The following is a 112,861-nucleotide window of genomic DNA, read 5'->3' on the forward strand; positions in this document are numbered from 1 at the left end:
CGATGGAGCAGGTCCGCGAAGCGGGCAAGAACGTGATCCGCAACAACAAGGTCGAGGTCGTCAGCGGTGCGGGCGCGGGTCAGCCCGCCGCCGGTCAGCCCGCCGCGACCCAGCCCGCCGCGCAGCCCCCGGCCGCGCAGCCCGCGACCGGCCAGGTCGTCTGCAACGGCTCCACGGTCACGCTCTCCGGTGAGGGCGGCGCTCCCGGCGCCAGCAGCAACCAGTTCCCGGTCGGGACCCAGTTGAAGATCACGAACCTGGACAACAACAAGTCCACGACGGTCAGCGTCACCGGTGTCTCGGGTAGCTGCGCGCTGCTGAACAACGCGGCCTTCGAGCAGGTCCGCGAGCCCGGCAAGTTCCTGATCCGCAACGCCCGCATCGAGAAGGTCGGCTAGGCCCGCTCCCGCCCCGGCCGGTGTCGTGACGCGTAACGCCACCGGCCGGGCCCGGTCTCAGATGTCCCCCGGACGCACCAGACCGGTCTCGTAGGCCAGCACCACGGCCTGCACCCGGTCCCTGATCTCCAGCTTCGCCAGGATCCGCCCCACGTGGGTCTTCACGGTCGCCTCGGACAGGAACAGCTTCCGCGCGATCTCCGTGTTGGACAGCCCCTTCGCGATGAGCACCAGCACCTCGCGCTCCCGCTCGGTGAGCACGTCCAGCACGGCCGCGTCGCGCAGCTCGCCACCGCCCTCGCCGAGGAACCGGCTCAGCAGCCGCTTCGTCACGCTCGGCGAGACCACGGCGTCGCCGCTGGCCACGGCGCGCAACGCGGACACCAGGTCACCGGGCGGGGTGTCCTTCAGCAGGAACCCGCTGGCACCGTTGCGCAGCGCGGACAGCGCGTACTCGTCCATGTCGAACGTGGTCATCACCAGGATCTTGGACGTGCCCGCCTCGGCGATCCGCTTGGTCGCCTCCACCCCGTCCAGCACGGGCATCCGGACGTCCATCAGCACGACGTCCGGCCGGAGCTGGTCGGCGAGCTGCACGGCGTCGAGGCCGTCGGCGGCCTCCCCGACGACGTCGATGTCTGGTTGGGCGCCGAGCACCATGCGGAAGCCCATGCGCATGAGCTCTTGGTCGTCGACGAGCAGGACTCGGATCACTCGATCACCCTAGGACGCCGTGAGGGGCATGACCGCGCGAACCCGCCAGCCACCGCCGGGATTGGGGCCCGCTTCGAGCGTGCCGCCGAGGACACCGGCCCGTTCGCGCATGCCGATCAGCCCGTTGCCGCCGGAGACCGCCACCAGGTCGTGCGGTGTGCCGAAACCGTCGTCGGTCACCTCGATCACCACCTTCTCGTCGGTGCGCAGCACCTTGACCACGGCGTTCGCCCCCGTGCCCGCGTGCTTGAGCGTGTTGGTCAGCGCCTCCTGGACGATCCGGTAGACGCTGAGCCCGACCCCGACGGGCAGGTCCTGCACGTCACCGATGATCTCCAGGCGCACCGGCAGCCCGGCGGCCCGGCAGTTCTCGGCGAGGTTGGGCAGCTCGCGCGCGTCGGGCTGCGGCGCCCACTGCGTGCCGGACTGGTCCTCGCTGCGCAGCACCCCCAGCAGCCGGCGCAGTTCGGTCAGGGCCTGCCTGCCGGTGTCGGAGATCGTCTTGACCGCCGCCTCCGCCAGTTCCGGCTTCGTCCGGATCGCGTACCCCGCGCCGTCGGCCTGCACGATCATCACGCTCACCGCGTGCGCCACGACGTCGTGCAGCTCGCGGGCGATCCTCGACCGCTCCTCGCCGACCGCGAGCCGCGCCTGCTGGTCCCGTTCGGTCTCCAGCAGCTTGAGCCGCTGCTCCAGTTCGGAGTGGTAGGCCCGCCGCGCCCCCACGAACGAGCCGAGCGCCCAGCTGAACCCGAAGAGGACGGCGACCAGGAACGTCAGGATCACCGCGACCGACGGGTCCCTGAGCCGCCAGATCGCCCAGATGAACGTGCCGACGAACAACGCCATCGAGTAGAGCAGCGCCTGCTGCCTGCCCGCGTACGCCACGATCGTGTACAGCGCGACGGCCAGCGCGAAGTCGCCCGCCCGCACCGGCAGCCCGTAGTCGATGTCGCCGTGGGTCATGAGCTGGAGGAACCCGCCGAGCAGGATGACGTAGCTGCTGCCGAGCGGGTACTTGCGGCGGAACGCCACCGGCACGGTGAGCATCAGCCCGACCAGGAAGATCGCGCCCGCGGGCACCCTCTCGGTGCCTGCGAACGCGGTGAGGTCGGCCAGGAAGAGGAGCCCGGCGATCAGGGAGTCCCCGAACACCGGGTGGGCTCGCATCCACAGGCTCAACCGCTGCACGTCGCAAGATTAGGTACTGGGCGAACCTCCCGCGTCGCGCCACGGGCTGAAACCGCGTACGCCTCCAGGTTGACGGCCGTGCCATCCTTGTATCAAGTACTTGGTACAAAGGGGGTCGACGTGCGGGACATGGCGATCGAACTGGGGACCTCGGCGTTCGTCGGAGTGATGCTCCTGATCGCTCTGTGGCCGACCGACAAGACCGCCGCCCAGGTGCTGCGGAAGTGGAACGTGGCCGACCCGACACCCGCGCAGGTCGCCGAGTCGAAGGTGTACCTGAAGCGGCGGCGGCTGCTGTACCCGTGGCTGTTCCTGGCCATCGGCTACGCCAAGGCGAGGCTCCTGCCACTGGAGGACGGCTACTTCACCGCGCAGGTCCTGACCACGGTGCTCGCGGGCATGCTGCTGGCCGAGCTGATCGCCGCCGTGCGCCCCAGCAAGGGCGTCCGCCGGGTGGCCGTGCTGGTGCCGCGGCGGGTCCGCGACCTGGTGCCGACGTGGGGGCTGATCGCGTACTTCACCGGGGTGGACGTCGTCGTGGTACTGCTCGCCCTGACCCGTCCGGTCGCCGTGCCCGCGCTCGTCCTCCTGGCCTTCTGCGTGCTCGCGTCCACCGGTGCGATCGTGCTGGCCGTGAAGCGCCCGACCAGCGGTGACGAGGTCGTGGACGACGCGTTCCGGCTGCGCAGCGCGCGGGTCGCGCTCGGGCTGGGGATGGCGATGACGGGTCTGCTCGTCACGTCGGCCGACGTGGGCGGCTTCGCGGTGCTCGCGCTGTGCCTGGTGCTGATCGGCCTCGGGTGGGGCCTGGTCAGCCCGCCGCGCGCCGAAGCGCCCGTCCGGAGATGAACGCGCCGCCGCCGCGGGTCGTGGTCGACGTGGACAGCGGCGTGCCGCCGTGGCGCCAGGTCCGCGACCAGATCACCCGGCTGATCGTGCAGGGCTGGCTGCCGGAGGGGTCGCGGCTGCCGACGATCCGGCAGCTCGCGGGTGACCTGGGCATCGCGCCGGGCACGGTGGCGCGGGCGTACCGGGAGCTGGCGGCGGGCGGGGTGCTGAGCACCGGCCGCAGGCAGGGGACCGTCGTCGCGTCCGTTCCCGCCGCAGCCCCGAACGCGCTCGAGGCCGCCGCGGCGGAGTTCGCCACGACGGCCAGGGCGTTGGGTGTCGACGTGGAGGCCGCGGTCGCGGCCGTGCGAGCGGCCTACCTGGTCGAGTAGGGCTTCTCGGTGGTCCGGGTCTCCGTGGTGCGCTGCTCCACGACCGGCGGGGTCTCGACGCGGCTCTCCGGGATGCCCCGGTGCTTCTCGTCGAACTGCCGGTGCTCCTCGGCCATCTCGTCGACCAGCGCCTGCTGGAGCTGCTTGTCGCGGATGCGGGCCAGGATCGCCATCGTCGCGCCGTGCGCCACCGCGAGCAGGAGCAGCACGATGCCCAGGCGGAACACGACGGCCTGCGTGGGATCGGCGATGTCGATGTCGGCGGTGGAGATCAGCGCGAGCACGCCGAGCACGACGAGGTGGAACAGGACGGCGACGAGGCGGTTCATCGACCGGGCCGACTCCGCGTTGCCGTAGGCCTTGCTCAGGTACCCCCGACCGCTGCGGTAGATCAACTGCCCGTCGATGGCGACGAGCACGATCCCCAGGAACAGGAAGACGGCGTAGCTCTGGTCCATCGGACTGGCTCCCTCCGCGAACGGCATCGATCTTCGAATACCCGACCGCGGAGGTCCGAAACCGAACGCGCACCACGTTCCACCCGGTCGTGGCACGATCTGGCCGTGACCACGGCGACAGGGCGACAGTTGGCCGGACCGCTCTCGGCGGCGGTCGCGACCCTGTGCGTCGCGCTCCAGCCGCAGGTGTCGCCGGAGACCGCCGCCGGTTTCCGCGAGGTGCTGCGCAGGCTGTCGGCCCCGTTGCAGGTCGCCATCGCGGGCCGCATCAAGTCGGGCAAGTCGACGCTGGTCAACGCCCTGATCGGCCGCCGGGTCGCGCCGACCGCGGTCGGCGAGTGCACCCGGCTCGTCACCCGGTTCCAGTACGGCACGGTCGACCGGATCGAGGTGATCTTCACCGACGGCCGCAAGCAGGTGCTGCCGTTCGACGTGGAGGGGATGATCCCCGCGTCGCTCGGCGTCGACGTGGACGAGGTCTCGCACATCGAGGCGTACCTGACCAACGCCGTGCTGCGGGACCTGACGGTGATCGACACCCCCGGCCTCGGCTCGCTGGACGCCGCGTCGGTCGCCAGGACCGAGGAGCTGCTGGGCGCCGCCGGTGACCTGGACCCGGTGTCCCGCAACGCGGTCGCGGGCGCCGAGGCCGTGCTGTACGTGGTGACGCAGGGCGTGCGGGCCGACGACCACCAGGCGCTCGCCGCGTTCACCGCGGCCACCGCGAGCCGGGAAGCCGGGCCGGTGAACGCCATCGCCGTGCTGAACAAGGCCGACACCATCGCGCCCGAGTCGGTCGACGGCTCGGACGGCGACGTCTGGAAGGCCGCGCTGGTGCTCGCGGAGAAGCAGGCGCGGATCCTCAAGCCGCGGGTCGCGGACGTGCTGCCGGTGATCGGCCTGGTCGCCGAGTCCGCCGAGACCGGCGGGTTCACCGCCGCCGACGCCGAGGCGCTGCGCCGGATCGCGGCGCTCGACGCCGACACCCGCGACATGATGCTGATGTCCGCCGACCTCTTCACCAGTTGGGAGTGCGACGTCCCCGCGGGGGTGCGGGTGCGGCTCATGGAGAGGCTCGACCTGTACGGCGTGCGGTGCGCGCTGGCGGTGCTCGCCGCCGAACCCGCGATCACGGCGGGGGCGCTGCGGCGCAAGCTGCTCGACTCCTCCGGGCTCGACGGGGTGCGCGCCAAGCTGAACGCCGTGTTCCGGGCCCGCGCCGACGGCATCAAGGCCGCCGCCGCGCTCGCGTCCGTGACGGCGCTCGCGCAGGCGTCCGGCGACGCGGGCGAGCGGCAGCGCGTGCACAACGCCATCGAGGTGCTGCTCGCCAAGCCCGAAGCGCACCAGTTGCGGCTGCTGGAGGCGTTGACGCTGGTGACGTCCGGCGCGGTCGCGATGCCCGCCGAACTGGTGGAGGAGGTGCTGCGGGTCGGTGGCAGCCCGCACATCCCCGACCAGCTCGGCCTGCGCGGCCGACCGCTGCCGGAACTGGTCGCGTACGCGCTGGCCCGCGCGGGCTGGTGGCGGTCCTTCGCGTCGTTCGGGGCGACCCCGGCGCAGGGCCGGGTGGCGCACGTGGTCCACCGCGCGTACTTCTTGATCTGGCAGCAGCTTCGCGGCGGGGGGCAGCGGTGAGCGGGGACGGAACCGACGCGGTGGCGACCGCGTCGCAAACTGGTGTGGCGGCACCCATGATGGAGACGATCGGCGACGAACTGCTCGACCAGGCGCTGGCCGAGCGGCGAGCGCTGGTGCAGCTCTGCCTGTACGCGCTCGACCGCGCTCGCAGCGCGGGCGTCGTCGAGCGGATCGAGGAGGGCCTGGCGGACATCGGGGTGCGCGCCGTGCGCCCCGACGGCGCCCGGTTCGACCCGTCGCGGCACGAGGCGGGCGGCACCGTCCCCACCGACGACCCGACCCTGGACGGCGTGGTCGCGGAAACCGAGGTCGTCGGCTTCACCGACCGCGAACGGCCGCTGCGCCCGCCCGTCGTGACCGTGTACACGGCGAGGGCCTGAGCGGGTGGCGCTGCCGCAGACCGTCAAGGAGGTCAGGGAGAAGCTGACCTCGCTGGTCCGCGAGATCGACCCGAAGGCCGCCGACTGGGTCGACGAGGTCCGCGGCGCCAAGGACCGCACGCCGAGCGTGGTCGTCGTCGGCGAGACGAACCGCGGCAAGAGTTCCCTGGTCAACGCCCTGTTGGCCACGCCAGGCCTGTCACCGGTGGACGCCGAGGTCGCGACCAGCACCTACCTGGTGTTCCGGCACGGGACGGAGTGGGCGGCCCGCGCCTGCTACCCCGGCGTGCTGGAGCCCGTCCCGTTCGACCGCGCCGAGCTGGTCAACTGGGTGTCCGCCGCCCACGAGCTGCCCGCGGGCCAGCTCCCGCCGCGCCACGTCGAGGTGGACGTCCCCGTGCCGCTGCTGGAGCGGATGTCCGTCGTGGACACCCCCGGCGTCGGCGGGCTCGACGCGGCGCACGGCGAGCTGGCGTTGGAGGCCGCGGCGTCGGCGACCGCGCTGCTGTTCGTGGTGGACTCCTCGGCCCCGTTCACCAGGGGTGAGCTGGACTTCCTGCACCACGTCGGCGACCGGGTCGAGACCGTCGTGTTCGCCATGACCAAGACGGACCAGTTCCGCGGCTGGCGGGAGCTGCTGGCCGCGAACAAGGCGCTGCTGTCCCGGCACGCCCCGAGGTTCGCCGACGCCGTGTTCCACCCCGTGTCGTCGCGGATGTTCGAGATGGCCGCGAAGGCGCCGAACCCGGACGCCGCGGCCATGCTGCGCGAGCGGTCCGGCATCGCGGGCCTCCAGGCGGCGGTGCAGGAGCTGGTCGTCGGCCGCGCGTCGATGCTCGCCGAGGCGAACACCCTGCGCGCGCTGGCCACCGTGCTCGCCGAGCTGGACGTCCGCCTCGCAGGCGAGCAGCGCGCGCTGAGCGTCGGCGAGGAGGAGGCCGAGTCCCTGCGGACCCGGCGCGAGGAGCTGAACGCGCAGCGCCGCTCGTCCACCAGGGGCTGGCAGCTCACGCTGCGCGGCGAGGTCCAGCGGGCCCGCGTCGAGTGCTCGCACGAGGTGAACCGCCAGGTCCGGGACGTGCAGAGCTGGTTCCGCCAGGCCATCGACGTGGCGGACCGCGAAGCGCTGGTGTCGTTGCCGCAGCAGGTCGACGCCGCCCTCCAGGTCGTGTCCGGCAGGCTCAGCGGCCTGCTGGCAGCCAGGTTGGCGCAGGTGGCGGACGCGTCGCTGGCCGAGCTGTTCTCGCCGGACGAGCTGGCGGTGATCCGCGCCCAGTTCGCGCGGGGCAGGCAGCAGCCGGTCCTGCTGCGGCCACCGGACAAGCGCCCGCCGACCGCCGAGGACAAGCTGCTGGTGTTCATGGGCGTGTCCGGCGGTCTGGGCGCGGGCAGGCTGGCCGTGCTGCCGCTGGCCGGGTTCGGCGTGGCCGCGCTGAACCCGATCGTGCTGCCGGTGACCCTCGTCCTCGGTCTCGGGGCAGGCTGGTGGATGGCCAGGACCCGCAAGCACTCGGCCGACAAGCAGCACCTCAAGCAGTGGCTGTCCGACGCCATCGCCGACGCCCGCTCGACCGTCGACCAGGTCGTCGCGGAGCAGCTCATCGCGGCCGAGCAGCACCTGTCGCTGGCACTGGACGAGGCGCTCGGCAGGCGTGTCGAGGCCATCGAGGCCGAGCTGCGCGAGGTCGACAAGGCGCTCCGGATGGAGGCGGGCGAACGCGGCCGCGAACTCCAGGTCGTCACCCGCCGCCAGGCCGAGGTCCGCGCGGGCCGGACCCAGGTGGACCAGCTCCTCGGCCGCATCCGCGCCGTCCGCGACCGGGGCTGAGCCGTTCCGTCCGTTCGGACTAGCACGAAACGGGTGTGGAACCTCACCTGTGGAACCGAATCGGCCTAACGTGGGTCGTACCGGTACGAAACGCTCAGGAGGGTGACCCGGTGTACATCGACGAGAACGGCGGAGCCGACGGCGAGCTCAAGGTCACCGTCGAGGGCGAGGAGTACACCGCCGAGACGACCTACGACCTGGACCACGACGGTGTCGAGGACAGCGCTGTCGTGGAGACCGACGACGGCGGGCACCTGACGTTCACCGACACGGACAGGGACGGCGACGCCGACCTGATGAGCACGTTCGACCGGGACGGGAACCTGGTCGCGCAGGCGCGGTTCGACGGGCACTCCGGCGAGTGGATCTCGGTCGAACCGGCCGACGCGCACGAGCAGACGAACACGAACGCGGGCCAGGCGATCATCGTCGACACGGACGGCGGCGACCAGAACGTGGGCGTGCCGACCGAGGACACCGACGGCGACGGCCGGGCGGACACCGCCGTGGTGCGGGACGACCAGGGCGACACGTGGCTGTTCACCGACGTCGACGGGGACGGCAGGGCCGACCTGGCGACGGAGATCACGACGGAGGGCGAGGTCGTGATGACCAAGCACACCGCCGAGGACACGTGGACCGAGGTCGAGCGCGGCCACATCGATGCCGAGGGCAAGTACGTGCCGGACAGCAAGAGCGGTGTGCTGTCGGAGGACGACGTGTGGGTGGAGGACGACCGCGAGGAGCCGTTCGGATCGGTTTCCGGGGTCGTGCGAATCGATTCCACCACCGGGCAGTGGATCAGTCCGAACTAGACCCGAAGTCGGGATTCCACGGAGATCCCACTGAATCGAACTGGAACACTCAATGGTCCGGACCATTGAGAGCGCTCCCACTTTCGCTCTCCAAAAGTGCCCCCTGTGCCGTTCGACGCACGGGGGGCACTTGATTTTTCGCGGATAAAGCGCAGGTCACAGTTTTTCGTTAGCTGAACGGGTGCTGAATCGATTCCAGAATCGGTCTTGTGAGGCACCCGACAGGTCAGCCGCCGGTAACCGAGGATTAACCCCGCTAGCCTCGGTCTATCCCCTTCACAGAACGTCCGGGTTCCCCCGGACGTTGTGGAGCTATTTCCGAGGACGTTGTCGTCCCACGCCGGACGACGACGTCCAAGTGGGCTGTGGCGCAGTCAGGAGACGAGACGAGATGACGGCAGTGACCATTCCCGGTCTCGACGAGGCACCTACCAACCATGCAGGCCTGTTGTCCTGGGTCCGCGAAGTGGCCGATCTGACCTGTCCCGACGAGGTCGTGTGGGCGGACGGAACCGAGGCGGAATGGACACGGCTCACCGGAAAGCTCGTCGACGCCGGGACGTTCGTGCCCCTGAAGAAGAAGCAGAACTCGTTCTGGGCCGCGTCCGACCCGACCGACGTGGCACGGGTCGAGGAGCGCACGTTCATCTGCTCCGTCGACGAGGCCGATTCGGGCCCCACGAACAACTGGATGGACCCTTCGGAGATGAAGGCCATCATGACCGAGCTCTACCGGGGCTCGATGCGCGGCCGCACGATGTACGTGATCCCGTTCTGCATGGGCCCGCTCGACGCTGACGAGCCGATGCTGGGCGTCGAGATCACCGACTCCGAGTACGTGGTCGTGTCCATGCACATCATGACCCGCATGGGGGACAAGGCGCTCGCGAAGTTCGGCGAGGACGCCAAGTACGTGAAGGCGCTGCACTCGATCGGCGCGCCGCTCGAAGACGGCCAGGCCGACGTGCCGTGGCCGTGCAACGACACGAAGTACATCACCCAGTTCCCCGAGGAGCGGACGATCTGGTCGTTCGGCTCGGGTTACGGCGGCAACGCCCTGCTGGGCAAGAAGTGCTACTCGCTGCGCATCGCCTCGGTGATGGCGCGCGACGAGGGCTGGCTCGCCGAGCACATGCTGATCCTCAAGCTCACCTCGCCGGAGAGCAAGGTCTACTACATCGCCGCGGCGTTCCCGTCGGCGTGCGGCAAGACCAACCTGGCGATGCTGGAGCCGAGCATCCCCGGCTGGAAGGTCGAGACACTGGGCGACGACATCGCCTGGATGCGCTTCGGCGACGACGGCCAGTTGTACGCCGTGAACCCGGAGAACGGCTTCTTCGGCGTCGCGCCTGGCACGGACTACCACACGAACCCGAACGCGATGCGCACCATCGCGAAGGGCAACTCGCTGTTCACGAACGTGGCGCTGACGGACGACGGCGACGTGTGGTGGGAGGGCATGGGCGAGCCGCCCGCGCACCTGACCTCGTGGAAGAAGCAGGACTGGACGCCGGACAGCGGCGAGCTGTCGTCGCACCCGAACTCGCGCTACTGCACGCCGATCGCCCAGTGCGACATCAAGGCGCCGGAGTGGGAGGACCCGAAGGGCGTGCCGATCTCGGCGATCTTCTTCGGTGGCCGCCGCGCCACGACGATCCCGCTGGTCACCGAGTCGCGCGACTGGCAGCACGGCGTGTTCATGGGCGCCACGCTGTCCAGCGAGACGACCGCGGCCGCCACCGGCAAGGTCGGCGTCGTGCGCCGCGACCCGATGGCGATGCTGCCGTTCATCGGCTACAACGCGGGCGACTACTTCAAGCACTGGATCGAGGTCGGCAAGAACGCCGACGCCGCGAAGCTGCCGAAGATCTTCTACGTCAACTGGTTCCGCCGCGGTGAGGACAAGCGCTTCCTGTGGCCCGGTTTCGGCGAGAACGCCCGTGTCCTGAAGTGGGCGATCGAGCGCATCGAGGGCAAGGCGGCCGCCGTGGAGACGCCGGTCGGCCACGTGCCGACGGCCGACGCGCTGGACCTGGCGGGCCTGGACGCCTCGACCGAGGACATCGAGACCGCGCTGAAGGTCGACGTGGACGAGTGGAAGGCCGAGATCCCGCTCATCGAGGAGTGGTTCGCCAAGATCGGCGACAAGCTGCCCACCTCGCTGCGCGACGAGTTCGACGCGCTGAAGCAACGCCTGGGCTGATCGCCCGAGGTGTGGACAGGAAGACCCGGTGGCCAGTGCCGTCCACCGGGTCTTCCTGGTTGTGCACACCTATCCACATGCTGTGAACTGGGCTGATTCCAAGTTGTCCACAGCCTGTGTGGAAAACTGTGCACAGGCTGTGGAGAAGATCAGACGACCCCGACCAGCGCCACGGCCTGGTTGGCGATGTCCCGCCGCTGCGCCTCGAACGCGGCGTCGGTCAGCGCCGCCGGGTCGACGGGCTGGGTGAGCACCGGAGTGTGCAGGTGGCCGCCGAGCACGGTCGTCGCCCCGAGGCCGGTCCGCACGCGGTTGGCGCGGTACATGCTCTCGTTGGACAGGTAGTCACCACCGCCGCCGGACGCCGCCGCCGCGCCGGGCGTGGGCTCGTCGGTGCGGCACGACATGGGGCCGGTGCCGGGGACGCTGCCGACCGGCCACTCGCAGAAGGACCGGTTGAGCTGGACCGTGAACGGGCCGGTGCCCGCGTCGATCATCTCCTGGAACGGCAGCGTGGTCTCGATGAACTCGGTCGACGGCTGCGGCCAGCCCGCCGCGTCCGGCACCGGGCCGCGCGACGAGGCGTCGTTGTTGTCCGGGAACCCGCCGCGCCACCGCGACGCCCAGCGCTCGACGTCGAACCGGCCGGGCCTGCCCTGGCTGATCGTCACGAACGCGTCCGGCTTGACCTGCGCCTCCAGCGCAGTGCCGTAGACGGCCTCCACGACGCCCTCGTCGAACGCGCCCCACAGCACCGGCAGCACGGCGGCCTGCACGACGACCTTGCCCTCCGGGGTGTCGAACACCTTGCCGTCCAGTTGCAGCGCCGCCGCGCCCGCCGGGTTGCCGCGCCGCACGGACGTGCCCTGGAGCTGGAACGGGTCGAAGCCGGTCACCACGATCCTGCGCACGCCCGGCTGGGCCGGGAACCGCACGTCGGTCACGCCGCGGGAGGTGCGGTCGACCGACTCGAGCAGCGCCGCCCGGTCGGCCGCGCTGACGGCGTTGCGCGGCGTCCACTGGCGGAGCGCCTTGGTCAGGTGCAGCCGCGCCCAGTACAGGGGCCGGTCGTCGTAGGCGTCCCACGTGGTCTGGGTGCTCTGGGCGCGCTTGACCGCGGTCTTCCACAGGTCGGCGCCGGTGGAGCTGACGAGCTGCTTGGCGGCGCGGGCCGACGGGGTGGCGCACAGCCTCTCGGTGAACCGCTGGACGCTCGCGGTGAAGCCCGCCAGCCGGACCAGTTCGGGGCCGACGGCGGGGCCTCCCGCGACGAGGACGTCGTCGAGCCGTTGCTCCTCGACGCTCAGCGGAGCGGCGGGGTCGAAGCACGGGCGGGCGGGGGTGTCCTGCTGGGCGGTCGCGACAGCAGGTGTGATGAGCAGGGACAGGGCGACAGCGGCGGGCACGAGGGCGCGCAGTCGGTGGGTGCTTTCACGGGTCACGCTGTGATCGTTTCCGATCACCGAGGGTGCCGGTACCCCACTCGGTTGGCTCAGGCCGTCAACCTGCGGTTTTCCAGGCTGAAAGCTTTTAACTTCACACCTGCGGCGGTGAGCGCGTCGCGCACGGAACTCGCGATGATCACCGCGTTGGGGTTGTCGCCGTGCACGCAGATCGAGTCCACGCGGGCTCGGATGGTCCGGCCGTCGATGCTCGTCACGGTCCCCTCGGTGGCGAGCTGGACGCTCCGCCTGGCGATCTGCGCCGGGTCGTGCAGCACCGCTCCCGGCCGTTCGCGCGGCACCAGCCCGCCCGCCGCCGTGTACGCGCGGTCGGCGAACGCCTCGAACCGCACCGGCAGCCCGGCCACGTCGGCCCGCTTGAGCCACACGGCCCCCGGCAGGCCCAGCACCGTCAGCGTCGGGTCGTAGGCGCGCACCGCGTCGACCACGGCGTCGGCCTGCGTCTCGTGCCTGACCAGCGCGTTGTACAGCGCGCCGTGGGGTTTCACGTACCCGATCCGCGTTCCGGCGGCCTTCGCGCACGCGTCGAGCCCGCCCAGTTGGTAGAGCACCTCGGCGGTCAGCGTGGCCGGGGCGACGTCGACGAACCGCCGTCCGAACCCCGCGAGGTCGCGGTAGCCGACGTGGGCGCCGACCGTGACCCCGTGCTCGGCGGCCAGCCGACAGGTGCGCAGCATGGTGTCCGGATCACCCGCGTGGAAGCCGCAGGCGACGTTCGCGCTGGTGACGATGGTGAGGAGGGCTTCGTCGTCACCGAGTCGCCAGTGGCCGAAGCTCTCCCCGAGGTCCGCGTTGAGGTCCATGGTGGTCTCCTCCTCCCTGGTACCAAGGTAAGGATTGTTCAACAATCCTTCAATACTCCAAACCGGTAAGATGGGCGGATGACCACGGCGCCGTCCCACGACTGGCTGGGCTCCCTCGCAGACGACCGCCTCAGCCAGGACCGGGCCCGCGCCGAACGCGTCGCGGACAGGCTCCGCGACCGGATGCTCGACGGCGAGCTGACCCCCGGCCTCCAGCTCAACGAGAAGGCCATCTCCGAGGCGCTCAGCATCTCCCGCAACACGCTGCGCGAGGCGTTCCGCCTGCTCACGCACGAACGCCTGCTCGTTCACGAGCACAGCCGGGGCGTCTTCGTGTGCGAACCGGGCGTCGAGGAGGTCGCGGACATCTACGCCGCCCGCCGGGTGATCGAGTGCGGCGCCATCCGCCGCTGGTCCGGTGCGACCGAAGGGGCCAGGCAGGGCGTCCGGGACGCCGTCGCGTTCGGCGTGCGCGGCGCGGAGACGGACAACTGGCTGGACGTCGGCACGGCGAACATCCGCTTCCACCGGGCCATCACCGCGCTCGCGGGCAGCCTGCGGCTGGACGAGGAGGTGCAGCGGCTGCTCGCCGAGCTGAGGCTGGCGTTCTACGTGATGGGCAACCCGCGCGAGTTCTACCAGGACTACCTGCCGATGAACCAGGCCATCCTGGCGCTGCTCGACGCCGGTTCCGTCGCCGAGGCCGAGCGGGAACTGCTCCGCTACTTCGACACGGCCGAGTCTCATTTGGTGACCAGGCTGTCCGGCCGCTAGTTGGTCACGATTCGGTCCTTCTCTCCGCGATCGGTCCACTCGACACGGTGACGCTCAAGACCCCTCCGGCCTAACATCTCGAAACACCTGAGTAACCAGGGCCGTACGGAGGGGCAACATGCCTTCTGCTCCACAGACCAGCGGTTTGCGCTGGAGCAACTGGAACCTGCTGCTGCTGGTTCCGCTGTTGATGTTGATCACGCCGTTCTTCAACATCGCGAAACCCGCGGTGCTCGGCTTGCCGTTCTTCTACTGGTACCAGTTCGCGTTCGTCCCGGTAGGGGTCCTGTGCGTTGGCCTGGTCTTCATCAAGACCAAGGACGAGCCGGTGGAGCACGGAGCCGACCACCTCGCGGTGGACGACCTCGACGCCGGCGACCCGAAGAAGGGGAAGCGCTGATGCAGTGGACCGAGTTCATCGTGTTCACGGTCCTGTTCCTGCTGGTCACCGTGCTGGGGTTCTTCGCGGCGAAGTGGAAGCAGGGCGACACCCTCGAACACCTCGACGAGTGGGGGCTCGGCGGCCGCAAGTTCGGCTCGTGGATCACCTGGTTCCTGGTGGGTGGTGACCTCTACACGGCCTACACGTTCGTCGCCGTCCCGGCGCTGATGTTCGGCGCGGGCGCGATGGGCTTCTTCGCCCTCCCGTACACCGTGATCCTGTACCCGATCGTCTTCCTGCCGCTGGTCCGCATGTGGTCGGTGTCGCGGGTGCACGGGTACGTCACGCCCGCCGACTTCGTGCGGGGCCGCTACGGCTCGCACTGGCTGGCGCTGATCATCGCGGTCACCGGCATCGTCGCGACCATGCCGTACATCGCGCTGCAACTCGTCGGCCTGGAGGCCGTGCTGCGCACGATGGGCCTCAACGGCAGCGGCATCCTCGGCCACCTGCCGCTGTTCGTCGCGTTCGTCGTGCTGGCGCTCTACACCTACCAGTCCGGCCTGCGCGCGCCCGCGCTGATCGCGTTCGTCAAGGACACGCTGATCTACCTGGTGATCATCGTCGCGGTGATCTACCTGCCGAGCAAGTTCGGCGGCTGGGGCGAGATCTTCGGCGACGCGCAGGCGAAGTTCGACGCGACCCCGGCACCCGCCGACGGCACGCTGCTCAACGCCAACAACCAGCTCCAGTACGCGACCCTGGCACTCGGCTCGGCGCTGGCGCTGTTCCTGTACCCGCACTCCCTCACCGGCATCCTCGCCTCGCGGGGCCGCAAGGTGATCAAGCGGAACATGGTGGCGCTGCCCGCGTACTCGCTGCTCCTCGGCCTGCTGGCGCTGCTCGGCTACGTCGCCATCAGCGCGGGCGTCAAGCCGATCACCAACCAGGCGACCGGTCGGCCGGACACGAACACCATCGTGCCGGTGCTGTTCGGCCAGGAGTTCCCGTCCTGGTTCGCGGGCATCGCCTTCGCCGCCATCGGCATCGGCGCGCTGGTCCCGGCGGCGATCATGTCGATCGCGGCAGCGAACCTGTGGACCCGCAACATCTACAAGGAGTACGTCAAGAAGGACGCCACCCCGGCGCAGGAGGCCAAGCAGGCCAAGCTGGCCTCGCTGGTGGTGAAGTTCGGCGCGGTCGCGTTCATCCTGTTCATCGACCCGCAGTTCTCCATCGACCTCCAGCTCATCGGCGGCGTCATGATCCTCCAGACGCTGCCGGCCGTCGCCATCGCGCTCTACACCCGCTGGTTCCACGTGTGGGGCATGATCGCGGGCTGGGTCGTCGGCATGGGCTGGGGCATGTACCTGCTCTACACGATCCCGAACGCGGCGGCGGGCAAGAACCACTTCGGTGGCTCCGCGCTGGCGCTGGACAAGCTGTCGCTGCTCGGCTGGCACCCCTTCGGCGGGTCGACCGTGCAGATCTACGTCGGCTTCGTCTCGCTGGTCGCGAACATCGTGGTCGCGGTCGTCGTCACGCTGATCGCCCGCAAGGCGCGGGTGTTCAACGGCACCGACCAGACCGCTCCCGCCGACTACCACGTCGACGAGGACAGCCCGCGCGTCAAGGCCATCGCGGGCCACTAGCGCACGCCGTGTCGAGGGCCATCGGGGTTCGCCCCGGTGGCCCTCACGCGTGCCTGGCCCGGAACTGCGCGGCCTTGACCCGGTTGCCGCACCTCTTCATGTCGCACCACCGCCGCGCGCCCCGCCGCGAGTGGTCGACGTACAGCCGCGTGCACGTCTCCGCGCCGCATTCCCGCAGTTCCGAGGCCAGCGGCCGGGCCAGCAGGTCGACCGCCGACCGGCCGATCGTCGCGAGCACCGCGTCCAGGCCGCCCGTCCGCCGCACGACGCCGTCCGCGCCGAGCGCCACCACCACCGGCGGCTTGGCGGCCCACCCGTTGAGCAGCGCCACGTCCCCGTAGTCCTCGCCGTCACGGGCGGCGCACGCGAGCCGGTACAGCTCCTCCCGCAGCTCCACGGCCTGCTGGAACGCCCGGTCGTCGACGGCGGGCGCTTCGTCGAGCAGTCCGGCGGCGGTCGTCCACGCGGCCAGGTCGTCCGGCCCGGCGAGGAGTTGGACGCGCTCCGTGCGGCGGGAGCCGACCGTGCCGACGAAGTCGAGTGCGAGGTTGCCGCTGACGAACGTGACGTCCATGGGTGGAGCATAACCGGTTCGATAGGTTACTGTCGCGAATAACCGCTCTAACGGGTTACTCGGGGAGGCGTCATGGGACGGATCGGTCCACCGGTGTTCGTCGTGCTCTGGAGCAGCGCGTTCGTCGCCGCGGTCATCGGCACCGACGTCGCCCCGCCGATGCTGCTGACGTTCAGCCGCTTCGCCCTCGCGGGCGTGCTCCTCACCGTGATCGCCTGGGCGTCCGGGTCGAGGTGGCCGCGCGGCAGGCAGCTCGCGCACGTCGCCGTCGTCGGGCTGCTGATGCAGGGCGTGCAGTTCGGCGGCTTCTACTCGGCCATCGGCCTCGGCCTGCCGGGCGGCGTCGTGGCGCTGGTGCAGGGCCTCAACCCCGTCGTCATCGCCCTGCTCGCCGCGGGCGTGCTGCACGAGCGGATGACCCGCTACCAGTGGCTCGGCTTCGGGATCGGCGGCGCGGGCGTCCTGCTCGCCGTGTCCGACCGCCTCGGCTCCTCGCTCGGCGCGATCCTGCTGTGCGTGGTCGGCCTGCTCGGCCTGAGCCTCGGCACGGTCTACCAGAAGGCCTTCACGCCCGAGGTCGACGTGCGCAGCAGCACCGCCGTCCACTTCCTCGTCGCCACCCCGTTCATGGGCGTCGCCTCGCTCCTCCTGGAGACGCCGCACGTGTCCGACTGGGGTGTCTTCGGCGGTGTGCTCGCGTGGATCGTGCTGGTCAACTCCGTCGGCACGTTCCTGCTGCTCAACCTCATGCTGCGACGCGAAGCGGCCAGCAGGGTCGGCGCCCTGTTCTTCCTCACCCCCGCCGTGACCGCGCTGCTGGCCTGGCTCGTCCTCGGCCAGACCCTCAGCACCGCCACCCTCGTCGGTCTGGCGCTCGGCGGCGTGGGCGTGCTGCTCGCGACCGTCGTCAGGCCACCCGCGCCCGCAGCCACAGCAGGTACGGGACCGGCTCGTCCCGCCACGCCGGTTCCCGCACGGCTTCGATGAGCAGCCCGGCTCCCTCCAGCGCGGCGGTGTAGTGCGACAGCGGGTGGCTCCACCCGCTGAACACCATCGACAGCCCGTCCCGCTCGACCTCGTCGCGGAACCGCGTCGACTCCAGGTACGGGCTCTTCCGGTCACCGGGGTTCGTGGCCGGGTGCGTGATCGACAGGCACAGCCGCCCACCGGCCATCAGCACCCGCGAGGCCTCGCGGACGGTCGCTCCGACGTCGTCGACGTCCATCAGCACGTTGTAGGCGACGACCAGGTCGAAGCTGTCGTCCTCGAACGGCAGCGACGTCGCGTCGGCGACCAGGTACTCGCCCTCCGGGTGGGCCTCGCGAGCGGCCTCGACCATGCTCGGCGACCCGTCGAACCCGATGACCCGGTGGCCGCGCTCGGCCAGGTCGCGCGACACGCGGCCCTCACCGCAGCCGAAGTCCAGCGTCGCGAAGCCGGGCGGCGGGACGAGCGCGAAGAAGTCCTCGCGGTAGGTCCAGTAGGAGTCGAAGCCGGGGCGCCGCACCCACTCGACCCAGTTGGCGGTCTGCTCTTCCCAGTGGTCAACCAGATTCTCGTCCACTGCTCGGACCTTAGCCCCGGCGACCCTCAGCGATCCACCACGAGCGCCGCCGCCCCGACGAGACCGGCTTCGCCGCCGAGCCGCGCGGGCTCGACGCGGAGGTCTTCGAGGTACGACAGGCCCGCGTGGGTCGCCAGCGACCGGCGGATCGGGTCGAACAGCAGGTCACCCGCCTGCGCCACACCGCCGCCGACCACGGCCAGGTCGAGGTCGCACAGCGCGGCCGTCGCCGCGATGGCCAGGCCGACCGCGTACCCGGCGCGTTCGAACGCCGCGAGCGGCACTTCTTCGCCGTGTTGCGCGGCGGCCGCGAGGTGCGCCGCGTCGGCGTGCTCGGGCGCCTGCCAGCCCTGCCGCCGCGCCCACTCCACCAGCCGCGGCCCACCCGCGACGACCTCGACGCACCCCCGACCACCGCAGGAGCAGCCGACGCCGTCCGGCTCCACGACGATGTGCCCGATGTGCCCGGCGTTGCCGGTCCGCCCGCCGAACGGCCGCCCACCGAACACGAGCCCACCACCGACACCGGTCGACACGACCAGCCCGACCATGAACCGACTGCCCTGACCAGCACCACGCCAGTGCTCGCCCAACGCCATGCACACACCGTCGCCCGCCATCTCGACCCGCACACCGGGCACCAGCTCGCCGACCCGGTCGCGCAGCGGGAACCGCTGCCACAGCGGCACGTTGATGGGACTGGCCGTACCCGCCACCGCATCCACCGGCCCGGCGCAGGCGATACCGACACCGGCCACGATCTCCCCCTGGAGCACCTGGTCCACCGCCGACGCGACAGCACCCCACGTCGCCTCGGCATCGTCCACGGGCGTCGGCACCCGCACCGCCCGCAACACCGCACCGTCCCGGTCGACCAGCCCGGCGGCGATCTTGGTACCACCCACGTCCAGCGCCAGCACGACATCCGTCACGGTCGGAGCTCCTCACGAGGCAGGGGTGGCACCACCCTATGGTCAGCCGGTCAGCGCTTCAGCATCCGCGTCAGGCCTGCCGCGACCGTGGTCGCCAGCGTCCAGCCGCTGACGATCAGGCCGGACGCGATCCACTGCGCCGCGCCCGGTGTCTGCCAGCGGTTCTTGTTGCCGAAGTCGACGATCGGGACCACCAGGTCGATGGTGAACAGCCACGGGTTCCACTGGAGGGTGTCGTCGGAGTTGATCACGGTCAGCGGTGGGCCGACGGCGAAGTAGGCGCTGCCCAGGATCCATGAGACGACCAGCCACCCCAGTGCCCGTCCTGGGCGGTAGCCGTAGCCGACCATCCAGCGTTGCAGCCAGCTCCACAGCAGCACCAGCGGTCCGACGATCCGGGTGCCCTCCGCGACGGCGATGTACCGCAGCCGTTGCTTCTCCATCAGCACGGTCGACGCGTGCTCGTCGTTGCCGCTCGCCCGCAGCAGTTCCGCGAGCTGGTCGTACGGGCCGGGGCGGTAGCGGTGGCGCATGGCCTGGCGCAGCCAGCGCAGGCGGCGCAGCACGGAGGCGTCGTCGCGCAGGTCGATGGAGTGGCGCAGCGAGTCGTAGCGGAAGTCCTCCAGGTCGATCCTGCCGGTGGCGTTCCAGAAGGTCTCGTTGTCCTCCAACGAGGTGCAGCCCGCGCCGCGCAGGGTGACCTTGCCCTTGGGCGGGCTGACCACGGTCAGGACCAGTTCCGGCACCTGCATGCCGAGTGCGTTGAGGGCGTGGCTGTCGAGCTTGTCGCCCAGCACGGCGCCCGCGAAGTTCGCCGTGCGGCCGATCTGGGCGCGCCTGGTGCGGACGCCGCCGTGCGCGACGAACTCCTTGCTCCCCTTGGCGCAGATGAGGTCTCGGCCGATGGTGGCGCCGCCGATGTCCACCGACGCCTTCTCGCCCGGCTGGTGGCGGTACTTGCCCGGCTGGATCAGCCTGCTGCCGCGCAGGTCGAGGTTCGCGCCGATGTGGACGGCCCGCAGTTCGAAGACGCCCGCCACGTCGGCTTCGCGGGCGCTGAGGTTGCTGCCCACTCGGCAGCGGTTGGCCAGGACGGTGTCGGCGCGCGGGTTCTCCAGCGTCGACGCGTCCAGCACGAGGCTGCCGCGCACGGTCGCGTCGACCATGCGGAACTGGCCCTTCATGACCAGTTCCCTGGCGGTGATGTCGCCGCCGACCTCCGCGCCGTCCAGGTGCACGGCCCGGCCGCGGCCGACGGGGTCGGTGTTGCCGCCGGGTGGTTTCACCGCGTCCAGCTTCGCGCCCGCCAGCGACAGCGTGCCGCCGATGGCGGCGTTCAGCATCCGCAGCGTGCCCGCGCTGGTGAAACCGCGGTCCAGCTCCACGTCGCCGCTGACGGTGATCCGGTCCAGCACCAGCGAGGCGTGCGGGTCGGCGTGCGGGTCGACCAGGTCGGGTTCGGCGTGGTCGTCGCCCGCGTGCAGCGCCGCGCGCCGCATCGTGAACGCGGAGCTGATGGTCGCGTTCGGCAGCATCACGGTGCCGTGCGCGGTGAAGTGCTGGTCGGTTTCGGCCCACACGCCGCACAGCAGGTTGCCGCCGACCCGCATCCCGTTGCCGTTCAACGAGAACCCGCCGGGGTTGTGCAGCACGGCGCCGCTGAAGTTGCAGTTGCCGCTGATCTGCGCGCCCGCGATCCTGACCTCGCCCTCGGTGCGGATCCCGTACGCCAGCAGCGCTCCGGCGACCTTCATCCGGTCCGCGTGCAGCGCCAGCTCTCCGGGCGCGCGCAACGCGCAGGTGCGCAGCACCACCGAGCCCGCGATGTCGGAGTCGGTGAGGTCGACCGGTCCTTCGACGGTGCAGCCGTCGAGCACCACGTCGTTGGCGCTGGTCAGGTTCCGGCCCGCGAGACCGGGCAGCCAGCACTGCCGGAAGTCGACGCCCGCTGGTTTGCTCTGCCGCAGGTCCGGCGGCTGCTCGAACCGGCAGCGCTCGAACTCCAGCAGGTAGTTCAGCTCGACGGCCCGCAGGTCGAGCACGCCGGTGAGGAACTTGTCGACGACCCGGATCACCGGCGGCGCGTTCGTCCTCCGCCGGGGCAACCGCCAGTTGCCCGCCACGTCCGGTTCGCCGACACCGCGCAGCACGTCGGCCGCGGCCATCCTGGAGGACCGCGGCGGGCTGGGGTCGAAGACGTCCAGCCCGCGCGCGCCGCTTTCCGCCATCTAGTCGACGTCGTCCACGTGCGTCGGGTTCAGCACCCTCGCGAGGAAGGACTTCGTGCGGTCGTGCTGGGGGTTCCCGATGACCTCGGCCGCCGGGCCCTGCTCGACCACGTAGCCGCCGTCCATGAACAGCACCTTGTCGGCCACTTCCCTGGCGAACTGCATCTCGTGCGTGACGACGAGCATGGTCATGCCCTCGTCCGCGAGCTGCCGCATGACGCCGAGGACGTCACCGACGAGTTCGGGGTCGAGCGCGGACGTCGGCTCGTCGAACAGCATGACCTCGGGGCTCATCGACAGCGCCCGCGCGATGGCGACGCGCTGCTGCTGGCCACCGGAGAGCTGCGCGGGCATGGCGTTCGCCTTGTCGGTCAGCCCGACGCGCTCCAGGTTGTGCCGGGCGATCTCCTCGGCTTCCTTCTCGCCGCGCTTGAGCACCTTGCGCTGCGCGACGGTCAGGTTGTTGATCACGCTGAGGTGCGCGAACAGGTTGAACGACTGGAAGACCATGCCGATCTTGGTCCGGGCCTCGTCGATGTCGACGTCCGGGTCGGTCATCTCGACGCCGTTGACGACGATCTTGCCGCCGGTCGGCTCCTCCAGCAGGTTCACGCAGCGCAGCATCGTCGACTTGCCGGAGCCCGACGGCCCGATGATGCAGACGACCTCGCCGGAGGCGACCGTGAGGTCGATGTCCTTCAGCACCTCCAGCGGTCCGAACGACTTCTTCAGCCCGGTGATCACGACTGCCGGTTCGGTCATCAGGACACCTTCTTCCCGCCGGTGTGGCGTTCCAGGCGACGGGACAGGTACCCGAGCGGCAGGGTGATGATCAGGTACAGCGCGCCCGCGATCAGGATCGGGGTCATGCCGCGGTACTGGTTCATCGCGTCCCGGCCGAACTTGGTCAGCTCGAGCTGCTCGTACTGCACGCCGATGAGGTAGATCAGCGACGAGTCCTTCGTCAGCATGATCAGCTCGTTGGTCAGCGGCGGCAGGATGATCCGGAACGCCTGCGGGATGACGACCGTGGCCATGGTCCGGCCCTGGGACATGCCCAGCGAGCGGGCGGCCTCGATCTGGCCCTTGGGCACCGCCTGGATGCCCGCGCGGATCGTCTCCGCCATGTACGCGGCGCCGACGATGGCGAGCGCGATCGTCACCGTCGTCAGGTTGTCGAAGCGCACCTGGAACGCGAGCGGGATGCCGAAGTTGAAGGCGATGAACACCAGCAGCGCCGGGATGCCGCGGAAGAACTCGATGTAGATCGTCGCGATCCACCGGTACGGCGGCACCGGCGACAGCTTCATCAGCGCCAGGACGAGCCCGAGCACCAGGCCCACGGTGAACCCGAGCGCCGTGTAGATGATCGTGTTCTTGAGCGCGATGAAGATGACGTCCGGGAAGAGCTTCGACATCACCTCGAAGTCGAAGAACGCCCGCTTGATCGTGCCCCAGTCGGCGACGAGGGCGATGACGATGAGGACGACGACCAGGACGCCGTACTGGACGCCGCGGAAGACTTTCGAGCGTTGGCGCTTGGACAGGGCCATGTGGTTCCCTCGCGAGTTCGGACAGGACAAGAACAGGGGGCCGATGCGCGGCATCGACCCCCTGGGCTCCGGTTTACTTGCTAGCCGGCTTCTTGCCGAACCACTTCTCGTACAGCTTGTCGTACTCGCCGTTGCCCTTGATCTTCTTGAGCGTCTCGTTGATCTTGGGGATCAGCGGGCTGCCCTTCTTCGCGCCGATGCCGTACTTGTCACCGGTGGGGAACTCGGTCGTGACCTCGGTGTCCGCGTTCTTCTTCACGAAGTCGTAGAACACGCCGTTGTCGTTGACCGCCGCGTCGACCTGGCCGGTCTGCACCGCGGTCAGCTCCAGCGCGAGGTCCTCGAACTGGACGACCTCGTAGCCGATGGCGTCCTTGTTCTTGTTGATGTACTCCTCGCCCGTGGTCGAGGCCTGCACACCGACCTTCTTGCCCTTGAGGCTCGCGAGGTCCTTGTAGCCCGCGCCCTTCTTCGTCAGCAGCGCCTGCTCCGCGTCGAAGTACGGGTCGGAGAAGTCGAAGTTCTGCTTGCGCGTGTCGGTGATCGTCATGCCCGCCGCGGCGACGTCGCACTTGTTCGTGTTCATGTCCTCGCCCGACTGGATCCCCTCGAACGGGGTGTCCACCACCGTCTGGGTGAGGCCGAGGTCCTTCGCGACGAGGTCGACGAGGTCGACGTCGAAACCGACGGTCTTGTCCCCCTCGCGGAACTGGAACGGCTCGTACGGCAGGTGCGTGCAGGTGGTGAGCTTGCCCGCGCTGACGACGGCGATACCGCTGTCACCGGCCGTGCCGGCGGTGTTCGTGCTCGTGGCACAGCCCGCGGCCGCGACGACGGCGAGCCCCAGCGCGGGAAGCAGGGCGAACACCTGGTTGCTTGTTCGACGGGCCACTGAGGTCACTCCTCGTAACTGAGTTGGTCGAGTGTTCGGGATACTGCCACTTGGGTGACAAGCTGGACAGCACGTGCGTGTTACATCCCGTTCGCGGTGCCGAATCGAGCGTCACAGTCCTATTCGGCCGAATGTCGTACACGCGATCGGGTTACATCACACCGCACGGACACGGAACGCGCACGTCCTGAACCGATCTGCGCAGGTCACGGATGGAGTAGTCCCGCTACCAGAGCTGTCCACCCCGTTTGGTGCGTAGCGCCCAACCCCTCGCCCGTGTCGCCGTCGAAGTACTCGCTGAACGTGATGTGGTCGCGCCACAGCGGCGAGTCCGTCGATTCCACCCGCTTGCCGTCCGCGGGCCTCCGGCCGTCGTGGTCGGGCAGGAACAGCGACACCAGCCGCCGCGCCAGCTCGTCGGCGGCCTGACCCGCTGTGACCTCGCGTTCCGACCTGGTGGGCAGCTCGACGCGGAACCGGCCGTCGTGGAACGAGTCCACCGTCCGCAGCGCCTCCACCAGCAGCGCGTTCGTCGGGAACCACACCGGGCCGCGCCAGTTCGAGTTGCCGCCGAACATCGGCGTGCGCGACTCGCCCGGCTCGTAGCCGATCCGGTGCTGCTGGTCGGCGACGTGCACCTCCATGCCCTCGCGGTGCGCGACCGACATGGACCGGATGCCGTGCGGTGACAGGAACTCGCCCTCGTCCAGCATCCGCGCCAGCACGAGCCGCAGCTTGCGGTCGTCGAGCAGCGACAGCAGGTTGCGGCGGCCGTCCGGCCGGTCCTGCCAGGTCAGGAACTGCACCAGCTCCGGCCTGCGGGCCATGAGGTGGTCCAGCCGCCGGGTGAAGCTCGGCAGCTCCTCGAACACCCACGGCTCCAGCACGGCCGACGCGAGCAGCGGGATGAGGCCCACCATCGACCGCACCCGCACCGGCTGCGACTCCACCGTGCCGTCGGCGAGCCTGCGCGACACCACGTCGTAGCAGAACCCGTCCGCCTCGTCCCAGATCCCGCCGCCACCCGACCCGAACTGCGTCGACGCTTCGGCGATGCCGAGGAAGTGCTCGACGAACTTCGTCGCCACGTCCTCGTACGACTCGTCGTGCCGCGCCAGCTCCAGCGTGATCTGCATCAGGTGGAGGCTGTACGCGGCCATCCACGACGTGGCGTCCGACTGCTCCAGCCGCCACGCGCCCAGCATCGGCTCGGACCGGTTGACCGGCCCGATGTTGTCCATGCCGAGGAAGCCGCCCTCGAACAGGTAGCTGCCGTCGGCGTCCTTGCGGTTGACCCACCAGGAGAAGTTCAGCAGCAGCTTGTGGAAGATCTTCGCCAGGAACTTCCGGTCCGGCACCTCCTCCGCCCGGTACACCTGGAGCGCCGCCCACGCGTGCACGGGCGGGTTGACGTCGCCGAACTCCCACTCGTACGCCGGGATCTGGCCGTTCGGGTGCATCAGCCACTCGCGGCACAGCAGCAGGAGCTGCTCCTTCGCGAACGCCGGGTCGACCATCGCGAACGGCACGGTGTGGAACGCGAGGTCCCACGCCGCGAACCACGGGTACTCCCACTCGTCCGGCATGGAGATCACGTCGGCGCAGTCGAAGTGCCGCCAGTGCGTGTTGCGCGCGGCGGGCGACTTGCGCGAGCCGGGCGCCGCCGGTTGCGCGGGGTCGCCGTCCAGCCACTCCCTGGTGCGGAAGCGGTAGTGCTGCTTCGTCCACATCAGACCGGCGAGCGCCCGCCGCACCACGGCGGCCTTCTGCCGGTCCGCGCCGGGCATCAGGTCGTGGTGGAACTCGTCTGCCTCGGCCCGCCGGGCGTCCACGGTGGACTGGAACGTCGGCCCGAACGCGTCCTGGTGCCCGTCGCCCTCGACCAGCCGCAGCCGGATCGACACGGACGCACCGGGTTCGACGGCGTCGAACGAGTACCAGGCGGCGGCCTTGGTGCCGGGTTCGGAGACGTCGTCGACGACCTGGCACGACGTCGGGTTGCCGCGGACGACGTGCCGGTCGATGCCGTCTTTGGTGTACTCGGTCAGGTTCTGCTCGGCGCCGAACAGCGCCACGTCGTTCGTCTCGTTGTCGGTGACGAGCAGGGACGGCGAGCCTTCGACGTGCAGCGTGTACCGCCCGAGCTTCCCGTGCTCGGTGGTGACCCGGTGCCAGCCGTCGCGGGTGGACGCGGTCAGCGACGGCTTCCGCTCGTCCCGCCCCCACGCCCACGTGTTGCGGAACCAGAGCTGAGGCAGCAGGTGCAGCGGAGCCGCGTCCGGCCCCTGGTTGGTCGCGGTGATCTCGACGCACACGTCCGTCGGCCCGGCCTTGGCGTAGCTGACGACGACGTCGAAGAACCGGTTCTCGTCCAGCGCGCCGGTGTCGGACAGCTCGGGCTCACGCGACTCGCGGCCCGCGCCCGCGGCCAGTTCGCGCAGCTCGGCGTAGGGGAACTCGGCCTGCGGGTACCGGTACAGCACCTGCATCCACGAGTGCGTCGGCGTGCCGTCGGTCACCCACCAGTACTCCTTGGCGTCCTCGCCGTGGTTGCCCTCGTTGTTGGTGAGCCCGAAGTACCGCTCCTTCAGGATCGGGTCGGCGCCGTTCCACAGCGCCAACCCGAGGTTGAGGAACCCGTGCACGTCGCAGATCCCCGCGATGCCGTCCTCACCCCACCGGTAGGCACGGGCCCGCGCGTGGTCGAACGGGAATGACGTCCAGGCGTCACCTGATGCGGAGTAGTCCTCGCGGACCGTCCCCCACTGGCGTCCCGCCAGGTAGGGCCCCCACAGGCGCCAGGGCGCATCGGGTGAGTCCGACGCGGCGAGCCGCAGCCGCTCGGTCCTCTGCCGTTGCTCGTTCACCTGACCAGTGTGCGGCATCGATCCAGACGGACCGGTTACCTCGACGTCACGGGTGTCGGACGGGACCGCGCGGCCCCGTCCGACCAGCCCGTCAGCCCTGCTTGGAGTGCGCGTCCAGCACCAGCGCGACGGCCTCCGTGACCTTCCGCGCCTGGTCGAGGTGCAGCGACTCGTCCGGCACGTGGCAGTTCGAGTCCGGGCCGACCGCGCCCGTGACCAGGAACTGGGCCCGCGGGTACGCCTCGTGCAGCAGGCCCATGAACGGGATGGAGCCGCCGAGCGCGACCGTCCGCCACGGGCTGCCGAACACGTCGTCGGCGGCCCGGTCCAGCGCCTCGCGCAGCCACGGCGCCAGCTCGGGGGCGTTCCAGCCGCCCGCGGCCTCCACGCGGCTCAGCTCGACGGTCGCGCCGTACGGCACGTCGGTCGTGACCAGCTCCTCCACCGCCTTGAACGCCGCGGTGGCGTCCGCGGTCGGGGGCAGCCGGAAGCTGAGCAGCAGCGTGGTGAACGGCCGCAGCACGTTGCCCGCGTCGTCCAGCGCGGGCAGGCCCTCGGCGCCGGTGACGGACAGCGTCGGCCGCCAGCCGCCGTTGAGGGCGAGTTCGACCTCGTCCTTGTCCACGGCGGTGGTGCCGCCGGCGAACGGGACGGTCGCGGTCAGCGAGCCGGGCACGGCGGCCACGGCCTCGCGCACCTCGGCCAGCCGGTCCTCGGGGATGTCGACGTGCATCTCGCGCACCAGCACCTCGCCGGTGGTCGCGTCCTCCAGGCGGTCGAGCAACTGCCGGGCGATCCGGAACGAGCTGGGCACGATGCCGCTGGCCATGCCGGAGTGCAGGCCGCCGTCGAGCACGCGCACGGTCAGGCCCACCTGCACGAGGCCGCGCAGCGACGTGGTCAGCCACATCCGCTCGTAGTCGTTGCCGCCGGAGTCCAGGCACACGACCAGCGACACGTCGCCGAGCCGGTCGCCCAGGTGCTCCAGGTAGGCGGGCAGGTCGGGGCTGCCGGACTCCTCGCTGGTCTCCAGCAGCACGATGCACCGGCCGTGCGAGCCACCGGCGGCGTGCACGGCTTCGAGCGCGGCGAGCGCGGCGTACCCGGCGTAGCCGTCGTCGGCCGCGCCCCGCCCGTAGAGCCTGCCGTCCTTGACGACCGGCGTCCACGGGCCGAGGCCGGGCGACCAGTCGGCGACGGGCGGCTGCTTGTCGAGGTGGCCGTAGAGCACGGTCGTGCCCTCGACCTCGGTGCCCTTCGCGGGCACGTCCACGAGCAGCAGCGGCGCGCGGCCGGGCAGCTCGTGCAGCTCGGTGGTCAGTCCGGGCAGGTCGCGGGTGGTGATCCACGCCCGGACGTGCTCGATGGCGGCCGCGAGGTGACCGTTCTCCGCCCACTTGGGGTCGAAGGCCGGTGAGATCGCGGGCACGGCCACCAGTTCGGACAGGCTCGGGAGGATGTCGTCATCCCACAGCCCTCGGACGGTACGGGTCAGCGCTGAACGGTCCACGCTCCCGATCCTGTCACGAACGGCGCAGGTCAGCCCAAGGCGATCGGCCTCGGGTTCGGTACGCCGTCATGTCCTCGTGACCACGTACCGGCGTCCCGCCCGCGCGGTGAACGTCGCCGAGTCGCCGTCGACCGCCGCCCGCACGGTCTGCCCGGTCGTCGTGTCCACCAGCCGGTGGCCCGTCCGGAACAGGTCGTTCCGGACGGTCAGCGGCCCGTTCTTCGACGCGGTCACGCCGATCTCGGTCGCCGACCCGCCGGACCAGCGGACGTCGACCGTCGTGCCGCCGCGCGCCTTGAGCCCGGTGTACGAGCCGCTCGGCCACGAGGACGGCAGGGCGGGCAGCACGTGCACGACGCCGTTCTGGCTCTGGAGCAGCATCTCCGCCACCCCGGAGGTCGCCCCGAAGTTGCCGTCGATCTGGAACGGCGGGTGCGTGTCCCACAGGTTGGCCAGCGTGCTGCCGGTGAGCTGCTCGGACAGCATCTTGTGCGCGTGGTCGCCGTCCAGCAGCCGCGCCCAGAAGTTGATCTTCCACGCCTTGCTCCAGCCGGTCCCGCCGTCGCCGCGGGCGGTCAGCGAGACCCTGGCGGCGTTCGTCAGCGCCGGGGTGGTGAGCTGGTTGCCGGGGAACAGCCCGAACAGGTGCGACACGTGCCGGTGCGTGTCGGTGGGGCTGTCCCAGTCCTCCTTCCACTCCTGCAACTGGCCCCACGACCCGATCCGCGTGCCGGGGTCGAGCCTGGTCAACGCCTGCCGCACCTCGTCGCCGAACGCCGCGTCGCCCACCAGGCCCGCCGAGTCGACGACGTTCGCGAACAGGTTCCGGACGATCTGCTGCGACATCGCCGCGCCCGCCGAGAAGTCGCCGTTCTCCGGTGAGTAGCTCGGCGTCACGACCAGCTTCCCGTCGCGCGGGTCGACCCTCAGCTCGTCCAGCCAGAACTGGGCGAGCGACTTGAGCACCGGGTACGCGCGGTCGCGCAGGAACGCCTGGTCGCCGGTGAACAGGTAGTGCTCGTAGTAGTGCTGCGCGAGCCACGCGCCCGCCTCCGGGAACCAGAACGACTGCGCGTAGTTGTGCACGCCGGTGAAGCCGAACGGGTTGGTCTCGTTGTTCACCACCCAGCCGCGGTTGCCGAACATGTCCCGCGCGGTCACGGCACCGGGTTCGCGCATCTCGTCGACGTAGTCGAACAGCGGCGCGGTGGTCTCGGACAGGTTCGTCGTCTCGGCGGGCCAGTAGTTCATCTGGAGGTTGATGTTGACATGGTAGTCCGCGTCCCAGGGCGGTGACGTGCTGTTGTTCCACACGCCCTGGAGGTTCGCGGGCAGCGAGCCCGCCCGTGACGACGAGATCAGCAGGTAGCGGCCGTACTGGAAGTACAGGACCTCGAGGGCCCGCTTGGTCGCGGGCGCGGCGGTCGCGTAGCCGGCGAGCAGGTCGTCGGTGGGGATCGCGGGCACCTGCTGGCCGAGGTCGAGCCGGACCCGGTCGAACAGCGCCCGGTAGTCCTGCTCGTGGGCGCTGAGCAGCCCGTTCCAGCCCTTGGCCACGGCCGCGTCGACCGTCGAGCGCACGCGCTGGTGCGGGTCGGCGCCGCGGTAGGTCGGGTAGTCGGCGGCGTAGTCCGTGCCCATGGCCAGCACGACGACGGCGCTGTCCGCGTTCGCCACGGTCACCGAGCCGTCGCCGTTGTCGGTCCGCGACCCGCCCTGGCCGATGACCTGGAGCTGCGACTCGAACTTCAGCCCGTTGTCGTTCAGCGCTCCGGCGAACGTGCTGCGCCCGCCGCTCGCGGTCGTCCGCTTGGACCGGTTGTCCGGCGCGGTGATGGCCGCGGTGAAGCCGATCCGGCCCGGACGGTTCGCCGAGAGCCGCGCGACCAGCACGTCGTCGGCCGCGCTGGCGAAGTACTCCCTGGTGTAGCGCACGCCGCCCGCGTCGTAGGCGACCGTGGCGACGGCCCGGCCGAGGTCGAGGTCGCGGCGGTAGTTCGTGACGCCGCTGGGCGGGGTGGTGAGCGTGAGGCCCAGTTCGCCGAACGTCTGGTAGGAACCGAAACCGCGTTTCGGTTGGCCGAGCGCCGACGCGATGGCGGACGGGGCGACCCGGCGTTCGCGGTCGATCCGGTCCTGCGCGTCCCCGATGGCGGTCGGTCGCGGGCTGGTCCAGTTGCCGAAGTCGTAGCCCTGCGCCGAACCGGGGCCGCCGGTCCACAGGGTCTTCTCGTTGAGCTGGATCCGCTCCTTCGCGACGGTGCCGAAGACGCCGCCGCCCAGTGCTCCGCTGCCGATCGGGAGGGACCGGGTCTCCCAGTCGGCGGCGGGTTCGTCGTACCAGAGGCTGAGCGGTCCGGCCGCTGTCGCGCCCACGTCGGGCGCGGCCGGTGTGAGCGCGGAGAGCAGGATCGTCACGAGTGCTGGAACGGTTGTGCGCAGGGTGTTCATGCGTCCTCCACCGACCGGGAGCGCGCCGACGGCGGGCCACCGCCGCGTCGACGCGTGCAGGAAGCCCTGACGTTAACAAGACATCAGATGTCTGTGTAGCTCAGATCACAGAGTCCGGCTGTTTGGCGTAGCCGATGAACTAATTAACCGCACTTGGTTGCTGCGGACGAGGTAAAGCGACTTCCCGAATGGTCGGATGTCTCCTGGATCGGTCTCCAGGCTCGGAGACCGCCCTTGATGATCGTGCTCAAACCTGTCCGGGACGTGGGCAAGAGGTTAACGAACGGTAACCGGGACAGCGGTGTTCGGTCACCGAACTTGGTGCTCGGAGGCCAAAAGGTTGCCCTTCCGACTGTTCTCCCAGTTCAGAGCGCTGGTCGGAGTGTTACGAAGTGGGATGGCACTCACCAAGTCGGGTGGGGCCGTGTCAGGATGTGGATGAGAACCACCGTCAGCGCCGACGGTTGACCGACGCCCCCACAGGGGCGGAGGCGGCTGGCGGTGCATTGCCGCACACACGTCGCCACAAGCGACCGGGCGGCCTCGTAGACGAGGAGAAGGCGCAATGTCGTCCCCCGAGCAATGGACGCACCCCGAGCCGGCGTCGGCTCCGGCCGCGACCGCGGCGAAACCGACCGCGGAACAGGTGATCGCAGGTTTGCGAGCGACCGACCAAGGTGACGTCAACCTGGTGCAACTGCTCACCCCCGAGGGGGAGCGCGTCCAGCACCCGGACTTCGACATCGACATCACGGCGGAGGAACTGCGCGGCCTCTACCGCGACATGGTGCTCATCCGCCGCGTCGACCGCGAGGCCAACGCGTTGCAGCGCAAGGGCCAGCTCGGCATCTGGGTGCCGCTGCTCGGCCAGGAGGCCGCGCAGATCGGCGCAGGCCGCGCGATGCGCCCCGACGACATGGCGTTCCCCAGCTACCGCGAGCACGGCATCGCCTGGACCCGCGGCATCCACCCCACCGACCTGCTGGGCATCTTCCGCGGGACGGACATGGGGAGCTGGGACCCGGTGGAGCACAAGTTCCACCCGTACACGATCGTCATCGGCAACCAGGTCCTCAACGCGACCGGGTACGCGATGGGCCAGAAGTTCGACGGCAAGGTCGGCGACGCCGACGGTGAAGCCACGATGTGCTTCTTCGGCGACGGCGCCACCAGCCAGGGCGACGTGCACGAGGGCTTCGTGTGGGCCGCCGTCTACGACGCGCCGCTCGTGTTCTTCTGCCAGAACAACCAGTGGGCCATCTCCGAGCCGACCGAGCGCCAGTCCCGCCTCCCGCTCTACCAGCGGGCCCGCGGCTACGGCTTCCCCGGCATCCGGGTCGACGGCAACGACGTCCTCGCCACCCTCGCGGTCACCCGCTGGGCGCTGGAGGAGTGCAGGCAGGGCAACGGCCCGATCCTGATCGAGGCCTTCACCTACCGGATGGACGCGCACACCACGTCCGACGACCCGTCCCGCTACCGGCTCTCCGACGAGCTGGAGCTGTGGAAGCTCAAGGACCCCATCGAGCGGGTCAAGGTGCACCTGGTCAAGCAGCAGTGGGCGGACAGCGCGTTCTTCGAGTCGATCGAGCAGGAGTCCGAGGCGCTGGCGGTCGAGCTGCGCGAGTTCTGCGTGAACATGCCCGACCCGCCGCCGGAGCGGATCTTCGCCAACGTGTACGCGGAGGGGAACCCCGTGCTGGAGGCCCAGCGCGACGAGTTCCTCGCCTACGTCGAGGGTTTCGCGGGAGGCGAGCACTGATGGCCGCTCCGACGATGAACCGCGCGGGTTCCGACTCCGGTGACTCCGCCGTGCAGACGTTGACGATCTCCAAGGCGCTGAACATGGGGCTGCGCGCCGCGATGGAGGCGAACCCGAAGGTCCTCATGATGGGCGAGGACATCGGCAAGCTCGGTGGCGTCTTCCGCATCACCGACGGGCTCCAGAAGGACTTCGGCGAGCAGCGCGTCCTGGACACGCCGCTCGCGGAGTCCGGCATCATCGGCACCGCCGTGGGTCTCGCGATCCGCGGCTACCGGCCGGTGTGCGAGATCCAGTTCGACGGCTTCATCTTCCCCGGCTTCGACCAGATCGTCAGCCAGGTCGCGAAGCTGCACTACCGCACCCAGGGCAAGAACAAGCTGCCCATGGTGATCCGCGTGCCCTTCGGCGGCGGCATCGGCGCCGTGGAGCACCACTCCGAGTCGCCCGAGTCGTACTTCGCGCACACCGCCGGTCTCAAGGTCGTGTCGTGCTCGAACCCGACCGACGCCTACTGGATGATCCAGCAGGCCATCGACTGCGACGACCCGGTGCTGTTCTTCGAACCGAAACGCCGTTACTACGAGAAGGCGCCGGTCGACACGACCAAGGCGCCCGGCCCGCTGTTCGAGTCGCGCGTCCTGCGCACCGCGTCCAATTCCGCCTCCGCTGGGACGAGCACGTCGGCCGGACAAGCCGCCACCCTCGTCGGCTACGGCCCGATGATCCGGGTGTGCCTCGACGCGGCCAACGCCGCCGCCGAGGACGGCACCGAACTGGAGGTCATCGACCTCCGCACGCTGTCCCCGCTCGACCTCGGCCCGGTGTACGACTCGGTGCGCCGCACCGGCCGCCTCGTCGTCGTCAGCGAGGCGCCCAGCGAGAGCTCCATCACCAGCGAGATCGCGGCGAAGGTCCAGCAGGAGTGCTTCTACTCCCTCCAGGCCCCGGTGCTGCGCGTGACCGGGTTCGACACCCCCTACCCGCCGTCGAAGCTCGAGGAGGAGTTCCTCCCCGACCTCGACCGGGTGCTGCACGCCGTCGACCGATCACTCGCCTGGTAAGGGGAACCCTGTCATGCCGCAGTTCAAGCAGTTCCCCATGCCCGACACGGCGGAGGGGCTGACCGAGGCCGAGATCCTGACCTGGAACGTCCAGGTCGGGGACGCGGTGAAGGTCAACCAGATCATCGTCGAGATCGAGACGGCCAAGGCCGCCGTCGAGCTGCCGTGCCCGTGGGACGGCGTCGTCACCGAGCTGCTGGCCGAGGTCGGCCAGACGGTGAACGTCGGCGTCCCGATCATCACGATCGATGTCGATCCTTCCGGCGCGGCGGCACCCGCCGCACCCGCTCCGGTCGCCGCGGAACCGGCCACCAACGGCGCCTCCTCCGGCAAGATCGGCGAGGAGATGCCGGGCGGCCGCATCGCGACCCTGGTCGGCTACGGCCCGCGCGCGGGAGCCGCGAAACGCCGTGCCCGCAAGGGATCCGAGCCCGTGGCCGCACCTGCCGCTCCCGTCGCCGTGGCCGCGCCCCCGGCCCCCGTGGCCGCTCCTCCGGCTCCCGCTCCGGTGGCCCAGCCCGGCGGTTACGTCCCGCTGGCGAAGCCGCCGGTCCGCAAGCTGGCCAAGGACCTGGGCGTCGACCTGTACGCGTTGACCGGCTCCGGCGCCAACGGCGTCATCACCCGCGAGGACGTCGAACAGGCCGTCGCCGCACCGGTTCCCGCACCCGTGTCCACAGTGGACAACGGCACGCGGGAGCGCAGGGTGCAGATCAAGGGCGTCCGCAAGGCGACCGCGCAGGCGATGGTGGACAGCGCGTTCACCGCGCCGCACGTCACCGAGTTCCTGACCATCGACGTCACGCCGATGATGGAACTCCGCGCGCGCCTGAAGACCTCACCCGCGTTCCGCGACGTCAAGGTCACGCCGCTGACGTTCGCCGCCAAGGCCGTCGTCCTCGCCGCCAAGCGGACCCCGGACGTCAACGCGACCTGGGACGCGGCGGCGGGCGAGATCGTCTACAAGGACTACGTCCACCTCGGCATCGCCGCCGCCACCCCGCGCGGCCTGGTCGTGCCGAAGGTCCGCGACGCGGACCGGATGTCCTTGCGCGAGTTGGCGGTGGCGCTCGACCAGTTGGCCACGACCGCCCGCGACGGCAAGACGTCACCGGCGGACATGATGGGCGGCACCTTCACCATCACCAACGTCGGTGTCTTTGGCGTCGACACCGGCACCCCCATCATCAATCCGGGGGAGTCGGCCATCCTCGCCCTCGGCGCCATCCGCGACATGCCGTGGGTCGTCGACGGCCAGGTCGTCCCCCGCAAGGTCTGCCAGCTCGCACTGAGCTTCGACCACCGCGTGGTCGACGGCCAGCAGGGCTCGCAGTTCCTCGCCGACGTCGGCGCCCTCCTGGCCGACCCCGCCATGGCGATGACCTACTAGTCACCCCTCCGGAACGCCGGGAGCGCACGACGGCTCCCGGCGTTCCGCGCGTGCGAAGCCCTTGACCCTCCAGCGACTGGAGAGTTCACGATGGTTCCCGTGACGCACTACTCGATCGGCGACCTCGCCAGGCTGACCGGCCTGTCCACCAGGACGATCCGCTTCTACTCCGACGCGGGGCTCGTGCCCGTCGTCGGCAGGACGGGCGGCGGCTACCGCTCGTACGACGTGGCGGGCCTGAACCGGTTGAAGCTCCTCCGCACCCTGCGCGACCTCGGCGTCGACCTGCCGACCGCGCAGCGCGTGCTGGAGGACGAGGTGGGGATCACCGAGGTGGCGCGCATTCACGCGGACGCGATCGACGCGCAGATCAGGACCTTGCGGCTGCGCCGCTCGGTGCTGCGCGCGGTCGCCAAGGGAGGGGAGATGGAACTCGTGAACGAACTGGCCAGGCTGTCGGACGAGGAGCGGCAGCGCATCCTGGACGACTTCTTCGAGGACGTGTTCGGGGGCTACGACCTGGAGCCGGGCTTCGACGCGATGATGCGCTCGGTGCGCGTCGAGCTGTCGGACGACCCGACCACCGAGCAGGTGGAGGCGTGGGTCGAGCTGGCGAACCTGGTGCAGGACGAGGACTTCCGGGCGAGCATCCGCCGGATGTCGGAGCGGCACGCCGAACTGCGGGCCGCGGGCGAGGACATGAGCGCGTCCAGCGCTGAGCAACTGGGGGCGTTCACCTACTCGGTCGAGCAGGCCCGTGCCGCGCTGGACGCGGGCGTGGCCCCGGATTCGGCGCGGGCGAAGGAGATCGTCGCCGCGGTCAACGCCAGGTGGGCCGAGGCGCTCGACATCCCGAACGACGAGCGGCTCGTCGAGAAGCTGCGCGAGTATGAGTCGTTCTCCGACCCGCGCGCCGAGCGCTACTGGCAGTTGGTCGCGGTCCTCAACGACAGGCCCGCCATGCCGGACACCGCGGCGGAACGCGAGTGGCTGCGGCTGGCGGGCGGCTGACCTACTCCCGGACCAGGCAGAACGGGTGGCCCGCCGGGTCGGCGAGCACTCGCCAGACCCGGCAGGCCGCACCCGCGTCGAGCAGCGTCGCGCCCAGCGCGACCGCGTCGGCCTGCGCCGCGTCGAGGTCGGCGACCCCGACGTCGAGGTGGAACTGCTGCGGCCGTTCCGGATCGGGCCACGCGGGCGCCCGGAAGTCGTCCACGCCCTGGAAGCACAGCACCAGCCCGGTGGGGGTGTGGAGGGTCGACCACAGCTCGTCCAGCGTCCACCGCCGATCGGGCTGGTCGACCTCACCGCCGAGGAGCCCTCGGTAGAACTCCGCCAGCACCGCGGGTTCGGCGCAGTCCAGGACGACGCATTGCAGGTTGCCGATCACGCCGCACACACTAGGCGGGAACCAGGCGCCCGACGACGGCGTTGTTGCATCCGGGGGTGGGCCGATGACGGCGTGGAGGCGGTGGATCGCGGACCTGTTCCGCCGCGGGGAACCTCGTCGGGGCGGCACGGTGGCGAGCAGGCTCGCCGAGTTCGAGTCGGGCGGCGAACCCGTCATCGCCGCCGCGGTGCTCGCCGACGGCGTGTGGCGGCAGGGAAGGCTCAAAGCGGGCCGCTACCGGCTGGTGTGGTGGGTGCCCGGCGAGTCGGGCGTGCTCGACTTCAGCCGCCGCGACGGCGTCGTGGAGAGCTTGGGCGGCGTGGACGTCGGCAACGGCTGGACCATCGACCCGAACATGGTCGTCCTGCACTACCGCCGCGGCCCGAACGTCACCCACCTCGCCGTGCCACCGGCAGAGCTGGAGCTGGTCAGCCGCATCCTCCCGCTACCCCAACGCCGCGGCTGATGTTCGATATGTCCTTTTCGGCCACTCCTGTTGAGACGAACCGTTCAGTCTGCTGATGTTCCCGCATCCTGGAACAACTCCTGGCCCACATGTCATCCGGCGCAGGAACGACGCCGTTCGGAATGGCGTCCGCCAAACCGCGTCGTCCTCCCTCACCGTCATTTGAGAGCATGTAGGCGTGGACATCGTGGCGCAGTGGGTGCGAACCGTGTGGACAGAGGACGCGACCGGCGGCTCCGCGGCGACCTTGCCGGTCGCCTTCGAACTACCGGAGCTGGCTCCGCTGCTGACCCACGAGGTCACCCAGCAGGAGTGGCACGACTTCGCGCCCCACTCGACCGTGCACCACGGCCGCCCGGACGAGAACCAGGTCACCCTGCACGAGGAGGCCGACCGGGTCAGGGTGAACTTGCAGGTCTCCCCCATCGGCCGCCCCTTCAGAGCCAGACGCCCCCCAGCGGTCTGGGTCAAGCAGGGCGAGGTAGTCCGCTGGCAGATCAACTACCGCTACTCAGGCCTAACGACGGACGCCTGGATCTACGCCCTAGACACCCTCAACGTGGCCTGCGGCCCAGTAGCGGAAGACGTCTTCCTCTCCACCCCAACCCACCACGTCAGCGAACTGGTGAATTTGTTCTAGGCGATATCGCTTTCCTCGCCACTGTTGCCGAACCGGCGGCACTGACGCCTTTCATGCCGCTCAACACCAGCCTTTGAATCACCCTAGGCCAGGCGTCTCCGACCCGGCCTAGGGTGATCGAGTCACTTGGTGTACACGCCGGAAATCGTCCTGGCCACGACCAATCGCTGAATTTCGCTGGTCCCTCAAAGATGGCGAAGATCTTGCGCAGTCCCTCATGGACTAGAGCCATGTCCTTTGTATACGGCCTCTGAACAGCGCGTTCCTTCTCAAAGTCTGTCATCGTCGATTGACCTTCTCCAGCGTCTCACGGCCTGTAGACGGCCTGAGAGTTGATCAAGCTCTCTCGGCACCACCCCGACACACAGCCGGATCAGGCGCTCCACAGCGACAAATCAAGGCCCGTTTCCACGCCTTGACGCACCGTTGCAGAGCGTCACCGACACCGGCCGTGTTGGGGTGGTGCCTTCGCCATGTCTGGGGACCAGGTGCTCATTGGCCGATGGCGCGAAGCGTCGGCGGGCGGTCGATCGACGTGCCCAGCTCTCTACGGTGACCAGCCACGCGATCGTCCCGACGGGGGCAGGCTGACAGCAGCTCTTGTACCCCCTGCGCCGCCAGCGGTGGCGCTGCCGCCGGTCGCCTGCGCCACGCCGCCCGGCCGCCAGACGGAGCGAAGCGGGAGCCTGGCGTGCCGGATGGATGCGGACACGGTGCCAAGGTGACAGGCCTAGCGCGCCGCCGCTGGCGGCGCGCCTTGATCACATAGAGCCAAGTTCGGCAATGAGCGAAGGAGACTAGCCTGATCGAGCGAAAATTGAATATCGTTGGATTATATCTGTAACGATATTGCCTGGCTTTTGATAAACTATGCTAGTCGACGCGTTAAGTAGGACGACGGAGGTCAATGATGACTTCATATGGGTTCAGGGTTTTTGAGTTGAATGCTACTCCGGTTAGGAAGATGCATAGGATTGCGTTCACCGATCCTGAGCCTGATGGTTTGCATTCGACTATTCGGGAAACTTTGGAAGATCGCGTCAGTGGTGATGGTGAAGCAAATAAAGATAAGGGTTCATTCACCCGATTTGACAGGGTGGATTCAAATGCCTGGGGGATTCTGGTAACTGTAAGTGGGGGCTATTATGGTGAGCCGGGTGAGGTTGTCGACGTTGCGAACAGGAGGCGTTCGAGGCGTATCTCGTCTACAGATGCGGTATTGCGAGAATCTCGAGTGTTGATGCTAGTTCCTCCGTATGGTGATGCTGGGCTAATTATTGCTGAGACTCGCGGACGGTCTCATCTCACCGCTAACGTTCTGACGGCCTTGAACAACGATTTCAAAGATCGTGGCCTCAAACTCCGTACTGTAACCGATCTTGCTGACGAACATGCCTGGTCAAGATTTCTTGACTCGGAAGAAATTGGCATCCGATCAGTTGAACTTGTTCAAAATACTCGATCCTCAGATCGAACCAACTTCACAGGAGAGAATGTTAGAAGAAGCACGTTGAGGATCGATCTTGAGGATGGGACCGATCTTAAGAGTCGTCTTTCTGCTGCCGTAAACGCGTTGCGCGGTACGCGTGAGCCTCCTAATTTGGCAGGAATGATCGGTTTGGCCCATTATCGAGATGAAGATTTCGATGAAGAACGAATCATTGCTGTGGTCGACGGGAGGGACAGGACCATTCGGATTTCGTCTGGATGGCCGAGTTTCACCTATGCTATCGACGGCGATGATCGACCGACTGACCAGGAGTTTGTTGATGAAGCTTGCAACGTGGCTTCGACAACATTCCCGGCTCTGAACGTCGAACTCGCAGTAAACTGGCGTCCTACCTTGGGAGAGTAGAGGACAATGGCCAAGCCGCTTCAGCGCTTCAACCCTTGGCCTATTGTTCTATATCATAACAAAGCGAATCGTGCGGAAGGTGAGGATAAGGCCACTCGACCCGAACTGTTGCTAATGTATGGTCTTCCTACCCTTATTGGTGCTGTATTTGTGGTATTTCGAGTTCGCCTCGGCGGAGTTCCCCAATTGCTGGCAGCAACTTCACTGCTAGTTGGCGTTATGATTAGTGTATTCGTTTTCTTGGCCAACTTGAGGGTAAAAGTGCATGAAGTTGCAGAATTTAAAGAGCGCAGAAGTCTGCGAAAGCTAATAGCTTCATCGGCAGTCGGGGCGCTTTATGTTTCATCTGTTTCGATGACTCTTTCTTTGTGTCTCGCTTTGATTGCTTCAGTCCCTGCTCTCGGTAATCCTGGATTCATTTCGTTTATATCGTCTGCTATTGCGGCGTGGCTTCTTGTTCATTTGGTCGTCAGCCTTGCTTCTGTTCTTCGAAGGCTATTCGGAATATATGTTACTATGTTTAGAAGTGACTTTTCGGCGGAACTTGATCCTTAGTCTGAGTGGAGTATAGTTCCTAACTATCATTTGAACTCGCGCGCCGCCTCGGCTCGACGCGAAGATATTTTGAATCTTGCTTCTGTTCAAGTAGTTTCCGATTGCGCCTATGTTGCTATTGCTTACGATCGCGACCTGTCCTCCCATTTTTTGCCAATGTACTATTCGTTCGTGTGCGCCAGGTGTTGCCTGCGCGCCTGCAAGTGCTTCCTTTTCAATTATTTCTAAAGACTTCTCAATCCTGTGCACCTCTTGCGGCACCGCGCAAGGTCGTGCCGTGGGCCGAATCCCGGCTACGCGCACTCCAACTGGCACTGCCCGCGCGGTTCAAGGTCGCTGCCTTGCTGGGGGCGGGCGGCGGGATGCGCCAAGGGGAGATCCTGGCGTTCTCGCCTGACGACGTTGACCGGGACGCGATGGTGATCAACATCGGTCGTCAGCTCCGGCTGATCAACCGGACGCTGGTCTACTCGCTCCCCAAGCGCGACAAGGAGCGCCAGGTGCCGATCTCGGCTGGTGTGCTGGAAGCCCTCGACACCTACCAGGAGACGTACCCGGCCATTCCGGTCACGCTGCCGTGGGACGAACCGAACGGCGCACCGGTCACCGCGAACCTGCTCATGGTCCGGGACGACGGCAACGCGCAGAGCGGCGACCTGTTCAACAAGGTGGTGTGGGTTCCGGCCTTCAAACAGGCCGGGCTCACCTACACGAAACGCCAGGACGGGATGCACGCGATGCGGCACTTCTACGCCTCGACGTTGCTCACTCAGGGTGTGTCGATCAAGGAGCTTGCGGAGTACCTGGGCCACCAGGACCCCGGCTTCACGCTCCGGACCTACACCCACCTCATGCCGTCCAGCCACCAGCGAGCGAGGAAGGCAGTGGACGGGGTCTTCAAGCCGCGTAAGACCCCGTCCACTCAGACGGCCTGAGGACGGCCTGGGGTGATCAACTCAGCGGATGTAGACCCCGGAAATCGCCCTGGCCACTACCAATCGCTGAATTTCGCTGGTCCCCTCGAAGATGGTGAAGATCTTCGCGTCCCGGTGCATCCGCTCCACCGGGTGGTCTCGCGTGTATCCCGCGCCGCCCAAGATGTGGATGGCCCGCTCAGTCGCCCACACCGACACCTCGCCCGCCTTCAGCTTCGACATCGACCCCTCACCCGCGGTGAACGGCACGTTGTTGCGCCCCATCCACGCCGCCCGCCACACCAGCATCCGGGCCGCGTCGATCTCCATCCGCATGTTCGCCAGGTCGAACGCGATCGACTGGTTCTCGATGATCTTCCGCCCGAACGCTTCGCGTTCCTTGGCGTACTCCAGCGAGTACTCGTAAGCCGCCCGTGCGACCCCGATCGCCATCGCCCCGACGGTCGGCCGGGTCGTTTCGAAGGTCGCCATGGCCGCCTGGCCGCCGGACTTCTGGCCCTCACGGGCCCGCGCCAGTCGTGCGTCGAGCTTCTCCTTGCCGCCCAACAAGCACCGTCCCGGCACGCGCACGTCGTCCAGGAACACGTCCGCCGTGTGCGACGCCCGCATCCCGTGCTTCCGGATCTTCCCCGGACTCGACACCCCGGCGGTGCCGGGCGGGATGATGAAACCGGCCTGGCCGCGTGACCCCAGGGAGGCGTCGACGACGGCGGTGACCACGTGCACGTTGGCGATCCCGCCGTTGGTGGCCCACGCCTTCTGCCCGTTGAGCACCCACTCGTCGGTGGCCGAGTCGTACCGGGCGCGGGTGCGGATGCCGGCTACGTCCGAGCCCGCCTGTGGTTCGGACGCGCAGAACGCGGCCAGTTTCGGGTCGTCCTCGGTGCCGAAGCACTCGGGTACCCACTCGGCCAACTGTTCGGGTGTGCCGGACGCGAAGATGCCTGCCGCGGCGAGGCCGGTGCCCATGAGGGACAGGGCGATGCCCGCGTCACCCCAGAACAGCTCCTCGGTGGCGATGGGCAGTGACAGGCCGATTGGGTCGGCGAACCACGTGGCGAGCGCCTCGAACCCGTAGAGGCCGATCTTGGCGGCTTCCTGGATGACGGGCCATGGGGTTTCCTCGCGTTCGTCCCACTCGGACGCGGCGGGGCGGATGACGTCCTTGGCGAAACCGTGCACCCAGTCGCGCAGGTCGGTCTGGTCCTCGTTCAGCTCCAGCGAGAAGCCACCCATCGAACTTTTCTCCTCAGGCCTTCGGAATGGTGAACAGGCTCATGAACCCGGCGGCGAAGCCCAAGTCCCCCTTGACCTTGAGCTTGCCAGTCATGAACAGCACCGGGGCGGACGCGTTGCCGGTGGCCAGCTTGAGGAACTCGACCGGGCTCAACGTCACGCTCGCCCTGGGCTCGCGGGTCTCGCCCTTGTTGATCGTGCACGTGGCGTCCTCGATCACGGCCTCGTAGGTGTCGAGCCCGGTCTCGCCGAAACCGCCCGTGAGGTGGAAGTGGACGACGGCCCTGGTGGCGCCCGCGCGTTCGCCGCGGAAGTGCGACTCCATGCGTCGGAACACCTCGTCGAGCACGCGTTCGCGCAGGCCGGGCCTACCGGTGACGGCTTCGATCTGGTCCTTGGACGCGCGCGAGACGATGCGCGCGAAGTTCTGCGGGTCCAGCTTGGCCAGGTCGAGGTCCGCGTCGCCGAAGGCCGCCAGCAGGTCGGCGAACTCGTCCTTGCCCAGCTTCTTCGGGTCGACGCCCATGGCGATCACGTCGATGTCGACGTCCTTCGACGCGGGATCGGCGGGGTCGATCTGCTTGAGTGTGCTGATCAGCTCGGACGGGCTGAGCTTCGCGATCGCCTCGGTGGTGAGGTCGATGGTCATGGACGCCTCCTGTACCTACTCATCAGTAAATCTACTGGCGAGTAGGTACGTCCGCAAGGTGGCCGAGTAATCTTGTTCCAGCCTTCAGGGGGTGCGATGCACGCAGACCAACCGGTCCGTACCGGTAGAGCCAAACGATTGCCGCGCGCGGTGCGTGAACGCCAGATCATGGACGCCGCCGTGGACGTCTTCTCGCGCCTCGGATTCCACGCCGCCTCGATGGACGAGATCTCCGAGGTCGCGGGCATTTCCAAGCCGATGCTGTACGCCTACCTCGGCTCCAAGGAGGAGCTGTTCGCGACCTGCATCCGCCGTGAGGCGACCGTCATGATGGAGGCCATCGCGGGCGGCGTCGAGCCGGACCAGCCGCCGGACGTGCAGTTGTGGAGCGGGCTCCGCGCGTTCTTCGACTTCGTCGGCGAGAACCGCGCGAGCTGGCAGGTCCTCCACCGCCAGGCCAGTTCCCAGGGCGGTCCGTTCGCCGCCGAGCTGGCGGAGATGCGGGGCCGCGCCGTCAGCCTGGTCGCCGCGCTCCTCGTGCACAGCTCGCGGTCGGACGAGGTGCCCAGCACCTCGGAGCAGGAGGCGGAAAGCCTTGCCGCGGCACTGGTCGGCGCCGGTGAGTCCTTGGCGGACTGGTGGCTGGACCACCCGGACGAGCCCGCGGGCGTGGTCGCGTCCCGGCTGATGAACCTGGTGTGGATGGGCTTCGGCGACCTCGTGCAGGGCAACATCTGGCACCCGCCGTCACGTCGTTAGCTACGCCGTGGGGATCCGCCCGAACGAGTCGTGCATGACCTCGACGAGCGAACGGTCCCCAGGGCCGGTCGTCCACTGCTCGAACGCCACCCGGAACACCGCGACCCCCACCTCGGCCGCCAGGCTCGCCGCGGGCTCGTCGACGCCACGCTGACGCAGGCCGTCGGCGAGCGCGCGCGACCACGCGGCGAGCTTGGCCAGCTCGCGTTCCCGGAGTTCGGCGTGCGTGGTGATGATCTGCTGCCGCCGCCGCGAGTGGTCGTGGTCGTCGCCGATGAGCGCGACCACGGCGTCGAGCGCGGCCCTCACGGTGCCGAGGGGCGTGGTGTCCGGCGGCACGGTGTCGAGCGTCGCCACCAGTCGTTCGCGCACGGCGTCCGTCCCGGCGAACAGGACTTCGCGCTTGTCGACGAAGTACCGGAAGAACGTGCGTGAGGTGACGCCCGCGCGCTGGGCGATCTCGGCGACGGTGGTCTGGTCGTAGCCGCGCTCGAAGTACAGCTCCATCGCGGCCTGTCCCAGTCGGCCGCTCGCGCCCGGCTGCCATCGTCCCATGCGGCCGAGTGTAGCGATGGCACAATGTGACATCGGCGTGCTAGCGTGATGTCGTAATGTGACATCACTGCGCACTCGGGAGATCCCATGCACGTCTTCGTCACCGGCGCCTCCGGGTGGATCGGCTCGGCGGTCGTGACCGAACTGCTCGTCGCCGGGCACGAGGTGCTCGGCCTGGCCCGGTCCGACAGGTCCGCGGACGCGGTCGCCACGCTCGGCGCCAAGGTGCACCGCGGCTCGCTCGACGACGTGGAGTCGTTGCGGGCCGGGGCGGTACAGGCCGACAGCGTCGTCCACCTCGGCTACCACCACGACTTCTCCCAGATGGAACTGGCCGCGCGGCTCGACCGGAGCGCCATCGACGCGTTCGGCGACGTGCTCGCCGGCACCGGCGGTCCGCTCGTCATCGCGTCCGGCGTGGCGGGCCTCGGCGGCGGCGAACTCGTCACCGAGCGGGACACGCCCGACCCCGCCTCGCACGTGCGGGTCGCGAACGCCGCGGCGGCGCTGGCGCTGGCCGATCGGGGCGTGCGGTCCATCGCCGCCCGGTTCGCGCCGACCGTCCACGGCCCCGGTGACCACGGTTTCGTGGCGACGCTCGTCGACCTCGCCCGGCGGCACGGGTTCTCGGGCTACATCGAGGACGGTGCGAACCACTGGCCCGCCGTGCACCGGCTCGACGCCGCCGTGCTCGTCCGGCTCGCGGTCGAGTCGGCCCCTGCGGGCTCCGTGCTGCACGCCGTCGACGAAGAGGGCGTGCCGACGCGCGAGATCGCCGAAGCCATCGGCCGGTCCATCGGCGTCCCCGCACGGTCGGTGCCCGCCGCTCAAGCCGGCGAGCACTTCGGGTGGCTCGGCGGGTTCTTCGGCATGGACTGCGTCGTGTCGAGCGCCATCACCCGTGACCTGCTCGGGTGGAAGCCGGAGCGGCCCGGTCTGCTCGCCGTGATCGACGCCGGTGGCTACGCGGACGTTGCCCCGCACGCTCAGACCGGCTGAACAACGCCTCTGAGGTGCGGTTTCCCGGTCTTCGGGTGGTGCAGGGCGAACCGCGACCCGTCCGGTGACGCGGAGAAGTCCACGGTCGCGGGCAGCAGCACGGGTGCGCTGAACCGGACGTCGACCGTGTACGCGTCCGGCAGCCGTCCCTCCAACGCCGCCAGGCACCGCGCCTTGGTCCACATGCCGTGCGCGATGGCTCGCGGGAAGCCGAAAGCCTTGGCGGCCAACGGGTGCAGGTGGATCGGGTTGCGGTCGCCGGACACCTTCGCGTAGCGCCTGCCGACGTCACCGGGTACCTGCCACACCGCCGTCGACGGTGGTGGGTCCGCGGGTGTGCCGGAGCCGGAACCGTTGTCGCGCTTGAGGTACGTCGACGTGTCCGTCCACACGGTCTCGCCCGCCACGGCGGCGGTCGTGACGACGTCGAACTGCCGCCCGCGTTCGTGCGGTCGCAGGTTCTCGGTGTGGACGCGCAGCGACAGCGGTTCGGCGACGGCCAACGGCCGGACCTGGGTGATCCGGTTGCCGATGTGCACCAGGCCGGGCAGCGCGAACGGGAACGCGCGCTCGGTCATCAGCTCCAACTGCGACGGGAACCCGAGCACGTGCGGGTAGGTGATCGGCACGGTGTCGCCGACGCGGAAACCGCACACCTCGTTATATGCGGCCAGGTGCGCCCGGTCGACCACGACGTCGGTCGACCGGGTGGACGGCGGCAGCGCGTCGCCGCCGTGCAGGAACCCGGTCAGCCCGGCCTTCGCGTAGAGCAGCGCGAGGTTCGCCATCACGCCCCCAGCAGCATCTGGCCGCACACGCGGACCACGGTGCCGTTGACGCCGGTGGACGCCGGGTGCGCGTACCAGGCGATGGTCTCCGCGACGTCCACCGGTAGCCCGCCCTGGGACAGGCTGTTCAGCCGCCTGCCGACCTCGCGCGTCATCAGCGGCACGCCGGCGGTCATCGCGGTCTCGATGAAGCCCGGCGCGACGGCGTTCACCGTGCTGCCGCGACCGGCCATCTCCTCGGTCAGCGCCTCGACGACGCCGATCACGCCCGCCTTGGACGTGGCGTAGTTCGTCTGGCCCGCGTTGCCCGCGATGCCCGCGATCGACGAGACGCCGATGATCCTCCCGTTGCCGCGCAGCGCGTTCGTCCCCAGCAGCGCCGCGTTGATCCGCTCCTGGCTCGTCAGGTTGACCGCGATCACGGCGTCCCAGCGGCTGGAGTCCATGCGCCCCAACGTCTTGTCCCGCAGCACGCCCGCGTTGTGCACGACCACGTCGACGCCGCCGTGCCGCTGGGTGAGGTGGTCGACCAGCCTGGCGGGCGCGTCGGCGGCGGTGATGTCCAGTTGCAGCGAGGAACCGCCTACGCGGTTGGCCACCTCGGACAGGTCGCCGCCCTGCGCGGGCACGTCCAGGCACACGACGTGCGCCCCGTCGCGGCCGAGCACCTCGGCGATCGACGCGCCGATGCCGCGGGACGCGCCGGTCACGAGCGCGACCTTGCCCGCCAGCGGCCGGTCCCAGTCGGCGGGTTCCTCGACGGTCGCGCGGCCGATGCGGATGACCTGGCCGGACACGTACGCGGACTTGGCCGACAGCAGGAACCGCAGCGTCGACTCGATGCCGTCCTCCGCGCCTTCGGCGACGTGGACGAGCTGGACCGTGCCGCCGCGCTTGAGTTCCTTGCCGACGGACCGGGTGAAGCCCTCCAGCGCGCGCTGCGCGACGCCCGTCCCGCCGCCCAGCACGAGGACGCGGCCGGACGGGCCGAGCGAGCGGATCACCGGGTGGAAGAACTCGTGGACCTCGCGCAGCCTGGTCGTGTCGTCGATCCCGGTCGCGTCGAACACCAGCGCGGCGTACTCCTGGCCGGTCACGGCCTCGCGGTGGACGTCGACCTGCTCCAGGACCGCCGCGACGGGGTCGACCAGCCGTCCGGTCCCGCCGAGCAGCACCGGCCCGGCCAGGAGTGGCTGGCCGGGGGTGAACCGGCGCAGCGGGTACGGGTCGGGCAGGCCGAGCCTGCCGACGACGAGGCGTCCGATCCCGGACTTGGCGAACCGCTGGTACCGATCCATCCCACGCTCCCTACTCGCTGGTAAGTCTACTGATCGGTAGGTAGAATGGCCAGCATGGCTGACATCAAGCGCGTCGCGATCCTCGGTGGCAACCGGATCCCCTTCGCGAGGTCGAACGGGCCCTACGCCACGGCGTCCAACCAGGCCATGCTGACCGCCACCCTGGACGGTCTGGTCAGCCGCTTCGGCCTCCAGGGCGAACGGCTCGGCGAGGTCGTGGCGGGCGCGGTCCTCAAGCACAGCCGCGACTTCAACCTCGTGCGCGAAGCCGTGCTGGGCAGCAGGCTCGCCGCCGACACCCCCGCGTACGACCTCCAGCAGGCGTGCGGCACCGGGCTCCAGGCCGTGATCGCCGTCGCGAACAAGATCGCGCTGGGCCAGATCGACTCCGGCATCGCGGGCGGCGTCGACACCACCAGCGACGCGCCGATCGGCGTCAACGAGGGCCTGCGCGCCGTGCTGCTGGAGTTCAACCGCACGCGCGGCACCGCGGGCAGGCTCAAGCTGCTCGCCAAGCTCCGCCCGAGCCACCTCGTCCCGGACGTGCCGCGCAACGGCGAACCGCGCACCGGCCTGTCCATGGGTGAGCACGCCGCGATCACCGCGAAGCTGTGGGACATCACCCGCGAGGACCAGGACGCGCTGGCCGCCGCCAGCCACCACAACCTCGCCGCCGCCTACGACCGCGGCTTCTTCGACGACCTCGTCACGCCGTTCCTCGGCGTCACCCGCGACCAGAACCTCCGCCCCGACTCCAGCGTCGAGAAGCTGGCCGCGCTCAAGCCCGCCTTCGGTCGCGGCGACGGCGCCACCATGACCGCGGGCAACTCCACGCCGTTGACCGACGGCGCCTCGGCCGTGCTGCTGGCCAGTGAGGAGTGGGCCGCCGCCCACGACCTGCCCGTGCTGGCCTACCTCACGTTCACCGAGACCGCCGCCGTCGACTACGTGCACGGCGCCGAAGGCCTGCTCATGGCCCCCGCCTACGCAGTGCCTCGCATGCTCGCCCGCGCGGGCCTCGCCTTGCAGGACTTCGACTTCTACGAGATCCACGAGGCCTTCGCGTCCCAGGTCCTGGCCACCCTCGCCGCCTGGGAGGACGCGGACTACGGCAAGGCCAGGCTCGGCCTGGACACCCCGCTCGGTTCCATCGACCGCTCCAGGCTCAACGTCAACGGCTCCTCGCTGGCCGCGGGGCACCCGTTCGCCGCGACCGGCGGCCGGATCGTCGCCACCCTGGCGAAACTGCTGGCCGAGAAGGGATCCGGCCGCGGTCTGATCTCGATCTGCGCCGCTGGGGGCCAGGGCGTCACGGCGATCCTGGAGCGCTAGCCGCCAGGGAGTTATCCGTATCCGGTAGGCATCTAGGTTCCTGATGCATACTTACAGTGCGGGGAAGGCCGACCATCGTCAACAACGCACTTCAGGGATCGCGGGGGACACCGACATGACCACTCCCGAGACCGGGATCGTCTACCGGTCCGACTGCCCCAGCCGCCCGATCCTCGACCAGATCGCCGACAAGTGGTCGATGATGGTGATGGCGGTCCTCGACGAGCCGCGCCGGTTCAACGACGTCAAACGCCGCCTCGAAGGCGTCACCCAGCGGGTCCTGACCCAGACCCTGCGCCGCTTGGAGCGCAACGGGATGATCGTGCGCCGAGTGTTGCCGACCTCGCCGATCGGCGTCGAGTACTCGCTCACGCCGCTCGGCGAATCCCTGCGGGAGCCGTTCGGCAGGCTGTACGCCTGGACGGTCGAGAACGTAGACGAGATCCAGGCGCGGCAACAGGACTACGACCGCCGCGCTCAGTAGCGGGTCGCGCTCTCCAGCAGCGGCGGGTACACGGTGGACGTGCGGCCGTCCACGGTCGCGCCGCCGAACTGGAGCATCGGGCCCACCTGCCGGTTCAGGTCGTGCGGGTAGTCCAGGCTCGGCGCGGACACCTGGTCCAGTACGGCGGTCTGCTCGGCGGTGAGCCGCACGTCCAGCGCGGCGAGGTTGGCGGTCAGGTGGTCGACGCGCCGAGGGCCGACGATGGGCGCCGTGACGGTGGGGCGGTCGCGGAGCCAGGCGAGCGCGACGGCCGCCGACGTGGTGTCCAGGTCGCGGGCGACGGCGGCGACCGCGTCGACGACCTCGTACTGCTCGTCGCTCGGACCACCGGTGATCTGCCCGCGCCTGGTGTCCCGCGGCTGTTCGCCCCGGCTGTACTTGCCGGACAGGTAGCCGCCCGCGAGCGGGCTCCACGGCAGGACGCCCATGCCGGAGTCCTGGGCGAGCGGGACGAGTTCGCCTTCGACGGTGCGCGCGAGCAGCGAGTACTCGACCTGGAGCGCGATGACGGGCGTCCACGCGCGCAGCAGGGCGGTGGTGTTGGCCTGCGCCGTGTACCAGGCGGGCGTGTTGGAGAACCCGAGGTAGCGGACCTTGCCCGCGGTCACCAGGTCGTCCAGCGTGCGCATCGTCTCCTCGACGGGCGTGTGCGCGTCCCAGTTGTGCAGCCACAGCAGGTCGACGTGGTCGGTCCGCAGCCGCCGCAGCGACTGCTCGACCTGCGCGAGGACGGCCTTGCGCCCGCCGCCGCCGCCGTTCGGGTCGCCGGGGTGCATGTTGCCGAAGAACTTCGTGGCGAGCACGACGCGGTCGCGCAGGCCGGGGCGGGCGGCGAGGAAGTCGCCGAGGATCGCCTCCGAGTGACCGTTGGTGTAGAAGTTCGCCGTGTCGACGAAGTTGCCGCCGTGGTCGAGGTAGGTCCGGAGGATCAGCTCCGACTCCTCGACGCCGCAGCCCCAGCCGCCCTCCTCGCCGAAGTTCATCGCGCCCAGGCAGAACGGGCTCACGCGCAGCCCTGACCGGCCGAGGGTGACGTAGGAGTCCAGTGCCATGTTCGTGCTCCCTGAGGTAGTGGGGTGCTTGACTCGCCACCTCAGGAGAACACCGCCGGCTGGGCGAACGGTAGAAAGATCCTCTTGCCTTGTTGCACGATCCTGCTTTTCGGCGCGCGACCCCGGATGGTCGCGTCGCGCCAATCGAACAGGTGTTCGAGTTGTCCACAGGTGTGGATGGACCTGTGGACGGCGCTAGTCGAGCAGCGACCAGGTGGCGCTGCACCGCACGGTGACCGTGATCTGCTGCGGCTCCAGGCCGAGTTGGTCGACCTGCACCGGTGTGCCGGGGCTGCCGCCGTACCCCGCGAACGACCTCGCCGACATCGCGGTGTCCATCTGCCACTGGTCGCCGCCGTCGCCGTCGGACAGCCGCACCAGCGGGCCGAGCCTGCGGCCGAGCGCCTCGGCGTAGCCCTGGGCCCGCAGCCGCGCGTCGGCGACGGCGTCCTGCTGGGCCTCGAACACCGCGTCCTTGGTGTCTGTCAGGTCCCACGACGGGCCGTTCAGCCAGGTCGGTTCGGCGAGCACGAGCGCCGCGAGGAGCCCGTCCAGCTCGGCCAGGTCCGTCACCCGCAGCACGTACCGCTGACTCGCCCGGCTGCCCGCCTTCGTGTTGCCGTCCCAGTTGTCGTGCACGGACAACTGCCGCGACCGGACCTCGATGCCCGGCCGGTTCAGCAGCGGTTCCACCGTGGAAACGCGGCTGGTCAGCGCTTCGACGGCCTCGTTCCGCAGTCCGCCGGACGTCTCGAAGCTCACGTCAACCTGTGCGCGGTCCGCGGTTCGCTCGACCGTGCCCGTCCCCTTCGTCAACACCTCAGCCACAGCGCCCAGCCAACCCCGCCACCGGATCATCCGCAACGATTGGTCTGTCTAGCGTGAGCACTAGAGAGTGGTAGAGGACGAAACACCGCGGAGAAGTCTGCCCGAATATCGGCTCGACCCTAGATACGGCGATAGCGTGCGGGCGTGGACCCGGTGCGCAACCCGTTCGCCCCCGGCGCAGGCCAACGTCCGCCCGAGCTCGCCGGGCGGGACAAGGAGGTCGGCGCCTTCGAGGTCGTGCTGGAACGGGTCGCGCGCGGCCGTCCGGAACGCAGCCTCGTGCTCACCGGCCTGCGCGGCGTCGGCAAGACGGTGCTGCTCGGCGAGCTGCGCTCGATGGCGCTGCGCCGCGGGTGGGGCGCGGGCAAGATCGAGGCCCGGCCGGACGCGGGACTCCGCCGTCCGCTGGCCGCCGCCCTGCACCGCGCGATCCGCGACCTCGCCGTCCGGCACCGGGCCCCGGACCGGGTCGAGGCCGCGCTTGGCGTGCTCAAGGCGTTCGCGCTCCGCTCGAACCCGGCCGACGCGAAGCTCCGCGACCGCTGGCAGCCCGGCATCGACGTGCCCGCCACGTCCGGCAGGGCCGACTCGGGTGACATCGAGATCGACCTGGTCGAGCTGTTCACCGACGTCGCCGAACTCGCGCAGGACGTCGGCACGGGCGTCGCGCTGCTCATCGACGAGATGCAGGACCTCCGGCCGGACGACATCTCCGCGCTGTGCGCCGCGTGCCACGAGCTGTCCCAGTCCGGCGCGCCGCTGGTCGTGGTCGGCGCGGGCCTGCCGCACCTGCCCGCCGTCCTGTCGGCCAGCAAGTCGTACTCCGAGCGCCTGTTCCGCTACGTCCGCATCGACCGCCTGAGCCGCGAGGACGCCGACCGCGCCGTCCTCGCCCCGGTCGAACGCGAGGACGCTGGCATCGACGTCGAGGCGCTGGACGCCCTGTTCGACGCCTCCGGTGGTTACCCGTACTTCATCCAGGCCTACGGCAAGGCCGCGTGGGACGCCGCGCCGGACGACCCGATCACCGCGCTCGACGTGTCGGTGGCCGCTCCCGAGGCCGACGCCGAGCTGGCCGTCGGCTTCTTCGGCTCGCGCTACGAGCGCGCGACGCCCGCCGAGCGCGAGTACCTGCGCGCGATGGCCGAGATGACCGACGGCAAGGACGCGGGCGTCAACACCGCCCAGGTCGCCGAGCACCTGGCCCGCAAGCCGTCGTCGCTCTCGCCCGCGCGGGACAGCCTGATCAAGAAGGGCTTGGTCTACTCGGCGGAACGCGGGCAGATCGCGTTCACCGTCCCGCACTTCGGCCGCTTCCTCCTCGGTCGCGAGGACTAGGCCTCCCACCTGCGAGGACGCGGCGCATCCCGCTGTATCCGGTTCTCTAGCGCGGATGCTAGAGAGCTGCTCGGACGCGCAGGTGGCCCATTCGGTGACAGCAGGTGTATGGCAGGCGAATCGTGGGGGTTATCCAGGTCACTGCCGATGATTCATCGGCCTGTGCCCCAACTCACCGGATAAACGGGTGCGTTCGCGCGGTCGAAGGTGCATACTTGAGCTACACAACCGAAGACGACCTCTGGAGAGGGAAGTAATACCGATGAACATCACCGCGAAGCTCCGCGCCCGTCGTGTCGAAGCTCGCAACCGCAAGGCCGTTGCCCGCGCCATCGACATGGCGTCCACGCCGGCCATGCGCCACGAGCTGATCGCCATCGCTCAGAACCAGATGACCACTCTCCGCTGAGACCTCGCCGCCGCGACGTCACCTGTCGACACCAGGTGAGCGCCCCGTCGCAGAGCGCGAGACCTCGGGGAACGGACGAGGGTCCTGGCAGGCCTCCCGCGTGCCAGGACCCTCGTCACCTCGGCTGGAACAGCGTCGGATCTCCGTGATCCAAGTCACGTCCGCAAGGGTGTGTAACGGTTCCCGAGCGCCGTTCGATGTTCCAGATGACCCCGCGATGCTGTCGGACCCCCGACCTGGCAGCACCGCGGGGTTTCTTCATGCCCGGACCGGGGAGCGGGTACCGGATTTCGCCGATCCGCCACCCGCCCCCGCGCTCACCGGCCCCCGCGTCCGCCGCACGGGAACCGCCCCCTCACCGGGTGGCGCACCCCGTCCAGGCCTCCTCGGAACCCCGACCCCACCGGGACTTCCCGCACCAACGCGTCTCCACCACTGATCCCCCTCCGCGACGACGTGGGGAAACCCTCCCACCCGGCACCGACAATTCCGGTCTCCCTCCGATCGGCCGGTGCCCCTGCCCTCAACCGGCCGATACGTTCGCTCACGTGACCCGGCTGACGCGGCTCCTCATGGTCCTGCTCCTGGCTCTTTCCCAAGTGGCGGTGGGGATTCCCCCTGACCTGGACGACGAGCTGGCGGGCATCCGGGGCCTGCGGGTCATCAGCAAGACCACCGCGGGCGCCTACCAGTACTACGTCCTCGGCTTCCAGCAGCCGACGGATCACCGGCACCCGGAGCGGGGCACCTTCGAACAGCGGATCTCCTTGCTGCACAAGGACGTCAGCCGTCCGATGATCCTGCACACCACCGGCTACGGCCTGCCGGGCGGCCCCGGCCTCTCCGAGCCCGCCAGGCTGGTGGACGGCAACCAGCTCAGCGTCGAGCAGCGCTTCTTCACCCCGTCCCGCCCGTCCCCGACCGACTGGCGGGACCTGACCATCTGGCAGGCGGCCAACGACCACCACCGGATCGTCCGGGCGTTCCACCGGATCTACCGGGCCCAGTGGCTCTCGACCGGTGCCAGCAAGGGCGGCATGACCTCCGTCTACCACCGCCGCTTCTTCCCGAACGACGTCGACGCCACGATCGCCTACGTGGCCCCGAACGACGTCGACGACCGCAGGGACGTCTACGGCGACTTCATCGCGGACGTGGGCACCGACGACACCTGCAACCGCCGCTTGGAGGGCGTCCAGCGCCAGCTCCTCCAGCACCGCGACGAGGTCGCCGAGATCATGCTGTCCAGGGGCTACACCTACAACACCCTGTTCGGCACACCCCAGAAGGCGTTGGAGATCCTCGTCCTGGACACGCCGTTCACCTTCTGGCAGTACCAGACCCAGGCCGACTGCGTCCTCGTCCCCGGCCCGGACGCCACCGTGGCGCAGCTCGTGAAGTTCATGGACGACACCGTCGGCTTCGACTTCTACACCGACGCCGGCGTGGCCCCGTACACGCCGTACTACTACCAGGCGGGCACCCAGCTCGGCTCGCCCGAAGCGGACGAGCGGGCCGTGGCGGACCTGTTGCGGTACCCCGGTTCCAGCGTGCCCAGGTCCTTCGTCCCCGCCGACATCCCGATGCGGTTCCAGCCCGGCGTCATGCGCGACGTCGACAACTGGGTCCGGCACGCGGGCCGCACCCTGCTGTTCGTCTACGGCGGCAACGACCCGTGGGGCGCCGAACCGTTCCGCCTCGGCCGCGGCACGCGCGACTCGTTCAGCTTCACCGTTCCGGGCGGCAACCACGGCGCGAACATCGCGAAACTGCCTGAGGCGCAACGGGACCAGGCCACGCGGACGGTGCTCCGCTGGGCCCGCGTCGAAGCTCCGGTCATGGCCGCGACGCTCGACGGCCCCGGTCCGGACGACCTGTCCGAACTACGCCGCCGCCCGCGGTAGCTGCCTGCTCCACAACGTCCGCAGGTCCGCTCCGAGCCGGTGCAGGATCCGCACGGACTGGTTGTCCCGGTCCGCGAGCAGCCCCAGCACGAGGTGGGGCTGCTGGACCGACGTCCCGCCGCGGTGGGCGTGGTGGAGCGCGACCTCGACGGCCTTCCTGGCGTGCGCGGTCAGCACGAACTCGGTCGTCGGCCCGGTGAGCGTGACGCGCAGCGGCCGCAGCGGTGACCGCCGCAACCGCCACCCGCCGGGGTCGTCGCCGAGCTTCGGGCGCAGCACGTCGACGTCGATCCCCAGCGTCGCCAGCAGTTCCCGGTCCGTCGGACCGCTGATGCGCGACCGGACGGCGTCGGCCGTGACGTCGTCGACGGCGTGCGCCTCGGCGAGCGCCAGCAGCAGGAAGTCCGTGTCGAGCGTGCGGCGGCCGTACTCACCTGCCAGCCGACCTGCGCGGACGACCGCGCGGCGGGCGGTCGCGTCGAAGCGGGCGAACATCCGGCTACCTCCTGGCGTGCTTCTTGTGGGCGGACTGCCTGGTCACGCCGAGGGAGTCCGCGATGGCCTCCCACGACCAGCCCTGCGCGCGGGCGTTGCGGACGTGCACCGCCTCCAGTTCTTCGAGCAGGCGGCGCAGCGCGGCGACCGCCGCCAGGCCCTGCCCCGGTTCCTGCCCGTTGGCGGTGGCCGCCAGTTCCGTCGCGGACTCCATGTTTGTCAACCTAGGGTGACAAACATGCGCGTGTCAACCGAAGCTGACAAACTGGTCCGCATGGACGAACTCCCGCTGCTGGTCGTCGACTCCGCCAACGTCGTCGGCTCGGTGCCGGACGGCTGGTGGCGCGACCGAGCGGGCGCCGCCGCACGCCTGCGCGACTCCCTCGTCCCCGTTGCCGCGCAAGGCATCGACGCCGACGGCCCGATGGAGGTCGTGCTCGTCGTCGAGGGCAAGGCCAACGGCGTCGAGTCCGTCGACCACGTCCGCGTGGTCCGCTCACCGGGCGAGGGCGACGACACGATCGTCGACGTGGTCCGCACGGCGGGCGCGGGCAGGCGCACCGTCGTGGTCACCGCGGACCGCGAACTGCGCCGCCGGGTCACCGAACTGGGCGCCGAGGTCGTCGGCCCGCGCACCGTCCGGGGCTGACCGTCCCGGACGTCCCAGGAAGTGGACCCTGGAACAGCCGATCGCCCGCTTGTTGTTGACTTCCGTCGTGACCACAGCTCAACGCCGCCGTGCCCGTGTCCGCGCCCCCGAACTCGTCGGCCGCGGGTGGCTCAACACCGGTGGCGAGGACGTGCGGCTCGCGGACCTGCGCGGCAAGGTCGTGCTGCTCGACTTCTGGACGTTCTGCTGCATCAACTGCCTGCACGTCCTCGACGAGCTCCGCCCGCTGGAGGCCGAGTTCGAGGACGTCCTGGTGACCATCGGGGTCCACTCGCCGAAGTTCGTGCACGAGGCCGATCCGGACGCGCTGGCCGCGGCCGTCGAGCGGTACGAGGTGCACCACCCCGTGCTGGACGACCCGGAGCTGACGACCTGGCAGGCGTACGCCGTGAAGGCGTGGCCGACGCTGGTCGTGGTGGACCCCGAGGGGTACGTGGTGCACGTCGCCGCTGGTGAGGGGCACCTGGACGCGTTGCGGCAGGTCGTCGGCGAGCTGGTGGCCGAGCACGGGGCGAAGGGCACGCTGCACCGCGGTGGCGGTCCGTACGTGGCGCCGGAGCCGGTCGACACGGAGCTGCGGTTCCCGTCGAAGGCGATCGTGACGCCCGCGGGCACGCTGCTCGTCGCCGACTCCGCGCACCACCGCGTGGTGGAGCTGGAGGCCGACGGCGAGACAGTCGTCCGCCGCTTCGGCACCGGCCGGAGGGGGCGGCAGGACGGTGCGGAGCCGACGTTCTCCGAACCGGCGGGCCTCGCGCTGCTGCCGCCGGAGGTCGCGAGCCGGGTCGGTTACGACGTGGTCGTCGCGGACACGGTCAACCACCTGCTGCGCGGTCTGAACCTGGAGACCGGCGAGGTCACCACGGTCGCGGGCACGGGGGAGCAGTGGCGCGGCGGTGAGACCGACGGGCCCGCCGCCGGGATCGAGCTGACCAGCCCGTGGGACGTCGAGTGGTGGGCGCCCGCGAACGGCGTCGCCATCGCGTTGGCGGGCAACCACACCCTCGGCCTGTTCGACCCGGTCACCGAGCGCCTCAGCCGGTTGGCGGGCACCACCGTCGAAGGCCTGAGCGACGGTCCGGCGCTGGAGGCGTTCTTCGCCCAGACGTCCGGGCTGGCGGCGGACGGGGACCGGCTGTGGCTGGTGGACTCCGAGACGTCCGCGCTGCGCTGGCTGGACGCGGACCGCACGGTCCACACGGCGATCGGCAGGGGGCTGTTCGACTTCGGCCACCGCGACGGGAAGGCCGACCAGGCGCTGCTCCAGCACCCGCTGGGCGTGGCGGTCCTGCCGGACGGCAGCGTCGCCGTCGCGGACACGTACAACGGCGCCCTGCGGCGCTACGACCCGAGCACCGACGAGGTCTCGACGCTCGCGAGCGGCGTCGCCGAGCCGTCGGGGGTGGTGCTGGTCGACGGCGAGCTGGTCGTCGTGGCGTCGGCGGCGCACCGCCTGGACCGGCCGGTCTCCCCCGGCGTCGCGGCGGAACTGGTGTCCGGGCAGGCGCACCGGGTGCGCAGGCCGCCGTCGGTCATCGGGACCGGCGAGGTGGAGCTGGTAGTCGTGTTTACCCCACCAAAAGGGACGAAACTGGACGAAAGGTATGGTCCCTCGACGCGGCTGGAGGTCACGAGTTCGCCACCGGAATTGCTCCTCGACGGAGCCGGTGTCACGACCGACCTCACCCGCACCCTGAGGATCGCCGAGGGGATCGCCGACGGCGTGCTGCACGTCGTCGCACAGGCCGCTAGCTGCACGGATGACCCCGCCGTGGAACACCCGGTCTGCCGTCTCACCCGTCAGGACTGGGGTGTACCCGTTCGTGTGACAGCGGGTGGACCGAACAGGCTGCCGCTCATGATGGGCGGCCTCGACGACAACTAGGGGTGGACACCTGGTCCAGTCGTCCGGATCTGCCACGTAGACTCTGCGAGTGGCTGATGTCAAGCTCGAGATCCAGATGCTGCACGACCGCGTCTTGGTGCGGATCTCGCCCGAGGACGGGGAGCGCCGCAGCAGCGGCGGCATCGTGATCCCGTCCACGGCGCAGATGGCGAAGCGCCTCTCCTGGGGAGACGTCCACGGCATCGGTACCCACGTGCGCCACGTGAAGGTCGGCGACCGGGTGCTGTTCAACCCGGACGACCAGCTCGAAGTCGAGGTTCACGGTCAGACCTACCTGGTCATGAGGGAGCGGGACGTGCACGCGACCGCGACCGAGCAGACCGATCAGGGGACCGGTCTTTACCTGTGACACCCCCGAACGTGATCACCGCGTGATGGCGTTCCGGTAACAACTCGCTAGACGACCTTTGACGAGCCAGAAGGGGGCGCGGTGCCGGACAAGCAGCGGCCCGAGTACGAGGCGGAGCGGACCATGGCGATCGAGCCGGTCCGCCCGCGGGAGACCGCGTCGGAGAAGACGGCGAAGTTCTCCGCGGCCTCGCTCCAGGCTTCGCAGGACACCGGCTGGCCCGAGCACGAGCCCGACGGTGAAGCCGAGTTCGCGAGTTCCCCGACGGTGCGCACCGCGCCGCCGCCCCCGCCGCCGTTCGCCCCGCCCACGCCCCAGGCCGAGGCGACGTCGTTCCTGAACACCCCGCCGCCCCCGGTCCCCGGCCCGCCGGTGGACGCGACGTCGTTCCTCGGGGTGCCCGGTCCGACGGCCGAGGCGACCTCGTTCGTCGGCGCTCCCGGCCCGACCGCGGAGGCGACCTCGTTCGTCGGGGCGCCCACGCCGCCCGCCGCGGCGACGTCCTTCTACAACTCGCCCCCGCCCCCGGACGGGACCACCGCGGTCCACGGCCCGGTGATGGTCGAGCAGGGTGAGGACGGCGACCCCGAGGCCGCCGCGGCGGCCCGCAAGAAGCGCCTGCGCAAGATCGGCATCGTCGCCGGCGCGGCCGCGGGTGTGCTCGTCGCCCTGTACGGCCTGGACATCCTGATCTCCAGCGGCAACGTGCCGCGCGGCGTGACGGTCGCGGGCGTCGAGGTCGGCGGGCTGAGCCACGGCGAGGCCGAGGCCAAGCTGCGCCAGCAGATCGAGCCGCGCCTGAGCCTGCCGTTCAAGGCGACGGCCGGTGACGTCGAGACCGAGATCGACCCGAAGGCCGCCGGTCTGACGCTCGACTGGTCGTCCACGATCGACCGCGCGGGCAGCCAGCCGCTGTCGCCGATCACCCGCGTGACCTCGTTCTTCACCTCCCGCGAGGTCGGGTTCGCCACGTCGAGCGACTCGACGAAGCTGGCGGCCGCGCTGGAGGGCATGCGCGCCACGACCGACCACGACCCCGTCGAGGGCACGATCGCGTTCGAGGGTGCGACGCCGAAGGCCGTCGACCCGAAGCAGGGCCAGAAGCTCGAAGCCGACAAGGCGTCCGCCGTCGTGCTCGCCGACTGGGCCAAGGGCCAGGTCGAACTGCCCGTGACGACGACGCCGGTGAAGACCACGAAGGAAGGCGTCGAGAAGGCGCTGAACGAGGTCGCGAAGCCCGCCGTCGCCTCCCCCGTGCTGGTGAAGGGCGAGGGCAAGGACGCGACCCTCACGCCGGAGCAGCTCGCCGGGGTCCTCGTGTTCGAGCCCGCGGACGGCGGTGCCCTCAACGCGAAGATCGACGGCGCCAAGTTCGCCGAGGCCGCCGGTCCCCAGCTCAAGGAGACCGAGAAGGAGGGCAAGGACGCCGAGGTCGTCTTCGACAGCGGCGCCCCCGTCGTCAAGGAGTCCGTCGACGGCCTCTCCATCGACTGGGAGAAGAGCCTCGTGCCCGGCCTGGACGTGCTCAAGCGCGCCGACCAGCGCGAGATCAAGGCCGAGTACAAGAAGACGCCCGCCAAGGTCACCACCGAGGCCGCCAACAAGCTGGGCATCAAGGAGGTCATCGGCTCCTTCGAGACCGGTGGCTTCGCGGCGGACTCCGGGACGAACATCAAGGTCGTCGCGGCCAAGGTGAACGGCGCCATCGTCAAACCTGGCGAAACGTTCAGCCTCAACGGTTTCACCGGCCAGCGCGCCGCGGCCCAGGGCTACGTCGAGGCGGGCATCATCAACAACGGCGCCCCCGGCCGGGCGGTCGGCGGTGGCATCTCGCAGTTCGCCACGACGCTGTACAACGCGTCGTACTACGCGGGCATGAAGGACGCGGGCCACCAGGCGCACAGCTACTGGATCTCCCGGTACCCGGCGGGCCGCGAGGCCACCGTGTTCGAGAACCCGGACGGCTCCAGCGTCATCGACCTGAAGTTCACCAACGACGCCGAGACCGGCGTGGCCATCCAGACGATCTGGACGCCGTCGTCGCTGAAGGTCGTCCTCTGGGGCACGAAGCGCTTCCAGATCGAGGGCGTGACCGGTGAGAAGACGAACTTCACCGAGCCGCAGACGATCCACAAGGAGACCACGCCGTGCGCGGCGGGCACCGGTGCCCAGGGCTTCACGGTCACCGACACCCGGATCATCAAGGACCTGGCGGGCAACGAGGTCCGCCGGGAGAACCAGACGGTCAAGTACGACGCGTCCCCGACGATCGTGTGCGGTCCCAAGGACCCCAAGCCGCCGGGTAGCTGATCCCGAGAACGCCCGCGGAAGCCCGTCCAGCTCGAAGCTGGGCGGGCTTCCGCGTGTGAAGCCCCGGTCAGGTGGGTATCACTCGTCCGAGTGATTGGAGCCCGCCGTGGGTACAGCGCAACGCACAGCACGTGAGGTCAACGAGAACCCGGTCGTCCAGGTCGCGGGCCGGGTGGGCATGGTGTTCTACGGGATCCTGTACGTGCTCCTGGCCTTCATCACGGCCCAGGTCGTGCTCGGCGACAGCGGGGAGCAGGCGGACCAGAAGGGCGCGCTCGGGCAGATCGCGTCGACGTCGTTCGGCCCGTTCCTGCTGTGGGTGACGGCCATCGGGCTGTTCGCCTTCGCGCTGTGGCAGGTGCTGGAAGCCGCCATCGGCTACACGTGGATCGGCAAGAAGCGCAAGCGCGTCGGCAAGCGCATCGGCGCCGCCTCGCGCGCCATCACCGGCGTGATCCTCGGGTTCGCCGCGATCAAGTACGCCTCCGGTTCCAGCAGCGGTGACTCCAGCGAGCAGCAGCAGGAGCTGACCGCGCAGGTGCTCGCGCTGCCCGCTGGCCAGTTCCTCGTCGGAGCGGTCGCGATCGGCGTCCTGGTCATCGCGTTCATCGTGATCCGCAAGGGCGTCAAGAAGAGCTTCGAGGAAGACCTCAACATGGGCGAACTGCCCGGCGGCACGCGGAAGTTCGTCGAGCGCACCGGCCGCATCGGCTGGATCGGCAAGGGCCTGGCGTACGCGATCATCGGCCTGCTGGTCGGCATCGCCGCCGTCAACGCGGACCCCGAGCAGTCCGGCGGCCTCGACAAGGCGCTGCACACGCTCGCGGGCGAGCCGTACGGCGTGTTCCTGCTCGCCGTGATCGCGCTCGGGTTCTTCGGGTTCGGCATCTACTGCTTCGCCGCGGCGCGCGCCCACAAGTGACGTGCGAAAAGGGGGCGTCCTGACCGTTTCCGGTCGGGACGCCCCCTTTTTCGGTGCGTCAGAAGGAACTCTCGTCCACGTCCATCAGCGAGTTGTCCGTCGACTCGGTGACCTTGCGGCGGGCGCTCAGCTCCGGCAGGACGTTGCGGGCGAAGAACGACGCCACCGCGACCTTGCCCTCGTAGAACGCCTTGTCCTTGGCGGACACCGGTTCCGCCAGCTTCGCCAGCGCCACCTCGGCCTGGCGCAGCAGCAGCCAGCCGACCAGCACGTCACCCGCGGTCATCAGCAGGCGGACCGAGCTCTGGCCGACCTTGTAGATGTTGCGGACGTCCTCCTGCGACGTGGTCAGGAAGCCGACCATCGCGCCGAGCATGCCCTGGAGGTCCTCCAGGCCCTGCTTGAGCAGCGCCCGCTCCTCCTTCAGGCGGCCGTTGCCGCCCTCGTTGTCGAGGAAAGCCTGGATCTCGCCGTTGATGAACCCGAGCGCCTGGCCCTTGTCCCGGATGATCTTGCGGAAGAAGAAGTCCAGCGACTGGATCGCCGTCGTGCCCTCGTACAGCGAGTCGATCTTCGAGTCCCGGATGTACTGCTCGATCGGGTACTCCTGGAGGAAACCCGACCCGCCGAGCGTCTGCAACGACTGCGCGAGCTGCTCGTAGGCCCGCTCCGAGCCGACGCCCTTGACGATCGGCAGCAGCAGGTCGTTGACCTTCCCGGCCAGCTCCTTGTCCTCGCCGCCCAGCGCGATCCGGTCCTGGAACGTCGCCGTGTACAGGTACACGGCCCGCAGCCCCTCGGCGTACGCCTTCTGGAGCATCAGGCTGCGCCGGACGTCCGGGTGGTTCGTGATCGTCACGCGCGGAGCGGTCTTGTCCGTCATCCGCGTCAGGTCCGCGCTCTGCACGCGCTCCTTGGCGTAGGCCAGCGCGTTGAGGTAGCCGGTCGACAGCGTGCCGATCGCCTTGGTGCCGACCATCATCCGCGCGTGCTCGATGACCTCGAACATCTGCGCGATGCCGTCGTGCACCTCGCCGAGCAGCCAGCCCTTGGCGGGCACGCCGTGCTGGCCGAACGTCAGCTCGCAGGTCGTGGAGACCTTGAGGCCCATCTTGTGCTCGACGTTGGTGACGAAGGCGCCGTTGCGCTCGCCCAGCTCACCGGTCTCGCCGTCGAAGTGGAACTTGGGCACCAGGAACATGCTCAGGCCCTTGGTACCGGGCCGCGCCTCGACGCCGGGGCCCTCGGGCCGCGCCAGCACCAGGTGCATGATGTTGTCGGTCAGGTCCTGGTCGGCGGACGTGATGAACCGCTTCACGCCGTCGATGTGCCAGGAACCGTCCTCCTGGAGCACGGCCTTCGTGCGGCCCGCGCCGACGTCGGAGCCCGCGTCGGGCTCGGTCAGCACCATCGTGGCGCCCCAGCCGTGCTCGATGCAGGTCTTGGCCCACCGCTTCTGCTCTTCGGTGCCGTTGTTGTAGACGACCGAGGAGAAGCTCGGGCCCGCCATGTACATGTACGCGGCCGGGTTCGAGCCCAGGATCAGCTCGGACGCCGCCCACTGCACCGACGGCGGCACGCCGTAGCCGCCCAGCTCGTCCGACAGCGAGAGGCGGTACCACTCGCCGTCCCACAGCGCCTGGTACGACTTCTTGAACGACTCGGGCAGCGTCGCCGAGTGCGTCTTCGGGTCGAAGACCGGCGGGTTGCGGTCGGAGTCGACGAACGACTCCGCCAGCGGGCCGACGGCGAGCTTGTTCAGCTCGGCCAGCACCCCGCGCGCGGTCTCCTCGTCAGCCTGTTCGAACGGCCCCGTGCCGAGGTGGTCCTGCACGTTGAAGACCTCGAAGAGGTTGAACTCCAGGTCCCTGACGTTGCTCTTGTAGTGGCCCATCTCGTCACTCACTCCCGAAAGGTGCGGGGCCTGTCCCTCTATCCCCTACTGACCGGTAACAACAGAGTATTACCTGTCAGTAACCCCGGCAAGGGGAATACCCCGGATGTGGCGAGCCAGACGCTCCAACCCTTCGGTGGGCGACTGCGGACCCGGCTTGTCAACGCGGCCGATCGGGTGCCGCCACGCCCGTCAACGTGCACATATGTGAACAAGGATCACAAATGTGAGTCAGTTCTCTGTCAAGGCCTTCCGCGCACCGCAACAGCCTCGTAAGACCTACGTCACATAACCCGTGTGGATGAGCTGGGCACCGCCGCCCGTGTCGCCCAGCTCCTGCGGACGGGCCGCACTCTCTGTGCACACCAGGAGGTCTCATGGGCACCCTCGACTGGATCGTGGTCGCTGGGTACTTCTTCGTCATGGTGGCCATCGGTATTTGGTCGCGCGGGCGGGTCAAGAACATCGCCGACTTCTTCACCGCGGGCGGCCGGATGCCGTGGTGGCTGTCGGGCATCTCGCACCACATGTCCGGCTACAGCGCCGTCATGTTCGTCGCGTTCGCCGCCGAGGCGTACCGGTTGGGCCTCACGGTCTACATCTGGTGGTCGCTGACCATCGGCATCGGTGTCGGCATCGGCGCGTTCCTGTTCGCCGGGCGCTGGAACCGGTTGCGCGCCAAGCACAACGTGGCCTCACCGCTGGAGTACCTGGCGCGGCGCTACAACGTGCCGACCCAGCAGTTGATGGCGTGGTGCGGTGCCGTCCTCAAGGTCGTCGACATCGCGGCCAAGTGGGCCGCCGTCTCGATCCTGCTGCGCGGGTTCGCCGGGGTGCCCATCACGTGGGGCATCATCCTGATCGGCCTCGTCACGATGGTCTACTCGGTGCTGGGCGGCCTGTGGGCCGACGCGCTCACCGACATGGGCCAGTTCGTCATCCAGGGCGCCGCGGGCATCGCGATGTTCGTCGCGGTCGCCGCGCACCTCGGCGGCGTCGACTTCATGTGGACGATTTGGGACAAGCTGCCCGAGTCGCACAGCGACCCGCTGTCCGGGCCCTACACGTTCACGTTCTTCATGGCGCTCTTCCTGATCAAGACGCTGGAGTACAACGGCGGCATGTGGAACCTGGCGCAGCGCTACATGGCCGCGCCGTCCGGTGCCGCAGCGAAGCGCTCCGCCCTGCTGTCCGCGGGCCTCTGGCTCGTGTGGCCGCTGGTCCTGTTCTTCCCGATGTGGGCGGCGCCGCTGATCGTGCCGGGCATGGAGGGCAACGCCGAGCAGGCGTACGTCGAGATGGGCAAGGCGATGCTCCCCGCGGGCATGGTCGGCCTGGTGCTGGCGGGCTTCTTCTCGCACACCATGGCGATGGTGTCGTCGGACGCGAACGTGATCTCCGCGGTCATCACCAGGGACATGCTGCCCAAGCTGTGGAAGGGCATCACCAGGTTGACGTCGGACAACCAGTTGAAACTGGCCAGGGTCACGACGTTCCTCTTCATCGGCCTCAGCATGATCATCGCGATCACGTCCGGCGGGCAGGGTTTCGTGCTCAAGGTCGTGGTCGACCTGGTGGCCGCGACGATGGGTCCGATCGCCATCCCGTTGATGCTGGGCCTGCTCCCGTGGTTCCGGAAGTTCGGCCCGTCGGCGGCCATCGCCTCGGTGGTCGGCGGACTCGGCGTCTGGGCGTTCCTCTACATCGAACAGCTCCAGAAGGCCGCCTTCGTCACGAAGGGCGTGCTGGTCGCGACACCGCTGATCGTGTCGCTGGTCCTGTACATCGCGTTCGGCCTGCTCAAGCCCGAGCCGTCGACCGACCGGGACGAGCTGCTCGAGTCGCTCAACTCCGACGACGAGACCAAACCCGCGGGCGAGGAGTCCGCGACCGTCAAGGCGTGACGGCTGGGAAGGGGGCCGCCTCCGGGTGGCCCCCTTTTCCCACTTGCGCCCGGTCCTAACGTCAACCCATGGGGATCGCACCGGAAGTGGCCGCCCACTACGACGAGGGCGCCGAGCAGGCCCGCCTGTGCACCGGGAGGGGGCTGCTGGAACTCCTGCGCACGCAGGACGTCCTCCGCCGCCACCTGCCGCACGCCCCGGCGAAGATCCTCGACGTCGGCGGCGGCCCCGGCACCCACGCCGAGTGGCTCGCCGCCGACGGCCACCGGGTCCACTTGGTCGACCCCGTCCCGCTGCACGTCCAGCAGGCGAACGGGCTCTTCGGCGTCCGCGCGACCCTGGGCGACGCCCGCGCGCTGGCCGCGGCCGACGCCGCGTACGACGTGGTGCTCCTGTGCGGCCCGCTCTACCACCTGACCAGCGCCGAGGACCGCCTCGCCGCGTGGCGCGAAGCCGCCCGCGTCGCCCGCCCCGGCGGCCTGGTCGCGGCCGCCGTGATCACCCGCTACGCCTCCCTGTTCGACGGCATCAGCCGCCCGTCCTTCCCACGCGACGCCCGCTACCGGCCTGTCGTCGACCACGCCGTCGAAACCGGCGAGCACCACCCACCACCGGACACGCACTGGTTCACCACGGCGTACTTCCACCGCCCCGAGGAGCCCGCCGCCGAAGCCCGCGCCGCGGGCCTGGACGTCGTCGCCACCGTCGCCGTCGAAGGCTCAGCGGGCATGCTCGCGGAACGCGACCTGGAAGCCGCGCTCGCCGACGACACCCACCGCGACTACCTCCTGTGGGCGTTGCGCCGCACCGAGGACGACCCGTCCGTGCACGGCGCGTCCAGCCACCTCCTGACGCTGGCGAGGAAACCGCGGTGATGCCCGAACCCGGCCAGGTCCTGCACTTCTCCGAGGACCCGACCATCACCGAGTTCGTCCCGCACGTCGCCGCAACCGCCAGGCAGCGCACCCCGTACGTCTGGGCCGTCGACGCGACCCGCTGCCCCGACTACTGGTTCCCCCGCGACTGCCCCAGAGCCATGGCCTGGCCAACCCCGACCACCACCCCCACCGACCGCACCACCATCCTCGGCCCAGGCGCGTTCCGCCTGCACGCCGTCGAATACGGCTGGCTCGACACCCTGCGCACCACCCGCCTGTACGCGTACCGCCTACCAGCAGCCGCTTTCACCCCGTTCGGCGAAGACACCCACGCCCACGTGAGCACCCGACCGGTCCGCCCACTGGGCCCGGCCGAATCGGTCGGCGACCTCCTGGCGCTGCACGAGCAAGCAGGCATCCACCTCCACGTACTCCCCACCCTGTGGCCGCTGTGGGACAGGATCACCACCAGCACCCTCGGCTACAGCGGCATCCGCCTGAGCAACGCCCGCCCGCGGCCCTAGCGGATCGCCCCCAACGGAAGGAACCCGCCGTGGACGACGCCTGGCCCGAAGTGGTGAAGGGGTGGGAACTCGCCCGGTACGGCCACGTCGAGCGCTACCGCAGGCGGTTGGCCAACAAGGTCACGGTGTTCGCGACCTGGGACGCCGGACCCGGCACCGGCACGGTGGAAGCCCGCGTCGACTCGTTCGGCCTCGGACGCACGTTGACCCGTGCCCGCAAGGACTTCCGCGACAAGGAGGCGTTCTGGACGGCCGCGCACTGCGTGGTCGAGATCGCCGCCAACCTGCCGTCGCTGGGCGCGGGCGTCGAGAGTCCCGCCGACTCCGCCCTGTTCGACACCGTCGCGGGGTACGTGCACGCCGAACCGGGCTCCTCCGGTGAACCGGACGCGGAGTTGACCTTCACCCTCCTCAGCGGCCGCACGGTCACCCTCCTCCTCTCCGACGAGCAGGCCTTCGACCTGAGCAGGCGCATCGACGGCCTGGACAAGCACGTGTGGTCCGAACAGCGCCACGACGAGGAGGAGGAGAGCGGCGGCGACTACGTTGTCGAGACGCCCGACGTCACCGAAGTGCGCTCCGGACCGGACACCGGCCACGACGTCGTCACCCTCCTGGACACCCTGTTCGGCGTCACCGCGGACCACCTCATGGCGCACGTCGACTGGTCCGCGCTGATCGTCGTCGGCGAACCCGCCGTGAGCACGCTCATCAGCCGTGCCGCCGAACTGGAAACCGCGCTGCACCCGCGCTGGTACCCGGTCACCCTGGACCGGCCGGGCGAGCAGTGGGTCGTCCTCCGCCGCACGGGCCTGGTCACTGCTCTGCCCCGGTGAACACGGCGATCAGGTTCCGGGCCGCGTCGTCACCGAGGAGGATCTTGGAGAACTCGACGCCGTCGGCCGCGGTTTCGGCGCTGCGCGGGAACATCGCCCGCTCGTACTCGGCGAACGCGGCCTCGACGTCGTCCGGGTGCGCGGCCAGCGCCTCGCCCAGCTCGGCGCCGTCCTGCATGGCCAGGTTGGCGCCCTCACCGTTCGGGGGCTGGAGGTGGGCGGCGTCGCCGATCAGGGTCACCCCCGCCACGCGGTCCCACCGGTGCTCGACCGGCAGCGTGAAGTGGGGCCGGTAGCCGGGGTCGGTGTCGCTGTCGGTGATCAGCGCGAGCAGTTCGGGCGCCCACCCGGCGAACTCCCGCTCGACCCGCGCGGTCGCCGCGGCGGGATCGGCGAAGTCGATGCCCTCGAACCACTCCAGCGGCCGGGTGAGCGTCAGGTAGGCGTGCAGGTTCCCGCCGCTCTCCCGGTGGACGTCGATCCTCTTGCCGCTCGTGGCGGTGTCGAACGCGAACAGCGACCCGCCGCCGACGGCCTTCGCCGTGGCGGGGTGGCGGTCGGCGCCGTCGAACAGGAACGTCTCGATGGACGAGGTGCCGCCGTACACGGGCGTGGCGTCGCTGACCAGCGGCCGGACCCGCGACCACGCGCCGTCCGCGCCGACGAGCACGCTCGTGACGACGGAGCCGCCGTCGGCGAACGCGACCTCGTGACGACCCTCGCCGAGCGCGCGGACGCCGGTGACCTTGTGCCCCCACCGGATGGTGCCGTCGGGGAGCGAGTCGAGCAGGATCCGCCGCAGCTCCGCGCGCTGCACCTCCGGACGTCCGCCGGTGCCGTCGTCCGGCCGGTCGAACAGCACGGTGCCGTCCCGGTCGAGCACCCGGTAGTTCTCGCGGCCCTCCAGGACGATGCCGCGGAACTCCTCGAACAGACCGGCCGCCCGGAGCGCGGGCTGGCCGTTGTAGTCGTGGATGTCGAGCATGCCGCCCTGGGCCCGAGCGGTGGGGGAGGCCTCGGCCTCGTAGACCGTGACCGGGATGCCGTGGACGTGCAGGACGCGAGCGAGCGTGAGGCCTCCGAGACCTGCGCCGATGATCGTGACGGGGGTGGGCATGGTGACTCCTCCTAGAGGTCGTGGCCGTCTGACCGACCACGAATGGAATTCCGTTCCAGTCATCATGTTGGAACGCCGCTCCAGATGTGTCAAGATGGTGCCGTGCCTCCATCGCGGTCTGGTCGGTCACAGCGGCGCACCGACGCGCTCTCCCGTGAGCGCATCGTCGAAGCCGCCGTCGAACTGCTCGACGCCGCAGGTGAGAGCGGTTTGACGTTCCGGGTGCTCACCGAACGCCTCGCCACCGGACCCGGGGCGATCTACTGGCACGTGGCCAACAGGGGCGAACTGCTCGCCGCCGCCACCGACGCCGTCGTGGACGCCGCCCTGGCCGCCGAACCCGCCGAACCCACCCCGCAGGCCAGGATCCGAGCCCTCGCATCGAGCCTGTTCGACACGATCGACGCGCACCCGTGGGTGGCGGCGCAGTTGTCCGGCAGCTCCTGGCAGGCGGCGGCACCGCGCATCCTGGAGGTCGTCGGCCGCCAGGTCGGCGCACTCGGCGTCCCCGAGGCCAACTGGTTCACCGTGACCTCGGTACTGGTGCAGTACATCTTCGGCGCGGCCTCGCAGGAAGCCGCCAACTCCGACGTCCTGGACGACCGCGCCACGTACCTCGACGCCGTCGCCACGACGTGGTCCCAACTCGACCCCGACGCGTACCCGTTCATCCGCACCATCGCGCCCCAGCTACGCGACCACGACGACCGCGAGGAGTTCCTCGCCGGCATCGACCTCATCCTCAGCGGCATCACCGCCCAGTACCCGCCAGCCGGTTAGCGGGCGACGAAACAGTTCTACCTTTTGGTTTATCGGTTTTCTTCCCTGGGTGAAGCCTTTTCGCGCGGGAGCAATCGTCTCATTCGGCGCGCCAATGTAGATTTGCTCAAGCACTTGAACGCCTCTGACCTGCTTGAACGCTTCGTTGACGAATTGCGCGCGACGAGGTTGTCCCACGTGTTCCACATCACTTGGACGCATCCTGATGGGGGTCTCGAACATCCTCTAAGCACAAGTTCGAAGTGATGCCAAAGGGGAGAAACAATGCGCAGCAACAAGGTCTTCAAGGGTTCCGCCGCCATCATCGCCATGGCAGCCGTCGCCGCAGTGTCCGCCTGCTCCACCGCCGGCTCGACCACCGCGACCCAGACCCACGGCCCGAGCCCCTCGTCGTCGACCGCCACCGACGGCGCCAAGTCCCTCACCGGCAACACGACCGGCTCGACCACCGCGGACAACTGCCAAGAGATCGACGTCTCGCTCGGCGATCCGCTGCCGTCCGACAAGACGCAGTCGAAGGTAGGGCTGACGATGCTGAACACCGGCCCGACCAACTGCGTACTGCGAGGCTTCCCCGGCGTCCGCCTGGTCGGCAAGGACGGCAAGACGTGGGACCTGAGCCGCACCAACGACCCGGTGGTGGACGTCGAACTGGCACCCGGCTCGACGGCGATCAGCTACCTCACGTACCTACCCACGACCGACACCACCGGCTGGGACGTAGCCGCAATCCAGATCACCCCGCCCAACACCTCCAACACCCAGACCTTCAAATGGCCCCTCGGCAACGTCGTCCTACAGGACGGCGCAACCCACCCCGGCACCTACATCAGCACCGTCGTCGCCCCGTTCGGCTAAACACCCCCCACCACACGCTGAAGGCCCAGACGAGTTGAGGTGACTTGTCTGGGCCTTCAGCGTTGAGCGGGCCACGGGAATCGAACCCGCCTCTTGGCTTGGGGCTCCGATCAACTGGTGCTGGTGGCAGCTCTGACCTGCGTGGGCCCGGCGTCGTGGCTACCCATTATCGACTCCTGTTGACCTGGACTCAGTGCACGTGGAGTGCACATCAGTGCGGTCTAGGCTTAACCCCCTCAGGCAGCTTCTTCCACAGCCCGGCCGCAGTAGCTGGCTTGACAATCAGCTGATCAACTAGATCGTTGGCCATGGACAAGAGCTGCTCTAGTACGGCCGGACCCTCGATGTCATCGAGAACTAAGACCACGAGGTCATCCGGCCCCTCGGTGCCATGCAGCGTCTTGTTTCCTATGTGGCGAACCACGTCAAGCATCTGCCCAACTGGCTCAGTGACTTGCGGGCGGATCCGCGTAATTCTGCTGGCAAGGTTGGCGCGAGCTGGCGCATCTGGGTCGATGATTCTGATCAACTTCTCTACAGCCGCTCGCGCCAATGCTGCTGCGGCGCGGCGCGATGCCGGAGCTACTGCTGCGGCCTCGCGATATAGTTCTTTGACTTCGTCAGGCATGGTCGGATGCGGCGGCGGGACAACTTGGCCGTGTGGGTAGACCATATGACTACCGCGCCACACTGATTGCCCCATGCAACTCGGGCAGGCGGTGGCAAACCATGCCTCGCCTCCAAACGGGCTGCGCAATGTCGACTCAACCGGAACCATGCCCCCCATCTTGGGAACTCTCATCAAATCAGAACGATTATGTCGTGCCTGGACTCCACAGTGCGGACATGCGAAAACTAGGCTGTCGACACGAGAGGCGCGCCTAGGCATGCTGACGGTATCATCCTTCATGTGCGAGATTATATCTCGCTTCTTGATGATATTTAATGTTCATTCCACGCGGGTCTATCTATTCTTCATGAAGCTAATCATCTTCAAGAAAATCAAGGATCTCGCTCCAGGCTTGGCCGGTCGCGTTTAGGTCAACCATCACTAGCATGGCACTTTGCATCTTTATCAGAACTTTATCCAAAGGTCCGGAAAGTCCCTTGAGGCCCTCTGTGGAGTCATTGAATGGCGTCGCCGACTGCACGGAATTGATAATATTGTCAACCATGAACCGTGCGTTTTTGATCAAGTTCTGAACTTCGGGGTCGTTGCGCTCTTCCGGTGTAGCGTCGACCACCTGGCGCAAAATTTCAGAAATTCCTGGCGTGATAATTGCCAGTATCTTGCGCATTTGTAGTGACTTCTCAGAAAATGCTTCAGTAATCGGAGCCAGCTTCGAAGCGAGGGAGTTTGAAGCTAGCAGCTTCTCCTTAAAGGAAGTGGCTCCGGCAGCCTTTGGAGTAGCTAATTCCATTTCGGCCGCATATTCCTTCATTAAATTGCCGAAATCTGTTGTGATCTCTACGAACTCGGGAAGGTATTCCTCGGCAGCAGCCATCGATTCAAGTCGACCTGAAGGCTCCATGGCAACCTCGTCGACCGGATTCTCTTCAGTCCGATTCAGCTCTCCCGCTACCGCCAATTCTACCCCCGCAAGCGGTTCATCGAGAACACCGATGATCTCATCCATGCGAGAGGCAATTTCGATAACAGCACCCATCCATGCTTTCGAGCCTCGCTCTTCGATTCGCAGGTCGTGGATTCGGCGAAACTGCACTTCGCTGATCTCAATCCACAATTCATCGTCACTAAAACGCTGATCAATTTCGGACTTCGGAAACAGGAGAAGGGGAATTAGAACCTTATGCCTTTGCTCCCCCAGAAGTGTGAGAAAAGTTTTGATTTCATCGCGGCATACGGGGCTGCGGAGATAGGCGGGAGAGATGATGGCAAACAGGACCGTCGATTCGGTTAAGCCAGCCTCGATCCTCTGGCGCCATTTCTCACCCAGGGCGATTGAATCGACGTCGAAAAATATGTCAACACTCAATCCGGACATGCTCATATACTGAGTGCGGATATCGCCGCTGAGTTCGCGCAGGCGCTCGTGCGTGCTTTCATTGTCGATATGGGCATAGGAAAAAAATATGGATACGTCAGACAATTTGCTCTCCTTCAAGAATTAACTCATGACCTAGGGTGCGAATTTAATCTGACCTTATGTGGATCTATCGGCCCGACCTCAAGAGACGTAACAATTCCCAACTGAGGGGCCTCTCGTCATCTCGTCGACCTGGCTCGCCCCAACCGCGCGTGTCAAGGGAACTATCCGGCCCAACTGGACCGTGCGCTGTGTTGGCCCCCTTGACGCGTATAGCTGCCCTTGGAGAGGTCGACGGGATAGTGCGCGCCCCGTCCCCCGCTGGTACGTGAGCGTGAGTATGGCTCCACCATCTCGGAGACCTGCCGCCCGGCGAGGGCATGTCCTAGAACTGGCTATGAACTGTCCTGCGGCTTCCTTCGGGGGACGCTGGCCGTGTCTCTTTCGGCGATAGTGAGTGGCGTCCTTCCTACCTGGCCCGCCGGACACCGCCAAGCGGCCTCGGATGGGCCAGAGGGTTCGGGACATTGGTTCTCCGTCGTTGGAACGGGCACCAACGGCCAGCGGACCCCGGAGGGGGCGCCTTGAAGAAGAGCACCTCTGAATACACCATGACTCCGCTTCCGCGTGCCGCTCTGTGGCTCCCTTGCATGTTGAAAGCGATCACCAGAATTGGATCAGCGTTGGTGGTGACGGGGCGGTCTGCTGACCAGCGTCACATGACCGGTGGGGTACATGCATGGGCCCTTCTACGGCTTTAGTGGTCCGCCGCCTGGGACGTGCCATCAGGTCCGTCCAACGAGGGCGCTGTGGGTGACCAGGTTCAGGGCTCAGTTGCACGTCAGCAGCACAGTGAGGTGCTCATAGCAACCAAAAAACGAAGGCCCAGGTCGACTGACCTGGGCCTTCGTGGTGGAGCGGGTGACGGGAATCGAACCCGCCTCTACAGCTTGGGAAGCTGTCGTTCTACCAATGAACTACACCCGCGCTGCTCTGCGGGACCGATCATACACAGGCTGGCACGGTCGAGCCGCGGGGTCCCGTTACTCTGTCCATCGTGTTGCTGAGCGATCGTGAACTGCGCAAAGAAGTCGAGTCCGGGCGGTTGCTGCTCGACCCGTTCGACGGGGAGATGGTGCAGCCGTCGAGCATCGACGTGCGGCTGGACCGGTTGTTCCGGGTCTTCAACAACACCAGGTACACCCACATCGATCCGCGGCAGCAGCAGGACGACCTGACGTCGTTGGTCGAGGTTGAAGCCGATGAGCCGTTCGTGCTGCACCCCGGTGAGTTCGTGCTGGGGTCGACGTTCGAGAAGGTGACGTTGCCCGACGACCTGGCGGGGCGGTTGGAGGGGAAGTCGTCGTTGGGGCGGTTGGGGCTGCTGACGCACTCGACGGCCGGGTTCATCGATCCGGGGTTCTCCGGGCACATCACGTTGGAGCTGTCGAACGTCGCGAACCTGCCGATCACGCTCTGGCCGGGCATGAAGATCGGGCAGTTGTGCCTGTTCCAGTTGAGCAGCGCGGCGGAGTTCCCGTACGGGTCTAAGCAGGCCGGGTCGCGGTACCAGGGGCAGCGGGGGCCTACGCCGTCGCGGGCCTACCTGAACTTCCACCGCACGGACACGAACCGCTAGAGGTTGAAGCCGTAGCGGGAGAGGACGCGTTCGCGCATCGCCGGGTCGTTGCGGGGTACGGGTTCCAGGAAGATCTCGTCCAGGTCGGGGAACTCGGCGCGGAGTTCGCCGTCGATGCGGACGCACGCGCGTTCCAGGTCGGCGGCGCCCAGTGAGTCGTCGAAGTCCAAGCGGGCGCACAGGAGCACGTGGTCGGTGCCGGTCAACATGCTGAGCAGGTCGACGACCGCGTCGACCTCGGGCGCTTCACGCAGGCGCGCGCCGATCGCCCTGACCATCACCGGGTCGGCCTGGCGGCCGATCAGCAGGTCGCGGTTGGTGCGGGCCAACGAGTACGCGACGGCCACGAGCAGCACGCCGATCATCAGCGACGCGACGCCGTCCCACACGGACGAGCCGGTGAGCTGGTGCAGGCCGACGCCCGCGAACGCGATGGTGAGGCCGATCAGGGCCGCCGAGTCCTCCAGGAACACCGTCTTGACGGTCGGGTCGTCGGACAGCCGCAGGTACTCGACGATCGACCGCCGCTGCTCCTTCGACTCGCGCCGCACCTGGCGGACGGCCTGCGCCCACGACACGGACTCCATCGCGAACGCCAACCCGAGCACGATGTAGCCGACCAGCGGCCGCGTCTGCTCCTCGGCTTCGCCGAACACCGTCCGGAAGCCCTCGTAGAACGCGAACATCGCGCCCGACGCGAAGATCGACACGGCGGCGAGCAGTGACCAGAAGTACCGCTCCTTGCCGTAGCCGAAGGGGTGCTTGCGGTCGGCGGGCCGGTCGGACCTGCGCAGGGCGGTCAGCAGCAGGGCCTCGGTGAACGTGTCGGCGACCGAGTGCGCGGCCTCCGACAGGATCGCGGCCGACCCGGTGATGACGCCCGCCACCGCTTTCATGATCGCGATGGCGAGGTTCACGGCGAGCGCGAGCACCACCGTGAGCTTGGACTCGCCGCCCTGACCCGCCTCTTCCTCAGCCATGGCCAAACCCTATGACCGCGCGCGGATCGCCGCCCATTGGTGCGGACGGGTGAGATTCACCCGTTCTCGCAACAATTCGGACGTTCGCGGAGTCCTAGGTCCGGGATCCGAGGAGCAGGTGCTCACCGGAGGGGAGGGGGTCGTCCACGTCCACAAAGGACGTGGGCGGCCCCCGGCACCGGCGTGCGTCCCGGCCCCTCTTGACCACCACGGTTAGCCTGCGCCATGGGATTCTTGGTGCAGGTGCTGTTGACGGCGGTCGCGGTGTGGGTGTCCACGGTGATCCCCGGCATCGATCTTGGCGAGGCGTCCACCCCAGCGAAGATCGGCACGCTGGTTCTGGTGGCCCTCGTCTTCGGCTTGATCAACGCGATCATCAAACCGGTGGTGAAACTCCTCGGCTGCGTGTTCTACCTGCTCACGCTGGGCCTGTTCGGCCTGGTCGTGAACGGCCTGCTGTTCTGGCTGGCGGGGTACATCTCCGAGCAGGTGGGTCTCCCGTTCGAGGTCACCGGCTTCTGGCCCGCGTTCTGGGGCGCGATCATCGTCGCCATCGCGGGCTGGGTGCTCAACATCGTGTACGAGAAGGTCACCGACAAGGACTGACCTCGACGTGAAGAGCGCCCCCGGTCCGACGCGGACCGGGGGCGCTCGTCGTTGAAGGCGGATCAGGTGGTCGGGGCCTCGACGGCGGCCGGAACCTGCTTGTCCAGGCCTCGCCGGACGGACGTGAGCAGGAGTTGCGCCACGTCGACGACCTCGACGTGCGAGCCCGCCTTGCCCTCGTTCTGCCGCGCGGTCAGCCCGTCGGTGAGCATGACCCGGCAGAACGGGCAGCCGGTGGCGATCTTCGATGGGGCCGTGCCGAGGGCTTCGTCGACCCGTTCCACGTTGATGCGCTTGCCGATCCGCTCCTCCATCCACATGCGCGCGCCGCCCGCGCCGCAGCACATGGAGCGGTCGCCGTGGCGGGGCATCTCCCGCAGCGTCGTGCCGGAGGCGCCGAGGAGTTCGCGGGGCGCGTCGTAGACCTTGTTGTGCCGTCCGAGGTAGCACGGGTCGTGGTAGGTGATGTCCTCGGTGACCTCGGCGACCGGGGTCAGCCTGCGTTCGCGGACCAGCTTGTTGAGCAACTGCGTGTGGTGGACGACCTCGTACTGGCCGCCGACCTGCGGGTACTCGTTGGCCAGCGTGTTGAAGCAGTGGGCGCAGGTGACGACGATCTTGCGCTTGCCCGGTTCACGGCCCTCGAAGACGGTGTTGAGGACCTCGACGTTCTGCTGGGCGAGCATCTGGAACAGGAACTCGTTGCCCGCGCGCCGGGCGGGGTCGCCCGTGCAGGTCTCCTCCGGGCCGAGGACGGTGTACTGGACGCCCGCGGTGTGCAGCAGTTCCGCCACGGCGCGGGTCGTCTTCTTGGCGCGGTCCTCGAAGGCGCCCGCGCAGCCGACCCAGAACAGGTACTCGGCGTCACCCAGGTCGCCGTCGAAGACGGGCACCTCGAAGTCCAGGCCCTCGGTCCACGCCAGGCGGTCCTTGGAGTTCTGCCCCCACGGGTTGCCCTTGTTCTCCAGGTTCTTGAACATGCCGCCCAGCTCGGACGGGAAGTTCGACTCGATCAGCACCTGGTAGCGGCGCATGTCGACGATGTGGTCGACGTGCTCGATGTCGACGGGGCACTGCTCGACGCACGCGCCGCAGCTCGTGCACGACCACAGCACCTCGGGGTCGATGACGCCCAGCTCGTCGGGGCCGCCGATGAGGGGCCGCTCCGCTTCGGCGAGGGCCAGGACGTTGATGGACTCCAGGCGCTTCTGGTACTCGTCGCCCGCGAGGCCGACCTCGTCACCGGCCATGTCCTTGCGGCCGCCGGCCAGCAGGTACGGGGCCTTGGCGTAGGTGTGGTCGCGGAGCTGGGTGATCAGCAGCTTCGGGGACAGCGGCTTGCCGGTGTTCCACGCGGGGCACTGCGACTGGCAGCGGCCGCACTCGGTGCACGTGCTGAAGTCCAGCAGGCCCTTCCAGGTGAAGTCCTCGACCTTGCCGACGCCGAACACGTCCTTGTCGGGGTCGGCCTCCTCCAGGTCGAGGACCTTGCCGCCGCTCATCATCGGGCGGAGCGCGCCCAGCGCCACGGCGCCGTCGTCCTCGCGCTTGAAGTAGATGTTGAAGAACGCGCTGAAGCGGTGCCAGGCCACGCCCATCGTGAGGCTGCGGCCGACGACGATCAGCCAGATCATGCCGGACAGCAGCTTCGTGACGGCCATGATCGAGACCCAGTCGGGCGACGCGGGCAGCAGGTGGCTCAGCGGCTCGGTGACGAAGCTGGACCACAGCGGCAGCTCTTCGATGCCGCTGGCCTGCTTGAACGCCTTCACGCCGAGGATGCCGACGCCCTCGATGATCACGACGGCCTCGACGAAGTACGCGGCCTTGAAGTTCGAGCCCGCGAAGCGGGACACGCGGTCGGCGCGCCGGGGGTGGTTGAGCTGGCGGATGATCACCAGCGCGATACCGCCCGCGACCGTGCCGATGCCGAGCAGTTCCACGAGCAGCGCCCAGATCGGCCACGCGCCGAAGACCGGCCAGTGGAACGACGGGACGAACACCTCGCCGTACGCCTCGAACAGCACGGCGGAGCCGATGAGGAAGCCCCACATCACCATCCAGTGCCACGGCGCGACGCTGCGGACCTTGGCCATGCGCGTGTGGGCGACGAACTCGACGACCAGCGTCTTCAGCCGCGCGGCGAACGGGCCGGTGCGGGTCGGGTCGGGCTGGCCGAGTCGGATGATCCGCACCATCCGGACCGCTCCGGACGCGAACACGGCCCAGGCGACGACGCTCACGGCCACGCCGATGACGCCGAGGGTCAACTGCAGGGCTCCCATGTGGTGGCGGCCTTTCTCCAGAAGCACGTGGCTTGGGAGATTACGCCTCATTACTCGCCGGTAACCACTTGGGCGTGGCCGGGGTCGCAGAAGTGTATCGATCAACACCGAACTGGTGGGACGATCGTCCCACCAGTTCGGCCCAGCGGGTGGGCAAGTTGTCACAAACGTGCCTTCCCGGCCCGACCTGCCCGTTCTGACCCCTCGCGCCCCTCACCATCAACCGGAGGAACCCGCCGCCGCGTTCCCGCCCCCAAGCCTTGGAGCCCCCGTGACCACCTGCGCCGTCCCCGCCGGGGCAGTCGTCCTCGACGGGCGGACGCCGCCGACTATGGTCGTCCGCCTCATGCCGGTCGTCGGCGGCGTGATCACCATCGAGCGGGGGAGCGCGCACTGAGCGAGCAGCAGGTGGACGGCAGACGGGCCAGGGGCGAACGCCGCAGGCAGGCGATCCTGGAGGCCACCCTCCGGGTGATCGAGCGCGACGGCGTCGCGGGCGTGAGCCACCGGTCGGTGGCCCGCGAGGCCGGGGTCCCCACCACGTCCACGACCTACTACTTCGCCTCGCTCGACGACCTCCTGATCGCGACCCTGATGTGGTCGGCGGACAAGCTCGCCGAGGACATCAGCGACCTGATCGTCCGGCTGGTGAACGCGCCGAACAGCGACGTCGGGGCGGTCACCCGGCGGCTCGTCGACATGGTCGACGCGAACCGCGGCCGCACGATGGCCGAGTACGAGCTGTACCTGCTGGCCGCCCGCAGGCCGGAGCTGCGCCCCGCCGCCCGCCGGTGGCTGGACCTGATCACCGAGGCCGCGCGGCCGTTCGACAGCGACCCGGTGGCGTTCCGGGCGTTCCTCGCGGCCGTCGACGGGCTGCTGATGCAGGGCCTGATCGCCGACGAGCCACCCAGCGTGGCCGACCTGGAACCGGTTGTGTCTTACCTGATACGTCCACGACAGCACCTGGATCGCCTCCAGGGCGGGACAATAGGTGAATGAGGTTCGCCGGTCGTGAGTCGTGGCAGGTCGGGCACGGGACCAACCAGGCGGTGAACACCGCCCTGTTCCTGCGCGACACGCTCGCGCTCTCGGTCGACACGGTGCCGGAACTGCCGGGCCTCGACCCGTCGGTCCCGGTGTTCGTCCCGCGCGGTGTCGACCGCGCCGGGGTGACCGAGGAGTGGCTCGGGTGGTGGGCGGACGTGCTGGACCACGCCCGCGCCGAAACCCCCGTCGACGCCCGGTCGATCCCGACCAGCGAGGACTCGACGTCGTTGCTCACCCGTCCGGCACTGCGAGCCGCGATGCGGGCCCTTCGGGAACCCGCAGCGGCCTGGGAGACGGGCAGGCAGCAGAGCCCCCGGCCGGGGGCTCTGCCCATCGGTGAGGTCGTTCGCGGCGTCGAGATCCGGCTCGGCAGGCAGGTGAAGCCGTTCCGGCTGGTCATCACCTCCGTGCCTGTTCAGGGCCAGGTCTGGGAGCGGATGACGCCCACGCACGTGATCGCGTCGCAGCGGTTCCTGTCCGATCCGGCCCGGTGCGCCCCCGCGCTGCGCGCCGTCGTCGAGGACCTCGCGTGAAGCGGTAGGGATAGCCCCCGTATGGAGTCGGGGGTCCACCCTCGTGTGCGACGGGGGCGAGGCCCCTAGCGTTCATGCCATGAACGGACAGGTCTTCAAGGGGGTAGTGGTGGGTAAGCGAATCGCTTTGCTGGCCGTAGCGGCGGTGGCCACGACGATGAGCCTGTCGTCCTGCGTGCGGATCGCCCAGGAGAGCTCGTCCGACGACTACACCGTGAACGACCAGATCGCGTCCGTGCAGATCGACAACGACGGCGGCGACGTGAAGATCCGCGCCGTCGAGGGCGCGAGCGCCACCACGATCAAGCGGACCCTGCGCTACGGCAAGGCGGCCAGCAAGCCGAGCGGCCCGACGCACCAGGTCAGCGGCAGCGTGCTCACCCTCAGCGGCTGCGGGAACGGCTGCGAGGCGTACTACGAGGTGGCCGTGCCCTCGAAGGACACGACGGTCAAGGGCGAGGTCGGCTCCGGTGACCTCGAGGTGCAGGACCTCGCCTCGGTCGACGTGCACCTCGGGTCGGGCAACGCGGTGCTGCGCGGCATCGCGGGAGCGGTCCGCGTCGAGAACGGCTCCGGCGACGTCACCGGCGACACCATCTCGGGCGACTTCACCTCCAAGATCGGCTCCGGCAACGCGAAGCTGACCGGTGTCACCGGGTCCGTGACCGTGGTCAACTCCTCCGGCGACATCCGGGCCGAGAAGGTCGACGGCGACGTGAACGCCGAGGCCAAGTCCGGCAACGTCGTGGTCGAGCTGACCAAGCAGCACAACGTGACGGCCGCTTCCAGCAGCGGCGACGTCACCGTGACGGTGCCGAACGCCGGCTACCGGGTCGTGGTCGACTCGGACAGCGGCGACAAGAAGATCGACGTGAAGAACGACGCGTCCAGCCAGTTCGAGCTGAACCTGACCGCGAAGAGCGGTGACGTGGTGCTCAAGGCCGCCTGACGACCGTACGGCCGCAGCGGGTGCCCCATCACGGGGTGCCCGCTGCGGCCATTCGGGTGCACGGAGGTCACGACCTGGTGCGGGGCTGGTCCAACCCGGCGGATGTGCCGATCATGGGAGTAGCCGCCGAAGGTGAGTAACGGCCGACAGGCCGCCGCGATCTGGTGAACAAGGGGACGTTCCGCCTCGCACTTCGGGCTTGTCCTGACCCCTGAGCGAGAGGTTTGCCCCACCATGCTGAACCCCGACGGCCCTCCCGCGGAGGCGTTCGCCTACCGGTTGGTCAAGCTGCGGGACGAGATCGGGCTGACCCCGGCGCAACTGGCGGCGATGACCGACTACTCCGAGGCGGACCTGGCCGAGGCCACGAGCGGTCGTGAGCTGCCGAGCTGGGAGCTGACCAGCGCGTACATCAGCGCGTGCGGCGACAACCCGGAGCAGTGGCGGCCGTGGTGGGAGCACGCGAGGAAGTCGGCCGGGCCCGTCGCGGCGGCTCCTCCGCCCGCGACCGGCCTGCGGTTCAGCACCGGTCCGGCCGTGCGGTGGGGCGTGGCCGCCGCGCTCGTGGTGCTGGTGGTGCTGGGGATCGTGCTGTGGCCGAAGTCCGGGGGCGGCGGCGGGACGGCACCGGAGGTGACCACGGCCCTGCCCGCGTGCACGACGCCCGCGGCGACCCTGACGGTCGCCGCGTCGGTGGACAAGCCCAAGCAGATGGCCGAGCTGGCGGCGGGCTACGGGGCGCACGAGGCGAACGGCCAGTGCGTGAAGGTCGACGTGACGTCGGTCGACTCCGGCACGGCGATGGCCGCGCTGGCGCGGGGCTGGACCGAGTCCGACGGCCGCAAGCCCGACGTGTGGTCGCCCGCCGCGTCGGAGTGGCTGCCGCTGGCCAAGCAGCAGGCGACGCCGGAGACGAAGGCGCTGTTCCCCGACGAGAAGGCCCCGGCGATCATGACCAGCCCGTCGATCATCGCGATGCCGGAGCCGATGGCCCGCGCGCTGGGCTGGCCGGAGGCGCAGATCGGCTGGGACGACCTGGCCACGTGGGCGGGCGACCCGCACTTCTGGGCGAGCAAGGGGCACCCCGAGTGGGGCGCGTTCAAGCTGGGCAAGACCAACCCGACCTACTCCACGTCGGGTCTGCACGCCACCCTCGGCGCGCTGTTCTCGACCGTCGGCAGCATCCGCGAGCTGCGCCCGGACGACGTGGACAAGGAGTCGGTGGCGCAGCGGATGAAGGCGATCGAGCACACCGTCGTGCACTACGGCAAGACCACGCTGACGTTCCTGTCGAACATGCGGCAGGCCGACGCGGAGGACGCGCTCGCGTACATCTCGGCGGTGACCATGTCGGAGAACTCCGTGGTGGCCTACAACGCCGGCTACACCTGCGGCTCGTACAGCGACGACGAGGGCTGCTCCAAGACCGATCCGCCGAAGACGAAGCTCGTCGCCGTGTACCCCAAGCAGGGCGTGCTGTACTCCGACCACCCGTTCATCAAGTTGAACGGGCTCGACGAGGCCAAGAACGCCGTCGCCGACGACTTCCTCTCCTACCTGCACTCCGACGCCGTGCAGCGCGAGTTCGCCAAGTACGGGTTCCGCGACTACCAGCAGAAGCCGATCGACCTCGACGGGTCCGCGTACGGGTGGCTCCCGAAGGCGGAGATCAAGTCGCTCGGCACGCCCACCAACGAGGTCGTCGCCAAGGTGCTGGCGAGCTGGCCGAAGCTGCGCAAGCCCACCAACGTGCTGGTGTGCATCGACTCCTCGCTGTCGATGGAGGAGAAGGTCCCCGGCACGGGCGCCTCGAAGCTGGAACTCGTGAAGCCCGCCATGCGCCAGCTCGCCGACGGGTTCACCGACTCCGACCGCGTTGGGCTGTGGAAGTTCTCCTCCGGCATTGGCGCGGACGGCGCGGACTTCGTGCCGCTGGTGCCGATCGGGCCGATGGACGGCACGCGCAGGCAGGACATCGCGGCGAACATCGACGGTCTGACGGCCGACGGCGCCACCGGTCTGTACGACACGATCGACCGGGCGGTGGAGGTCGTGCGCGGCACCTACGACCCGGACTCGATCAACGCCGTCGTGCTGCTCACCGACGGGGTCAACGACAAGGCCCGCGGCATCCAGGCACCCGCCGAGCTGGTCGACGTGATGAGGGGCAAGGACGCGGCGGGGGACAAGCCGGTGCGGGTGTTCACCATCGCCTACGGCAGCGAGCTGGACGCCAACAACAAGGCGGGCGCCGAGGCGCTGGCGACGATCTCGAAGGGCACCGGGGCGAAGAAGTACGACGCCAAGGACCCGACGACCATCACGAGGGTGATCATCGACGTGCTGTCGAACTTCTGACCGCCGCCTCCTGGGGTGCGTGGCCCGGATCACTCCGATCCGGGAACAACACCGGCGGGCCGTCCGTTGGACAGGCAAGAAGGTTGAGCCCGTTGGACTCAAGTCCGATGGACCTGGCAAACTTGAGCCGGTACCGCTCAACGCGATACCCACCAGCACGTACTACCAGGAGGAATTCATGGCGCGAGCAGTCGGCATCGACCTGGGGACGACCAACTCCGTCGTCGCGGTCCTGGAGGGCGGCGAGCCGACGGTGATCGCCAACTCCGAGGGCTCCCGCACCACCCCGTCCATCGTGGCCTTCGCCAAGAACGGTGAAGTCCTCGTCGGGCAGCCCGCCAAGAACCAGGCGGTGACCAACGTCGACCGCACCATCCGCTCGGTGAAGCGCCACGTCGGCACCGACTGGAAGACCGACGCGATCGACGGCAAGGCGTACACGTCGCAGGAGATCTCCGCGCGTGTCCTGATGAAGCTGAAGCGCGACGCCGAGGCGTACCTGGGCGAGGAGATCACGGACGCCGTGATCACCGTGCCCGCGTACTTCGAGGACGCCCAGCGCCAGGCCACCAAGGAAGCGGGCCAGATCGCGGGCCTGAACGTCCTGCGCATCGTCAACGAGCCCACCTCCGCCGCGCTGGCCTACGGCCTGGACAAGGGCGAGAAGGAGCAGACGATCCTCGTCTTCGACCTCGGCGGCGGCACGTTCGACGTGTCCCTGCTGGAGTTGGGCGACGGCGTCGTCGAGGTCCGCGCGACCTCCGGTGACAACCACCTCGGCGGCGACGACTGGGACCAGCGCGTCGTCGACTGGCTGGTCGAGCGCTTCAAGTCCGCGAACGGCATCGACCTGACCAAGGACAAGATGGCGCTCCAGCGGATCCGCGAGGCCGCCGAGAAGGCGAAGATCGAGCTGTCCAGCTCGAACAACGCCAGCATCAACCTGCCGTACATCACGGTCGACTCGGACAAGAACCCGCTGTTCCTGGACGAGACGCTGTCCCGCGCCGAGTTCCAGCGCATCACGAACGACCTGCTGGAGCGCACCCGCGCGCCGTTCAACAACGTGATCAAGGACGCGGGCGTCTCCGTCGGCGACATCGACCACGTCGTGCTCGTGGGTGGTTCCACCCGCATGCCGTCCGTGGCCGAGCTGGTCAAGGAGCTGACCGGTGGCCGCGAGCCCAACAAGGGCGTGAACCCGGACGAGGTCGTCGCCGTCGGCGCCGCTCTCCAGGCCGGTGTCCTCAAGGGCGAGGTCAAGGACGTCCTGCTGCTCGACGTCACCCCGCTCTCCCTTGGCATCGAGACCAAGGGCGGCGTGATGACCAAGCTCATCGAGCGCAACACGACCATCCCGACCAAGCGGTCCGAGATCTTCACGACGGCGGACGACAACCAGCCGTCGGTGCAGATCCAGGTGTTCCAGGGCGAGCGCGACTTCGCCTCGGACAACAAGAAGCTCGGCATGTTCGAGCTGACCGGCCTGCCCCCGGCCCCCCGCGGCCTGCCGCAGATCGAGGTCACCTTCGACATCGACGCGAACGGCATCGTCCACGTCGGCGCCAAGGACCTCGGCACCGGCAAGGAGCAGTCGATGACGATCACCGGTGGCTCCGCGCTGCCGAAGGACGACATCGAGCGCATGGTGAAGGACGCCGAGGCCCACGCGGAGGAGGACAAGCGCCGCCGCGACGAGGCCGAGGTCCGCAACCAGGCGGAAACCCTCGTCTACCAGACCGAGAAGGTCGTCAAGGAGAACGAGGACAAGCTCCCCGAGGACGTCAAGGAGAAGGTCAAGGCCGCTGTCGCCGAGACCAACGAGGCGCTCAAGGGCACGGACATCGCCGCCGTCCGCACGGCCGTGGAGAAGCTCTCCACGGAGTCGCAGGCCATCGGCACCGCCCTCTACTCCAACACGGGCGCGGCGGCTCCCGGCGCTGAAGGCGCCGAGGGTGCCCCCGGCGCTGCCGGTGGTGCGGGCGCGGGCGCCAAGGGCGCCGACGACGTCGTGGACGCGGAGATCGTCGACGAGGACGAGAAGAAGTGACCCACCCACAGGACGAGCAACCGGACCTGGTGAACGACCACCACCGCGTGGCACCGGAGACCGACGAGGTGTCCGAGCCGGTGCACGGCGAGGTGCTGGAGGTCGAGTTCGAGGGCGGCAAGCACGCGGCGCCGGAGATCCTCTTCGAGGAGGACCCGGCCGCCGAGTTCAAGGCGCAGCTCGACGAGCGCACGGCCGACCTCCAGCGGTTGACCGCCGAGTACGCGAACTACCGCAAGCGCGTCGAGCGCGACCGGGAACTCGTCATCAACAACGCCAAGGCCCAGGTGGCGGGCGAACTCCTGGCCGTGCTTGACGACGTCGAGAGGGCCGCCGCGCACGGCGACCTGACCGGCGCGTTCAAGGCGGTCGCGGACAAGCTCGTCGGCGCGCTCCAGCACACCGGGCTCGAGGCGTTCGGCCACGACGGCGAACCCTTCGACCCGTCGGTGCACGAGGCGGTGCAGCACGGCACGTCCCCGGACGTGGCGGGCCCTACCGTGAGCGCCGTCCTGCGGCGCGGCTACCGCTTCGGCGACCGCGTCCTGCGGCCCGCGCTCGTCGCGGTGACCGACTTCGAGGCGAGCGACGTGTCCGTGCCCGATCAGGCGCCGGACTCCGGTAACTAAGGGAAAGGAGGAGACGTCCGGTGAGTGCTAGGGACTGGATCGAAAAGGACTTCTACCGCGAGCTGGGCGTCTCCTCCGACGCCTCGGCCGACGAGATCAAGAAGGCGTACCGGAAGCTGGCGCGGGAGATGCACCCCGACGCCAACCCCGGCGACGCCAAGGCCGAAGCGCGCTTCAAAGCCGTGTCCGAGGCGAACGGCGTGCTCTCGGACCCGGCCAAGCGCAAGCAGTACGACGAGGCCCGCAGGCTGTACGGCAGCGGCGGCGGTTTCGGCGGCGGGGGCTTCGGTTCCGGCCGCGGCGGCTTCGACGTGAACGACCTGTTCAACCGCGCCGGTGGCGCGGGCGGCGCGCAGCAGGGCGCCGGAGGTCTCGGCGACCTCCTCGGCGGCCTGTTCAACCGCCGCGGCGGCACGGCGTCCTCGGCCACCCGGCCTCGTCGCGGCGAGGACGTCGAGACCGACGTCCGCATCGACTTCACCGAGGCGGTCAAGGGCGCGACGGTGCCGATGCGCCTGTCCAGCCCGGCCGCCTGCGGCACGTGCAACGGGTCCGGCGCGAAGCCGGGCACCGTTCCGCACACCTGCGTCAACTGCGGTGGCGCGGGCCTGGTGACCCGCAGCCAGGGCGCGTTCGCGTTCAGCGAGCCGTGCCCGGACTGCCGCGGCACCGGCCGCATCATCGACGACCCGTGCCCCGAGTGCGGCGGCGACGGCGTGAGCACCAAGACCCGAACGCTGACCATCAGGATCCCCGCGGGGGTCGACGACGGCCAGCGCATCCGCCTTGCCGGCCAGGGGGAACCGGGCCGCAACAACGGCCCCACCGGCGACCTGTTCGTGAGGGTCCACGTGAATCCGCACCCGTTCTTCGGCCGCTCCGGCAACGACCTGACGCTGAACGTGCCGGTGTCGTTCGCCGAACTCGCGCTGGGCACGACGTTGACGGTCCCCACCCTGGAGGGCAAGGTGACCTTGAAGGTGCCGCCGGGCACCGCCAGCGGCCGCATCCTCCGGGCCAAGGGCAAGGGCATCGAGAAGCGCGACGGCAAGGTCGGCGACCTGCTCATCACGCTCCAGGTGGCCGTGCCGAACAACATGGACGCGCAGGCCAAGGAAGCACTCGAGGCCTACGCGGCCGCCACCGCGCAGCACGACCCGCGGGCGGAGCTGAACGCACTGCTGGAAAGCAAGGGGAGGTCGACATGAGCACCCCCGGATTTCCCTTCCCACCGGGAACGGACGAGGACACCCCGTTCTTCGTCATCTCGGTGGCCGCCCAGCTCTCCGGCCTGCACGCCCAGACCCTCCGCAGCTACGACCGCCTCGGCCTCGTGTCGCCGGGGCGGACGTCCGGCGGCGGCAGGCGGTACTCGATGCGCGACATCGTGCTGCTCCGCGAGGTCCAGCGCCTCTCCCAGGAGGACGGCGTCAACCTCGCGGGCATCAAGCGCATCATCGAGCTGGAGAACGAGGTCGACGCCCTGCGCGGTCGGCTGGCCGAGCTGACCCAGGAGCTGGCGAACGCGCTGGCCGCCGCCGACCACGCCGCCGCCTCGGTCCACAAGACCTACCGCCGCGACCTCGTGCCGCTGCGCCACGAGACCGCGCTGGTCGTCTGGAAACCCCAGCCGCGCAAGTGACGCGCGTGCGCGATCCTCAGGTCACCTTGATGACGACCTTGCCCGACGTGTGACCGTTCTCGACGGTGGCGAGGGCGGCCGGGGCGTCGGAGAGCGCGTGGACCGCGGTGATCACGGGCGCGAGGACTCCTTCGAGGGCCAGCCGGGCGGACCGCTCCAGGTTCTCGCGGTCGAGGCGGCGTTCGACGAAACGCCCACCGAGTTCGGGCACCGACATGTCACCCACGGCGATGACGTCGCGCGGGTCGCGGGCCAGCGGGGCGACCGTCCGCAGCGAGGCGCCCCCGGCCAGGTCGACGACCCCGTCGAAGCCGTCCGGGACCAGCTCGCGCGCCACGGCGACGACGTCCTCGGCGGTGTAGTCGATGAACCGCACCCCGACGGCTTCGGCCTGCTCGCGCTTGGCGGTGCTCCCGGTGCCGACCACCCGCAGCCCGCGGCTGGCGGCCAGCCGGGCGACGGCCAGGCCGACCCCGCCGCCGACCCCGTTGACCAGGATCGTGGCACCGGCCGGGAGGCCGAGCTGGTCGAGCGCGTCCACCGCGGTCGACCCGGCCACCGGCAGCGTCGCCGCCACGGTCGCGGACAGGCCCGCCGGGATGCGCGCGGTGTTCGGCGCGGACAGCACCGTCGTCTCGGCGTAGGTGCCGCCACCGGTGAGCGCGAAGCCGAAGACCGCGTCACCCACCTCCAGTCCGTCGACGTCCTCGCCGAGGGCGAGCACGGTTCCCGCCGCCTCCATGCCCAGCACCCGCGGGAACGGCCGCCCGCCGTCGAGGCCGGGGACCAGACCCTGGCGGAGCAGGTGGTCCAGCGGGTTCACGCCCGCGACGTCGACCCGGACCAGCACCTCGCCGCGACCGGGGACGGGGTCGGGACGATCGAAGAACTCCAGCACCTCGGGCCCGCCGTGCTCGCCGAAACCCCACGCCTGTCCCATTTCCTGCCGCCTCCCGTATGACCGCCCCGGTGGTTCCGGCGCTGTCGCCATCCTCACCGTTGACATCGATGTGAAGGGCAAGCGGCTGAGGCGCAGGTCACAGCTTCAGGCTGACACCGGTTCTGCGGACAGCGCCGCCCGGTGCCTGCTGTTGGCCTTGAGCAGCACGTCGAGCGCGTCCCGCGTCTCGACCAGGTGCGCGATGTCCGCGTCGATCCGGTCGCGCTCGCGTCGCATCGCCGCGTACGTCTCCTCGGCGACCTCGAGGTCATCGGGGATGTCCACGCACGGCAGCACCGTCGCGATCACCCGGCTGGACATGCCCGCGTCGAAGAGTCGCCGGATGAGCGCCACGCGCTGGACCTGGGCGTCGGAGTAGTGCCGCTGCCCGGCCTCGGAACGTGAACTGGCCAGCAGGCCCTGCTCTTCGTAGTACCGCAGCGAGCGCGGACTCACGCCCGTGCGCTTGGACAGCTCACCGATCCGCATTCCCCCAAGCCTACGGGCGAAGCGCCGGCCCTCACAGCCATCCGGACGCCCATCGGGGAATCGTGAAAATACTTCACTCCGCAACCATCGGCACGCCCCGCCGAACCCGCCCGATGGCAACTCCGAGTAACTCTCGATCTTGAGCAGCGCTCGGTTTCCGCCGGGGATCCCCCCGAATTCCACTCTACCGACGAGGTCCGACAATTCCGGGCTTTCATCCGCTGAAAACCCTTGCTGACCAGCGAAGACACATTTTCCGAAATTGACGCTACGCAAAATTGTCGGTGCTGCTTGGTAGCGTTGAAATCAGGGGTCCCCCTGGCCGGGGGACGCCTTTGTCGGGCTCGAGGAAAACAAAAATAATCGCGATTCGTGGATTTGTCGACAATTCAAAACTGTCGGACCACCGCGCTACGCTGTTGATTCGGGGGTCCACCATTCCGGGTGACCCCGGTTCGCTGCTGGGGTCGGCTTGACCTGCTCCAAGTCAAGCCGACCGCGCGTCCTCGGTGGTGCGTCCTCGTGGTGCGGCCGCTCGTGGCCCCAGTGGTTCTCGCCGTCACCACGGTCGCGCCGGGTGCGGGCAGGCATCCGGCGCGTCGAGCTGGACGTGTCAGTCCAGGGTGAACGGGTCGTACTTGATGCGGTCCAGCGGTGTTCCCGCGACGAGCATGCGGGAGACGGTCGAGCGGATCATGGCGGGTGAGCCGCAGACGAGGACGTCGCGGTCTTCCCAGGCGCCGTAGCGGGTGACGACGTCCGCGAGCGTGCCCTGCTCGACGCCCCTGGCGCCGGGATCGGACTCGAGCACCGGTACGACGGTCAGCCACGGGTTGGTCATGGCGATGCGCTGGAGGTTGTCCAGGTCGTACAGGTCCTCGCGGGTGCGACCGCCGACGAACAGGTGGACGCGCGGGTTTTCGCCCCACTGCGCCATTTCGTCGATGATCGCGTGCATCGGCGCGACACCGGTGCCGCCCGCCACCATCAGGATGTCCTGCTTGGACGTCCGGTCGACGCCGAGCCTGCCCATGGGCGGACCCAGGCGCCAGACGTCGCCCGGCTGGGTGTGGCCGACGACGGAACGGCTGACCCAGCCGCCTTCCACGGATCTGATGTGGAACTCGATGCTGCCGTCCTCGCGGGGGGCGTTGGCGGGTGAGAAGTACCGCCACAGCCTGCCGCGCTGCGGTGTTTCGACGCTGAGGTACTGACCAGCCCGGTAGGGCAGCGGGTGGTCGGGCATAAGCCGTACGACGGCGAGGTCCCAGCTCACGCGCTGGTGCTCCAGCACCGTGGCGCGCCAGAAGGCCGGGCCGTCGTCGGCGGCCGCCGCTTCCTGCATGGACCTGGCCATGATCGTGTACGCCTCGGCCCACGCCATCTCGACCGCAGGGGTCCAGGTGGTGCCCGCGTACTTCTTCACGGCGGCCAGCAGTGCGGTGCCGACGGCTTCGTAGTGGATGGTCACGACGCCGAACTTCCGGTGGTCGCGACCCAACTGGCGGAGGAACGGGATGAGGTCGTCCGGGCGGTCCACCATCTGCACGGTGTGCACGAGGGCGCGCAGCAGGCGGCTGCGCTGCACCTCCATGTTGGCGGGGAACATCTCGCGGGTGGAGGGCGAGAGGCTGAAGAGCATGCCGTAGAAGAACTTGGCGACTTCTTCGGCGCGCGGCTCCACCACCGCGAAGCTCTCCCGGATCATGCGCACCATTGCGGTGACGCCAGGAGGTGGTTCGCGGTGTGGCGGAGTAGGGATGGGACTAAGTACGGCGTTCGCTGTCATGATCCGGGCGCAGTCTCCACGTTCTTAGAGGCGCCAGCAAGGCGCACCGTCCACGTCAAGCATCCAACCCCGACGCGACGACATTAACCCTTCATCTGGCTGGTTGACTCCTTGATGCCACCTTCGAGTGCAGCTTGGTTACATAGCGTCGCACGAATACCGGCCAACAGTGGAACATTCTCCGTGGTGTGTACCTTGATCGCCCCTTGTCTCCTACCCGTGGACGTGCGTAGCCCGGTGTAGTCACCCGGTGTCCCGCCGCGACCCGCCTCCTGAGACCCGTGTTCGTCCTGTCGGGTGGTCCTCCAGGTCACAGCCAAAAAAGTTGTATTGGGCAACTATCCGGGCATATAGTTGTCGTTGACAACTAACGAGGTGATGGGCATGAGCCCGACCAGGGAGAGCTGCATCGACGTCCTGCGCCAGTTGCACGCGGTGTTCCAGCTCAAGCACGTGATCACCACGAAGGTGTGGGAAGAGCGAGACCTGAACCCGGCGGCCGTGGGGCTGCTGGCGGAGCTGGCACGGCGCGGCGAGTCCCGCGTGTCGGAGCTGGCGCAGGTCCACCTGGTCGACACGTCCGTGGTGAGCAGGCAGGTCGCGCAACTGGAGAAGGCGGGCCTGGTCGAACGCCGCGCCTGCCAGAACGACGGCCGCTCGCAGCTCATCTCCGCCACCGCCCACGGGCTCAAGATGCTCGACGGCTGGCGGCAGGCCCAGATCACCCTCGTCCAGGAGGCGCTCGCCGACTGGACGGAAGAAGACGTCCGCGCGTTCGTACGCCAGTTCGGCTTGTTCACCGACGACCTGCGCGCCCACCTGCTGGTCCCGGAGGCCATTCGATGACAGACGCGACACCCATGACCCACCGCAAGATCCTGGAGGCCCTGTCCGGGATCCTGCTGGCGCTGCTGGTGGCGATCCTCAGCTCGACGATCGTCGCCAACGCGCTGCCGACCATCCTCGCGGACCTCAAGGGCAACCAGACCCAGTACACCTGGGTCATCACCTCGACCCTGCTGGCGTCGACGGCCACGACCCCGATCTGGGGCAAGCTGGCCGACCTGTTCAGCAAGAAGCTGCTCTTCCAGATCGCCATCACCATCTTCACGATCGGCTCGGTGCTCTCCGGGTTCGCCCAGGACATGGAGCAGTTGATCGGCTTCCGCGTCGTCCAGGGCCTCGGCATGGGCGGTGTGCAGGCGCTCGCGCAGGTCATCATCGGCGCGATGGTCAGCCCGCGGGAACGCGGCCGCTACAGCGGCTACACCGGCGCGGTCATGGCTGCGGCGACGGTCGGCGGCCCGCTGGTCGGCGGGTTCATCGTCGACACGCCGGGGCTCGGCTGGCGCTGGACGTTCTTCATCACCGTCCCGCTGGCGGTGCTGGCGCTGGGCGTGCTCTCCAAGACGCTGAAGCTGCCCACGGTCCGCAAGGACGTGAAGATCGACTACGCGGGCGCGTTCCTGATCACCGGCGGCGTCAGCCTGGTGCTGATGTGGGTGTCGTTCGCGGGCAAGGACTTCGGCTGGATCTCCCTGGAGACCCTCGCCTACCTCGCCGGGGCCGCCGCGGCTCTGGTTGCCGCGTACTTCGTGGAGCGCCGGGCCAGCTCGCCGGTCGTGCCGCTGCGGCTGTTCAAGCACCGCACGCTGTCGCTGGCCGTGCTCGGCAGCGTCGCCGTCGGCACGTCGATGTTCGGCGCCTCGGTGTTCCTCGGCCAGTACTTCCAGCTCTCCCGCGGCTTCTCGCCGACGAAGGCCGGCCTGCTCACGCTGCCGCTGGTGGCGGGCCTGACGATCGCGTCGACCGTCTCCGGCCAGTTGATCTCGAAGTACGGCAAGTGGAAGAACTTCCTGGTGACCGGCGCGGTCGTCCTCGTCGTCGGGCTCGGGCTGCTCGGCACGATCGACCACGGGACCAACCTGGTGCTGATGGGCGCCTACATGCTGCTGACCGGTGTCGGCCTCGGCCTCACCATGCAGAACCTGGTGCTCGCCGTGCAGAACGACGTGGCCATGGCCGACCTCGGCGCCGCCAGCTCCACGGTGACGTTCTTCCGCTCGCTCGGCGGCACGGCCGGCGTCGCGGTGCTCGGCTCGGTGCTCGCCAGCCAGGTCAGCACGAAGATCGCCGCCGGTCTGCCGCCCGGCACGCCCGCTGGCACGGGTGGCGGCACGCTCGACCTCGTCCACCTGCCCGGCCCGATCCAGGCGCTGGTGCGCGGGGCCTACGGCGACGCGATGGCGACGCTGTTCCTGATCGCGGCCGTCGCCGCCGTCGTCACGGTCGTGGCCGTCGTGATGATCAAGGAAGTACCCCTGCGGACCTCGATGGACATCCCGCAGCCGGTGGTCGGTTCACCGACGGGAGAGGCACCTGTCCACCTGCCTGTGGATGCCGACCTGCGGAATGTGGATAACTCCACCCCTGATGTGGACAACTCGCTACTACATGTGGGTGACCGGAGGTAGATAGGGGCCAAGATGTGCCCTCCGCTGTGTGATCCACACGGCGGAGGGCATTTCGCGCGTCAGGGCATCGCGGCCTTCTCGGCGGCGCTGCGCTCGACGCAGAACTCGTTGCCCTCGGGATCGCCGAGCACCACCCAGCCGCGGCCGTCGGGCCTGCGCTGGTCGTCCACCAGGGTCGCGCCGATGCCGAGCAGCCGCGCGACCTCGTCGTCGCGCGTGGTGTCCGGCTGGACGTCGAGGTGCACCCGGTTCCGGAGCGCGGTCTTCTTGTCGGGAACGGTCACGAAAAGGAGGATCGGCCCGGTCGGGGCCAGCACCGACGCCTCGGGGTCGCCGGGGAAGTCGTCGTCGGCCAGCGGGTACCCGGTCACCTTGGACCAGAACGTCGCCAGCTCGTAGGCGTCCAGGCTGCTGAAGGTGATGTGCTGTGGTTTCGCGCTCATCGGCCGATCTTCCCGGCGAAGTGGCTCACGCCACAGCGAATATTCAAGTTGAGCGGAACGGACTCAACTTTGCTGACGTTGTGCATGATGGGAGCGCGTGCGGGAAGCTGGCGCGCACATCTGCGATGGGGTGAGGAATGGACGCTTTCAACCCGACCACGAAGACTCAGCAGGCGGTCTCGGCCGCGGTGCAGACCGCGACGGTGGCGGGGAACCCGGACGTGGGTTCCGTGCACCTGCTCGGCGCGCTGCTGGCTCAGGGGGACGGGCTGACCGCGCCGCTGCTGGCCGCGGTGGGCGCGGATCCGGGGGTCGTGCGCAAGGACCTGGAGCAGCTCTCCCGAGCGCTGCCGACGGCCAGCGGCTCCACGATGTCCGCCCCGCAGTTCTCCCGCGACGCCGCGCGCGTCCTCGCCAAGGCGCAGGAGCTCGCGACCGAGATGGGCGACGAGTACGTCTCCACCGAGCACCTGCTGGTCGGCCTCGCCCAGCACGGCGGCCAGGTGGCCGACCTGCTGCGCCGCCACGGCGCCACGCCGGACGCGCTGCGCGAGGCGTTCACCAAGGTGCGCGGCTCGGCGCGGGTGACCAGCCCGGACCCCGAGGGCACGTACAAGGCGCTGGAGAAGTACGGCGTCGACCTGACCGAACGCGCCCGCAAGGGCGAACTGGACCCGGTGATCGGCCGCGACTCGGAGATCCGCCGCGTCGTCCAGGTGCTGTCCCGGCGCACCAAGAACAACCCCGTGCTGATCGGCGAGCCCGGCGTGGGCAAGACCGCCATCGTCGAGGGCCTGGCCCAGCGCGTGGTCGCCGGTGACGTGCCGGAGTCGTTGCGCGGCAAGCGGGTCGTGGCACTCGACTTGGGCTCGATGGTCGCGGGCGCGAAGTTCCGCGGCGAGTTCGAGGAGCGGTTGAAGGCCGTGCTGAAGGAGATCACCGACTCCGCGGGCCAGGTCATCACGTTCATCGACGAGCTGCACACGATCGTCGGCGCGGGCGCCACGGGCGAGAGCGCGATGGACGCGGGCAACATGATCAAGCCCATGCTGGCGCGCGGCGAGCTGCGCATGGTCGGCGCGACCACGTTGGACGAGTACCGCAAGTACGTCGAGAAGGACCCGGCCCTGGAGCGCAGGTTCCAGCAGGTGCTGGTCGGCGAGCCGAGCGTCGAGGACACGGTCGGCATCCTGCGCGGCCTCAAGGAGCGCTACGAGGTCCACCACGGCGTCCGCATCACCGACACCGCGCTGGTCGCCGCGGCGACCCTCTCCGACCGCTACATCACCTCCCGGTTCCTGCCGGACAAGGCCATCGACCTCGTCGACGAGGCCGCGTCCCGGCTCCGCATGGAGATCGACTCGCGCCCGGTCGAGGTCGACGAGGTCGAACGGGCCGTGCGCCGCCTGGAGATCGAGGAGATGGCGCTCGCGAAGGAGTCCGACGCGGCGTCGAAGGAACGGCTGACCGCGCTGCGCGCCGAGCTGGCCGAGAAGCGCGAGAACCTGGCGGCCCTGACCGCCCGCTGGCAGAACGAGAAGGGCTCCATCGACAAGGTCCGCGACCTCAAGGAGCAGTTGGAGCAGCTGCGCGGCGAGTCGGAGCGCGCCGAACGCGACGGCGACCTCGGCCGCGCCGCCGAACTCCGGTACGGCCGCATCCCGGCGTTGGAGAAGGACCTCGAGGCGGCCACCAAGTCGACGGAGCAGGCCTCGGCGATGCTCAAGGAGGAGGTCGGCCCGGACGACGTCGCGGACGTCGTGAGCGCGTGGACGGGCATCCCCGCAGGCAGGCTGCTGGAGGGCGAGACGGCCAAGCTGCTGCGCATGGAGGACGAGCTGACCAACCGCGTCGTCGGCCAGGCGGAAGCGGTCAGGGTCGTCTCCGACGCCGTCCGCCGCACCCGCGCGGGCGTGGCCGACCCCGACCGCCCAACCGGCTCGTTCCTGTTCCTCGGCCCGACCGGCGTGGGCAAGACCGAACTGGCCAAGGCCTTGGCGGAGTTCCTGTTCGACGACGAGCGCGCCATGACCCGCATCGACATGAGCGAGTACTCGGAGAAGCACTCCGTCGCCCGTCTGGTGGGCGCCCCTCCCGGCTACGTCGGCTACGACCAGGGCGGCCAACTCACCGAATCGGTCCGCCGCCGCCCGTACTCGGTCGTGCTGCTGGACGAGGTGGAGAAGGCCCACCCGGACGTGTTCGACGTGCTGCTCCAGGTGCTCGATGACGGCAGGCTGACCGACGGCCAGGGCCGGACGGTCGACTTCCGCAACACCATCCTGGTGCTCACGTCGAACCTGGGCTCCCACGCCATCGCCGACGCGAACCTCGACGAACGCCAGCGCACGGACGCGGTGATGTCCGTGGTGCGCAAGCACTTCAAGCCGGAGTTCCTGAACAGGCTGGATGACGTGGTGGTCTTCCACGCACTGGCGACGGAAGAGCTGACGTCCATTGTGGACATCCAGGTGCGGAAGCTGGCGCAGAGGTTGGGGCAGCGGAGGTTGACGTTGGAGGTGACGACGTCGGCGAGGGATTGGTTGGCACTGAACGGGTTCGACCCGGTTTACGGGGCGAGGCCGCTGCGGCGACTGATCCAGTCGGCGATCGGGGATCAGTTGGCGAAGGAGTTGCTGGCCGGGGAGGTTCGGGATGGCGACACGGTTCGAGTGGATGTCATGGATGACAACTCGGGGCTGATCGTGGGCCGGTCTTGAGGGTGTGATGAAGGACGGCCCGTTCCCGGTGGGGGCGGGCCGTCTTGGTTTTTGCTGTTGCCCACCACCTACGAGACCGGACGCCGTCTCGTGCCTACCACCTACGGAGCGGGACGCCGCCTACGCAGCGTGGCCGATTTTACTTGGGGGATTTGCCCCTTAAACTTGCGTCGGACGGCGGCTTCACCTTCCCGCCGTTTTGGTCCGACGAAGGGGCAAATCTAGGGGCCCCAAGTCAAATCGGCCACATCCTCGCTGGATGTCCGGTACGGAAGCCGACCCCGCTGTGACCTGCGGGTATGTCTTTGATGGCTCCCCCGCCACCCCTCTCGCGCAATTATTTCAATGCTTTTCACGCTTTGTCAAGGCGGGAAAGATGCCTTGACAAAGCGTGAAAAGCACGAAGGGCGCTGGGGATGGGGGCGGCGGGGGAGGTCTGTGTCGGGTCGGTTTGGTGGGGCCGCTCGGCTGGGTAGCGGTGCAGGTCAAGTCAAAGACAAAAGCCAGAAGCCAAAGCCAAAGCGCACCGGGGGCCGGTCGAGGCAGGTCAGGGCAGGTCAGGGCAGGTCAGGGCAGGTCAGGGCAGATCAGGGCAGATCAGGGCCGGTCAAGCGGCGTCAACGCGCCCCGCGCCAACCCGACCACCCCCCCCACCCCCTAACACCCGTGACCTTACGCCCGCCACCACCCCCACCCCGATAAATCCCTCCCCCCACCTCCCCACCCCACCCCGCCTGCCCCGACACCCCCGTGCGAGGTAACGGGTTGATCTGTTCGTGGGAACCACCCCGCAAGTGATCTTCGTAATGCTCCACGGGACCGCTACCCTCGCACCTGTGGGAATACCTGCCTGGGTCTGGTTCACCGTCTGCGCGGTGGCGGGAGTAGCCGGTTTCGCGCTGCTCGCGACCGATCGGGCGCAGCGCACCGCGCGCAACCGCGAACGCCGTCGGTGGGCCGCGTTGCGCGGTTGGCAGTTCGAGGAGACGGATCACGTCCTGCCCACCCGCTGGGAGAGCGGTGCCATCGCCTACTACGGCACCGGTATCGCCAGGGACGTGGTGGCGGGTTCGACGTTCACCGCTGACGGCAGGCGTCAGGTGTACGTCCTGGACCACGAGACCAACGGCAAGGTCAACTCGGTGCTGGTCGGTGTTCGCTGCCGCCGCCCGCTGTCCGTGGTGATCGAGTTGTGGCTGCCCAGCGTGCCCTTCCAGCGCGACCAGATGCCGGACCTCCTCGGTCCGGTCGGGTCCCGCTACGCGTTCGTCACCGAGCTCGCGGCGGCTCGCAAGCTGATCACGCCCGACCTGGTCGACGCGGCCGAGGAGATCGGCGCGGACGTCACCGTGGTGTGGTTCGAGGGCGACTGGGTCATGGCGGCGGCGCCGCCGAACTCCAGTCCGGCCCGGCTCGAACGGCTCCTGCGCGACGTGGGCGAGCTGGCCGACGTGGTCGACCCGTTCGACGCCGAGCAGGACGCCGAGACCGGTGGCGAGGTCTACCGCCCGTCGTTCGGTCGCAAGCCCGCGAGCTAGACCCGCTAGCGTTCCGGCCATGCCCACCGCACTGGTCACCGGGGCGACCGCCGGTATCGGAGCCGCGTTCGCCCGTCGTCTCGCCGCCGAGGGGCACGACCTCGTGCTGGTCGCGCGGACGACGTCCCGTCTCGAAGACCTGTCCCGGCGGTTGACCGAGCGCCACGGCGTCGCCGTCGAGGTGCTGGCCGCCGACCTGTCCGACGCGGAGCAGCGGGCGGTCGTCGAGGCGCGCCTCACCGACCCGGAGCGCCCGGTCGACCTGCTCGTCAACAACGCGGGGTTCGCCAGTGCCGGCGAGTTCCTGACCATGGACGTCGACCGCCTCCAGGCGCAGCTCGACGTGAACTTGACGAGCGTCCTGCGGCTCACCAGGGCCGTCGTGCCCGGCATGGTCGAACGCGGTCGTGGTGCCGTGGTGAACGTGGCCAGCGTCGCGGCGTTCCTGCCCGGTCGCGGCTCGACCTACAGCGCCGAGAAGTCGTACGTGACGCTGTTCTCCGAGGGCATCTCGATGGCGATCGAGGCGTCCGGGTCGCCGGTGAAGGTGATGGCGCTGTGCCCCGGTTTCACCCGCACCGAGTTCCACGAGCGCGCGGCGATCGACATGACCGGCACCCCGGAGTTCCTCTGGCTGGACGCCGACCGGCTGGTGCACGACTGCCTCGCCGACCTGCGCGGCGGCAAGGCGCTGTCCGTTCCCGGCTTGCAGTACAAGGCGGTCGTGGCGGTGAGCAGGCTGATCCCGAGGGCGCTGCTGCGGAAGGCGGCGTCGCGGTTCGCGGGTGGTCGGGGCAGGACCTGATCGCGCAGATGCCGGGGGGTGTGCAAAGGTTGGGACCCGTGCGAACCGAAGTGGTCCTTGACGCCGGTGCCAAAGCAGAACTGGCCCGGTTGGTGAGTGAGTTGGCCGTCGTGCACGGCAGGGTGACGCTGTCCTCGGGGCGTGAGGCGGACTACTACATCGACCTCCGCCGGGCGACGCTGCACCACGCGGCGGCCCCCCTGATCGGCAGGCTGCTGCGGCAGCTCACCGCGGACTGGGACTACGTCGCCGCCGGTGGCCTCACGCTCGGCGCCGACCCGGTCGCGACCGCGATGATGCACGCCGCCGCGGCCTCCGGTGACGTGCTGGACGCGTTCGTCGTCCGCAAGGAGGCCAAGAAGCACGGCATGCAGCGGCGCATCGAGGGCATCGAGGTCACCGGTCAGCGCGTGCTGGCCGTTGAGGACACGACGACGACCGGCAACAGCCCGCTGACGGCCGTCGAAGCGCTCCGCGAGGCGGGCGCGACCGTGGTCGGCGTGGCCACCGTCGTGGACCGCGGCACCGGCGCCAAGGAGATCATCGAGGCCCAGGGGCTGCCCTACCGCTACCTCCTGGACCTGGCCGACCTCGGTCTGGGCTGATGACCGGGCTGGTCCTCCTCCTCGTGATCCTGGCCATCCTGGGGGCCGGGGTCGCGGTGGGGCTGTCCCGTCGCAAGCGGAACCCGTTCACGAACCAGCAGTTCGTGTCGGAGTGGGAGCAGCGGATGCGCGCGGTCGAGGCGAGCCTCGGCTGGCGGTTCGTCGCGGAGGACCAGGGCTTCCAGGAACGGGTGCCGCACGTCGGCCGGATGCTCGAAGCCGACCGCAGCCGGGTGAAGTACCAGCTCGTCGGCCAGTGGCGCGGCGTGCCCGTGCTCGCCGTGGAGGTCGTGCTGCGCACGGACAACGTGGTGACGCACGAGTTCCGCACCTACTCCGCGGTCGTCGTGCCCCGGCCGATGCCCGGCCCGTGGGTGCTGGTCAGCCCGCGCGAGGACAGCGTGTGGGGGATCTTCGAGCAGTTCACCCTCACCGGCGACCCGCTGTTCGACCAGCGCTACGAGGTGCGCCGGGCGAACCCGGCGTTCGCGACGGCCCTGCTCGGGTCCGGCCTGACGCAGGCGCTGCTGCAAGACCCGCGCGCGGCGGGCGTCGCGTTCGCGTTCGACGAGCACGCCCTCGCCGCCGTCGTGCCGGGCCACCTGGTGCAAGCACCGCTGGGTCATCTGGCGGATCTGCTGCTCGACCTGGGGGGCCGGGTGCCGTGGCAGGCGCTACCGCGCGGGTGAACCGGGTGTTTATCACGCGCGCTGGGTGGAATCCCCGTTCTACATTGGAACGGGGAGGTGGACGTGGTCTCTCAAGCGCTGGCCGAGCTGATCATGACTGTGCACTTCGCCGTCCTGGTGTTCCTCATCGTGGGCGGCTTTCTGGCCTGGCACTGGCGCGGGTTGATCTACCCGCACCTGGCCATGGCGACGTGGGGACTCCTGGTCGTCGCGTTCCCGCTGAACTGCCCGCTGACCGCTGCCGAGAACTTCTTCCGCGTCCGCGCGGGGCAGCCCGAACTGGTGGACGGCTTCATCGACCACTACATCGACGGGGTGCTCTACCCGCAGACGGCCGCAGGCGCGGTGCAGTTGCTGGTGGGTGTCCTGGTGCTGGGGTCGTGGACCGGCTACTACCTGCGGTGGCGCGGTGAGCGCCACGCCGAATCGCGCCACGTCGGAGCCCACTGAGCGGACCGTGCTGCTGGAGGGCTTCCACGCGGTGAAGCACGCGTTGCGCTTCGGCGCGCCCGTGGAACCCCTCGTGACGCTGAGCACGTCCGCGCTGCTCGGGCTCGCGGAGTCGCACGCGCCGGACCTCCTCGAACGGCTCGGCCACGCGCGGGAGGTCGACAAGGCCGAGTTCACCCGGCTCGTCGGCCGTCCGCACCCGACCGGTGTGGCCGGGTTCGCCGCGCGGCCCGCCGTCGACGTCGCCGGGCTCGCCAAGGACCGCGACGCCCCGCTCGTCCTCCTCGACAACCCCCGCAACCTCGGCAACTTCGGCGCGGTCATCCGGGTCGCCGCCGGGCTCGGGGCGGGGGGTGTGCTGTCGATCGGGGACGTCGACCCGTGGCACCCGAACGTCCTGCGCGGCAGTGCCGGGCTGCACTTCGCGCTTCCGGTCGGCAGGCTCGACACGCTGGACGGCGTCGAGGGCCCGGTGTTCGCGCTGGACGCGGACGGGGCGGAGATCGTGGACGTGCGGATTCCGGCCGACGCGGTGCTGGCGTTCGGGTCCGAGCGGCACGGGTTGTCGGCGGCGGTGCGGGCGCGGGCGGACCACCTGGTGTCGTTGCCGATGCGGCCGCTGGTGTCCAGCTACAACCTGACCACGTCCGTCGCCATGGCGTTGTACCACTGGGACCTCTTCCAGCGCGCGTCTGGAACGGTCAAGAACGCACGATGACCTCGTGACGGTCGAGAGGTCCACCCCGAAGCTCCTGGCGGCACGTGCCGGAGTCGCCGAGCGAGCCGTGCACTCGCGCCACCTGCGCCGGGTTTGGGGCGTGCCGGGAACGCTGCTCGGCGTCGCCGCCTGGCCGGTGGACTGGCGCGGTCACCTGCACGTGCGGTTCAACTACTGGTGGCAGGCCCACCTGCTGGACTGCGTGGTCGACGCCCAGTTGCGGGCGCCGACCGAGGCGCGCAAGCAGGTGGTGCGGCGGCTGGTGCGCGGTGTGCGGGTGCGGAACCTGGTCGGGTGGACGAACGACTTCTACGACGACGTGGCCTGGCTGGGGCTGGCGCTGCTGCGGGCGGCGGAGGACGTCGGGGTCTCCAGGCCCGCCGGGGTCGCGGCGATCGCGGCGCGGCTGCGCGACGGCTGGACCGACCACGGTGGCGGCGGGATCTGGTGGAAGCGGAACGACGACTTCAAGAACGTGCCCGCGAACGGTCCGACGGCGATCTTCTTCGCCCGCCTGTCGAGGGCGGGCGGGTCGCGCGGCGACCTCGGCCGGGCGCGGTCCATCGTGGACTGGATGGAGTCGAACCTGGTCGACCCCGAGTCGGGGTTGGCGTGGGACGGCCTGCACGTGCACCCGAACGGTGAGATCCGCGAGATCGAGAAGAACGTCTACTCGTACTGCCAAGGGGTTCTGCTCGGGGCGAACCTCGAACTGGTGCGGGAGTCGCCGTCGGCGCTGGACCGGGTCGAGCGGTTGATCCGCGCGGTCGACAAGGAACTCGCGGTCGACGGGGTGCTGCGCGGCCACGGCGGTGGTGACGGCGGGCTGTTCGGCGGGATCCTGCTGCGCTACCTGGCGCGGGCGGCCGTCGCGCTGCCCGACCTCGACCGGCGGGCCGCCGCGGACATCGCCGCCGACGTCGTGTTCTCGTCGGCGGAAGCGGTGTGGGACAACAGGACCGTGGCCGTCAGCGGGCCGATGTTCGGTCCTGAGTGGACGGAACCGGCCGTCGCCGGGGGGCGACGGCCGGAGAACGACCTGTCCGTCCAGCTCGGCGGGTGGATGGCCCTCGAAGCCGCCGCGCTGCTGGAGCGCAGCGGCTTCGACCCGCCGCGCCGCTAGCGGGCCAGCAGCCCGCGGTACCAGTCGAGGTAGTGGGCCAGCTCGTCCAGGTCGAACCGCCAAGAGTGCAGCGCGGGCGAACCCACGGCGTCGACCAGGTTCTTCTGGTCGAACCGCTTGTCGCCGGTCATGTACGAGCCGTAGAACTCGATCTTGCGGTCGAACTCCCGCTCCAACTGGGTGAACCCGGTGACGTCGTCGGTGTGCACGGGCCGGGGCAGCCCCGCCTTCTCGAACATCACCCCGAGGCCCGGTCCGACCTGGAGCGGGGCCGGGTGGGTCAGGTGGAACACCTCGGCTGTCGACCCGGACTGGCTGATGCTCACGGCGTCCGCCACGACCAGGTCCACCGGCACCAGGTTGACCCGCGCGAGCGCTTCGGCGCGCACCCGCATCGGCGTGGCCAGGTCCTCCGGCGACCCCAGCGCGCCGAGCGCCCGGCGGAACTGCGAGAGCCTGCGCTGGATCCCGTACAGCCCGGACTGCCCGCCGCACAGCGCGTACGTGCGGCTGTGACCGATCACGACGCTGGGCCGCAACGTCCTGGTGGCGAACGCCGTGGCCTCCGACACCAGGCGTTCGGCGCCGATCTTGCTGTCCTCGTAGCGGTTGTTGGTCTCCACGCCGTCCATCCGGACCTCGGGGATCTCGCCGTCCAACCGTCCCGCCACGTACGCCGTGCTCGTGTAGTTGAACGTCGACGCGCCCGCGGCCTCGGCCAGGTCGAGCGCGTTGCGGGTGCCCTCGACGTTGGTGTCCCGCAACGCTTCCCAGTGCCGGTCCTCGTACCGCAGGTCCGCCGCGTTGTGCCAGAACTCCCCGGCTCCGCTCAGGCCCTCCACGCCGAGGCGCGGCTTGCCGAGGTCGGCGGGGACGACCGTGACGCGCTTGTCGATCTCCAGCCCGTCCGCGCCGTACTCGCGGGCCGCCTTGGCCAGCGCGGTCCTCAGCTTCTCCTCCGGTTCGACCTTGCGGCCGGGCCGGACCAGGCACACGACCTCGTCGTCGGTGCGCGCCAGCAGTTCCAGGACCAGGGCCGCCCCGACCAGCCCGGTCGCGCCGGTGACCACCTGCTTCACGGCCGCCTCCCGGTGGGGGTGAAGTACGCGGGCATCCGGCCGATCGCGTTGATGAAGTTGCCCGCCACGTACCGCGGCGTGCCGATCCGGAGGTCCGGCAGTTGCCGGTAGACCTCGGTGAGGACGTGCCGCAGTTCGAGCTTCGCGAGGTGCGCGCCGAGGCAGTAGTGCGGTCCTCCGCCGCCGAAGGCGATGTGCCGGTTCGGCGTGCGGGTGATGTCGAAGTTCCACGGGTCCGTGAAGACCTGTTCATCGCGGTTGGCCGACGAGTAGAAGAGCACGACGTGCTCCCCGGCCTCGATGGTCTGCCCACCCAGTTCGGTGCGCTCCACGGCGGTGCGGCGGAAGGTCATGATGGGGGTGGACCAGCGCAGGACCTCCTCGACCGCGCCCGGCAGGTGCGCGTCGAGGTCGCCGAGCAGCAGGGCGCGCTGGGCGGGGAAGCGGTCGAGCGCGTGCACGCCGTGGCTGATGGCGTGCCGGGTGGTCTCGTTGCCCGCGATGAACAGCAGGATGAAGAACGCGCGGATCTCGTCGTCGGTGAGCCGTTCGCCGTCGACCTCGGCCTGGATGAGCGCGCTCATGAGGTCGTCGGTCGGGTGGTCGCGCTTCTCGTCGATCAGGTCGAGGGACATGGCGGTGAACGCGACCACGCCGTCGCGGATGGCCTGTCCGGGGTCGGTGCCGCCGAACTCGGGGTCCTTGCAGCCGATCATGGCGTTCGCGTGGACGAGGGCGCGGTCCCGCTGGTCCTCGGGCAGCCCGATGATCTCGCAGATGGTCCAGATCGGCAGCCGCTCGGCGACGCCGGTGACGAAGTCGACCTCGCCGAGGTGGGCCACGGAGGCGACCACGTCGTGGGCGGCGCGCCGGATGGCGGCGTCCATCCGCGCCATCCGGCGGGGGGTGAAGGTGGTGGTGATGAGCTTGCGGAGCCGGGCGTGCCGGGGGCCGTCCATCGCGATGATCGACTGCGTCGCCTCGGCCAGCGCGGGGGGCAGGATCTCCAGGGTCACGCCGCCGAAGTACGCGGAGGAGGAGAACGTTCGAGGATTTCGACTGACTTCGGAAACGTCGTCATGGTTGACGACCGCCCAATAACCCTGCGTTTCCACCGAGGGGATAACGGGGTTTTCAATGGCCGGCTGCCACGAGACCGGATGATTCCGTCTCAACTCGGCGAATCGGGAATCCCGGTCCTCGGGAGACGACGACCAGAATTCCTCGGAGGAGAGGTTTACCGCAACGGCATTCTCCAAAGTCGTCATGATGTTGTTTCCGAGAGTTCCGCGGCGATCTCCCCGCGCAGCACGGACTCCAGCTCGACCAGCGCCCTGGCGACCGTCGACCCGTCCAGCACCCGGTGGTCGTAGGTGAGTCGCACGTCCAACGTCCCGTCGTCCTCGAACTGCCCGTAGTTCAACGTCGTCGTCAACGGCGAGAGCTGGTGCAGGCTGGCCCCGCCCTCGGACGCCGTGGTGCTGGCCGCGAACGTGCCGAGGAAGTAGGCGCGGAACGGGCCGCGGGCCTGCACCGCGAGCCACCAGATCAGCCTGCGGACCGGGAACGGCAGGCCGCTCAGCTTGAGGATCCGCCGGTAGCTGCGCAAACTCTCCAGCGGAGCCGTCTTGTACTTGCGCACGATGGCGTCGACCTCGCGCAGCGACAGCGTCTCGGGCCTGGGGACGCGGGTGAAGAACACCGCGCTCTCCCCCTCGTACACCCGCTCCACGCTGAACGACGCGGCCGTCTCGGGGTGCTCGTAGAGCTGGGCCCGCGGGAACGAGAAGTACGCGCGGCGCAGCTCGGGGTGCCTGGAGCACACGACGCCGTACGCCTTGATGAAGATCGCGCACCAACTCACGTGGTCGGTCGCCGTGGCCCGCGCGGCGACCACGTCGCCCAGGCGCATCCGCCGTTGCATCGGCACGCTGGGGACCTTGCGCGAATGGTGGAGCAGGTCGCGCATGAACTGCCGGGGCGGCGAAAGCCGGAGCGTTCGCCCGCGTCGAATGGGGACGTCCCGTGTCGGACTCGGAAGCTCCCCTGATTGCCGTGTTATCGGTGTCCTGATGAGCATGCGTCCGACGATAAGGACGAAAAGTACGCTCTCCGAGAACGTTGTCCGGAATAGGGGTTGATGTAAATCATATTGCGCTCAGTGACAGCCGCAGGACTGTCGGTGCTTCAGCGTCGGCGCGAGCCGGATGGTTTCCGCCGGGCGGTGCGGGTCGGTGATCCTCGACAGCAGCAACCTGACGGCCGTTCGGCCGATCTCCTCGATCGGCTGGGCCATCGTCGTGAGCGCCGGTTCGACCAGTTCGGACCACTCGACCTCGTCGTAGGAGACCAGCGCCAGGTCCCGGCCGATCCGCAGCCCGCGGGTGCGGATCTCGTGCATCACGCTGGTCAGGACCATGTGGTCGCCCGCGATCACGGCCGTCGGCGGCGACTCCAGGTCCAGCAGCGGGCCCAGTTTGCCGTCGGACGAGACGAGGTCCTCGTCCCACTGGAGACCGGACCGGCCGAGCCCGAGGCGGTAGCCGAGTACGCGCTCGTCGGTGGTCGCGAGACCGATCTGGCCGGTGACCATCCCGATCCTCCGGTGGCCAAGCTCGGCCAGGTGCCGCGCCAACTGGGACGTGGACTGGACGTTCTCCGGCCCGACCTGGTCCATGTCCTGGCTCATCGTCAGCCGGTCGACGAGCACCGTCGGGATGCCGAGGCGGCGGAGTTCGGGCAGCACGGCGCCGCCCGCCCCCGCCGACGGTGTCAGCAGCAGGCCGTCGACCCGACGGCCGCGGAGCATCCGCACGGCCGCCTGCTCGGACTCGGCGGTGTCGCGCGTGTCGATCAGGACGAGGGAGTAGCCGGCGGTCGTGGCCTCGTTCTCGATGGCGGCGATCAGCTCCGCGAAGTACGGGTGCGACACCAGCGAGACGGCCAGCCCCAAGGACTTCGTGCCGCCCGTCACGAGGGAGCGCGCGATGGCGTCCCCGGTGTAGCCGGTCTCCTCGATGGCCTTGAGGACGCGTTCCTTCGTCTCCGGTGCCACCGACCGGGTCTCGTTGATGACGTGTGAGACCGTGGTGATGGAGACCCCGGCGAGGGTTGCGACCTCCTTCATGGTGATCATCTGGCGCCTGCCCCGTTCCCCGTTCGCGCAATCGCTTGCGACCGGACCCTACCTGCTAGGAGGCGTTCGCGATGGTTGCGGTGATGTGTGTCGGCCTCACCACCGTCGACGTCATCCAGCAGGTGGGTGAATTCCCCGTTCCGGGTGAGAAGGTGCAGTCCAGGGGTGTCCACATGACACCGGGAGGCCCCGCGGCCAACGCCGCGACGACGGTGGCCGCCCTCGGCCACGAGGCCGTGCTGCTGACCGCTCTGGGCCGGGACGCGCTCGGGATGTTCGCCGCCGCCGGCCTCGCCTCGCGGGGCGTCGAGTTCCACGACGTGGCGCCCGACTCCCGCATCTCGCTCAGCATGGTCGCGGTCCGCGAGCACGACGGCGAGAGGACCGTGATCTCCCGCAACGCGGCCGAAGTGGACCCGCGCGCCACTGTGGACTCCGTAACGCCGTTTGTTTTGCGGGCGGACGTGCTGCTGCTCGACGGGCACCTCGGTCCGCTGGCCCTGACATCGGCGAAAGTGGCCAAAGATGCCGGTTTGCCGGTGGTGCTCGACGCCGGGAGCTGGAAACCTGTGCTTGAAGACCTGCTGCCGCTGGTGGACGTGGCCGCGTGCTCGTCGGCTTTCGGGCCGACCGAGGACGAGCTGCACGCCCTCGGGGTGCCGCTGGTGATCCGGACGAACGGTGCGAACCCGGTCGCGTGGTCGTGTGACGGGGAGTTCCACGAACTGCCGGTACCCGCGGTGGACGTGCGCGACACCAACGGCGCGGGGGACGTGTGGCACGGTGCCCTTGCCGTCGCGCTCGCCCGGCAGGAACCGGTCGCGGCAGCGATCGGGTATGCGAACGCGGTCGCGGCCGTGAGGGTGCGCAACACCGCGCAGGATTGGCTTGAGGAGTTGGCAAGGTGGCAGGACAGCAGGTGAAGTTCGACGAGCTGCTCGACCGGGCTCGCGGGCTCGTGGACACCGGTGAGCGCAGGCTGCTCGGCATCGGCGGCGCACCTGGCTCGGGCAAGTCCACGCTCGCACGCCGGTTGGTCGACGCGCTCGGCGCAGACGCGGCGCTCGTGGAGATGGACGGCTTCCACCTCGCCCAGCGCGAGCTGCTGCGGCTGCGCATCAGCGAGCGCAAGGGCGCGCCGGACACCTTCGACGTCGCGGGCTACGTGGACCTGCTCGCCAGGCTCAAGGCCGCCGGCCCGGACATCGTCTACGCGCCCGAGTTCCGGCGCGAGATCGAGGAGCCCATCTCCTGCGCCGTGCCCATCGGCCCGGACGTGCCGCTCATCGTCACCGAGGGCAACTACCTGCTGCTGAACTACGACAAGTGGAAGCGCGTCCGCATCGTGCTGGACGAGGCCTGGTTCCTGTTCATCGACGACGACCTCAGGGTGCAGCGGCTGATAGACCGCCACCTGCGGTTCGGCCGGACGCTGGCGGAGGCCGAGGAACGCGTCCTGCACGGCACGGACCACGTCAACGCCCTGATGGTGAACTCCTCCAAGGCGGGCGCCGACCTGCTCATCACCGACGTGGTGTGAGGTCCGCCTCCGCGTCGAGGTCGATCGGCTTCTGCATCTCCTGGCGGTAGCGCCACACGCCGTACGCGGTGCCGAAGACGAAGAACGCGATGCTCACCACGACCGCCGTCGTCTCCAGCCACGGCATCGACGTCAGCAGACCCGCCCCGTAGTACCCGGCCAGCACGAGCGTCGGCACCCACGCCAGCGCGCCCAGCGTCGTGGCCAGCAGGAACCGCTTCTTGTCCATCTGCGCCGCGCCCGCGACCATCGGCGCCAGCGTGCGGACCCACGGGATCCACCTGGCCAGCACGATCGCCCAGAACCCGCGCCGGTCCAGGAAGTCCCTGGCCTTCTCCAGGTTCGCCCGGTTCAGCATCCGGCCGCCCTTGCGGGCAAGTAGATGTGTACCGGTGGTCTGGCCGATGTAGTAGCCGACCAGGTTGCCGACCAGCGCCACCAGCATGGCCGCGGCGGACAGCAGCCACGCGTTCCACGCACCGGTGTGCTGGGCCAGGATGACACCGGCCGCGAAGAGCAGCGAATCACCGGGCAGAAACAGCCCGAAGATGAAGGCGCACTCGACGAACAGGAAGCCCAGCGTGATCAGCCACACCGCTACCGGACCCGCGGTCTCCAGCGGGTTGAGCGGACTGATCGCGAGCGTGAGGGTCGAACCGGACAGAACCACCCGTTCAGACTACGTCGGGGAGGGGTGTCCGCAGGGTGACCTTGACTCAACCGGTAGCGGAAAGCTTTGCGTCGTAACGGATCGCGCACACACGGTCACGGTCTTGATTGGTCCCGGCCCGCCACACGACGACCAACCACTCACCGGGCGCCGCACCCCGCCGGTCCAGGAAATCCTGCGCACACCCGGCCGTGTACCGAATTCGCCACTCCTCTCCGGAGTTGATGTACCACCCGTGATCGGATACCACTTCCGTGTACTTCACCGGTTCATTCCGCCGGGCGTACTCGATCACGTGCCGATAGTTCTCCTGGGTCATTGGGAGAAGGATCCGGAAGACGTCGACCAAGTGACGACGTCACATTGTCGGGGTCACCTGCCATGCTGTTCGAGTGGGTGCCGACGACAGCCCGGCTTATCAACGACGAACGCTGGGCAGGCGGCTGCGCCTATTGCGCACAGCGGCCCGGTTGACGTTCGAGGAGGCGTACGACCGGTTGGAGATGTCGGACACCACCCTCAACCGGATCGAAAGGGGGACGACCGGCGTTGGTGTACACACGGTCAAAAGCATGCTGGACCTCTACGGGGTGGGGGCTCAGGAGTGGGAGCCGATCCTGGCGCTGGTCAGGGAGGCGAACAGAAAGGGCTGGTGGACGGAATTCGGACTGACCAACAGGTCGTACCCGGCGATGGAGACCGCCGCGTCGGTGGTCTGGGACTTCGCGCTGGCCTACCTGCCGGGCTTGTTGCAGACCGAGGACTACATGACAGCGGTCTTCCGCTCATGGATCGCTCCGCGGACCGAGAGGCAATTTCGGAACCAGGTGTCGATCAGGCAGATTCGGCAGCAGAGGCTGAGCAGTCCGGAGGACCCGCTGGAACTGGTCGCGATCATCGATGAGGGCGCTTTGCGCAGACTCATCGGCGGACCGGTGGTAATGGTCGGGCAACTGCGGTACCTGCTCGACATGGCCGAGCTGGATTCGGTCACGATCCACATTCTGCCCACCGGGGCGGGTGCTCATGTAGGGCTGCTCGGGCCCTTCTCGGTGCTCCAGTTCGCCGATCCGCACGAGCCCGATGTCGCTTTCTTCGAAAACATCTTCGTATCCACCTTCGTGAAGCGTGATGCGGATGTCGACCGGTGTAGGCTCGTCGTCGAGAGCCTGAGGTCTTCGGCGCTCGACCCCCAGCGTTCGAAGGCGCTGATCAGGCGGGTCTTGGATGAGCTGTAGGAGGGCCGCCGTGTGGCGTAAGAGCAGCTACAGCGGTGCCAACGACAACGGCAACTGCGTCGAGGTGGCTTGGCGTAAGAGCAGCCACAGCGGTTCTAGCGACAACAGTGCTTGCGTCGAGGTGGCGTTCGGCGGGCAGGTGGGTGTTCGGGACTCGAAGAACCCCGAATCCGTTCTCAGCTTCCCCGTGGAGAGCTTCCGCGCGTTCGTCTCTGTGGTACGAACGACCGGCACGGCTCGTCGCTGATCCGTTCTAGCCTCGACGGTGCTATGTCGGGCTCAAGGATGACCAAGCCGCAGCGCCGTGAGCAGATCCTCGCCACGGCGGCGGAGGTGTTCGCCACCACCGGCTACGCCCACGCGGGCATGCGGGAGGTGGCGACCAAGGCGGGGATCACGACGCCGGTGCTCTACGACCACTTCGCATCGAAGGCGGACCTGTACGCGGTGCTCCTCGTGCAGCAGGTCGACTCGCTGGTGGACGAGTGGTCGGCGCCCGTCGCGCCGGTGAGCACGTACGACCTGTTCCACGGTCGCGTCAGCTCGATCTACGCGTGGATCGAGCACAACGAGCACGCCTGGCGGATGATCTTCGGTGAGCCGCCGCGGGACGAGGACGTGGCGCGCGTGCACCGCGAGGGGCAGGCGCGGGCGACGAGGCACCTCACGGGGCTGTTCCGGTCGGTGCCGCGCCTCGACCTGTCCGTCGACCTCGACCGGGCACGGGCCGACGAACTCCTCGCGGAGGCGGCCAGGAGCGCGTTGAACGCGATGGCCACGTGGTGGTGGAGCAACCGGGACGTCCCGCGCGAGCACGTCGTCGCGCTGACCACCGACCTGCTGTGGCGGGGCATCCGCGACCTGACGGGCTCGGCGTCACACGTGCGGTACTGAGTCGAGGTTGTCCGAGGTGGTCGTGCGCAGCGGGATCTCCTTGATGAAGAACGTCGTCACGAACGCCACGACCATGACGAACGCGCCGGTCAGGAACACCGCGTCGATCGACTCGGCGAAGCCCTCCAGGAACGGCCGCGCCAGCCGCGGGTCGACCTGCTGGAGGAACGACGAGTCCTGGAGCACGCCCGCGTTGCCGCCGCCGCCCTGGAGCGCGTCGAGCACCGGCTTGTTGACCGGGTTGCCCAGCACGGCCGGGTCCTTCAGCGCGGCCTGGAACTCCGGTGTCGGCACGATCCGGGTGAAGGCGTCCTTGATGCTGTCCGGCACCGTGCTGAACAGGATCGACAGGAACACCGCGACGCCGACCGTGCCACCCATCTGGCGGAAGAACGTGGCGGACGCGGTGGCCACGCCGAGGTCGCGGGTCGGGACGGCGTTCTGCGCGGCGATCGTGAGGGTCTGCATGCAGTTGCCGAGGCCGAAGCCGAAGATCGTCATGTAGATCGTCGGCTGCCAGATGGAGGAGTCGACGTCCACCGTCTGGAACAGGAACATCGCGACCACCATCAGCGCGGTGCCGATGATCGGGAAGATCTTGTAGCGGCCCGTGCGCGAGGTGATCTGGCCGGACATGATCGAGCCGACCATGATGCCCAGCGTCATCGGGATCATCAGCAGCCCGGCCTCGGTCGGCGTGTGGCCCTTCACGATCTGCAAGTACTGGGGGATCATCGAGATGCCGCCGAACATGCCGATGCCCACGACGAACCCGGCGATGATGATCATCGTGAACGTCGACGTGCGGAACAGCTTGAGCGGGATCAGGGCCTCGTCGCCCATCTTGGACTCGACCCAGATGAACAGCACCACGCCGACCAGGCCGATGACGTAGCAGCTAACCGACCCGACCGAGCCCCAACCCCACTCGCGGCCCTGCTCGGCGACGATCAGCAGCGGCACGATGCCCATGGTCAGGAACAGCGCGCCCCAGTAGTCGACGCGGTGGTCGTGCGCCTCGTGCGGGAGCCGCAGGACGCGCCACACGACGGCCAGCGCGATGAAGCCGATCGGCACGTTCACCAGGAACACCCACCGCCAGCCCGTGATGCCGAGGATGGTGTCCGTACCGGCGAGGAAACCGCCGATGACCGGCCCGAGCACGCTGGAGGTGCCGAACACCGCCAGGAAGTAGCCCTGGTACTTGGCCCGCTCGCGCGGCGGCATCATGTCGGCGATGATCGTGAACGCCAGCGACATCAACCCGCCCGCGCCGAGGCCCTGCAACGCGCGGAACGCGGCCAGCTCGTACATCGAGGTGGAGAACGTGCAGGCCAGCGAGCCGACCACGAAGATGGTGATCGCGGCGAGGTAGAACGGCCGCCTGCCGTAGATGTCCGACAGCTTGCCGTAGATCGGTGTCGAGATGGTCGACGTGATCAGGTACGCCGTGGTCGCCCACGCCTGGAGGCTCAGCCCCTGGAGGTCGTCCGCGATCGTCCGGATCGACGTGCCGACGATCGTCTGGTCGAGTGCGGCCAGGAACATGCCGATCATCAGGCCGCTCAGCACGGCGAGGATCTGGCGGTGGGTGAGCTGGCCGTTCCCGGCCTCCACTTTGACCATTCGTCGAGTCTGCGCCATGCCCGTGGATGTCGCCGTACGGTCGTCCCGGCCACGGGGGTCGTCTGTGCCCGGATGTCGCAAACGCCCCGGTTCCGGTGTGACGAAGACCCGGCTAGCGTGCAGTGCATGGCCCTGGTCGAAGAACTCCGCGCGGCGTTGGGTCCGAACGCCGTCCTGACCGACACCGACGTCACCTCCGCCTACCAGCGCGACATGATGCCGCTGGCGCCGTACGGCTCACCGCTCGCCGTCGTCCTGCCCACCGACACCGAAGGGGTCCAGGCCGTCGTGCGCGCGTGCGCCGCGGCGGGCGTCCCGATCGTCCCGCGCGGCGCGGGCAGCGGCCTGTCCGGCGCGGCCAACGCGGTCGACGGCTGCGTGGTGCTCGTGACCACGAAGATGAACGCGATCCTGGAGATCGACGCGGACAACCGGCTCGCGGTCGTCGAGCCCGGTGTGGTCAACCTCGACCTGCGCGGGGCCGTGGAGAAGAACGGCCTGTTCTACCCGCCGGACCCGTCCAGCTACGACTGGTGCACGATCGGCGGCAACCTGTCCACGAACGCGGGCGGCCTGTGCTGCGTGAAGTACGGCGTCACGACGGACTCCGTGCTGGGCCTGGAGGTCGTGCTCGCGGACGGCGAGCTGCTGAAGACCGGCCGCCGCACCGTGAAGGGCGTGGCGGGCTACGACCTGACCAAGCTGTTCGTCGGCAGCGAGGGCACGCTCGGCGTGATCACGAAGGCGACGCTGGCCCTCCGGCCGCTGCCGCAGGCGCCGGTGACGCTGGTGGCGGCGTTCAACACCACCGAGGCGGCCGGGATCGCGGTCAGCGCCGTCGTGCGCGAGGGCCTGGTGCCGTCGCTGATGGAGATCATGGACCGCACGTCCATCGAGGCCGTCGAGACGTACCTGAAGACCGAACTCGGCGCGGGTCCCGGTTGCGCGGCGCTGCTGATCTGCCAGTCCGACGCGGGCGCCGAGACCGGGATGCGCGAACTCGCCGTCATCGAGCAGCTCTGCACCGACGCGGGCGCCGAACTGGTGTACGCCACCGAGGACGTCTCCGAGGGCCGCGACCTCCTCACGGCCCGCCGCGCCGTCCTGACCGCGCTGGAGGTCTACGGCGCGTGGCTCACCGACGACGTCTGCGTGCCCCGCACCAGGATCGCCGAACTGATCGCGGGCTGCGAGCGCGTCAGCGCCGAGGTCGACCTCCGCATCGCCGTCGTCGGCCACGCGGGCGACGGCAACATGCACCCCACCATCGTCTACGACCCCACGTCCGAGGACGAGTTCTCCCGCGCCCGCAAGGCTTTCGACGAGATCCTGGCCATCGGGCTCGCCCTCGGCGGCACGGTCACCGGCGAGCACGGCATCGGCAAGATCAAGCGCGAGTGGCTGGCCCGCGAGATCGGCCCCGTCGGCCTGCGCGTGCACCGCGAGATCAAGCGCGCGCTCGACCCCGGCAACGTCTTCAA

General features: G+C 69.1%; 108 protein-coding genes and 1 tRNA gene (1 of these 109 cut by a window edge). 66 read left to right on the forward strand and 43 right to left on the reverse strand.

Features of this window, described 5'->3' with window-relative positions; all coding sequences use genetic code 11:
* Nucleotides 1-398 (forward strand): RlpA-like double-psi beta-barrel domain-containing protein (locus tag NZH93_RS27970; RefSeq protein ID WP_505011380.1); only part of this gene is annotated, 398 nt, incomplete at its 5' end.
* 57 nt (nt 399-455) lie between these two features.
* Here the strand turns inward: NZH93_RS27970 and NZH93_RS27975 are convergent.
* Together NZH93_RS27975 and NZH93_RS27980 are read right to left on the reverse strand one after the other, a co-directional pair.
* Nucleotides 456-1,112 (reverse strand): response regulator, encoded by a 657-nt coding sequence (locus NZH93_RS27975; RefSeq protein WP_259626209.1) that lies wholly within the window; start codon nt 1,110-1,112, stop codon nt 456-458.
* Between the two features lie 9 nt (nt 1,113-1,121).
* On the reverse strand, nt 1,122-2,303 hold the full coding sequence (locus tag NZH93_RS27980) for a sensor histidine kinase (protein WP_443742662.1): 1,182 nt from the start codon (nt 2,301-2,303) through the stop codon (nt 1,122-1,124).
* A gap of 129 nt (nt 2,304-2,432) precedes the next feature.
* Here NZH93_RS27980 and NZH93_RS27985 point away from each other — a divergent pair, with 129 nt between their 5' ends.
* Nucleotides 2,433-3,152, forward strand: a complete 720-nt coding sequence (locus tag NZH93_RS27985) for a hypothetical protein (protein WP_259626210.1) — start codon at nt 2,433-2,435, stop codon at nt 3,150-3,152.
* Nucleotides 3,149-3,523: a GntR family transcriptional regulator gene (locus NZH93_RS27990; protein ID WP_259626211.1), complete on the forward strand. Its 375-nt coding sequence runs from the start codon at nt 3,149-3,151 to the stop codon at nt 3,521-3,523. The genes NZH93_RS27985 and NZH93_RS27990 overlap by 4 nt, the downstream gene beginning before the upstream one ends.
* Here the strand turns inward: NZH93_RS27990 and NZH93_RS27995 are convergent.
* The gene (locus NZH93_RS27995; RefSeq protein WP_259626212.1) at nt 3,508-3,981 is read right to left on the reverse strand and encodes a hypothetical protein; all 474 of its coding nucleotides are present in this window, start codon (nt 3,979-3,981) and stop codon (nt 3,508-3,510) included. The genes NZH93_RS27990 and NZH93_RS27995 overlap by 16 nt on opposite strands.
* Nucleotides 3,982-4,086: 105 nt before the next feature.
* Here NZH93_RS27995 and NZH93_RS28000 point away from each other — a divergent pair, with 105 nt between their 5' ends.
* The 5 genes from NZH93_RS28000 to NZH93_RS28020 all read left to right on the forward strand — a co-directional run bounded on the left by NZH93_RS28000 (nt 4,087) and on the right by NZH93_RS28020 (nt 10,848).
* Nucleotides 4,087-5,619: a dynamin family protein gene (locus NZH93_RS28000; RefSeq protein ID WP_259626213.1), complete on the forward strand. Its 1,533-nt coding sequence runs from the start codon at nt 4,087-4,089 to the stop codon at nt 5,617-5,619.
* 56 nt (nt 5,620-5,675) lie between these two features.
* Nucleotides 5,676-6,002 carry a nucleotide exchange factor GrpE gene (gene grpE / locus NZH93_RS28005; protein ID WP_259626214.1) on the forward strand — a complete coding sequence of 109 codons (327 nt, stop codon included), beginning with the start codon at nt 5,676-5,678 and terminating at the stop codon, nt 6,000-6,002.
* Nucleotides 6,003-6,006: 4 nt separating this feature from the next.
* On the forward strand, nt 6,007-7,830 hold the full coding sequence (locus NZH93_RS28010; RefSeq protein ID WP_259626215.1) for a dynamin family protein: 1,824 nt from the start codon (nt 6,007-6,009) through the stop codon (nt 7,828-7,830).
* 110 nt (nt 7,831-7,940) lie between these two features.
* Nucleotides 7,941-8,645 carry a DUF6802 family protein gene (locus NZH93_RS28015; RefSeq protein ID WP_259626216.1) on the forward strand — a complete coding sequence of 235 codons (705 nt, stop codon included), beginning with the start codon at nt 7,941-7,943 and terminating at the stop codon, nt 8,643-8,645.
* 391 nt (nt 8,646-9,036) lie between these two features.
* Nucleotides 9,037-10,848 carry a phosphoenolpyruvate carboxykinase (GTP) gene (locus tag NZH93_RS28020; protein WP_259626217.1) on the forward strand — a complete coding sequence of 604 codons (1,812 nt, stop codon included), beginning with the start codon at nt 9,037-9,039 and terminating at the stop codon, nt 10,846-10,848.
* Between the two features lie 149 nt (nt 10,849-10,997).
* On the opposite strand, the gene NZH93_RS28025 is transcribed toward NZH93_RS28020, so the two are convergent.
* The gene (locus NZH93_RS28025; protein ID WP_259626218.1) at nt 10,998-12,290 is read right to left on the reverse strand and encodes a PA0049 family protein; all 1,293 of its coding nucleotides are present in this window, start codon (nt 12,288-12,290) and stop codon (nt 10,998-11,000) included.
* 50 nt (nt 12,291-12,340) lie between these two features.
* The gene (locus NZH93_RS28030; RefSeq protein WP_259626219.1) at nt 12,341-13,114 is read right to left on the reverse strand and encodes a LamB/YcsF family protein; all 774 of its coding nucleotides are present in this window, start codon (nt 13,112-13,114) and stop codon (nt 12,341-12,343) included.
* Between the two features lie 78 nt (nt 13,115-13,192).
* Here NZH93_RS28030 and NZH93_RS28035 point away from each other — a divergent pair, with 78 nt between their 5' ends.
* The 3 genes from NZH93_RS28035 (at nt 13,193) to mctP (ending at nt 15,922) form a co-directional block, all read left to right on the forward strand.
* Nucleotides 13,193-13,888: a GntR family transcriptional regulator gene (locus tag NZH93_RS28035; RefSeq protein WP_259626220.1), complete on the forward strand. Its 696-nt coding sequence runs from the start codon at nt 13,193-13,195 to the stop codon at nt 13,886-13,888.
* Between the two features lie 118 nt (nt 13,889-14,006).
* Entirely contained in the window at nt 14,007-14,288 is a 282-nt protein-coding gene (locus tag NZH93_RS28040) for a DUF3311 domain-containing protein (RefSeq protein WP_259626221.1), read from the forward strand.
* Nucleotides 14,288-15,922, forward strand: coding sequence for a monocarboxylate uptake permease MctP (mctP, locus tag NZH93_RS28045; RefSeq protein ID WP_259626222.1), 1,635 nt, complete (start codon nt 14,288-14,290; stop codon nt 15,920-15,922). Before NZH93_RS28040 ends, mctP begins: the two co-directional genes overlap by 1 nt.
* Before the next feature lie 43 nt (nt 15,923-15,965).
* On the opposite strand, the gene NZH93_RS28050 is transcribed toward mctP, so the two are convergent.
* Nucleotides 15,966-16,496 carry a CGNR zinc finger domain-containing protein gene (locus tag NZH93_RS28050; protein WP_259626223.1) on the reverse strand — a complete coding sequence of 177 codons (531 nt, stop codon included), beginning with the start codon at nt 16,494-16,496 and terminating at the stop codon, nt 15,966-15,968.
* A gap of 72 nt (nt 16,497-16,568) precedes the next feature.
* Between NZH93_RS28050 and NZH93_RS28055 the strand changes: the two genes are divergently transcribed.
* Entirely contained in the window at nt 16,569-17,483 is a 915-nt protein-coding gene (locus NZH93_RS28055; RefSeq protein WP_259626224.1) for a DMT family transporter, read from the forward strand.
* Here the strand turns inward: NZH93_RS28055 and NZH93_RS28060 are convergent.
* The 9 genes from NZH93_RS28060 to NZH93_RS28100 form a co-directional block, all read right to left on the reverse strand.
* On the reverse strand, nt 17,404-18,060 hold the full coding sequence (locus NZH93_RS28060) for a class I SAM-dependent methyltransferase (protein WP_308214248.1): 657 nt from the start codon (nt 18,058-18,060) through the stop codon (nt 17,404-17,406). The two genes, NZH93_RS28055 and NZH93_RS28060, sit on opposite strands and share 80 nt — an antisense overlap.
* A gap of 26 nt (nt 18,061-18,086) precedes the next feature.
* Nucleotides 18,087-18,992 carry an ROK family protein gene (locus NZH93_RS28065; RefSeq protein ID WP_259626225.1) on the reverse strand — a complete coding sequence of 302 codons (906 nt, stop codon included), beginning with the start codon at nt 18,990-18,992 and terminating at the stop codon, nt 18,087-18,089.
* Between the two features lie 50 nt (nt 18,993-19,042).
* Nucleotides 19,043-21,220 carry a hypothetical protein gene (locus NZH93_RS28070; RefSeq protein ID WP_259626226.1) on the reverse strand — a complete coding sequence of 726 codons (2,178 nt, stop codon included), beginning with the start codon at nt 21,218-21,220 and terminating at the stop codon, nt 19,043-19,045.
* Nucleotides 21,221-21,982, reverse strand: coding sequence for an amino acid ABC transporter ATP-binding protein (locus tag NZH93_RS28075; protein WP_259626227.1), 762 nt, complete (start codon nt 21,980-21,982; stop codon nt 21,221-21,223).
* On the reverse strand, nt 21,982-22,773 hold the full coding sequence (locus NZH93_RS28080) for an amino acid ABC transporter permease (RefSeq protein ID WP_259626228.1): 792 nt from the start codon (nt 22,771-22,773) through the stop codon (nt 21,982-21,984). The genes NZH93_RS28075 and NZH93_RS28080 overlap by 1 nt, the downstream gene beginning before the upstream one ends.
* Before the next feature lie 73 nt (nt 22,774-22,846).
* On the reverse strand, nt 22,847-23,665 hold the full coding sequence (locus NZH93_RS28085) for a transporter substrate-binding domain-containing protein (RefSeq protein ID WP_259626229.1): 819 nt from the start codon (nt 23,663-23,665) through the stop codon (nt 22,847-22,849).
* A 206-nt stretch (nt 23,666-23,871) separates the two neighbouring features.
* A complete protein-coding gene (locus tag NZH93_RS28090; protein ID WP_259626230.1) occupies nt 23,872-26,532 on the reverse strand; it encodes an MGH1-like glycoside hydrolase domain-containing protein in 2,661 nt (886 codons plus the stop codon).
* A 91-nt stretch (nt 26,533-26,623) separates the two neighbouring features.
* On the reverse strand, nt 26,624-28,051 hold the full coding sequence (locus tag NZH93_RS28095; RefSeq protein WP_259626448.1) for a M20/M25/M40 family metallo-hydrolase: 1,428 nt from the start codon (nt 28,049-28,051) through the stop codon (nt 26,624-26,626).
* A 57-nt stretch (nt 28,052-28,108) separates the two neighbouring features.
* Complete coding sequence (locus NZH93_RS28100; protein WP_259626231.1) at nt 28,109-30,493, reverse strand: glycoside hydrolase family 95 protein; 2,385 nt, start codon at nt 30,491-30,493, stop codon at nt 28,109-28,111.
* Between the two features lie 565 nt (nt 30,494-31,058).
* On the opposite strand from NZH93_RS28100, the gene pdhA reads away from it, so the two are divergent.
* From pdhA to NZH93_RS28120, 4 genes are all read left to right on the forward strand, one after another.
* Nucleotides 31,059-32,255 carry a pyruvate dehydrogenase (acetyl-transferring) E1 component subunit alpha gene (pdhA, locus tag NZH93_RS28105; protein ID WP_259626232.1) on the forward strand — a complete coding sequence of 399 codons (1,197 nt, stop codon included), beginning with the start codon at nt 31,059-31,061 and terminating at the stop codon, nt 32,253-32,255.
* Nucleotides 32,255-33,319: an alpha-ketoacid dehydrogenase subunit beta gene (locus NZH93_RS28110; protein WP_259626233.1), complete on the forward strand. Its 1,065-nt coding sequence runs from the start codon at nt 32,255-32,257 to the stop codon at nt 33,317-33,319. Before pdhA ends, NZH93_RS28110 begins: the two co-directional genes overlap by 1 nt.
* Before the next feature lie 13 nt (nt 33,320-33,332).
* Nucleotides 33,333-34,709 carry a dihydrolipoamide acetyltransferase family protein gene (locus tag NZH93_RS28115; RefSeq protein WP_259626234.1) on the forward strand — a complete coding sequence of 459 codons (1,377 nt, stop codon included), beginning with the start codon at nt 33,333-33,335 and terminating at the stop codon, nt 34,707-34,709.
* Nucleotides 34,710-34,799: 90 nt separating this feature from the next.
* Nucleotides 34,800-35,720: a MerR family transcriptional regulator gene (locus tag NZH93_RS28120; RefSeq protein ID WP_259626235.1), complete on the forward strand. Its 921-nt coding sequence runs from the start codon at nt 34,800-34,802 to the stop codon at nt 35,718-35,720.
* Between the two features lies 1 nt (nt 35,721).
* Here NZH93_RS28120 and NZH93_RS28125 read toward each other — a convergent pair whose 3' ends face one another.
* A complete protein-coding gene (locus NZH93_RS28125) occupies nt 35,722-36,099 on the reverse strand; it encodes a VOC family protein (protein WP_259626236.1) in 378 nt (125 codons plus the stop codon).
* A 64-nt stretch (nt 36,100-36,163) separates the two neighbouring features.
* Between NZH93_RS28125 and NZH93_RS28130 the strand changes: the two genes are divergently transcribed.
* The 5 genes from NZH93_RS28130 (at nt 36,164) to NZH93_RS28150 (ending at nt 40,550) form a co-directional block, all read left to right on the forward strand.
* On the forward strand, nt 36,164-36,565 hold the full coding sequence (locus NZH93_RS28130) for a hypothetical protein (RefSeq protein ID WP_259626237.1): 402 nt from the start codon (nt 36,164-36,166) through the stop codon (nt 36,563-36,565).
* Nucleotides 36,566-36,743: 178 nt separating this feature from the next.
* Entirely contained in the window at nt 36,744-37,205 is a 462-nt protein-coding gene (locus NZH93_RS28135) for a hypothetical protein (protein ID WP_259626238.1), read from the forward strand.
* Nucleotides 37,206-38,112: 907 nt separating this feature from the next.
* Complete coding sequence (locus NZH93_RS28140; protein ID WP_259626239.1) at nt 38,113-39,060, forward strand: hypothetical protein; 948 nt, start codon at nt 38,113-38,115, stop codon at nt 39,058-39,060.
* Nucleotides 39,061-39,066: 6 nt separating this feature from the next.
* Nucleotides 39,067-39,615 carry a hypothetical protein gene (locus tag NZH93_RS28145; protein WP_259626240.1) on the forward strand — a complete coding sequence of 183 codons (549 nt, stop codon included), beginning with the start codon at nt 39,067-39,069 and terminating at the stop codon, nt 39,613-39,615.
* Between the two features lie 173 nt (nt 39,616-39,788).
* Complete coding sequence (locus tag NZH93_RS28150; protein ID WP_259626241.1) at nt 39,789-40,550, forward strand: tyrosine-type recombinase/integrase; 762 nt, start codon at nt 39,789-39,791, stop codon at nt 40,548-40,550.
* 21 nt (nt 40,551-40,571) lie between these two features.
* Here NZH93_RS28150 and NZH93_RS28155 read toward each other — a convergent pair whose 3' ends face one another.
* Nucleotides 40,572-41,786 carry an acyl-CoA dehydrogenase family protein gene (locus NZH93_RS28155; RefSeq protein ID WP_259626242.1) on the reverse strand — a complete coding sequence of 405 codons (1,215 nt, stop codon included), beginning with the start codon at nt 41,784-41,786 and terminating at the stop codon, nt 40,572-40,574.
* A gap of 13 nt (nt 41,787-41,799) precedes the next feature.
* A complete protein-coding gene (locus NZH93_RS28160; protein WP_259626243.1) occupies nt 41,800-42,435 on the reverse strand; it encodes an SCP2 sterol-binding domain-containing protein in 636 nt (211 codons plus the stop codon).
* Between the two features lie 96 nt (nt 42,436-42,531).
* On the opposite strand from NZH93_RS28160, the gene NZH93_RS28165 reads away from it, so the two are divergent.
* A complete protein-coding gene (locus NZH93_RS28165; RefSeq protein ID WP_259626244.1) occupies nt 42,532-43,194 on the forward strand; it encodes a TetR/AcrR family transcriptional regulator in 663 nt (220 codons plus the stop codon).
* Here the strand turns inward: NZH93_RS28165 and NZH93_RS28170 are convergent, their stop codons facing one another.
* Nucleotides 43,195-43,749, reverse strand: a complete 555-nt coding sequence (locus tag NZH93_RS28170) for a TetR family transcriptional regulator (RefSeq protein ID WP_259626245.1) — start codon at nt 43,747-43,749, stop codon at nt 43,195-43,197.
* A gap of 87 nt (nt 43,750-43,836) precedes the next feature.
* On the opposite strand from NZH93_RS28170, the gene NZH93_RS28175 reads away from it, so the two are divergent.
* Entirely contained in the window at nt 43,837-44,748 is a 912-nt protein-coding gene (locus NZH93_RS28175) for an SDR family oxidoreductase (RefSeq protein ID WP_259626246.1), read from the forward strand.
* Here NZH93_RS28175 and NZH93_RS28180 read toward each other — a convergent pair.
* Together NZH93_RS28180 and NZH93_RS28185 are read right to left on the reverse strand one after the other, a co-directional pair.
* Nucleotides 44,736-45,536, reverse strand: a complete 801-nt coding sequence (locus tag NZH93_RS28180) for a MaoC family dehydratase (protein WP_259626247.1) — start codon at nt 45,534-45,536, stop codon at nt 44,736-44,738. The genes NZH93_RS28175 and NZH93_RS28180 overlap by 13 nt on opposite strands.
* Nucleotides 45,536-46,834: a 3-oxoacyl-ACP reductase gene (locus NZH93_RS28185; RefSeq protein ID WP_259626248.1), complete on the reverse strand. Its 1,299-nt coding sequence runs from the start codon at nt 46,832-46,834 to the stop codon at nt 45,536-45,538. Before NZH93_RS28185 ends, NZH93_RS28180 begins: the two co-directional genes overlap by 1 nt.
* Before the next feature lie 54 nt (nt 46,835-46,888).
* Here NZH93_RS28185 and NZH93_RS28190 point away from each other — a divergent pair, with 54 nt between their 5' ends.
* Together NZH93_RS28190 and NZH93_RS28195 are read left to right on the forward strand one after the other, a co-directional pair.
* Nucleotides 46,889-48,166 carry an acetyl-CoA C-acetyltransferase gene (locus NZH93_RS28190; protein WP_372506888.1) on the forward strand — a complete coding sequence of 426 codons (1,278 nt, stop codon included), beginning with the start codon at nt 46,889-46,891 and terminating at the stop codon, nt 48,164-48,166.
* 115 nt (nt 48,167-48,281) lie between these two features.
* A complete protein-coding gene (locus NZH93_RS28195) occupies nt 48,282-48,650 on the forward strand; it encodes a winged helix-turn-helix transcriptional regulator (protein ID WP_259626250.1) in 369 nt (122 codons plus the stop codon).
* Here the strand turns inward: NZH93_RS28195 and NZH93_RS28200 are convergent.
* Complete coding sequence (locus tag NZH93_RS28200) at nt 48,644-49,723, reverse strand: aldo/keto reductase (RefSeq protein WP_259626251.1); 1,080 nt, start codon at nt 49,721-49,723, stop codon at nt 48,644-48,646. The two genes, NZH93_RS28195 and NZH93_RS28200, sit on opposite strands and share 7 nt — an antisense overlap.
* 195 nt (nt 49,724-49,918) lie before the next feature.
* Nucleotides 49,919-50,551 carry an SIMPL domain-containing protein gene (locus tag NZH93_RS28205; protein ID WP_259626252.1) on the reverse strand — a complete coding sequence of 211 codons (633 nt, stop codon included), beginning with the start codon at nt 50,549-50,551 and terminating at the stop codon, nt 49,919-49,921.
* A 144-nt stretch (nt 50,552-50,695) separates the two neighbouring features.
* On the opposite strand from NZH93_RS28205, the gene NZH93_RS28210 reads away from it, so the two are divergent.
* The 3 genes from NZH93_RS28210 (at nt 50,696) to NZH93_RS28220 (ending at nt 54,202) form a co-directional block, all read left to right on the forward strand.
* The gene (locus tag NZH93_RS28210; protein ID WP_259626253.1) at nt 50,696-51,889 is read left to right on the forward strand and encodes an ATP-binding protein; all 1,194 of its coding nucleotides are present in this window, start codon (nt 50,696-50,698) and stop codon (nt 51,887-51,889) included.
* A 262-nt stretch (nt 51,890-52,151) separates the two neighbouring features.
* Nucleotides 52,152-52,298 carry a hypothetical protein gene (locus NZH93_RS28215; protein WP_259626254.1) on the forward strand — a complete coding sequence of 49 codons (147 nt, stop codon included), beginning with the start codon at nt 52,152-52,154 and terminating at the stop codon, nt 52,296-52,298.
* A 548-nt stretch (nt 52,299-52,846) separates the two neighbouring features.
* A complete protein-coding gene (locus tag NZH93_RS28220; RefSeq protein ID WP_259626255.1) occupies nt 52,847-54,202 on the forward strand; it encodes a serine protease in 1,356 nt (451 codons plus the stop codon).
* Here NZH93_RS28220 and NZH93_RS28225 read toward each other — a convergent pair.
* Together NZH93_RS28225 and NZH93_RS28230 are read right to left on the reverse strand one after the other, a co-directional pair.
* The gene (locus NZH93_RS28225; protein ID WP_259626256.1) at nt 54,182-54,697 is read right to left on the reverse strand and encodes a Clp protease N-terminal domain-containing protein; all 516 of its coding nucleotides are present in this window, start codon (nt 54,695-54,697) and stop codon (nt 54,182-54,184) included. The genes NZH93_RS28220 and NZH93_RS28225 overlap by 21 nt on opposite strands.
* Before the next feature lie 4 nt (nt 54,698-54,701).
* On the reverse strand, nt 54,702-54,911 hold the full coding sequence (locus NZH93_RS28230) for a helix-turn-helix domain-containing protein (RefSeq protein ID WP_259626257.1): 210 nt from the start codon (nt 54,909-54,911) through the stop codon (nt 54,702-54,704).
* Between the two features lie 60 nt (nt 54,912-54,971).
* Between NZH93_RS28230 and NZH93_RS28235 the strand changes: the two genes are divergently transcribed.
* From NZH93_RS28235 to NZH93_RS28255, 5 genes are all read left to right on the forward strand, one after another.
* Nucleotides 54,972-55,346 (forward strand): NTP pyrophosphohydrolase, encoded by a 375-nt coding sequence (locus tag NZH93_RS28235; protein ID WP_259626258.1) that lies wholly within the window; start codon nt 54,972-54,974, stop codon nt 55,344-55,346.
* 67 nt (nt 55,347-55,413) lie between these two features.
* On the forward strand, nt 55,414-57,252 hold the full coding sequence (locus tag NZH93_RS28240; protein WP_259626259.1) for an NHL domain-containing thioredoxin family protein: 1,839 nt from the start codon (nt 55,414-55,416) through the stop codon (nt 57,250-57,252).
* Between the two features lie 49 nt (nt 57,253-57,301).
* The gene (locus tag NZH93_RS28245; RefSeq protein WP_259626260.1) at nt 57,302-57,622 is read left to right on the forward strand and encodes a GroES family chaperonin; all 321 of its coding nucleotides are present in this window, start codon (nt 57,302-57,304) and stop codon (nt 57,620-57,622) included.
* Between the two features lie 558 nt (nt 57,623-58,180).
* The gene (locus NZH93_RS28250) at nt 58,181-59,932 is read left to right on the forward strand and encodes a VanW family protein (RefSeq protein ID WP_276024307.1); all 1,752 of its coding nucleotides are present in this window, start codon (nt 58,181-58,183) and stop codon (nt 59,930-59,932) included.
* Between the two features lie 106 nt (nt 59,933-60,038).
* Nucleotides 60,039-60,854, forward strand: coding sequence for a DUF1206 domain-containing protein (locus tag NZH93_RS28255; protein ID WP_259626262.1), 816 nt, complete (start codon nt 60,039-60,041; stop codon nt 60,852-60,854).
* A gap of 58 nt (nt 60,855-60,912) precedes the next feature.
* Here NZH93_RS28255 and NZH93_RS28260 read toward each other — a convergent pair whose 3' ends face one another.
* Nucleotides 60,913-62,748 carry an acyl-CoA dehydrogenase gene (locus tag NZH93_RS28260; RefSeq protein WP_259626449.1) on the reverse strand — a complete coding sequence of 612 codons (1,836 nt, stop codon included), beginning with the start codon at nt 62,746-62,748 and terminating at the stop codon, nt 60,913-60,915.
* A gap of 377 nt (nt 62,749-63,125) precedes the next feature.
* On the opposite strand from NZH93_RS28260, the gene NZH93_RS28265 reads away from it, so the two are divergent.
* From NZH93_RS28265 to NZH93_RS28280, 4 genes are all read left to right on the forward strand, one after another.
* Nucleotides 63,126-64,652, forward strand: a complete 1,527-nt coding sequence (locus NZH93_RS28265; protein ID WP_259626263.1) for a sodium:solute symporter family protein — start codon at nt 63,126-63,128, stop codon at nt 64,650-64,652.
* Nucleotides 64,653-64,720: 68 nt separating this feature from the next.
* On the forward strand, nt 64,721-65,527 hold the full coding sequence (locus NZH93_RS28270) for a class I SAM-dependent methyltransferase (protein WP_259626264.1): 807 nt from the start codon (nt 64,721-64,723) through the stop codon (nt 65,525-65,527).
* Nucleotides 65,527-66,054 carry a DUF6886 family protein gene (locus tag NZH93_RS28275; protein ID WP_259626265.1) on the forward strand — a complete coding sequence of 176 codons (528 nt, stop codon included), beginning with the start codon at nt 65,527-65,529 and terminating at the stop codon, nt 66,052-66,054. Before NZH93_RS28270 ends, NZH93_RS28275 begins: the two co-directional genes overlap by 1 nt.
* Nucleotides 66,055-66,083: 29 nt before the next feature.
* A complete protein-coding gene (locus tag NZH93_RS28280) occupies nt 66,084-66,890 on the forward strand; it encodes a hypothetical protein (RefSeq protein ID WP_259626266.1) in 807 nt (268 codons plus the stop codon).
* Here NZH93_RS28280 and NZH93_RS28285 read toward each other — a convergent pair.
* Entirely contained in the window at nt 66,871-68,007 is a 1,137-nt protein-coding gene (locus NZH93_RS28285) for an FAD-dependent oxidoreductase (protein ID WP_259626267.1), read from the reverse strand. The two genes, NZH93_RS28280 and NZH93_RS28285, sit on opposite strands and share 20 nt — an antisense overlap.
* Before the next feature lie 102 nt (nt 68,008-68,109).
* Between NZH93_RS28285 and NZH93_RS28290 the strand changes: the two genes are divergently transcribed.
* Both NZH93_RS28290 and NZH93_RS28295 read left to right on the forward strand, forming a co-directional pair.
* The gene (locus tag NZH93_RS28290; protein WP_259626268.1) at nt 68,110-68,787 is read left to right on the forward strand and encodes a TetR/AcrR family transcriptional regulator; all 678 of its coding nucleotides are present in this window, start codon (nt 68,110-68,112) and stop codon (nt 68,785-68,787) included.
* A 264-nt stretch (nt 68,788-69,051) separates the two neighbouring features.
* Complete coding sequence (locus NZH93_RS28295) at nt 69,052-69,645, forward strand: DUF4232 domain-containing protein (RefSeq protein WP_259626269.1); 594 nt, start codon at nt 69,052-69,054, stop codon at nt 69,643-69,645.
* A 211-nt stretch (nt 69,646-69,856) separates the two neighbouring features.
* Here NZH93_RS28295 and NZH93_RS28300 read toward each other — a convergent pair whose 3' ends face one another.
* From NZH93_RS28300 to NZH93_RS28310, 3 genes are all read right to left on the reverse strand, one after another.
* Complete coding sequence (locus tag NZH93_RS28300; protein ID WP_259626270.1) at nt 69,857-70,273, reverse strand: DUF4145 domain-containing protein; 417 nt, start codon at nt 70,271-70,273, stop codon at nt 69,857-69,859.
* 355 nt (nt 70,274-70,628) lie between these two features.
* Nucleotides 70,629-71,756 (reverse strand): toll/interleukin-1 receptor domain-containing protein, encoded by a 1,128-nt coding sequence (locus NZH93_RS28305; RefSeq protein ID WP_259626271.1) that lies wholly within the window; start codon nt 71,754-71,756, stop codon nt 70,629-70,631.
* A gap of 850 nt (nt 71,757-72,606) precedes the next feature.
* Nucleotides 72,607-72,680: transfer RNA gene (locus NZH93_RS28310), tRNA-Gly, on the reverse strand.
* Nucleotides 72,681-72,750: 70 nt separating this feature from the next.
* Here NZH93_RS28310 and dcd point away from each other — a divergent pair.
* Nucleotides 72,751-73,332, forward strand: coding sequence for a dCTP deaminase (gene dcd / locus NZH93_RS28315; protein ID WP_259626272.1), 582 nt, complete (start codon nt 72,751-72,753; stop codon nt 73,330-73,332).
* Here dcd and NZH93_RS28320 read toward each other — a convergent pair.
* A complete protein-coding gene (locus NZH93_RS28320; protein ID WP_259626273.1) occupies nt 73,329-74,312 on the reverse strand; it encodes a cation diffusion facilitator family transporter in 984 nt (327 codons plus the stop codon). The genes dcd and NZH93_RS28320 overlap by 4 nt on opposite strands.
* 225 nt (nt 74,313-74,537) lie before the next feature.
* On the opposite strand from NZH93_RS28320, the gene NZH93_RS28325 reads away from it, so the two are divergent.
* On the forward strand, nt 74,538-74,918 hold the full coding sequence (locus tag NZH93_RS28325) for a phage holin family protein (RefSeq protein ID WP_259626274.1): 381 nt from the start codon (nt 74,538-74,540) through the stop codon (nt 74,916-74,918).
* 62 nt (nt 74,919-74,980) lie between these two features.
* Here NZH93_RS28325 and NZH93_RS28330 read toward each other — a convergent pair whose 3' ends face one another.
* Nucleotides 74,981-77,203, reverse strand: a complete 2,223-nt coding sequence (locus tag NZH93_RS28330; protein WP_259626275.1) for a (Fe-S)-binding protein — start codon at nt 77,201-77,203, stop codon at nt 74,981-74,983.
* 271 nt (nt 77,204-77,474) lie between these two features.
* Here NZH93_RS28330 and NZH93_RS28335 point away from each other — a divergent pair, with 271 nt between their 5' ends.
* From NZH93_RS28335 to NZH93_RS28375, 9 genes are all read left to right on the forward strand, one after another.
* Nucleotides 77,475-77,600: a hypothetical protein gene (locus tag NZH93_RS28335; protein ID WP_259626461.1), complete on the forward strand. Its 126-nt coding sequence runs from the start codon at nt 77,475-77,477 to the stop codon at nt 77,598-77,600.
* The gene (locus NZH93_RS28340; protein WP_259626450.1) at nt 77,597-78,205 is read left to right on the forward strand and encodes a TetR/AcrR family transcriptional regulator; all 609 of its coding nucleotides are present in this window, start codon (nt 77,597-77,599) and stop codon (nt 78,203-78,205) included. Before NZH93_RS28335 ends, NZH93_RS28340 begins: the two co-directional genes overlap by 4 nt.
* On the forward strand, nt 78,202-78,786 hold the full coding sequence (locus NZH93_RS28345; RefSeq protein ID WP_259626276.1) for a hypothetical protein: 585 nt from the start codon (nt 78,202-78,204) through the stop codon (nt 78,784-78,786). Before NZH93_RS28340 ends, NZH93_RS28345 begins: the two co-directional genes overlap by 4 nt.
* Nucleotides 78,787-78,895: 109 nt before the next feature.
* Nucleotides 78,896-79,735 carry a DUF4097 family beta strand repeat-containing protein gene (locus NZH93_RS28350; protein ID WP_259626277.1) on the forward strand — a complete coding sequence of 280 codons (840 nt, stop codon included), beginning with the start codon at nt 78,896-78,898 and terminating at the stop codon, nt 79,733-79,735.
* Between the two features lie 234 nt (nt 79,736-79,969).
* A complete protein-coding gene (locus NZH93_RS28355; RefSeq protein ID WP_259626278.1) occupies nt 79,970-82,093 on the forward strand; it encodes a substrate-binding and VWA domain-containing protein in 2,124 nt (707 codons plus the stop codon).
* A 178-nt stretch (nt 82,094-82,271) separates the two neighbouring features.
* A complete protein-coding gene (gene dnaK / locus NZH93_RS28360) occupies nt 82,272-84,143 on the forward strand; it encodes a molecular chaperone DnaK (RefSeq protein WP_259626279.1) in 1,872 nt (623 codons plus the stop codon).
* Nucleotides 84,140-84,772, forward strand: coding sequence for a nucleotide exchange factor GrpE (grpE, locus tag NZH93_RS28365; protein WP_259626280.1), 633 nt, complete (start codon nt 84,140-84,142; stop codon nt 84,770-84,772). Before dnaK ends, grpE (NZH93_RS28365) begins: the two co-directional genes overlap by 4 nt.
* A 20-nt stretch (nt 84,773-84,792) precedes the next feature.
* Nucleotides 84,793-85,980 carry a molecular chaperone DnaJ gene (dnaJ, locus tag NZH93_RS28370; RefSeq protein ID WP_259626281.1) on the forward strand — a complete coding sequence of 396 codons (1,188 nt, stop codon included), beginning with the start codon at nt 84,793-84,795 and terminating at the stop codon, nt 85,978-85,980.
* Entirely contained in the window at nt 85,977-86,414 is a 438-nt protein-coding gene (locus NZH93_RS28375; RefSeq protein WP_259626282.1) for a heat shock protein transcriptional repressor HspR, read from the forward strand. The genes dnaJ and NZH93_RS28375 overlap by 4 nt, the downstream gene beginning before the upstream one ends.
* Nucleotides 86,415-86,430: 16 nt before the next feature.
* Here NZH93_RS28375 and NZH93_RS28380 read toward each other — a convergent pair whose 3' ends face one another.
* The 3 genes from NZH93_RS28380 to NZH93_RS28390 form a co-directional block, all read right to left on the reverse strand.
* Nucleotides 86,431-87,354, reverse strand: a complete 924-nt coding sequence (locus tag NZH93_RS28380; protein ID WP_259626283.1) for an NADP-dependent oxidoreductase — start codon at nt 87,352-87,354, stop codon at nt 86,431-86,433.
* 105 nt (nt 87,355-87,459) lie between these two features.
* Nucleotides 87,460-87,843 carry a MerR family transcriptional regulator gene (locus tag NZH93_RS28385; RefSeq protein WP_259626284.1) on the reverse strand — a complete coding sequence of 128 codons (384 nt, stop codon included), beginning with the start codon at nt 87,841-87,843 and terminating at the stop codon, nt 87,460-87,462.
* Nucleotides 87,844-88,456: 613 nt separating this feature from the next.
* A complete protein-coding gene (locus NZH93_RS28390; protein ID WP_259626285.1) occupies nt 88,457-89,560 on the reverse strand; it encodes an FAD-binding oxidoreductase in 1,104 nt (367 codons plus the stop codon).
* Between the two features lie 456 nt (nt 89,561-90,016).
* Here NZH93_RS28390 and NZH93_RS28395 point away from each other — a divergent pair, with 456 nt between their 5' ends.
* Together NZH93_RS28395 and NZH93_RS28400 are read left to right on the forward strand one after the other, a co-directional pair.
* Entirely contained in the window at nt 90,017-90,478 is a 462-nt protein-coding gene (locus NZH93_RS28395) for a MarR family winged helix-turn-helix transcriptional regulator (protein ID WP_259626286.1), read from the forward strand.
* Nucleotides 90,475-92,106: an MDR family MFS transporter gene (locus NZH93_RS28400; protein ID WP_259626287.1), complete on the forward strand. Its 1,632-nt coding sequence runs from the start codon at nt 90,475-90,477 to the stop codon at nt 92,104-92,106. The genes NZH93_RS28395 and NZH93_RS28400 overlap by 4 nt, the downstream gene beginning before the upstream one ends.
* Nucleotides 92,107-92,165: 59 nt before the next feature.
* On the opposite strand, the gene NZH93_RS28405 is transcribed toward NZH93_RS28400, so the two are convergent.
* Nucleotides 92,166-92,549, reverse strand: a complete 384-nt coding sequence (locus NZH93_RS28405) for a VOC family protein (protein ID WP_259626288.1) — start codon at nt 92,547-92,549, stop codon at nt 92,166-92,168.
* 137 nt (nt 92,550-92,686) lie between these two features.
* Between NZH93_RS28405 and clpB the strand changes: the two genes are divergently transcribed.
* The 8 genes from clpB to NZH93_RS28445 all read left to right on the forward strand — a co-directional run bounded on the left by clpB (nt 92,687) and on the right by NZH93_RS28445 (nt 101,197).
* Nucleotides 92,687-95,269 (forward strand): ATP-dependent chaperone ClpB, encoded by a 2,583-nt coding sequence (gene clpB / locus NZH93_RS28410; protein ID WP_259626289.1) that lies wholly within the window; start codon nt 92,687-92,689, stop codon nt 95,267-95,269.
* A gap of 836 nt (nt 95,270-96,105) precedes the next feature.
* On the forward strand, nt 96,106-96,807 hold the full coding sequence (locus NZH93_RS28415) for a TtfA family protein (RefSeq protein ID WP_259626290.1): 702 nt from the start codon (nt 96,106-96,108) through the stop codon (nt 96,805-96,807).
* 19 nt (nt 96,808-96,826) lie between these two features.
* Nucleotides 96,827-97,612: an SDR family NAD(P)-dependent oxidoreductase gene (locus NZH93_RS28420; RefSeq protein WP_259626291.1), complete on the forward strand. Its 786-nt coding sequence runs from the start codon at nt 96,827-96,829 to the stop codon at nt 97,610-97,612.
* Between the two features lie 50 nt (nt 97,613-97,662).
* Complete coding sequence (pyrE, locus tag NZH93_RS28425) at nt 97,663-98,217, forward strand: orotate phosphoribosyltransferase (RefSeq protein WP_259626451.1); 555 nt, start codon at nt 97,663-97,665, stop codon at nt 98,215-98,217.
* A complete protein-coding gene (locus NZH93_RS28430; protein ID WP_259626292.1) occupies nt 98,217-98,906 on the forward strand; it encodes a hypothetical protein in 690 nt (229 codons plus the stop codon). The genes pyrE and NZH93_RS28430 overlap by 1 nt, the downstream gene beginning before the upstream one ends.
* Nucleotides 98,907-98,969: 63 nt before the next feature.
* Nucleotides 98,970-99,356 (forward strand): DUF2784 domain-containing protein, encoded by a 387-nt coding sequence (locus tag NZH93_RS28435; protein ID WP_259626293.1) that lies wholly within the window; start codon nt 98,970-98,972, stop codon nt 99,354-99,356.
* A complete protein-coding gene (locus tag NZH93_RS28440; protein ID WP_259626294.1) occupies nt 99,316-100,074 on the forward strand; it encodes a TrmH family RNA methyltransferase in 759 nt (252 codons plus the stop codon). Before NZH93_RS28435 ends, NZH93_RS28440 begins: the two co-directional genes overlap by 41 nt.
* Before the next feature lie 4 nt (nt 100,075-100,078).
* On the forward strand, nt 100,079-101,197 hold the full coding sequence (locus NZH93_RS28445; protein ID WP_259626295.1) for a glycoside hydrolase family 76 protein: 1,119 nt from the start codon (nt 100,079-100,081) through the stop codon (nt 101,195-101,197).
* On the opposite strand, the gene NZH93_RS28450 is transcribed toward NZH93_RS28445, so the two are convergent.
* The 4 genes from NZH93_RS28450 to NZH93_RS28465 form a co-directional block, all read right to left on the reverse strand.
* Nucleotides 101,194-102,276, reverse strand: a complete 1,083-nt coding sequence (locus NZH93_RS28450; protein WP_259626296.1) for an SDR family oxidoreductase — start codon at nt 102,274-102,276, stop codon at nt 101,194-101,196. The two genes, NZH93_RS28445 and NZH93_RS28450, sit on opposite strands and share 4 nt — an antisense overlap.
* Nucleotides 102,273-103,292 (reverse strand): cytochrome P450, encoded by a 1,020-nt coding sequence (locus tag NZH93_RS28455; RefSeq protein WP_259626297.1) that lies wholly within the window; start codon nt 103,290-103,292, stop codon nt 102,273-102,275. Before NZH93_RS28455 ends, NZH93_RS28450 begins: the two co-directional genes overlap by 4 nt.
* A 248-nt stretch (nt 103,293-103,540) precedes the next feature.
* Entirely contained in the window at nt 103,541-104,206 is a 666-nt protein-coding gene (locus tag NZH93_RS28460; RefSeq protein ID WP_259626298.1) for a hypothetical protein, read from the reverse strand.
* 228 nt (nt 104,207-104,434) lie between these two features.
* Nucleotides 104,435-105,412: a LacI family DNA-binding transcriptional regulator gene (locus NZH93_RS28465; protein ID WP_259626299.1), complete on the reverse strand. Its 978-nt coding sequence runs from the start codon at nt 105,410-105,412 to the stop codon at nt 104,435-104,437.
* A 71-nt stretch (nt 105,413-105,483) separates the two neighbouring features.
* On the opposite strand from NZH93_RS28465, the gene NZH93_RS28470 reads away from it, so the two are divergent.
* Together NZH93_RS28470 and NZH93_RS28475 are read left to right on the forward strand one after the other, a co-directional pair.
* On the forward strand, nt 105,484-106,335 hold the full coding sequence (locus NZH93_RS28470; protein ID WP_259626300.1) for a PfkB family carbohydrate kinase: 852 nt from the start codon (nt 105,484-105,486) through the stop codon (nt 106,333-106,335).
* Nucleotides 106,317-106,952: a nucleoside/nucleotide kinase family protein gene (locus tag NZH93_RS28475; RefSeq protein WP_259626301.1), complete on the forward strand. Its 636-nt coding sequence runs from the start codon at nt 106,317-106,319 to the stop codon at nt 106,950-106,952. Before NZH93_RS28470 ends, NZH93_RS28475 begins: the two co-directional genes overlap by 19 nt.
* Here NZH93_RS28475 and NZH93_RS28480 read toward each other — a convergent pair.
* Nucleotides 106,936-107,622, reverse strand: coding sequence for a DedA family protein (locus tag NZH93_RS28480; RefSeq protein WP_259626302.1), 687 nt, complete (start codon nt 107,620-107,622; stop codon nt 106,936-106,938). The two genes, NZH93_RS28475 and NZH93_RS28480, sit on opposite strands and share 17 nt — an antisense overlap.
* A gap of 46 nt (nt 107,623-107,668) precedes the next feature.
* Nucleotides 107,669-107,941, reverse strand: a complete 273-nt coding sequence (locus tag NZH93_RS28485; RefSeq protein WP_259626303.1) for a hypothetical protein — start codon at nt 107,939-107,941, stop codon at nt 107,669-107,671.
* 73 nt (nt 107,942-108,014) lie between these two features.
* Here NZH93_RS28485 and NZH93_RS28490 point away from each other — a divergent pair, with 73 nt between their 5' ends.
* The 3 genes from NZH93_RS28490 to NZH93_RS28500 are packed head-to-tail and all read left to right on the forward strand — an operon-like array spanning nt 108,015 to nt 109,754.
* Complete coding sequence (locus NZH93_RS28490) at nt 108,015-108,860, forward strand: Scr1 family TA system antitoxin-like transcriptional regulator (protein ID WP_259626304.1); 846 nt, start codon at nt 108,015-108,017, stop codon at nt 108,858-108,860.
* Nucleotides 108,861-108,870: 10 nt separating this feature from the next.
* Nucleotides 108,871-109,107 carry a DUF397 domain-containing protein gene (locus NZH93_RS28495; RefSeq protein WP_372506896.1) on the forward strand — a complete coding sequence of 79 codons (237 nt, stop codon included), beginning with the start codon at nt 108,871-108,873 and terminating at the stop codon, nt 109,105-109,107.
* 38 nt (nt 109,108-109,145) lie between these two features.
* Nucleotides 109,146-109,754 (forward strand): TetR/AcrR family transcriptional regulator, encoded by a 609-nt coding sequence (locus NZH93_RS28500; protein WP_259626306.1) that lies wholly within the window; start codon nt 109,146-109,148, stop codon nt 109,752-109,754.
* Here NZH93_RS28500 and NZH93_RS28505 read toward each other — a convergent pair.
* A complete protein-coding gene (locus NZH93_RS28505) occupies nt 109,737-111,380 on the reverse strand; it encodes an MDR family MFS transporter (RefSeq protein ID WP_259626307.1) in 1,644 nt (547 codons plus the stop codon). The genes NZH93_RS28500 and NZH93_RS28505 overlap by 18 nt on opposite strands.
* A gap of 126 nt (nt 111,381-111,506) precedes the next feature.
* Here NZH93_RS28505 and NZH93_RS28510 point away from each other — a divergent pair, with 126 nt between their 5' ends.
* Nucleotides 111,507-112,861, forward strand: the 5' portion of a protein-coding gene (locus tag NZH93_RS28510) for an FAD-binding oxidoreductase (RefSeq protein WP_276024289.1). Its footprint extends 25 nt past the window's final position; only the first 1,355 of its 1,380 coding nucleotides appear in the window; its start codon is at nt 111,507-111,509; its stop codon lies beyond the right edge, outside the window.

This window comes from Umezawaea endophytica, assembly GCF_025061645.1.
In the GTDB taxonomy this organism is placed as follows: Bacteria; Actinomycetota; Actinomycetes; order Mycobacteriales; family Pseudonocardiaceae; genus Umezawaea; species Umezawaea endophytica.

What these genes read in the sequence shown, in the direction of transcription:
- NZH93_RS27985 (WP_259626210.1), top strand. Translation starts at nt 2,433, where the DNA reads ATGGCGATCGAACTGGGGACCTCGGCGTTCGTCGGAGTGATGCTCCTG.
- NZH93_RS27990 (WP_259626211.1), top strand. Translation starts at nt 3,149, where the DNA reads ATGAACGCGCCGCCGCCGCGGGTCGTGGTCGACGTGGACAGCGGCGTG.
- NZH93_RS27995 (WP_259626212.1), bottom strand. Translation starts at nt 3,981, where the DNA reads ATGGACCAGAGCTACGCCGTCTTCCTGTTCCTGGGGATCGTGCTCGTC.
- grpE (WP_259626214.1), top strand. Translation starts at nt 5,676, where the DNA reads ATGATGGAGACGATCGGCGACGAACTGCTCGACCAGGCGCTGGCCGAG.
- NZH93_RS28020 (WP_259626217.1), top strand. Translation starts at nt 9,037, where the DNA reads ATGACGGCAGTGACCATTCCCGGTCTCGACGAGGCACCTACCAACCAT.
- NZH93_RS28030 (WP_259626219.1), bottom strand. Translation starts at nt 13,114, where the DNA reads ATGGACCTCAACGCGGACCTCGGGGAGAGCTTCGGCCACTGGCGACTC.
- NZH93_RS28035 (WP_259626220.1), top strand. Translation starts at nt 13,193, where the DNA reads ATGACCACGGCGCCGTCCCACGACTGGCTGGGCTCCCTCGCAGACGAC.
- NZH93_RS28040 (WP_259626221.1), top strand. Translation starts at nt 14,007, where the DNA reads ATGCCTTCTGCTCCACAGACCAGCGGTTTGCGCTGGAGCAACTGGAAC.
- mctP (WP_259626222.1), top strand. Translation starts at nt 14,288, where the DNA reads ATGCAGTGGACCGAGTTCATCGTGTTCACGGTCCTGTTCCTGCTGGTC.
- NZH93_RS28050 (WP_259626223.1), bottom strand. Translation starts at nt 16,496, where the DNA reads ATGGACGTCACGTTCGTCAGCGGCAACCTCGCACTCGACTTCGTCGGC.
- NZH93_RS28055 (WP_259626224.1), top strand. Translation starts at nt 16,569, where the DNA reads ATGGGACGGATCGGTCCACCGGTGTTCGTCGTGCTCTGGAGCAGCGCG.
- NZH93_RS28070 (WP_259626226.1), bottom strand. Translation starts at nt 21,220, where the DNA reads ATGGCGGAAAGCGGCGCGCGCGGGCTGGACGTCTTCGACCCCAGCCCG.
- NZH93_RS28075 (WP_259626227.1), bottom strand. Translation starts at nt 21,982, where the DNA reads ATGACCGAACCGGCAGTCGTGATCACCGGGCTGAAGAAGTCGTTCGGA.
- NZH93_RS28080 (WP_259626228.1), bottom strand. Translation starts at nt 22,773, where the DNA reads ATGGCCCTGTCCAAGCGCCAACGCTCGAAAGTCTTCCGCGGCGTCCAG.
- NZH93_RS28100 (WP_259626231.1), bottom strand. Translation starts at nt 30,493, where the DNA reads ATGAACACCCTGCGCACAACCGTTCCAGCACTCGTGACGATCCTGCTC.
- pdhA (WP_259626232.1), top strand. Translation starts at nt 31,059, where the DNA reads ATGTCGTCCCCCGAGCAATGGACGCACCCCGAGCCGGCGTCGGCTCCG.
- NZH93_RS28110 (WP_259626233.1), top strand. Translation starts at nt 32,255, where the DNA reads ATGGCCGCTCCGACGATGAACCGCGCGGGTTCCGACTCCGGTGACTCC.
- NZH93_RS28115 (WP_259626234.1), top strand. Translation starts at nt 33,333, where the DNA reads ATGCCGCAGTTCAAGCAGTTCCCCATGCCCGACACGGCGGAGGGGCTG.
- NZH93_RS28120 (WP_259626235.1), top strand. Translation starts at nt 34,800, where the DNA reads ATGGTTCCCGTGACGCACTACTCGATCGGCGACCTCGCCAGGCTGACC.
- NZH93_RS28130 (WP_259626237.1), top strand. Translation starts at nt 36,164, where the DNA reads ATGACGGCGTGGAGGCGGTGGATCGCGGACCTGTTCCGCCGCGGGGAA.
- NZH93_RS28140 (WP_259626239.1), top strand. Translation starts at nt 38,113, where the DNA reads ATGATGACTTCATATGGGTTCAGGGTTTTTGAGTTGAATGCTACTCCG.
- NZH93_RS28145 (WP_259626240.1), top strand. Translation starts at nt 39,067, where the DNA reads ATGGCCAAGCCGCTTCAGCGCTTCAACCCTTGGCCTATTGTTCTATAT.
- NZH93_RS28155 (WP_259626242.1), bottom strand. Translation starts at nt 41,786, where the DNA reads ATGGGTGGCTTCTCGCTGGAGCTGAACGAGGACCAGACCGACCTGCGC.
- NZH93_RS28160 (WP_259626243.1), bottom strand. Translation starts at nt 42,435, where the DNA reads ATGACCATCGACCTCACCACCGAGGCGATCGCGAAGCTCAGCCCGTCC.
- NZH93_RS28165 (WP_259626244.1), top strand. Translation starts at nt 42,532, where the DNA reads ATGCACGCAGACCAACCGGTCCGTACCGGTAGAGCCAAACGATTGCCG.
- NZH93_RS28170 (WP_259626245.1), bottom strand. Translation starts at nt 43,749, where the DNA reads ATGGGACGATGGCAGCCGGGCGCGAGCGGCCGACTGGGACAGGCCGCG.
- NZH93_RS28175 (WP_259626246.1), top strand. Translation starts at nt 43,837, where the DNA reads ATGCACGTCTTCGTCACCGGCGCCTCCGGGTGGATCGGCTCGGCGGTC.
- NZH93_RS28180 (WP_259626247.1), bottom strand. Translation starts at nt 45,536, where the DNA reads ATGGCGAACCTCGCGCTGCTCTACGCGAAGGCCGGGCTGACCGGGTTC.
- NZH93_RS28185 (WP_259626248.1), bottom strand. Translation starts at nt 46,834, where the DNA reads ATGGATCGGTACCAGCGGTTCGCCAAGTCCGGGATCGGACGCCTCGTC.
- NZH93_RS28190 (WP_372506888.1), top strand. Translation starts at nt 46,889, where the DNA reads ATGGCTGACATCAAGCGCGTCGCGATCCTCGGTGGCAACCGGATCCCC.
- NZH93_RS28195 (WP_259626250.1), top strand. Translation starts at nt 48,282, where the DNA reads ATGACCACTCCCGAGACCGGGATCGTCTACCGGTCCGACTGCCCCAGC.
- NZH93_RS28200 (WP_259626251.1), bottom strand. Translation starts at nt 49,723, where the DNA reads ATGGCACTGGACTCCTACGTCACCCTCGGCCGGTCAGGGCTGCGCGTG.
- NZH93_RS28215 (WP_259626254.1), top strand. Translation starts at nt 52,152, where the DNA reads ATGAACATCACCGCGAAGCTCCGCGCCCGTCGTGTCGAAGCTCGCAAC.
- NZH93_RS28225 (WP_259626256.1), bottom strand. Translation starts at nt 54,697, where the DNA reads ATGTTCGCCCGCTTCGACGCGACCGCCCGCCGCGCGGTCGTCCGCGCA.
- NZH93_RS28230 (WP_259626257.1), bottom strand. Translation starts at nt 54,911, where the DNA reads ATGGAGTCCGCGACGGAACTGGCGGCCACCGCCAACGGGCAGGAACCG.
- NZH93_RS28235 (WP_259626258.1), top strand. Translation starts at nt 54,972, where the DNA reads ATGGACGAACTCCCGCTGCTGGTCGTCGACTCCGCCAACGTCGTCGGC.
- NZH93_RS28250 (WP_276024307.1), top strand. Translation starts at nt 58,181, where the DNA reads ATGGTCGAGCAGGGTGAGGACGGCGACCCCGAGGCCGCCGCGGCGGCC.
- NZH93_RS28260 (WP_259626449.1), bottom strand. Translation starts at nt 62,748, where the DNA reads ATGGGCCACTACAAGAGCAACGTCAGGGACCTGGAGTTCAACCTCTTC.
- NZH93_RS28265 (WP_259626263.1), top strand. Translation starts at nt 63,126, where the DNA reads ATGGGCACCCTCGACTGGATCGTGGTCGCTGGGTACTTCTTCGTCATG.
- NZH93_RS28270 (WP_259626264.1), top strand. Translation starts at nt 64,721, where the DNA reads ATGGGGATCGCACCGGAAGTGGCCGCCCACTACGACGAGGGCGCCGAG.
- NZH93_RS28275 (WP_259626265.1), top strand. Translation starts at nt 65,527, where the DNA reads ATGCCCGAACCCGGCCAGGTCCTGCACTTCTCCGAGGACCCGACCATC.
- NZH93_RS28285 (WP_259626267.1), bottom strand. Translation starts at nt 68,007, where the DNA reads ATGCCCACCCCCGTCACGATCATCGGCGCAGGTCTCGGAGGCCTCACG.
- NZH93_RS28295 (WP_259626269.1), top strand. Translation starts at nt 69,052, where the DNA reads ATGCGCAGCAACAAGGTCTTCAAGGGTTCCGCCGCCATCATCGCCATG.
- NZH93_RS28300 (WP_259626270.1), bottom strand. Translation starts at nt 70,273, where the DNA reads ATGCCTGACGAAGTCAAAGAACTATATCGCGAGGCCGCAGCAGTAGCT.
- NZH93_RS28320 (WP_259626273.1), bottom strand. Translation starts at nt 74,312, where the DNA reads ATGGCTGAGGAAGAGGCGGGTCAGGGCGGCGAGTCCAAGCTCACGGTG.
- NZH93_RS28325 (WP_259626274.1), top strand. Translation starts at nt 74,538, where the DNA reads ATGGGATTCTTGGTGCAGGTGCTGTTGACGGCGGTCGCGGTGTGGGTG.
- NZH93_RS28330 (WP_259626275.1), bottom strand. Translation starts at nt 77,203, where the DNA reads ATGGGAGCCCTGCAGTTGACCCTCGGCGTCATCGGCGTGGCCGTGAGC.
- NZH93_RS28345 (WP_259626276.1), top strand. Translation starts at nt 78,202, where the DNA reads ATGAGGTTCGCCGGTCGTGAGTCGTGGCAGGTCGGGCACGGGACCAAC.
- NZH93_RS28355 (WP_259626278.1), top strand. Translation starts at nt 79,970, where the DNA reads ATGCTGAACCCCGACGGCCCTCCCGCGGAGGCGTTCGCCTACCGGTTG.
- dnaK (WP_259626279.1), top strand. Translation starts at nt 82,272, where the DNA reads ATGGCGCGAGCAGTCGGCATCGACCTGGGGACGACCAACTCCGTCGTC.
- NZH93_RS28375 (WP_259626282.1), top strand. Translation starts at nt 85,977, where the DNA reads ATGAGCACCCCCGGATTTCCCTTCCCACCGGGAACGGACGAGGACACC.
- NZH93_RS28380 (WP_259626283.1), bottom strand. Translation starts at nt 87,354, where the DNA reads ATGGGACAGGCGTGGGGTTTCGGCGAGCACGGCGGGCCCGAGGTGCTG.
- NZH93_RS28385 (WP_259626284.1), bottom strand. Translation starts at nt 87,843, where the DNA reads ATGCGGATCGGTGAGCTGTCCAAGCGCACGGGCGTGAGTCCGCGCTCG.
- NZH93_RS28390 (WP_259626285.1), bottom strand. Translation starts at nt 89,560, where the DNA reads ATGGTGCGCATGATCCGGGAGAGCTTCGCGGTGGTGGAGCCGCGCGCC.
- NZH93_RS28395 (WP_259626286.1), top strand. Translation starts at nt 90,017, where the DNA reads ATGAGCCCGACCAGGGAGAGCTGCATCGACGTCCTGCGCCAGTTGCAC.
- NZH93_RS28400 (WP_259626287.1), top strand. Translation starts at nt 90,475, where the DNA reads ATGACAGACGCGACACCCATGACCCACCGCAAGATCCTGGAGGCCCTG.
- NZH93_RS28405 (WP_259626288.1), bottom strand. Translation starts at nt 92,549, where the DNA reads ATGAGCGCGAAACCACAGCACATCACCTTCAGCAGCCTGGACGCCTAC.
- clpB (WP_259626289.1), top strand. Translation starts at nt 92,687, where the DNA reads ATGGACGCTTTCAACCCGACCACGAAGACTCAGCAGGCGGTCTCGGCC.
- NZH93_RS28420 (WP_259626291.1), top strand. Translation starts at nt 96,827, where the DNA reads ATGCCCACCGCACTGGTCACCGGGGCGACCGCCGGTATCGGAGCCGCG.
- NZH93_RS28430 (WP_259626292.1), top strand. Translation starts at nt 98,217, where the DNA reads ATGACCGGGCTGGTCCTCCTCCTCGTGATCCTGGCCATCCTGGGGGCC.
- NZH93_RS28465 (WP_259626299.1), bottom strand. Translation starts at nt 105,412, where the DNA reads ATGATCACCATGAAGGAGGTCGCAACCCTCGCCGGGGTCTCCATCACC.
- NZH93_RS28470 (WP_259626300.1), top strand. Translation starts at nt 105,484, where the DNA reads ATGGTTGCGGTGATGTGTGTCGGCCTCACCACCGTCGACGTCATCCAG.
- NZH93_RS28485 (WP_259626303.1), bottom strand. Translation starts at nt 107,941, where the DNA reads ATGACCCAGGAGAACTATCGGCACGTGATCGAGTACGCCCGGCGGAAT.
- NZH93_RS28500 (WP_259626306.1), top strand. Translation starts at nt 109,146, where the DNA reads ATGACCAAGCCGCAGCGCCGTGAGCAGATCCTCGCCACGGCGGCGGAG.
- NZH93_RS28505 (WP_259626307.1), bottom strand. Translation starts at nt 111,380, where the DNA reads ATGGTCAAAGTGGAGGCCGGGAACGGCCAGCTCACCCACCGCCAGATC.